The 115,343-nt window shown below is 74.8% G+C and carries 99 protein-coding genes and 3 tRNA genes (1 of these 102 running past the window's edge); 69 read left to right on the forward strand and 33 right to left on the reverse strand.

Going from position 1 to position 115,343, the window contains the following annotated elements; all coding sequences use genetic code 11:
• The first annotated feature begins 1,931 nt into the window (after positions 1–1,931).
• The 11 genes from HL189_RS00400 (at position 1,932) to HL189_RS00450 (ending at position 14,712) form a co-directional block, all read left to right on the forward strand.
• A complete protein-coding gene (locus HL189_RS00400; protein ID WP_369131715.1) occupies positions 1,932–2,810 on the forward strand; it encodes a glycosyltransferase in 879 nt (292 codons plus the stop codon).
• Positions 2,807–4,264 (forward strand): glycosyltransferase family 4 protein, encoded by a 1,458-nt coding sequence (locus HL189_RS00405; protein ID WP_369131716.1) that lies wholly within the window; start codon positions 2,807–2,809, stop codon positions 4,262–4,264. Before HL189_RS00400 ends, HL189_RS00405 begins: the two co-directional genes overlap by 4 nt.
• A 71-nt stretch (positions 4,265–4,335) precedes the next feature.
• Complete coding sequence (locus HL189_RS00410) at positions 4,336–5,910, forward strand: ArnT family glycosyltransferase (protein WP_369131717.1); 1,575 nt, start codon at positions 4,336–4,338, stop codon at positions 5,908–5,910.
• Between the two features lie 286 nt (positions 5,911–6,196).
• A complete protein-coding gene (locus HL189_RS00415; protein WP_369131718.1) occupies positions 6,197–7,342 on the forward strand; it encodes a hypothetical protein in 1,146 nt (381 codons plus the stop codon).
• Positions 7,339–8,517 (forward strand): glycosyltransferase family 4 protein, encoded by a 1,179-nt coding sequence (locus HL189_RS00420; protein ID WP_369131719.1) that lies wholly within the window; start codon positions 7,339–7,341, stop codon positions 8,515–8,517. The genes HL189_RS00415 and HL189_RS00420 overlap by 4 nt, the downstream gene beginning before the upstream one ends.
• Entirely contained in the window at positions 8,514–9,626 is a 1,113-nt protein-coding gene (locus HL189_RS00425) for a GNAT family N-acetyltransferase (protein ID WP_369131720.1), read from the forward strand. Before HL189_RS00420 ends, HL189_RS00425 begins: the two co-directional genes overlap by 4 nt.
• Positions 9,623–11,062 carry a lipopolysaccharide biosynthesis protein gene (locus HL189_RS00430; RefSeq protein WP_369131721.1) on the forward strand — a complete coding sequence of 480 codons (1,440 nt, stop codon included), beginning with the start codon at positions 9,623–9,625 and terminating at the stop codon, positions 11,060–11,062. Before HL189_RS00425 ends, HL189_RS00430 begins: the two co-directional genes overlap by 4 nt.
• Entirely contained in the window at positions 11,062–11,850 is a 789-nt protein-coding gene (locus HL189_RS00435; protein ID WP_369131722.1) for a PIG-L family deacetylase, read from the forward strand. Before HL189_RS00430 ends, HL189_RS00435 begins: the two co-directional genes overlap by 1 nt.
• A gap of 5 nt (positions 11,851–11,855) precedes the next feature.
• A complete protein-coding gene (locus HL189_RS00440) occupies positions 11,856–12,449 on the forward strand; it encodes a metal-dependent hydrolase (protein ID WP_369131723.1) in 594 nt (197 codons plus the stop codon).
• Positions 12,450–13,161: 712 nt separating this feature from the next.
• Positions 13,162–13,638: a MarR family winged helix-turn-helix transcriptional regulator gene (locus HL189_RS00445; RefSeq protein ID WP_369131724.1), complete on the forward strand. Its 477-nt coding sequence runs from the start codon at positions 13,162–13,164 to the stop codon at positions 13,636–13,638.
• Positions 13,639–13,680: 42 nt separating this feature from the next.
• Positions 13,681–14,712: an LLM class flavin-dependent oxidoreductase gene (locus HL189_RS00450; RefSeq protein ID WP_369131725.1), complete on the forward strand. Its 1,032-nt coding sequence runs from the start codon at positions 13,681–13,683 to the stop codon at positions 14,710–14,712.
• An 80-nt stretch (positions 14,713–14,792) separates the two neighbouring features.
• Here HL189_RS00450 and HL189_RS00455 read toward each other — a convergent pair whose 3' ends face one another.
• From HL189_RS00455 to HL189_RS00465, 3 genes are all read right to left on the reverse strand, one after another.
• Positions 14,793–16,310, reverse strand: a complete 1,518-nt coding sequence (locus HL189_RS00455; RefSeq protein ID WP_369131726.1) for a carboxyl transferase domain-containing protein — start codon at positions 16,308–16,310, stop codon at positions 14,793–14,795.
• Positions 16,307–17,545, reverse strand: coding sequence for a CaiB/BaiF CoA transferase family protein (locus HL189_RS00460; protein WP_369131727.1), 1,239 nt, complete (start codon positions 17,543–17,545; stop codon positions 16,307–16,309). The genes HL189_RS00455 and HL189_RS00460 overlap by 4 nt, the downstream gene beginning before the upstream one ends.
• 111 nt (positions 17,546–17,656) lie before the next feature.
• The gene (locus tag HL189_RS00465; protein WP_369131728.1) at positions 17,657–18,247 is read right to left on the reverse strand and encodes a 5-formyltetrahydrofolate cyclo-ligase; all 591 of its coding nucleotides are present in this window, start codon (positions 18,245–18,247) and stop codon (positions 17,657–17,659) included.
• Positions 18,248–18,273: 26 nt separating this feature from the next.
• Between HL189_RS00465 and HL189_RS00470 the strand changes: the two genes are divergently transcribed.
• The 5 genes from HL189_RS00470 (at position 18,274) to HL189_RS00490 (ending at position 22,551) form a co-directional block, all read left to right on the forward strand.
• Positions 18,274–19,212: a UTP--glucose-1-phosphate uridylyltransferase gene (locus HL189_RS00470; protein ID WP_369131729.1), complete on the forward strand. Its 939-nt coding sequence runs from the start codon at positions 18,274–18,276 to the stop codon at positions 19,210–19,212.
• A gap of 106 nt (positions 19,213–19,318) precedes the next feature.
• A complete protein-coding gene (glp, locus tag HL189_RS00475; RefSeq protein ID WP_369131730.1) occupies positions 19,319–20,803 on the forward strand; it encodes a gephyrin-like molybdotransferase Glp in 1,485 nt (494 codons plus the stop codon).
• Positions 20,804–20,855: 52 nt separating this feature from the next.
• Entirely contained in the window at positions 20,856–21,422 is a 567-nt protein-coding gene (locus HL189_RS00480; protein ID WP_369131731.1) for a GNAT family N-acetyltransferase, read from the forward strand.
• A gap of 244 nt (positions 21,423–21,666) precedes the next feature.
• Entirely contained in the window at positions 21,667–22,407 is a 741-nt protein-coding gene (locus HL189_RS00485) for a hypothetical protein (RefSeq protein WP_369131732.1), read from the forward strand.
• Between the two features lie 67 nt (positions 22,408–22,474).
• A tRNA-Ala gene (locus HL189_RS00490) sits at positions 22,475–22,551 on the forward strand.
• A gap of 48 nt (positions 22,552–22,599) precedes the next feature.
• Here HL189_RS00490 and HL189_RS00495 read toward each other — a convergent pair.
• Positions 22,600–23,883 (reverse strand): hypothetical protein, encoded by a 1,284-nt coding sequence (locus HL189_RS00495; RefSeq protein WP_369131733.1) that lies wholly within the window; start codon positions 23,881–23,883, stop codon positions 22,600–22,602.
• A gap of 313 nt (positions 23,884–24,196) precedes the next feature.
• Between HL189_RS00495 and HL189_RS00500 the strand changes: the two genes are divergently transcribed.
• The 5 genes from HL189_RS00500 (at position 24,197) to HL189_RS00520 (ending at position 29,533) form a co-directional block, all read left to right on the forward strand.
• Positions 24,197–24,832, forward strand: a complete 636-nt coding sequence (locus HL189_RS00500; RefSeq protein WP_369131734.1) for a hypothetical protein — start codon at positions 24,197–24,199, stop codon at positions 24,830–24,832.
• Positions 24,833–24,920: 88 nt separating this feature from the next.
• Positions 24,921–25,439, forward strand: a complete 519-nt coding sequence (locus HL189_RS00505; RefSeq protein ID WP_369131735.1) for a signal peptidase I — start codon at positions 24,921–24,923, stop codon at positions 25,437–25,439.
• Between the two features lie 70 nt (positions 25,440–25,509).
• Positions 25,510–26,739: a hypothetical protein gene (locus HL189_RS00510; RefSeq protein ID WP_369131736.1), complete on the forward strand. Its 1,230-nt coding sequence runs from the start codon at positions 25,510–25,512 to the stop codon at positions 26,737–26,739.
• Positions 26,736–28,391 (forward strand): diguanylate cyclase, encoded by a 1,656-nt coding sequence (locus HL189_RS00515; RefSeq protein WP_369131737.1) that lies wholly within the window; start codon positions 26,736–26,738, stop codon positions 28,389–28,391. Before HL189_RS00510 ends, HL189_RS00515 begins: the two co-directional genes overlap by 4 nt.
• A 95-nt stretch (positions 28,392–28,486) precedes the next feature.
• Entirely contained in the window at positions 28,487–29,533 is a 1,047-nt protein-coding gene (locus HL189_RS00520; protein ID WP_369131738.1) for a fibronectin type III domain-containing protein, read from the forward strand.
• 42 nt (positions 29,534–29,575) lie between these two features.
• Here HL189_RS00520 and HL189_RS00525 read toward each other — a convergent pair whose 3' ends face one another.
• A complete protein-coding gene (locus HL189_RS00525) occupies positions 29,576–31,237 on the reverse strand; it encodes an alpha-amylase family glycosyl hydrolase (RefSeq protein ID WP_369131739.1) in 1,662 nt (553 codons plus the stop codon).
• A gap of 106 nt (positions 31,238–31,343) precedes the next feature.
• Positions 31,344–32,129, reverse strand: coding sequence for an enoyl-CoA hydratase/isomerase family protein (locus HL189_RS00530; protein ID WP_369131740.1), 786 nt, complete (start codon positions 32,127–32,129; stop codon positions 31,344–31,346).
• Positions 32,130–32,365: 236 nt separating this feature from the next.
• Between HL189_RS00530 and HL189_RS00535 the strand changes: the two genes are divergently transcribed.
• The 6 genes from HL189_RS00535 to HL189_RS00560 all read left to right on the forward strand — a co-directional run bounded on the left by HL189_RS00535 (position 32,366) and on the right by HL189_RS00560 (position 39,241).
• On the forward strand, positions 32,366–33,793 hold the full coding sequence (locus tag HL189_RS00535) for a glycosyltransferase family 2 protein (RefSeq protein WP_369131741.1): 1,428 nt from the start codon (positions 32,366–32,368) through the stop codon (positions 33,791–33,793).
• A complete protein-coding gene (locus HL189_RS00540; RefSeq protein WP_369131742.1) occupies positions 33,790–36,006 on the forward strand; it encodes an ATP-grasp domain-containing protein in 2,217 nt (738 codons plus the stop codon). The genes HL189_RS00535 and HL189_RS00540 overlap by 4 nt, the downstream gene beginning before the upstream one ends.
• Positions 36,003–37,151 carry a non-hydrolyzing UDP-N-acetylglucosamine 2-epimerase gene (gene wecB / locus HL189_RS00545; protein ID WP_369131743.1) on the forward strand — a complete coding sequence of 383 codons (1,149 nt, stop codon included), beginning with the start codon at positions 36,003–36,005 and terminating at the stop codon, positions 37,149–37,151. The genes HL189_RS00540 and wecB overlap by 4 nt, the downstream gene beginning before the upstream one ends.
• The gene (locus HL189_RS00550; RefSeq protein WP_369131744.1) at positions 37,148–37,870 is read left to right on the forward strand and encodes an HAD family hydrolase; all 723 of its coding nucleotides are present in this window, start codon (positions 37,148–37,150) and stop codon (positions 37,868–37,870) included. Before wecB ends, HL189_RS00550 begins: the two co-directional genes overlap by 4 nt.
• Before the next feature lie 116 nt (positions 37,871–37,986).
• Positions 37,987–38,547 carry a hypothetical protein gene (locus tag HL189_RS00555; RefSeq protein WP_369131745.1) on the forward strand — a complete coding sequence of 187 codons (561 nt, stop codon included), beginning with the start codon at positions 37,987–37,989 and terminating at the stop codon, positions 38,545–38,547.
• The gene (locus tag HL189_RS00560) at positions 38,537–39,241 is read left to right on the forward strand and encodes a PIG-L deacetylase family protein (RefSeq protein WP_369131746.1); all 705 of its coding nucleotides are present in this window, start codon (positions 38,537–38,539) and stop codon (positions 39,239–39,241) included. The genes HL189_RS00555 and HL189_RS00560 overlap by 11 nt, the downstream gene beginning before the upstream one ends.
• Positions 39,242–39,245: 4 nt before the next feature.
• Here HL189_RS00560 and HL189_RS00565 read toward each other — a convergent pair whose 3' ends face one another.
• Entirely contained in the window at positions 39,246–40,769 is a 1,524-nt protein-coding gene (locus tag HL189_RS00565) for a dolichyl-phosphate-mannose--protein mannosyltransferase (protein ID WP_369131747.1), read from the reverse strand.
• A 102-nt stretch (positions 40,770–40,871) separates the two neighbouring features.
• Here HL189_RS00565 and rsmI point away from each other — a divergent pair, with 102 nt between their 5' ends.
• Complete coding sequence (gene rsmI, locus HL189_RS00570) at positions 40,872–41,708, forward strand: 16S rRNA (cytidine(1402)-2'-O)-methyltransferase (protein WP_369131748.1); 837 nt, start codon at positions 40,872–40,874, stop codon at positions 41,706–41,708.
• Positions 41,709–41,760: 52 nt separating this feature from the next.
• Here the strand turns inward: rsmI and HL189_RS00575 are convergent, their stop codons facing one another.
• A complete protein-coding gene (locus HL189_RS00575) occupies positions 41,761–42,642 on the reverse strand; it encodes a hypothetical protein (RefSeq protein WP_369131749.1) in 882 nt (293 codons plus the stop codon).
• Between the two features lie 123 nt (positions 42,643–42,765).
• On the reverse strand, positions 42,766–43,869 hold the full coding sequence (gene corA, locus HL189_RS00580) for a magnesium/cobalt transporter CorA (RefSeq protein WP_369131750.1): 1,104 nt from the start codon (positions 43,867–43,869) through the stop codon (positions 42,766–42,768).
• A gap of 153 nt (positions 43,870–44,022) precedes the next feature.
• Between corA and HL189_RS00585 the strand changes: the two genes are divergently transcribed.
• The 8 genes from HL189_RS00585 (at position 44,023) to HL189_RS00620 (ending at position 53,230) form a co-directional block, all read left to right on the forward strand.
• A complete protein-coding gene (locus tag HL189_RS00585; protein ID WP_369131751.1) occupies positions 44,023–45,534 on the forward strand; it encodes an amino acid permease in 1,512 nt (503 codons plus the stop codon).
• A gap of 108 nt (positions 45,535–45,642) precedes the next feature.
• The gene (locus tag HL189_RS00590; RefSeq protein ID WP_369131752.1) at positions 45,643–46,269 is read left to right on the forward strand and encodes a hypothetical protein; all 627 of its coding nucleotides are present in this window, start codon (positions 45,643–45,645) and stop codon (positions 46,267–46,269) included.
• A 13-nt stretch (positions 46,270–46,282) separates the two neighbouring features.
• Complete coding sequence (gene metG / locus HL189_RS00595) at positions 46,283–48,085, forward strand: methionine--tRNA ligase (protein WP_369131753.1); 1,803 nt, start codon at positions 46,283–46,285, stop codon at positions 48,083–48,085.
• Positions 48,086–48,122: 37 nt separating this feature from the next.
• Entirely contained in the window at positions 48,123–48,989 is an 867-nt protein-coding gene (locus tag HL189_RS00600) for a TatD family hydrolase (RefSeq protein ID WP_369131754.1), read from the forward strand.
• Positions 48,990–49,058: 69 nt separating this feature from the next.
• A complete protein-coding gene (locus HL189_RS00605; protein ID WP_369131755.1) occupies positions 49,059–49,892 on the forward strand; it encodes a hypothetical protein in 834 nt (277 codons plus the stop codon).
• 354 nt (positions 49,893–50,246) lie between these two features.
• The gene (locus HL189_RS00610) at positions 50,247–51,347 is read left to right on the forward strand and encodes a ubiquitin-like domain-containing protein (protein WP_369131756.1); all 1,101 of its coding nucleotides are present in this window, start codon (positions 50,247–50,249) and stop codon (positions 51,345–51,347) included.
• The gene (gene rsmA, locus HL189_RS00615) at positions 51,314–52,231 is read left to right on the forward strand and encodes a 16S rRNA (adenine(1518)-N(6)/adenine(1519)-N(6))-dimethyltransferase RsmA (protein ID WP_369131757.1); all 918 of its coding nucleotides are present in this window, start codon (positions 51,314–51,316) and stop codon (positions 52,229–52,231) included. The genes HL189_RS00610 and rsmA overlap by 34 nt, the downstream gene beginning before the upstream one ends.
• A gap of 30 nt (positions 52,232–52,261) precedes the next feature.
• Complete coding sequence (locus HL189_RS00620; protein ID WP_369131758.1) at positions 52,262–53,230, forward strand: 4-(cytidine 5'-diphospho)-2-C-methyl-D-erythritol kinase; 969 nt, start codon at positions 52,262–52,264, stop codon at positions 53,228–53,230.
• 66 nt (positions 53,231–53,296) lie between these two features.
• On the opposite strand, the gene HL189_RS00625 is transcribed toward HL189_RS00620, so the two are convergent.
• Positions 53,297–53,977, reverse strand: coding sequence for a TetR family transcriptional regulator (locus HL189_RS00625; RefSeq protein ID WP_369131759.1), 681 nt, complete (start codon positions 53,975–53,977; stop codon positions 53,297–53,299).
• Between the two features lie 109 nt (positions 53,978–54,086).
• Here HL189_RS00625 and HL189_RS00630 point away from each other — a divergent pair.
• From HL189_RS00630 to HL189_RS00660, 7 genes are all read left to right on the forward strand, one after another.
• Positions 54,087–54,162: transfer RNA gene (locus HL189_RS00630), tRNA-Gln, on the forward strand.
• A gap of 33 nt (positions 54,163–54,195) precedes the next feature.
• Positions 54,196–55,695, forward strand: coding sequence for a bifunctional UDP-N-acetylglucosamine diphosphorylase/glucosamine-1-phosphate N-acetyltransferase GlmU (gene glmU / locus HL189_RS00635; RefSeq protein WP_369131760.1), 1,500 nt, complete (start codon positions 54,196–54,198; stop codon positions 55,693–55,695).
• A 10-nt stretch (positions 55,696–55,705) separates the two neighbouring features.
• Complete coding sequence (locus HL189_RS00640) at positions 55,706–56,686, forward strand: ribose-phosphate diphosphokinase (protein WP_369131761.1); 981 nt, start codon at positions 55,706–55,708, stop codon at positions 56,684–56,686.
• Between the two features lie 385 nt (positions 56,687–57,071).
• Positions 57,072–57,767 carry a 50S ribosomal protein L25/general stress protein Ctc gene (locus HL189_RS00645; RefSeq protein ID WP_369131762.1) on the forward strand — a complete coding sequence of 232 codons (696 nt, stop codon included), beginning with the start codon at positions 57,072–57,074 and terminating at the stop codon, positions 57,765–57,767.
• 62 nt (positions 57,768–57,829) lie between these two features.
• Entirely contained in the window at positions 57,830–58,417 is a 588-nt protein-coding gene (gene pth / locus HL189_RS00650; protein ID WP_369131763.1) for an aminoacyl-tRNA hydrolase, read from the forward strand.
• A 200-nt stretch (positions 58,418–58,617) separates the two neighbouring features.
• Positions 58,618–60,102 (forward strand): sugar transferase, encoded by a 1,485-nt coding sequence (locus HL189_RS00655; RefSeq protein ID WP_369131764.1) that lies wholly within the window; start codon positions 58,618–58,620, stop codon positions 60,100–60,102.
• 121 nt (positions 60,103–60,223) lie between these two features.
• Positions 60,224–60,688, forward strand: a complete 465-nt coding sequence (locus HL189_RS00660; RefSeq protein WP_369131765.1) for a hypothetical protein — start codon at positions 60,224–60,226, stop codon at positions 60,686–60,688.
• A 453-nt stretch (positions 60,689–61,141) separates the two neighbouring features.
• Here HL189_RS00660 and HL189_RS00665 read toward each other — a convergent pair whose 3' ends face one another.
• Positions 61,142–65,431 carry a PKD domain-containing protein gene (locus HL189_RS00665; protein WP_369131766.1) on the reverse strand — a complete coding sequence of 1,430 codons (4,290 nt, stop codon included), beginning with the start codon at positions 65,429–65,431 and terminating at the stop codon, positions 61,142–61,144.
• 229 nt (positions 65,432–65,660) lie between these two features.
• Positions 65,661–66,392: an SGNH/GDSL hydrolase family protein gene (locus HL189_RS00670; RefSeq protein ID WP_369131767.1), complete on the reverse strand. Its 732-nt coding sequence runs from the start codon at positions 66,390–66,392 to the stop codon at positions 65,661–65,663.
• A 377-nt stretch (positions 66,393–66,769) separates the two neighbouring features.
• Here HL189_RS00670 and HL189_RS00675 point away from each other — a divergent pair, with 377 nt between their 5' ends.
• The 5 genes from HL189_RS00675 (at position 66,770) to HL189_RS00695 (ending at position 71,610) form a co-directional block, all read left to right on the forward strand.
• Positions 66,770–68,146 (forward strand): polysaccharide biosynthesis tyrosine autokinase, encoded by a 1,377-nt coding sequence (locus tag HL189_RS00675; RefSeq protein ID WP_369131768.1) that lies wholly within the window; start codon positions 66,770–66,772, stop codon positions 68,144–68,146.
• Between the two features lie 55 nt (positions 68,147–68,201).
• Positions 68,202–68,807 (forward strand): hypothetical protein, encoded by a 606-nt coding sequence (locus HL189_RS00680; RefSeq protein WP_369131769.1) that lies wholly within the window; start codon positions 68,202–68,204, stop codon positions 68,805–68,807.
• Between the two features lie 23 nt (positions 68,808–68,830).
• Positions 68,831–69,445 carry a maleylpyruvate isomerase N-terminal domain-containing protein gene (locus HL189_RS00685; protein WP_369131770.1) on the forward strand — a complete coding sequence of 205 codons (615 nt, stop codon included), beginning with the start codon at positions 68,831–68,833 and terminating at the stop codon, positions 69,443–69,445.
• A gap of 165 nt (positions 69,446–69,610) precedes the next feature.
• On the forward strand, positions 69,611–69,865 hold the full coding sequence (locus tag HL189_RS00690) for a hypothetical protein (RefSeq protein WP_369131771.1): 255 nt from the start codon (positions 69,611–69,613) through the stop codon (positions 69,863–69,865).
• A 182-nt stretch (positions 69,866–70,047) separates the two neighbouring features.
• Positions 70,048–71,610, forward strand: coding sequence for a lipopolysaccharide biosynthesis protein (locus tag HL189_RS00695; protein WP_369131772.1), 1,563 nt, complete (start codon positions 70,048–70,050; stop codon positions 71,608–71,610).
• Positions 71,611–71,684: 74 nt separating this feature from the next.
• Here the strand turns inward: HL189_RS00695 and HL189_RS00700 are convergent, their stop codons facing one another.
• From HL189_RS00700 to HL189_RS00735, 8 genes are all read right to left on the reverse strand, one after another.
• Positions 71,685–72,731 (reverse strand): aminoglycoside phosphotransferase family protein, encoded by a 1,047-nt coding sequence (locus HL189_RS00700; protein ID WP_369131773.1) that lies wholly within the window; start codon positions 72,729–72,731, stop codon positions 71,685–71,687.
• Positions 72,728–73,357, reverse strand: a complete 630-nt coding sequence (locus HL189_RS00705; RefSeq protein ID WP_369131774.1) for a hypothetical protein — start codon at positions 73,355–73,357, stop codon at positions 72,728–72,730. The genes HL189_RS00700 and HL189_RS00705 overlap by 4 nt, the downstream gene beginning before the upstream one ends.
• A complete protein-coding gene (locus HL189_RS00710) occupies positions 73,354–74,670 on the reverse strand; it encodes a hypothetical protein (protein ID WP_369131775.1) in 1,317 nt (438 codons plus the stop codon). Before HL189_RS00710 ends, HL189_RS00705 begins: the two co-directional genes overlap by 4 nt.
• A 169-nt stretch (positions 74,671–74,839) precedes the next feature.
• A complete protein-coding gene (locus tag HL189_RS00715; RefSeq protein WP_369131776.1) occupies positions 74,840–75,748 on the reverse strand; it encodes a glycosyltransferase family 2 protein in 909 nt (302 codons plus the stop codon).
• Positions 75,745–77,070: an O-antigen ligase family protein gene (locus HL189_RS00720; RefSeq protein WP_369131777.1), complete on the reverse strand. Its 1,326-nt coding sequence runs from the start codon at positions 77,068–77,070 to the stop codon at positions 75,745–75,747. Before HL189_RS00720 ends, HL189_RS00715 begins: the two co-directional genes overlap by 4 nt.
• Positions 77,067–77,828 carry a WecB/TagA/CpsF family glycosyltransferase gene (locus HL189_RS00725; protein ID WP_369131778.1) on the reverse strand — a complete coding sequence of 254 codons (762 nt, stop codon included), beginning with the start codon at positions 77,826–77,828 and terminating at the stop codon, positions 77,067–77,069. Before HL189_RS00725 ends, HL189_RS00720 begins: the two co-directional genes overlap by 4 nt.
• Positions 77,822–78,340, reverse strand: coding sequence for a serine O-acetyltransferase (locus tag HL189_RS00730; RefSeq protein ID WP_369131779.1), 519 nt, complete (start codon positions 78,338–78,340; stop codon positions 77,822–77,824). Before HL189_RS00730 ends, HL189_RS00725 begins: the two co-directional genes overlap by 7 nt.
• A 1-nt stretch (position 78,341) precedes the next feature.
• Positions 78,342–79,325 carry a glycosyltransferase family 4 protein gene (locus tag HL189_RS00735; RefSeq protein ID WP_369131780.1) on the reverse strand — a complete coding sequence of 328 codons (984 nt, stop codon included), beginning with the start codon at positions 79,323–79,325 and terminating at the stop codon, positions 78,342–78,344.
• A 314-nt stretch (positions 79,326–79,639) separates the two neighbouring features.
• Here HL189_RS00735 and mfd point away from each other — a divergent pair, with 314 nt between their 5' ends.
• Positions 79,640–83,185 carry a transcription-repair coupling factor gene (gene mfd, locus HL189_RS00740; RefSeq protein WP_369131781.1) on the forward strand — a complete coding sequence of 1,182 codons (3,546 nt, stop codon included), beginning with the start codon at positions 79,640–79,642 and terminating at the stop codon, positions 83,183–83,185.
• 57 nt (positions 83,186–83,242) lie between these two features.
• Positions 83,243–84,175 carry a MazG family protein gene (locus HL189_RS00745; RefSeq protein ID WP_369131782.1) on the forward strand — a complete coding sequence of 311 codons (933 nt, stop codon included), beginning with the start codon at positions 83,243–83,245 and terminating at the stop codon, positions 84,173–84,175.
• Between the two features lies 1 nt (position 84,176).
• Here HL189_RS00745 and HL189_RS00750 read toward each other — a convergent pair whose 3' ends face one another.
• Entirely contained in the window at positions 84,177–85,136 is a 960-nt protein-coding gene (locus HL189_RS00750) for a hypothetical protein (protein ID WP_369131783.1), read from the reverse strand.
• A 95-nt stretch (positions 85,137–85,231) separates the two neighbouring features.
• Between HL189_RS00750 and eno the strand changes: the two genes are divergently transcribed.
• Genes eno through HL189_RS00770 form a run of 4 tightly spaced genes read left to right on the forward strand, consistent with a single transcriptional unit; the run spans position 85,232 to position 88,598 of the window.
• Positions 85,232–86,521 (forward strand): phosphopyruvate hydratase, encoded by a 1,290-nt coding sequence (eno, locus tag HL189_RS00755; RefSeq protein ID WP_369132184.1) that lies wholly within the window; start codon positions 85,232–85,234, stop codon positions 86,519–86,521.
• A 10-nt stretch (positions 86,522–86,531) separates the two neighbouring features.
• The gene (locus HL189_RS00760) at positions 86,532–87,059 is read left to right on the forward strand and encodes a septum formation initiator family protein (RefSeq protein ID WP_369131784.1); all 528 of its coding nucleotides are present in this window, start codon (positions 86,532–86,534) and stop codon (positions 87,057–87,059) included.
• A 46-nt stretch (positions 87,060–87,105) separates the two neighbouring features.
• Positions 87,106–87,654 carry a DUF501 domain-containing protein gene (locus HL189_RS00765; protein WP_369131785.1) on the forward strand — a complete coding sequence of 183 codons (549 nt, stop codon included), beginning with the start codon at positions 87,106–87,108 and terminating at the stop codon, positions 87,652–87,654.
• Positions 87,651–88,598, forward strand: coding sequence for an exopolyphosphatase (locus HL189_RS00770; protein ID WP_369131786.1), 948 nt, complete (start codon positions 87,651–87,653; stop codon positions 88,596–88,598). The genes HL189_RS00765 and HL189_RS00770 overlap by 4 nt, the downstream gene beginning before the upstream one ends.
• A gap of 33 nt (positions 88,599–88,631) precedes the next feature.
• Here the strand turns inward: HL189_RS00770 and HL189_RS00775 are convergent, their stop codons facing one another.
• The gene (locus HL189_RS00775; RefSeq protein WP_369131787.1) at positions 88,632–88,997 is read right to left on the reverse strand and encodes a DUF4235 domain-containing protein; all 366 of its coding nucleotides are present in this window, start codon (positions 88,995–88,997) and stop codon (positions 88,632–88,634) included.
• A 67-nt stretch (positions 88,998–89,064) separates the two neighbouring features.
• Between HL189_RS00775 and HL189_RS00780 the strand changes: the two genes are divergently transcribed.
• From HL189_RS00780 to HL189_RS00790, 3 genes are all read left to right on the forward strand, one after another.
• On the forward strand, positions 89,065–89,832 hold the full coding sequence (locus HL189_RS00780) for a uracil-DNA glycosylase (RefSeq protein ID WP_369131788.1): 768 nt from the start codon (positions 89,065–89,067) through the stop codon (positions 89,830–89,832).
• Positions 89,833–89,843: 11 nt separating this feature from the next.
• Positions 89,844–89,917, forward strand: a tRNA-Leu gene (locus HL189_RS00785).
• A gap of 120 nt (positions 89,918–90,037) precedes the next feature.
• Positions 90,038–90,853: a Bax inhibitor-1/YccA family protein gene (locus HL189_RS00790; protein WP_369131789.1), complete on the forward strand. Its 816-nt coding sequence runs from the start codon at positions 90,038–90,040 to the stop codon at positions 90,851–90,853.
• Positions 90,854–90,923: 70 nt separating this feature from the next.
• On the opposite strand, the gene HL189_RS00795 is transcribed toward HL189_RS00790, so the two are convergent.
• Both HL189_RS00795 and HL189_RS00800 read right to left on the reverse strand, forming a co-directional pair.
• A complete protein-coding gene (locus HL189_RS00795) occupies positions 90,924–92,144 on the reverse strand; it encodes an acetyl-CoA C-acetyltransferase (RefSeq protein WP_369131790.1) in 1,221 nt (406 codons plus the stop codon).
• A gap of 101 nt (positions 92,145–92,245) precedes the next feature.
• Positions 92,246–93,265 (reverse strand): SGNH/GDSL hydrolase family protein, encoded by a 1,020-nt coding sequence (locus HL189_RS00800; RefSeq protein ID WP_369131791.1) that lies wholly within the window; start codon positions 93,263–93,265, stop codon positions 92,246–92,248.
• Between the two features lie 80 nt (positions 93,266–93,345).
• Between HL189_RS00800 and HL189_RS00805 the strand changes: the two genes are divergently transcribed.
• Positions 93,346–94,716, forward strand: a complete 1,371-nt coding sequence (locus tag HL189_RS00805) for a DUF2252 domain-containing protein (protein ID WP_369131792.1) — start codon at positions 93,346–93,348, stop codon at positions 94,714–94,716.
• Here the strand turns inward: HL189_RS00805 and HL189_RS00810 are convergent.
• The 3 genes from HL189_RS00810 to HL189_RS00820 all read right to left on the reverse strand — a co-directional run bounded on the left by HL189_RS00810 (position 94,694) and on the right by HL189_RS00820 (position 98,778).
• On the reverse strand, positions 94,694–95,173 hold the full coding sequence (locus tag HL189_RS00810) for a GNAT family N-acetyltransferase (protein WP_369131793.1): 480 nt from the start codon (positions 95,171–95,173) through the stop codon (positions 94,694–94,696). The genes HL189_RS00805 and HL189_RS00810 overlap by 23 nt on opposite strands.
• Before the next feature lie 123 nt (positions 95,174–95,296).
• Complete coding sequence (locus tag HL189_RS00815; protein WP_369131794.1) at positions 95,297–97,309, reverse strand: VWA domain-containing protein; 2,013 nt, start codon at positions 97,307–97,309, stop codon at positions 95,297–95,299.
• A gap of 2 nt (positions 97,310–97,311) precedes the next feature.
• Positions 97,312–98,778: a magnesium chelatase gene (locus HL189_RS00820; RefSeq protein ID WP_369131795.1), complete on the reverse strand. Its 1,467-nt coding sequence runs from the start codon at positions 98,776–98,778 to the stop codon at positions 97,312–97,314.
• A 74-nt stretch (positions 98,779–98,852) separates the two neighbouring features.
• Between HL189_RS00820 and ilvA the strand changes: the two genes are divergently transcribed.
• The 4 genes from ilvA to HL189_RS00840 all read left to right on the forward strand — a co-directional run bounded on the left by ilvA (position 98,853) and on the right by HL189_RS00840 (position 104,218).
• Entirely contained in the window at positions 98,853–100,088 is a 1,236-nt protein-coding gene (gene ilvA / locus HL189_RS00825; protein ID WP_369131796.1) for a threonine ammonia-lyase, read from the forward strand.
• A gap of 181 nt (positions 100,089–100,269) precedes the next feature.
• A complete protein-coding gene (locus HL189_RS00830; protein ID WP_369131797.1) occupies positions 100,270–101,274 on the forward strand; it encodes an ATP-binding cassette domain-containing protein in 1,005 nt (334 codons plus the stop codon).
• Positions 101,271–102,077 carry an ABC transporter permease gene (locus tag HL189_RS00835; RefSeq protein ID WP_369131798.1) on the forward strand — a complete coding sequence of 269 codons (807 nt, stop codon included), beginning with the start codon at positions 101,271–101,273 and terminating at the stop codon, positions 102,075–102,077. Before HL189_RS00830 ends, HL189_RS00835 begins: the two co-directional genes overlap by 4 nt.
• 56 nt (positions 102,078–102,133) lie before the next feature.
• Positions 102,134–104,218, forward strand: a complete 2,085-nt coding sequence (locus HL189_RS00840; RefSeq protein ID WP_369131799.1) for a M3 family metallopeptidase — start codon at positions 102,134–102,136, stop codon at positions 104,216–104,218.
• Between the two features lie 92 nt (positions 104,219–104,310).
• On the opposite strand, the gene HL189_RS00845 is transcribed toward HL189_RS00840, so the two are convergent.
• Entirely contained in the window at positions 104,311–104,634 is a 324-nt protein-coding gene (locus tag HL189_RS00845) for an RNHCP domain-containing protein (protein ID WP_369131800.1), read from the reverse strand.
• A gap of 17 nt (positions 104,635–104,651) precedes the next feature.
• Entirely contained in the window at positions 104,652–105,158 is a 507-nt protein-coding gene (gene greA / locus HL189_RS00850) for a transcription elongation factor GreA (RefSeq protein ID WP_369131801.1), read from the reverse strand.
• 190 nt (positions 105,159–105,348) lie between these two features.
• Between greA and mca the strand changes: the two genes are divergently transcribed.
• Both mca and HL189_RS00860 read left to right on the forward strand, forming a co-directional pair.
• Positions 105,349–106,236 (forward strand): mycothiol conjugate amidase Mca, encoded by an 888-nt coding sequence (gene mca, locus HL189_RS00855; RefSeq protein WP_369131802.1) that lies wholly within the window; start codon positions 105,349–105,351, stop codon positions 106,234–106,236.
• Entirely contained in the window at positions 106,233–106,562 is a 330-nt protein-coding gene (locus HL189_RS00860; protein WP_369131803.1) for a hypothetical protein, read from the forward strand. Before mca ends, HL189_RS00860 begins: the two co-directional genes overlap by 4 nt.
• A 71-nt stretch (positions 106,563–106,633) precedes the next feature.
• Here HL189_RS00860 and HL189_RS00865 read toward each other — a convergent pair whose 3' ends face one another.
• Positions 106,634–107,209, reverse strand: coding sequence for a hypothetical protein (locus tag HL189_RS00865; RefSeq protein WP_369131804.1), 576 nt, complete (start codon positions 107,207–107,209; stop codon positions 106,634–106,636).
• 269 nt (positions 107,210–107,478) lie between these two features.
• Here HL189_RS00865 and HL189_RS00870 point away from each other — a divergent pair, with 269 nt between their 5' ends.
• The 5 genes from HL189_RS00870 to HL189_RS00890 all read left to right on the forward strand — a co-directional run bounded on the left by HL189_RS00870 (position 107,479) and on the right by HL189_RS00890 (position 112,698).
• Positions 107,479–108,135: a TetR/AcrR family transcriptional regulator gene (locus tag HL189_RS00870; RefSeq protein ID WP_369131805.1), complete on the forward strand. Its 657-nt coding sequence runs from the start codon at positions 107,479–107,481 to the stop codon at positions 108,133–108,135.
• A gap of 337 nt (positions 108,136–108,472) precedes the next feature.
• Positions 108,473–109,963: an APC family permease gene (locus HL189_RS00875; RefSeq protein ID WP_369131806.1), complete on the forward strand. Its 1,491-nt coding sequence runs from the start codon at positions 108,473–108,475 to the stop codon at positions 109,961–109,963.
• A 188-nt stretch (positions 109,964–110,151) separates the two neighbouring features.
• The gene (locus HL189_RS00880; protein WP_369131807.1) at positions 110,152–111,198 is read left to right on the forward strand and encodes a 3-keto-5-aminohexanoate cleavage protein; all 1,047 of its coding nucleotides are present in this window, start codon (positions 110,152–110,154) and stop codon (positions 111,196–111,198) included.
• A 28-nt stretch (positions 111,199–111,226) separates the two neighbouring features.
• Complete coding sequence (locus HL189_RS00885) at positions 111,227–111,898, forward strand: TetR/AcrR family transcriptional regulator (protein WP_369131808.1); 672 nt, start codon at positions 111,227–111,229, stop codon at positions 111,896–111,898.
• Complete coding sequence (locus HL189_RS00890) at positions 111,895–112,698, forward strand: SDR family NAD(P)-dependent oxidoreductase (protein WP_369131809.1); 804 nt, start codon at positions 111,895–111,897, stop codon at positions 112,696–112,698. The genes HL189_RS00885 and HL189_RS00890 overlap by 4 nt, the downstream gene beginning before the upstream one ends.
• A gap of 27 nt (positions 112,699–112,725) precedes the next feature.
• Here the strand turns inward: HL189_RS00890 and HL189_RS00895 are convergent, their stop codons facing one another.
• The 3 genes in view from HL189_RS00895 to HL189_RS00905 are tightly spaced (each overlapping or abutting the next) and all read right to left on the reverse strand, a layout consistent with a single transcriptional unit that may run on beyond the window.
• Entirely contained in the window at positions 112,726–113,553 is an 828-nt protein-coding gene (locus tag HL189_RS00895; RefSeq protein ID WP_369131810.1) for an SDR family NAD(P)-dependent oxidoreductase, read from the reverse strand.
• Positions 113,550–114,398, reverse strand: a complete 849-nt coding sequence (surE, locus tag HL189_RS00900; protein ID WP_369131811.1) for a 5'/3'-nucleotidase SurE — start codon at positions 114,396–114,398, stop codon at positions 113,550–113,552. Before surE ends, HL189_RS00895 begins: the two co-directional genes overlap by 4 nt.
• Positions 114,395–115,343, reverse strand: partial view of an NAD(P)/FAD-dependent oxidoreductase gene (locus tag HL189_RS00905; RefSeq protein ID WP_369131812.1) — the 3' portion only. Its footprint extends 227 nt past the window's final position; 949 of the gene's 1,176 nt are visible here — the last part of the coding sequence; the start codon falls outside the window, past its right edge; the stop codon is at positions 114,395–114,397. Before HL189_RS00905 ends, surE begins: the two co-directional genes overlap by 4 nt.

The raw sequence follows: 115,343 nt of genomic DNA on the forward strand, positions 1-115,343 counted from the left end.
TCGGACTCGGGTTCGGACAGCGGGTCGGGTTCGGCCGGTGAGGACGAGCGGTCGGGTGGCCAGGACGGCGCTGCGGGCGGGAACGACGGTGAGCGGCCGGGCCCAGGCTCCGGGTCGGGTTCGGCCGGTGAGGACGAGCGGCCGGGTGGCCAGGACGGCGCGGCGGGCGGGAACGACGGTGAGCGGCCGGGCCCAGGCTCCGGGTCGGGTTCGGCCGGTGAGGACGAGCGGCCGGGTGGCCAGGACGGCGCGGCGGGCGGGAACGACGGTGAGCGGCCGGGCCCAGGCTCCGGGTCGGGTTCGGCCGGTGAGGACGAGCGGCCGGACGGCGAGCAGGACGCTCCGGGCACGGGCACGGGCACGGGCGAGCAGTCCGGTGGCGACCACAGTGCACCGGGCACGGATGCGGGCTCAGGTGCGGACCCGGACCCGGCAGGTGGGGCCGAGCCGCTCGGTAGCGATGGGAGCGCCCCGGACGAGAGGCCCTCCGGCGGTGAGCCGTCGGGTCGGGGCGACCCGTCGGCCGGCGACCCGGGCAGCCTGCCAGGGGCGGACCCGGACTCCGGGGCGCCCGCAGTCGGGGAGCCGGACCATCCCGGGTCACCGACCACGGACGGGACCGACGGAGCACCGGACGCCGGCCCGACCCCCGCCCCCGCGACCGAGGGGCCGGACGATTCGCCGGCGGGTGGCGTCCCGGAGGGCGGCTCGCTTCCTGACGATCAGCCTCTCCCCGTTCCGCCGGAGGAGGCCCCACCGGCCGACCCGGGCGGGTCGGGGCCACCGTCGTCCTCGACCACTGCCGAGCCCCGGCCGACACCAGCCCCGCCCGATGCTGCTCCCGGGTCCACAACTCCGGTGGCGACCTCGGGAGGGCCCGCGGCTCCCGAGCCCGGGGGAGTGCCGGCGGGCGCGCCCCCGGCTGGCTCGACCGAAGGTGCCACGACGGACGCCGCCCACGACGACCAGCCCACGACCCCCGCGACCGATGCGCGCGCCCGGCCCGAGCAGACTGCGGGGACCACGGCGGACCGCGTCGCGCCGGACGACCAGGCCAATGACAGCCGTTCGCAGCGCGTCCCGGCCAGCCGTCCCGACCCCGGCGTCCGGGAGGCCCGGCCGAGCGGGGAGGCGGACAACACCGACGTCAGCGCCGACCGTTCAGTGCCAGCACGACCGGCTGAGGACGTGCCACCCGTCGTCCGGGGGCAGGACACCTCGGCCCGGCCACCGCAGAGCGGGCCGGACCCGACCTCCTCGAACCCGACTCCACGCGGACCTTCCGCCCCGTCCGTCGACGCGTCGGTCCCGCTGGACATCGCCCCGGCGGCCGCTCCGACGTCCGCATCGACCGGCCCTGCCGTCCCGGACGCCACTGCGGTGTCGGATGGCCGGATCGCGGCTCTCGCAGCTGCGTCGACTCCCCGGGCCCTGCCGTTCGGACCGGTGGAGGACGCGAGAAGCGCGCGCTCCGCCCTCGTCGGTCCGCTCGCCCCGGTTCAACCGCACGCCTCGGTCCAGCCGCTCGTCCCTGCGAAGCCGCTGAGCCCCCTCACCCCGTCCCCGCCGCTGGGCGCACCGCTGCCCATGCCGGCGGCACCGTCGGGCTCCAGCGGGCTGTGCGGCGGTCCGGGCGTCATGGCGGGACACAGCTCCGGTCATGACCCGCACACCGCGGTGCTGGTGGACGTCCGCGTCCTGTCACTGAGCCGTACGTCCGTCCGGGAGGACTACGGCGGTGCGGGTTGGCCGGTCGGAGGCGCCGACCGGCCAGGAGCACGCCCCGGCTGACCCCAGACCGTGATCCAGCGCGCCGCGCACCGTGCAGTCCGCAGCACTGCGGCGGTGATGGCGCCCACTGTCTGCTGGCCGCTGCGCCCACACCGATCCGAGCCATGTCCCGCACCGCCCCCTCTTCCGAGGACGTTCCAATGACGCACATCGACAGCCCTGAACACCCGCTGCTCGTGCCCGCTCCACGCACCGCAGCCCAGCTACGGCGCATCCATCCCGCCCCGGGGGCCGTGCCAACTCAGCAGGCCGAGGCCCCGACGACCATCGCCGATCCGCTCCCGGCGGCTCGGTCGGCCGTCGACCTCGAGGTGGCCATCCCCGTCTTCAACGAGGCGCGCCGGCTGCCGAGGACCCTCGAGCGGACCGTCGCGTTCCTGGAGAGTCAGCCGTGGTCCTCGCGAGTCGTCGTGGTCGACAACGGCAGCTCCGACGACACCGCCGACATCGCCCGCGTCCTGTCCGGCAGGGCCGACGCCCGCGTGCCGGTCACGCTCGTCGGCTGCGCCCGCCCGGGGAAGGGGGCGGCCGTCCGGCGCGCTCTGCTGAGCAGCCGGTCGCGGTTCGTGGGGTTCTTCGACGCCGACCTCGCCACGCCCGTGGAGACCCTGAACACGGCGATGACCTGCCTCCGGGACGGGGCGTCTGCCGTCATCGCCTCCCGGCACGCCCCCGGTGCGCGGTTCGCCCAGGCCCAGCCGGTCGGCCGGCGGCTCGGTGGAGCCGCGTTCCGGATGCTGGCCCGGACGCTGGTCAAGGACGTGCGCGACACCCAGTGCGGGTTCAAGTTCTTCGAGCGGACTGCGGTGACCCACGCGTTGGTCGGCTGCCGGACGACCGGTTTCGCGTTCGACGTCGAACTGCTGGGCTCCCTGCAGCGCGGCGGGCACCGGATCGTCGAGCTGCCAGTGACGTGGACCGACGCGAGGGGGTCGTCGTTCCGGATCTGGCACGACGGCGTCGCCAGTTTCGGGGACGTGCTGAGCCTGTCCCGGCCCTCGCTCGGGCGGACGTCGTGAGCGCCTCCGTCGAGCGCCTCCGAGACGCCCGCATCCTGGTGGTGAATTGGCGGGACGTGTGCCATCCGCTGGCCGGCGGCGCCGAGCAGTACATGCACGAGATCGGCCGTCGCTGGGTGCGCGCGGGTGCCGCGGTCACCTGGCTCGCGGCCGCCGTCCCCGGCCGACCGACGCAAGAGAGGCTCGACGGCATGCGGGTGCTGCGCGCCGGGGGGCCGCTCTCGGTGTACGCGCGGACCGCCGTTCGGCTGCTGCAGACCCGTGGTCACTTCGACGCGGTCGTCGACTGCCAGAACGGCATCCCCTTCTACGCCCCGCTGTTCGCCGGCGCGGAGATGCCGGTGGTCCAGGTGGTCCACCACGTCCACCAGGACCAGTTCGCCACCCGCTTCTCCGCACCGATGGCCGCCGTCGGCCGGCTGATGGAAGGGCCCCTGGCGTGCCGGGTCTACGCGGATCGCCCGATCGCCGCGGTCTCGCCGTCCACCCGCTCGGAACTGCGCCGCAGGCTCGGTTTCACCGGGCCGGTGTACGTGGTGCCGAACGGGACGGTCCTGCCCGCGCGCGTCGACGGCCGACGCACGACGGCGCCGACTGTCGTCCTGGTCAGCCGGCTCGTGCCGCACAAGCGGATCGACCTGCTGCTCGGCCACCTGGCCACGATCGCCACCCGCATCCCGGGGCTGCGCGTGGAGGTCGCCGGTGACGGGCCCGACCGTTCCCGTCTCCAGGGTCTGGCCGCCGACCTGGGCCTGCAGTCGACCGTCCGGTTCCACGGCCGCGTGCCGGACGAGGTCCGGGACCTCCTCCTCGAGCATGCCTGGCTCACGGTCTCCACCTCGGCCGCCGAGGGGTGGGGCTGCTCGGTCATCGAGGCCGCTGCCTGGGGCGTGCCCTGTCTCGCGCTCGAGGCGCCGGGGATCCGGGATTCGGTGCTCGACCAGGAGACCGGCTGGCTCGTGGAACAGCCGGCCGACCTCGGGTCCGCGCTGGTCGCCGCGATCGGCCAGCTCGCCGACTCCGAGCGGGCTCGGGTGATGGCGAGGGCCTGCCGTGACTGGGCGGCGTGCTTCTCCTGGGACCGCAGCGCCGACCTCCTCGCCGGCGTCGTCCTCCAGGAGATGGGGCGGGTCGCCGCTCGCCGGCGCAGCCGGGAGCTCAACCGCCGATCCGCACGTTCCGACATGGCCGTCGTGGCGCGCGTCCGCGACGTCGACGCGGACGTGGTCCCCACGGCGCTGCGGGTCACCGACGAGGTGGTCGGCGACGGCGACCTGACGTCGGTCGTCCTGACCGGCTGCGACGAGTTCGACGCGCCCGCCGTGCTGGACCGCATCGGGGCCCGCGTCCTGTCGCTGCGGCTCGTCGACCGCCGGCAGTTGCTCGCCGGCCCGACCGTGTCCCGGCCCCCCCTTGCCGACGCCACTGATGTCGGCACCAGGGGGAGCACGTGACGCTCACGGGAAACCTGCGCACGCGCCTCACAGGGACCCCCGCCTCTGAGGGCGGGCTCGCTGGTCTGCGCGTGGGTGCACGGCGGGTCGGCTCCGCCTCTCCCATCGTCCTCGCCGCCGGCGTGGCCGGCATCGCGCTGGGGGTCCGCTCACTCGGGCTGATACACGGCTTCGAGCTGTGGGTCGACGAGATGCTCTACGCCGACCTCGGTGCATCGGCGGGGCGGAGTGAGATGCCCCGGCTCGCCGACGGCCCCTTCTTCCTCCATCCGCCCGGCTTCTTCCTCATCGAGGGTGCCGTCATCGAGGTCCTGGGGCTGGAGACCGGCGACAGCATGGCGCTCGTCTACGACCTCCGATGGCTCACCGCCATCCTCGGCGCGCTGACGGTCGCTCTCGCCTTCCTGTTGATTCGTCGGATCGCCGGGACGGCACCGGCGGTCTGGGCTGCGGCGGTCCTGGCCGTCGAGCCGTTCGTGCTGCGCAACAACAGCCGTGTGTTCCTCGAGACCTCGGCCTGCTTGTTCGTCATCGCGGGCCTGCTGGTCCTGATCGACCACCTCAGCAGGCCTGAGCCCGGTCGGTGGGTCCGCCGCCTGCTCGGGGCCGGCGTCCTCGCCGGCTACGGCGTCATGACCAAGGACGTGCTCGTCGTGTTCGCCGTGCTGCCGGTGCTGCTCGCGGTGGTCTGGAGACACACTCTGCGCGTCCGGGAGGCCGCCGTCTTCCTGCTCGGCTCCGCGCTGCCGTACACCGTCTACCTTTCGGTGCTGTGGCCGACCGGTTATCTGGGGAATTGGATCGAGGCCAAGCAAGGGGGGTTCGCCCGGCTCTCCGGTGAACCCCAGATCACTGGCTTCAACGCCCCCAACGCGCCCAGCCTGGTCGGTCGGCTCATCGAGGAGGCCCAGCAGTACGCGACCAGCTACGTGCTGCTGGCGGTCTGTCCCGTGGTCGGTCTGCTCGTCGCGTTCAGCCGTCATCCCGGGCGCCGGCTGGTCGGCCTCGCCGCCATCGTCATGGGGATGCTGGGGCTGTTTCTGGCGGCCTTCGGCACCTTCGAGGAGCAGTTCGGCTACCCGATCATGCTGGCGTCGATCATGGCCGTCGCCGTCGCCGCGATCGAGCTGGTCGGCCGATGGTCGGTGTTGCGTCGGCCGGCCACCGCGCTGATGTCGGTGTTCCTCGCCGCGGCCGTCGTCATGGGCCTGCGGCTGGAACTGAGTGACGACAACGGCTTCCTGCAGTACGACACGTGGGCCGCCGAGAGACTCCCGGCCGGAGCCCGCGTCGGCGTAACCAACGACACGTCGGCTCGCGCGTTCGGCCTCGACCCGCGGTACGGCGCCTGGTCCACGGCCCCGCTGTTGCACGAGCACGGGGCCCAGTACGTGCTGACGATGAGCCAGCCGATCGAGCAGGGCTACGCCATGGCCCGACCCGACCTCCTCGCCTGGCTCGAGCGTCACGCCGCCGTGCAGTTCCGCGACAGGGGAGAGACCAATGGAGAGACCGTCCTGTGGTTCATCGACCGGGAGACGCTGGAGGAGGGCGCCGCGGACGGTGTGGGCGGCCCTCCGCCGGAGGAGCTCGACGCCGGCACCGGCGGCGAGCACACGTCGGGGGGCGACGATGATGGGCCCTGAGACGGTCGTCGAGGCCGCGCGACCCGCCCGACGTGGGATCCCGCGGCGAGCGCTGGCCGCCGGACTCACGCTCCTGGCCGCTACCACACTGCTCGTCACCGCCACCCGATCAGGGAGCGCCACAGACGACGGACCCGGGCTCAACTTCGGCGTCCTCGGGTCCACGTGCGACCCGGACCGAGTCACGGCGCTGCAAGCGTCCGGCGTCCGGTATGCCGAGGTCGGTCTGGACTGGGCTGCGTTCGAGCCCGCTCCCGGCCAGTTCGACCCCGGCTACCAGCGTCAGGTGCGCCGGACCCTCGACTCCTGCGCCCGAGCCGGCCTGAGCGTTGTGCTGACCCTCGGCCTGCACGTGGCTCCTCCGTGGGTCGGGGAGGTCGCCGCCGCGGGAACGTACCGGGACCAGGCTGGAGGAACCGGGCCGGCGGACGTCCCCAACGTGGTGTTCAGCGCCGCGGTCCGGGACGCCGTCGCCAAGTACCTCACAGAACTCGACCGCGTCGTGCGGCTGAACTCGGTCGCGGCGATCCGCGTCGGCACCGGGTACAACGGCGAGCTCGGCTACCCGACGGGCGGTACGCAATCGGCCGCGGACTATCCGTTCTGGGCGTTCGACGAGGCCGCCCAGACCGGCGCCGGGCTTGCCCAGGGCGCCTCAGTCAGCCCCATGCCGGGCTGGACGCCTGGCTCGCCGGAGTGGAACGGCCGGGCAGTCCAGAGCGAGGACGTCGACGCGTGGTTCGGCTGGTACACGCGGTCGGTGGCCGACGCGGTGGTCTGGATCGTGCAGACGCTGCGGGACCAGGGCTTCGAGCGGGACATCCACCTGCCGCTGGCCGGCCGCGGCACCCTGCCCCAAGACCGCCGCATCGCCGTGGCCGCCCGGCTCGACGGCGCCGGTGCCGCCGCACAGGACGGCAGCCTCCAGAGCGGTCGGTACTACCCCGAGCAGCTGCCGCACATCGCCCAGCAGCTGACGCAGGTCGAGCACCCCCGCTGGGGTGCGGTCTTCGCCGACACCACCAGCATCGACGACGCCACGGCCGTGAGCGCCCGCCAGCAGAGCCCGCCCCAGGACCGCTGCCGCCCCGGGGACAGCGAGCGCGACCTGCTGAGCGACCCCGAGGTGACGGAGTGGTCGTCGTTCCGCTGGACGATCGCGAATGCCCGGCAGGCGGGCCTGGACGTCATCGGGGAGAACCCCGGAGGACCGGACACCCCCCGGACCGGCGGCAACTCGATGACCGACAGCTCCGACGAGCAACTGGTCCGCGCCCCCGAGTACGCCCGGGACTGCGGCTTGGCGCTGTTCATGTGGGCGTTCGAGGACAACCTGTGCGGCGAGCCCGACGCGCTGGGTGCGTACGCCCGGCGGATCCGCGCGATGAAGGACGACCCGAGCGGTGTCTCGGACGAGGAGAGCTGCACATGACCGGCCGGACCGCACGCCCCCGCCCGCTGCGCGTGCTGCACCTGGGGTTCGAGGACCCCCTCATGCCCGGGGCCGGCGGCGGCTCGGTACGCACGCGCGAAATCAACCGGCGGCTGGCCGGCCTCGGGCTGGACGTGACGGTCCTGACCACCCGCTTCCCCGGCTGTGCGGACGGCGTGCGGGAGGGGGTGCGCTACGAGCACGTCGGGATGGGCCGGGGCGCCAACCGGCTCACCCGCCTGCTCGGCTACGTCGCCCTGCTCCCCCGTGCCGTGTGGGCCCACCCCGACGCCGACCTCGTCGTCGAGGATTCCCTGCCGCCGTTCTCCAGCATGGCGGTCCCCCTCTGGACACGCCGTCCGGTGGTTGGCATGGTCCAGTGGTTGCACGCCCGGGAGAAGGCGCGCCAATACCGGCTGCCGTTCCACCTCGTCGAGCGGGCGGCGGTGCGCACCCATCGCCGGCTCATCACCGTCTCGGAGGGCATAGCCGAGCGGGTGTCGGCCATGAACCCCGCCGCCGAGGTCGAGGTGATCGGCAACGGGGTCGACCAGACGCTGTTCGCCGAACCGGCTCAGCTCGGCCGCGACGTCCTGTGCCTCGGCAGGCTCGAGCTCGAGGGCAAGGGTCTGGGGCTGTTGCTGCAGGCGTGGGCAGCGATCGAGTCGCGGATCGACGGGGACCTCGTGATCGCCGGTGGGGGACCCGACGAGGACCGTGTACTGCATCTTGCCCGGCGCCTGGGCATCGCGCACCGGGTCCGGTTCGCCGGCTGGGTGGCCGGGCCGGACAAGGCCGCTCTGCTCGCCGCCAGCCGAGTGGTGGTGGTGCCGTCGCGGGCCGAGACCTTCGGCATCGTGGCCGTCGAGGCCCTCGCGGCGGCCACGCCCGTCGTGGCCTTCGACATTCCGTGTCTCCGCGAGGTCGTGCCGCACACGTGCGGTCGCCTCGCGCCGCCCTTCGACGTCGACGCGCTCGCTGCCGAGGTGGCGAACCTCTACAGCGACCCCGCCCGCCTGCTCGCTTTCGGTGCCGCGGGCCGCGCCTTCGCTGCCCGGTTCAACTGGGACGACCTCGCCCGCCGGCAGGCGGACGTTTACCACTCGGCTGCGCACCGACCGCGGCCCGAACTCCCATCGGCTCCACAGCCCGTCCCCCTGGAGGCACGTACGTGACCAGAACCCTCAGTTTCCCGAAGCGGTCGGCCGTCGACCTCCGGGACGTGCGGGTCGTCTCTCCCGCCCCCCGCGCCGCGTGGCGCGAGGTGTTGGACGCCGACCCCTTCGCCCTGCCCACGCAGACCCCTGAGTGGACCGACTGGGTTTGCCGCGCACGTGGTCACACCGATGGCAGCCGGCTGTACGAGTTCCCGGACGGGCGCCGCCTCGTCCTGCCCATGGTCGCCCGTTCGTGGGCCGGCGTCCGGGTCACCGAGGATTCGATGCCGCACGGGCTGGGCTGGGGCGGGGCGCTGGCGGCGGGTGGCGCGCCGTCGGCCGCGGAGGCCGGCGCCGTCCTCGCCGACCTGAGCCGGCACTCCGCAGTCCGGGTCACGCTGAGGACCAACCCCCTGGTGGCCACGACTTGGTCGACTGTTGTTCCCCCCGGGACGGTCCGGGTTCCGCTCGTGTGCCACGTCCTCGATCTCGAGGGCGGCTTCGACCGCGTGTGGTCCGACCGGTTCGGCCACGACGTGCGGAAGAACGTCCGTCGCGCGTGGAAACATGGCATCGAGGTACGCACGGGGGCCGACGAGGAGACCGCGGCGGTCTTCGCCGAGTTGAACCGCCGAACGGTGGACCGCTGGGCGCGGCAGCGCAACCAGCCGCTGTGGCTTGCACACCTGGTCGAGCGTCGGCGCAACCGCGTGGGGAACTTCGCCGCCGCCGTCAGCACGCTGGGGCCGATGCTGCACGCGTGGACGGCCTACCTGGACGGCGAGCCGGTGGCCGTGAGCGTGACCCTGCAGGTCGGCGACCAGGTCCAACCCTGGATGTCGGCCATGGACAAGGACCTGGCTCAGCGCACCAAGGCCGGCGCACTGCTGAAGTCGCTGACCATCGAGGAGGCGTGCCGCAACGGCGCCCGCTGGTTCCACTTCGGCGACTCGGACCCCGGGTCCGGGGTGGCGATGTTCAAGGAGCGGTTCGGCGGCGTCCCGGTCCCCTACGAGGTGCTCCACTTCGAGCGTCTCCCGGTGACCGCTGTCGACCGCGGTCTGCACTCGGCGGCCGGCCGGGTGATGGCCCTGCGCGGCAGGCGCCCGCGCGAGGACCACTTGTGAGCTCCAGTTGGGCCCCGGCCGGTGCGGTCGCCGCCGGCGGCGTCTCGCCGGCGGCGCGCGAGGACGACGCCCTCGTCACTCGGCAGGGCCCCGTGGTGTCGGCGGCCATGGGGACGGTGGCGGTCCTCAGCTACGGCGGCGCGCTGCTGCTCGCGCACCTCCTGGACGCACGGTCGTTCAGCGACTACGCGGCCGCAGCGTCGCTGCTCGGAACCGTCGGTGTCTTCGCCTCCGCGCTGATCCCCCTTCCCCTCATGCACGTGATCAGCGGGTATCCGCGTCGCTCGGAGGAGCGGTACCGCGGCATGGCCTTCGCCTGGTCGATCGCTGCCGGAGCCGGCGTGCTCGCGGCTCTGGTGACGGGTCTGGTGACGGCGACGTTCGCACCTCCGGTCATCGTCGCCGCGGTCGCGGGGTCGGCGCTGGTGCTCTTCGCGTGCGCCCCGGTGTGGGCCTGGCTGCACGGCGAACTGCGCTTCGTCCGCGTCGCGGCCATGACCTTCACCGAGGTGACCACGCGCGTCCTCTTCAGTGCCGGCGCCGTGCTCCTGGGCTGGGGAGCGGGCGGTGCGTTGATCGGCTTTGCGGTCGGGGTCGCCGTCGTGCTGCTGATGGCGCCGAGCGCGATGCGAGGCGACCTGGCCTGGCGGCCGCAGGTCCTCCGGGAGCGCCGACGGTGGACCGAGACGGGCGACGTCGCGCTCACCCAGCTGATCTCCTCGTCGCTGATCGGTGCCGACGTCGTGCTCATCGCCGTGCTCGGGGTCCCGGCGATCGAGAGCGCCGGCTACCAGGCGCTGTCGACGCTCTCCAAGGCGCCCGTGTTCGTCGCCGCCGGTGCGGTCGCCGTCGCCTTCCCCCTGCTGCGCGGCCCCGCCCCCGACGTCCCCGGGATCCTCACCGCGACGCTGCGCTCGTTCAGCCTGCTCGCGTTCTCGTCCGCTGCCGTGGTGGCCACGGTGCCGCGCGAGGTGATGCTCCTCGTGTTCCCGGAACGCTACGCCGACTCGCTCCGGCTCATGCCGGTCCTCGCCACGGCCGGCGTCGGCTTCGCCGCCGTCACCATGTTCACCACCGTACTGCTCGCCCTGCACGCGTACCGACGAGCTCAGGGGGCCCTGCTGGCCGCCGCGGGGCTGCTCACGGCGGGCACTGTGTTCGGGTGGCGCATCGCGGAGGTGCCGGGTCTGGCCGTCGGTGTCGCCCTCGGAGCGCTCACGGCGGCCGGTGTGCTCTGGAGCACCGCCGGCTCCCTCCTCCCCCCGGGCACGCTCCGCCGGGCGTTGCTCGGCCTCGCGGCCGCGGGGGCCCTGACGGCGGTGCTGGCCGCGGCCCGGACGCTGCCGGCTGTGTGGTGTGTCTGCGTGGCCATCGTCGCAGTGGTCCTGCTCCGCGAGCTCCGCTCGCGCGGACCCGCCCCGACGCAGGAGGCCTGATGAGCGATCGACTCCGCAGCCTGGTGGAGGAGGCCGAGGCGGACGGCCGCGGGCTCCTTTTCCTCTCTCCCCACCTCGACGACGCGGTCCTCTCGTGCGGAGCGCTGCTCGGCACGTTGGGCGGACGTCTGCCGATCACCGTGGCGACAGTCTTCTCCGCCGCCGCACCGCCGCCACACACCCGCGCCGCGTCCAGCTTCCTGCGCCAGTGCGCTGCGACGGATGCTCTGGATCTGTACGAGCAACGGCGCCAGGAGGACGTCGAGGTCCTCGACGACCTGGGCGTCGACCACGTCCACCTGGGGATCACCGACGCTCTGTTCCGCCGACGACAGGCCGGGCCGGCCCTGAGTCGCATCGGCCGGGTCGTTCCCGAGGTCGTGCACCGGTACCCGACCTACCGGTGGGACATCGCGCGGGGGCGTGTCTCCCGCGGCGACCGGCTGCTCCTGGACCTGCTGCACGAGGAGGTGCGGGAGCTTGCCGAGCGGATCGGTGCCGAGACCGTCTTCAGCCCCCTCGGGGTCGGACGGCACGTCGACCACCTGCTCACCCGGAGCCTGGGTGAGCGACAGCCCACCCGCGTCCACTACTCCGACTTCCCCTACGACCAGTGGCACCAGCCCGACTCGGCGTACCTCTCGGCCCACCGGCTGACGCGCGTCACGTGGGAGGACGGCGTCCACCGCCGGCCGGAGCTGGTCCGCGGCTATCGCACCCAGGCGCAGGCCCTCTTCCCGACCGGCGCCATCCCGTCGACGCCGGAGACCTACTACCTGCCGCGGTGACCGGCATGGGAGGACGCCCCGGCCCTGACGAGCCCACCCGGACCGGCCGGTCCCCGCGGCCGGCAGAGCGGCTGCTCCCCGTCGCCCTCCTGCTCGCCGTGCTGGTGCTGGACGGCGTGATCGCCGTCCGGCACTGGCCCCTGCCGCTGCTCGGGGGGCTGGACGAGCTCGCGCACCTCGCGACCGCCGGGTTGCTGCTCACGGCCCTGCTCCCGGAGCGGAGGGGACGCCTGCGCCCCTGGGCGCTGGTAGGCGCGGTGGCCATCGACATCGACCATGTGCCGATGTACTGCTGGGACGTCGGCAGCGCGTCGTCCGGTCGACCGGGCACGCACTCGCTCGCCGTGGTGCTGGTACTTCTGGCCGCGGGCACGCTCAGCCGGCGGCTCCGTGTCCCCCTGTGCGGCCTGGCGCTAGGTGTGCTGTGCCACCTGGTCCGCGACGTGGCCACGGGGCCGGGCGTGCCGCTGCTGTGGCCTCTGACGGGAACCAGCGTGTCCGTGCCGTACGTCGCCCATGTCGCCGTCCTGACCTCGGTCGCCATGGCGGCCGCCTTCTGGCGGGGACCGTCGACCTGCGCGCCGGACGGGGCCGGGTGAGCGCACGGAACAGCACGGGATCCTCGCGCGGCACACCCGTCGCGCGGATCCCGGTGGCCTCGCGGACCCTGGCGCCGGGACCCGGCCGGTCCCCCCGGCGCGGGTGCACGCGTGGCCTCCGAGGGTCGCACTCTGGGAGGAGCACGCCATGCCACCCCTGATCGTCCTGGACAGCGCGGCCACCTCCGCACCGCAGATGCGCGCCTCGGACGAGGATCGGACGGTCATCGTCGGGGCGACCGCAGGACGCGGTGGCCCTCGTTCTGCTCACGCCGTCGAGGGCAGCGATCGGATGGCGGACGCCTTCGCCGCCGTCCGCCTGATCGACCTCACCCCGCTGACCGAAGACCTGCCGTGGGCGCGACCCGAGCGCGCGGCACCGGGCTGGCGGTCGGTGGGGACGCTCGGCCGAGCAGGTGCGGGCGTCACTGATCACCGCCGCCGACCGGTTGCGGGTGACGCGGGTGGCCGTCGTGCTCCTGGTCGCCTCGCGCGCCTTCGTGCCCCTCGGCGTGCTGGGTGGGGCGGCGCTGTCCGACGGTGGGGGCGGGCGGGAGCGGCGACGCCGGCTGGGACCCGCACCGGGGAGAGCACTGGGACGATGGCCGGGGCGACTGACCTGCCGGCGCACCAGGAGACGGAACCGAGCGCGGCCTGCTCCGCCGCCATCACGGTCGGTCCGCCGGTGTACCGGGCGGGCTACGGTTCCGTCGTGTCCACCGAGTGGCTCGACGACCAGCAGCAGCGCACCTGGCGCGCCTGGCTCGCGGTCGCCGAGCTGCTGCCCCGCACCCTCGACGCGCAGCTGCAGCGCGACGCGGGGCTCTCCCACGCCGCGTACGTGGTGCTCGCGATGTTGTCGGAGGCCCCCGACCGGAGCCGGCGGATGAGCGACCTCGCCCGGGTGGCGAACCAGTCGCAGAGCCGGCTCTCGCACACCGTGGCCCGGCTGGAGGAGCGCGGCTGGGTGCACCGGGTGCGGGCCACCGAGGACCGGCGGGGCAACGTCGCGGTGCTGACCGACGCCGGCTGGGACGTCGTCCAGCGGGTGGCGCCCGGCCACGTCGCCGCGGTGCGGGAGGGCGTGTTCGCCGCCCTCACCCGCGAGCAGACGCTGGCGCTGGAGGAGGCGCTGACCGCCGTCCTCGAGCGGTTGGACCCCGACCACACGCTGCGCGCGGTCGACTAATCCCGGGGAAGGTGCCGGCCCGCCGCCGCGTTGCCCGGTCCGATGTCCGAGATCGCCGCACCGCTGCCCCTGTCCGTCCTCGAGCTGGCCACCGTCGGCACGCGCCAGAGCACGGCGGAGGCGCTGGCGCACACCGTCGCGGTCGCGCAGTCCGCCGACCGGCTGCGCTACCGCCGCATCTGGGTCGCCGAGCACCACAACATGCCGGCCGTGGCGAGCACCAGCCCGCCCGTGCTGATCGCCCACCTGGCCGCGGTCACCGAGCGGATCAGCGTCGGCTCCGGGGGCGTCATGCTGCCCAACCACGCGCCGCTGGTCGTCGCCGAGCAGTTCGCGCTGCTGGAGGCGCTGCACCCGGGCCGCATCGACCTCGGCATCGGCCGGGCCCCGGGCACCGACCAGCACACCGCCCTCGCACTGCGCCGCGACCCGAAGCTGCTCTCCGCCGAGCAGTTCCCGCAGGACCTGCTGGACCTGCTCGGCCTCCTCGGTGACGAGCGGGTCGAGGGTGGCCTCAGCGAGCGGTTCGCCGCCACCCCGGCGCCGGTGAGCGCGCCGTCGATGGTCCTGCTCGGCTCCAGCGGCTACTCCGCCCAGCTGGCCGGGCAGCTCGGCCTCCCGTTCACCTTCGCCCACCACTTCGGCAGCCCGAACACCGTCGCCGCCGTCGAGCTCTACCGGGAGTCCTTCGCGCCCTCGCCGGTCCTCCAGCGCCCTTACACGATCGTCACGGCCAACGCCCTGGCCGCCGAGACGGAGGACGACGCGCGCCGGCTCGCGCTGCCCGGGCAGCTCATGCGGCTGGCGATCCGCACCGACCGGCTGCGCCCGGTGCCCAGCCCGGAGGAGGCCCAGGTCGACCCGGAGCGGGCGGCCGCCGAGGCGATGCCGAGCAACGCGGTCATCGGCGACCCCGGCTCCGTCGTCGCCCGGCTGCGCCGGCTCGCGGCCGACACCGGAGCGGACGAGTTGATGGTCACCGCGTCCACGCACGGCGTCGCCGAGCGGCTGCGCAGCCTGGAGCTGATCGCCGCCGCCTGGGGCCTGCCGGCCGGCGAGCGTCCAGCGGCCTGAAGAAGGCCCCCGGACTCGCCGGCCCCCCTGCAGGGTCCCGCCACGAGCTCGCGAGCGGTGGGGGGCAGGGGGGCCTTTGGTCAGCGGCCCAGGTGCCGCCAGCGGCGGGCGCGGCTGCGCATCCGCTCCCGCTCGTCCCGACCCAGCAGACCGGCCAGCTCCTCGGCGAGCACCCGGCCCAGCCGGAGGCAGAACTCCACCGGCTCGTCGGCGGCGTCGGGCCGCTCGGGCACCACCCGGTCGACGATGCCGTCCCGCCACAGGTCGGTGGCCCGCACCCCCTGCGAGGCGGCCATCTCGTCGGCCCGGTCCACGGTGCGGTGCACGATCGCCGAGGCGCCCTCCGGGGGCAGCGGGCCGAGCCAGCCGTTCGCCGCGGCGAGCACCCGGTCGGCCGGTACCAGCGCCAGCGCCCCGCCGCCGGTGCCCTGCCCGAGCAGCACCGCGAGCGTAGGGGCCTCCAGCACCACGAGGTCGGCCAGGCAGCGCGCGATCTCCGCGGCCAACCCGCCCTGCTCGGCGGCCACCGACAGCGCGGCGCCCGGGGTGTCGATCAGCGTGACCAGCGGCAGCCGGAGCTCCGCGGCCAGTCGCATGCCGCGCCGGGCCTCGCGCAGCGCGGCCGGGCCGAGCGGCGCCGACAGCGACTGACCGCGGCGGTCCTGGCCCAGCACGACGCACGGCGCCCCGCCGAAGCGGGCCAGGGCCAGCAGCAGCCCGGGGTCCCGCTCGCCGGCGCCGGTGCCGGAGAGCGTCACGACGTCGGTCGCCGCGGTGCGCAGCAGCTGCCGCACCCCCGGCCGGTCGGGACGGCGGGAGGCGGTGACGACGTCCCAGGCGCTGCGGCCGTCCTCCGGGTCGTCCCGGTCCGTGCCGTCGCCCTCGACCGGACCCTCCACGTGCCGCCCGCGGTGCCAGGTCTCCCGGGCGGCGAGCACGCTCAGCACCCGGTCGGCGACCTCGGCGAGCTCCTCGTGCGGGACGACGCCGTCGATGAGCCCGTGCTCGGCCAGGTTCTCCGCGGCCTGCACGCCCTCGGGGAACGGCTCGCCGTACAGCGCCTCGTAGACCCGCGGGCCGAGGAAGCCGACCGCGGCCCCCGGCTCGGCGATGGTCACGTGCCCGAGGGAGCCCCAGGACGCCAGCACCCCACCGAACGTGGGGTGGCGCAGGTAGACGAGGTAGGGCAGCCCCGCCTCCTTGTGCCGGGCGATCGACTGGGTGATGCCGATCATCTGCAGGAAGGCGACGGTGCCCTCCTGCATCCGCGTGCCGCCGGAGACGGGGGCGGCCAGCAGCGGCAGCCCCTCGGCGGTGGCCCGCTCGATCGCGCTCATCAGCCGCTCGGCGGTCGCGATGCCGATCGACCCGGCGAGGAAGCCGAACTCGCCGGCGAGGACGGCCACCCGCCGTCCGCGCAGCGTGCCCTCGCCGGTGGCGACGGCCTCGTCCTGCCCGCTCCTCTCCGCGGCCCGGGCCAGCTCGCGGCCGTAGTCGTCGTCGGCGTCCCGGCGCGGGACGGGGGTGTCCCAGGACTTCCACGACCCGGGGTCGAGGACGAGGTCGCGCAGCGCGCGGGCGTCCAGGCGACGGCTCACGTGGCGTGCCCGTCCTCCACGTCGTCGTCGCCGGCCGGCTGCGGCACGCCGCCGGACCCGGACAGCCAGGCCCGGATCGCGTCGCCGTCGGCCCCCAGCACCGGCGGTGCGGTGTGGTCGCGACGGGTCGTCTCGGTCTCCCCGTCCGGGCTGGGCGCGAAGAAGCGCAGCGGCGGGCCGGGGAGGGTCAGCGTCCCGGCGGTGGCGTGCTCGACCGAGATCTTCAGCCCCTGCGACTCGACCTGGTCCCAGGAGTACACCTCGTCGAGGGTGCGCACCTTGCCCGCGGGGACGCCGGCCTTCGACAGCCGGGCGAGCAGCTCCTCGGCCGGGATGTCGGCGAACGTCCGCTCCAGCAGCTCGATGACCTCACCGCGCCGGGCGACCCGCTCGCCGTTGGTGGCGAACCCGGGGGCGTCGGGGTCCAGCCCGAACTCGGTGCACAGCCGCCGCCACAGCCCCTCGCTGCCGCAGGACAGCTGCACGCTGCCGCCGCCGGCGCAGTGGAACAGGCCGTACGGGGAGATGGACGGGTGGTGGTTGCCCTGCCCGCGCGGCACCTTGCCGCCCACCGTGTGCGCCGTCCCCTGGTAGGCGTGCACGCCGACGACGGCGGACAGCAGCGACGTGCGCACCACCTGCCCGCGGCCGGTGCGCTCGCGCTCGAGCAGCGCGGCCAGCACGCCGTAGGCGCCGTACATGCCGGCCAGCAGGTCGCTGATCGGGACGCCGACCTTCTGCGGGTCGTCGGGACCGGAGCCGGTCATCGACATCAGCCCGGCCTCGCCCTGGGCGATCTGGTCGTAGCCGGCCCGCCCGCCCTCGGGCCCGTCGTGGCCGAAGCCGCTGATCGCCAGGGTGACCAGCCGGGGGTTGAGCTCGGCCAGCACGTCGGTGCCGAAGCCGAGCTTGGCCAGGGTGCCGGGCCGGAAGTTCTCCAGCAGCACGTCGGCGCGGCGCACCAGGTCGGTGAGCACCGCCTTGTCCGCCTCGTTCTTCAGGTCGAGGGCGATCGACTCCTTGTTCCGGTTCGCGGAGAAGAAGTAGGTCGACTCGCGCCCGCCGCCGGGGGTGTCGACGAAGGGCGGGCCCCAGCCGCGGCTGTCGTCCCCGCCACCTGGGGTCTCCACCTTGATCACCCGGGCGCCGAGGTCGCCGAGCATCATCCCGGCGTGCGGGCCGGCGAGGGCCCGGGTCAGGTCGACGACGAGGACGCCGTCCAGTGGTCCGCTCACGTTTCCTCTTTCCTCAGGTGGGTCGGGTGCAGCCACGCGGCAGTCTGCCAGTGACCTGCGGCACGCCCGGCGGGCCCGTGCCCGGTCGGCAGGGGTGAGCGGACCGCCGGGTCAGGCCCGGCCGAGCTGCTGCCACCCGGCCGACGGCGTCACGACCGCGGGGACCCGGCGGTCGTGCTCGCCGGCCGGCACCGCGTCGAGCAGTTCCCCGTCGAAGAGGACTGCGACCAGGACGGCGTCGGGCCGGGCCCAGGCCAGCGCGCGGTCGTAGTAGCCGCCACCGCGCCCCAGCCGGGTGCCGTCCCGGCCCACCGCGAGGGCCGGGACGACGACGACGTCCGCGCGGCCGAGCGCCGCCGCGGGCTGCGGGGGAGCGGCCGGCTCCAGCAACCCGAACCGACCGGTCGTGAACCGGCCGTCGTGCTCGGCCCAGGACAGCTCGCGGCCCCGGGGTGGCACCACGGGCAGCAGCAGCCGGCCCACGCGGGCGGCCAGCACCGCCACCAGGTGACCGTGCCCGGGCTCTTCCGCCGCCGGCACGTACGCGGCAGCCACGCCCGCCCCGGCGACCCGGTCGGCCAGCGCCGCCGCCAGCGCCCGCGCCGCCGTGTCCCGGTCCGCCGGCGAGCGGGCGGCCCGCCGCGCCAGCAGGGATGTGCGCAGCGTCGCCTTCTCGCTCACCACTCGGGGGGAGTCCGGCACCCGGCCAGGCTAGCTAGGCTCCCCGCATGCCCAGCCCGACTCCTCCGCGCCCGACCACGAAGGCGGTCATCCCCGTCGCCGGGATGGGCACCCGCTTCCTGCCCGCCACCAAGGCCGTGCCGAAGGAGCTGCTGCCGGTCGTCGACCGGCCCGCCCTCCAGTACATCGTCGAGGAGGCATCCCGCGCGGGTCTCGGCGAGGTGCTCATGGTGACCGGCCGGAACAAGGGCAGCATCGAGGACTTCTTCGACCGGACCCCCGAGCTGGAGACCGCGCTCGAGGCCAAGGGCGACCAGGCGCGGCTGGCGTCGGTGCACGAGTCCACCGACGTGGCGCAGGTCTTCTTCGTCCGGCAGGGCGAGGCCAAGGGGCTGGGGCACGCGGTGCTGCAGGCCGCCGCGTTCGTCGGCGACGAGGCCTTCGCCGTCCTGCTCGGTGACGACCTCATCGACGCCCGCGACCACCTGCTCGAGCAGATGCTGGCGGTGCAGGCCGAGCACGGCGGGGCGGTCATCGCCCTGCTCGACGTCGGCGCGGAGAACATCTCCAAGTACGGCGCGGTCGCCGTGGAGGACGCCACCGTCTCCGGCGAGGCCGCCGGCGACGACGTCTTCCGGGTCACCGGCCTGGTGGAGAAGCCGCCGGCCGAGGAGGCGCCCAGCTCGCTGGCGATCATCGGCCGGTACGTGCTGCCGCCGGAGGTCTTCGAGGCGATCCGGCAGACCCCGCCCGGGCGCGGTGGGGAGATCCAGCTGACCGACGCGCTGCTCCGGCTCGTGGAGGACGGCGTCCCGGTGCACGGCGTGGTCTTCTCCGGCCGCCGCTACGACACCGGCGACAAGCTGGACTACCTCAAGGCCGTCGTCCGGCTGGCCGTCGAGCGCGAGGACCTCGGCCCGTCGTTCGCCCCGTGGCTGCGCGAGTTCGCCGCCGACCTCGACGGCAAGGGCGCGTCGCCGGCCTGACCCGACGCCGGACAGGGCACCATCGGGGCAGGTCGGTCATGCGGCAGCTCCGGCCGGGTCCCGGTCGAGGAGGAGGGCCGGGAACGGTGTCACGACGGTGGTGGGGATGAGCGACGACAACGCAGGCGGGTGGTTCCCCGGCGGGAGCCGGGAGACGACCCAGCTGGACCTGACCTCGGGGCAGCCGGTGCCACCGCCCCGCGACACCGGGCTCTCCGGCCCGGCACCCCAGGTCGCGCACGACACCGTGCAGGTCGACCGCTCGGTGTTCGACTCCGAGCGGGTGCCCTCGCCGGCCATCGCCACCGGTGACCGCACGCCCGACCCGCACGCCGACACCGGGTCGGTCGACGTCTCCGGGGTGCGGCTGCGCACCGTCGAGCACCACTTGGACGCGATCCTGAGCGCGGTCCCGCAGCCCGAGCCGATCGAGCTGGCGGTGCTCGACGCGCAGGGCCTGCTCTGCGCGGAGCTGGTCACCAGCCAGCGGTCCTTGCCCGCCTTCGACCAGGCCGGGCTGGACGGGTACGCCGTCCGCGCCGCGGACGTCGCCACCGCCACGGTCGAGCAACCCACCGACCTGGCGGTCGTCGGGGACGTGGAGGCCGGCCGGGCCGAGCGCCTGTCGATCACGCCGGGCACCGCGGTGCGCGTCGCCGTCGGCGCGATGCTGCCGACCGGCGCGGACGTCGTCGTGCCGGCGGCCTGGACCGACCAGGGCGCCGCCCGGGTGCAGGTGTACGCCGCGCTGGCCGCCGGCAGCTACGTGCGCCGGGTGGGGGACGACGTCGCCCACGGCGACACCGCGGTGCAGATCGGCACCCCCATCGGCCCGGCCCAGATCAGCCTGCTGGCGGCGGTGGGCCGCGAGCGGGTGGCGGTGCGCCCCCGGCCGCGGATCTCCGTGCTCTGCGCGGGGGAGGAGCTGGTCGACATCGGCACCGCGCCCGCCCCCGGGCAGGTCGTCGACGTGAACAGCTACGCGCTGGCCGCCGCCGCCCGGGACGCCGGGGCCGAGGCCTACCGCGCCGGGATCCTGCCCAACGACCGGCGCCGGATGGTGGAGCTGATCGAGGGCCAGACGCTGCGCAGCGACGTCGTGCTCATCGCCGGCACGTTCGCCACCGGCGGGCCGGACGTGCTGCAGGAGGCACTGGCCGAGCTCGGTGGGCTGGCGTTCACCCAGGTGGCCATGCACCCCGGGCCCGTGCACGCCTTCGGGAAGCTCGGGCCGAACGACGTCCCGGTGATCTGCGTGCCCGGCGAGCCGGTCGCGGCGCTGGTGGCCTTCGAGGTGTTCGTCCGGCCGGCGATCCGGCTCATGCTGGGCAAGCGGCAGCTGTTCCGCCGCACGGTGCAGGCGGTCGCCGGGCAGCGGCTGCTCTCGCCGCTGGGCTACCGCCAGTACCTGCACGGCCAGGTCATGCGCCACCCCGACGGGGGCTACGTGGTCGAGCCGATCGGCGACGGCGACCAGGCCGTGCTCGCCCGGATGGCCCGCGCGAACTGCCTGATCGTGGTCGACGAGGACGTCACCGAGGTGGCCGCGGGCGGCCTGGTGACCGTCATGCCCATGCTCCTCGGGGGCTGACACGGACCCGGTACCGCACCCCGGCTGGCCGGCCCGGCTCGCCTGGGGCCCGGTGGAGCTGCACCCGCTGCGCCGCGCCGACGCCCGGGAGTGGGTGCGGCTGCGGCTGGAGAACGAGGCCTGGCTGACGCCGTGGGAGCCCTCCGCCCCGGTGCCGTGGGCCGACCGGCACACGCCGACCACCTACCGCGCGATGCGCCGCGCCGCGGGCGGGCGGGCCCGGGTCGGGATGTCGCTGCCGTTCGCGGTCCACTACGAGGGCCGGCTGGCCGGCCAGGTGACCGTGGACAACATCGTCCGGGGCGCGATGCGGTCGGGGCACCTGGGCTACTGGATCGACCGCGCCGTCGCCGGCCGCGGGGTCGCGTCGCTGGCGGTGGCCCTGGTCTGCGACCACGCCTTCGGGGCGGCCGGGCTGCACCGGCTGCAGGCCGACATCCGGCCGGAGAACCGGTCCAGCCGCCGGCTGGTCGAGCGGCTCGGCTTCCGCCAGGAGGGGTTGTTCCGCGACTACCTGGACATCGACGGCGCCTGGCGGGACCACGTGGGCTACGCGCTGCTGGCCGGTGACCTGCCCGGGAGCGTGCTGGCCCGGTGGCAGGACCGGTCGCGCCGCTGAGAAGACCGTTGTCGACTCGTCGTCATTGCGCGATGACGATCCGCTACCTTCCGTGACCCTGTCGCCGATGCCGACACGCCGGTGCGGCCCGATTCCTGCAGCGACACACCGGAAGACGTCCCGGTGGTCGGCGGACCCCGCCCTTACCGTGAGTCCCGAGTTGCTCGTGTGACTCGTGTGGCCCCAGGGATGGGGTCGTTCCGCTGGGCCAGGGATGGATCGGGGTGTTGGGATGGGATCGGGCGTGCTCCTTGCCGCTCTCGTCGTGTTGTGGTTCGTCGTCCTGGTGCCCATGGTGGTCACCCGGGGGGACTCCCACGGCGCACCGAGAGCGGCCGACTCCGGGCGGACCCTGCAGCGACGGCGTCCGGTGGACCCCGTGCTGCACGCCGCGACCGAGCGGGTCGACATCGACCGTGCCGCGCTGCGCGGCAGCGGTGAACTGCAGGTCGACGTCCACGCCGTGCGCCGCCGCACCCTCGCCGGGCTGGCCGCTCTCGCGCTGCTCGCGCTGGTCGGCGCACTGACCTACAGCGCCTGGCTGTGGGCTCCGCAGGTGCTGCTCGACCTGGCCGTGGTCGCGTACCTCATGGTGACCCGCGCCGCCGCGCAGCGGGAGCGCCGTGCGGCCGCCCGCCGTGCCGCCCGGGCCGCCCAGCGCGCCCCGCGCCCGGTCCAGCGCCCGGTCCAGCGTCCGGCGGCCTCTCCGGCGCAGCAGCGTCCGGCGGCCCGTCCGGTCGCGCCGGCGGCTCGGTCGGCTCCGGACTCGGTCGCCCCCGTCGAGGAGGCGGAGGCGCCCGCCGTGCAGCACCACCCGAGCCTGCCGCTCGCGCCGGTGCGGCCGCTGCGCCCTGGACGCGTGGTCGCGGCCCGCACCCCGGCGCCGGCCGGATGGCAGCAGAGCGCCGTCGTCGGGCTGGACGACGAGGACATCGGGTTCGCCGACATCGACTACTACCAGCCGCGGCGCGCGGCCAACGGCTGAGCGGCGCGCGGGCCCTGCCCCCCTGGCGGGGCCCGCGCGGCCGGGCGGTACCCTGGTGCCGCACCACGGGGCTGTGGCGCAGACCGGTAGCGCACCTCGTTCGCATCGAGGGGGTCAGGGGTTCAAATCCCCTCAGCTCCACCAGCACCCAGGCCGGGCCCGTACGGGCCCGGCCTGAGTCGTCTCCCGGGGTCAGAACTTGCTGAGCGCATCGGCGACGAGCCAGAAGCCGCCGGCCAGAGCCAGCCCGATGGCGATCAGCCGTGGGGTGCGTTCCGGTGACGTGGCCGAGAACCGGCTTCGCCGCACGGCTGGAGCCGTGGCCCCGTGGTCCCCGTCCCCGATCGCCGCCCCCGCGAACGCACCGGTGGCGAGGTCGTACTCCGTGCGCCGGCCGTGGTGAGCGCTGCCGGCCTTCTCCAGGGAGGTGCCCTCCGGCCCCAGGAGCAGCCAGGAGACGGTGACGCCGCCGACCAGCCAGAGCCGGCCGCTGGGACCGAACAGGCTCCGGCGGCTGACCACGTCGGTCCCGCTGCTGTCCAGGGACAGGTGGACGACGTGCGTGCCGACGCGGTGCTCACCGCGGACGGCTGCCTGCACGGCGGCCGCGGCCAGTGGCGCGACCCCGCCCTCCGGCGCGGTCATCAGACCGGCGAGGGTCCTCGTCCATGCCTCGCGGAGCGCCGTCGTCTCCTCGTCGCGCTCCCGTGCGCGCTGGACCCGCTCGTCCTGGTCGTTGTCGGGGTGCCTGTCCAGGAGGCTCTGCAGACCGGCTTGGGCCCGGGTCAGGTCGAGGTCTGCCCGGAGGGCCCGGTCGAGTGCAAGGTGCACGGGACCGGTCGCGGGCACGAGGTGGAACCCCTCCACGAGCACATCGCCGCCCTCCTTCGCGAGGAGGGCGGCCGCGACGGCCGCGGTCAACACGCTGCTCGGGGTCCCGGTGCTCGCGCTCGTGACCGCGTAGTCGGACCGCAGGAGACCGAGGAGGTCGGCCGCGGACGCGGCGTGCGTGGCGACCCGCTCGGTGAGCGGGACGGCGACGTCACCGCGGACGGCCAGGAACCGGTCCAGCTCGAGCAGGTCGACACGGTCCTCCGGGACGGCCGGACGCTCGCGGAGTGCGCCGATCAGCGCGGACAGGACGTCAAGTTGCTGGCCCAGGACCCGCTCGTGCCGGGCGAGGTCGGCCAGGACCTGGCCGAGCGGCCAGTCGCGGGTGGCGAGGGAGCGGTCCTCGACGAGCAGCACCCGGGCTGCGCCGACGTCGGCACGGATGGCCGCGGCCACGGTCTCCGCGACCTCCACCAGAGCTGCCCGGGCGATCCAGTGCGCCAGGTAGCCGGTGCCCTCACCGACGTCGACCGTGCCCTCGAGCGGCTTGCTGGTGGCCTGCGGCAGGCCCGCCCGAGCAGCCGCCAGGGCGGCCGTGCGGGCCTCGGCGGCTGCCTTGGCCGGATCTGCTGGTGATGCGGTCACGCAGTCCCCCTGACGACGGAGATCGCAGGCTAGTGACGCGGTCGGGAGCGGTCGCACCTGCTGCTCCCCACCGTGCCGCTGCCCGGCCCGTCGTCACCCAGGTGTCCGGACCCAGTGGTCTCCGGGGTCGGCCGGCGGCCCGGTGGAGCGGCGCAGGTCCAGCACGGTGGTGTCGGGGCGGCTGCTCTCCGGGGAGCCGAACGAGGCCCCCGTCCGGGTGACCCCCTCCGCCCGGTGGTCCCCCGGCCGTCCGGCCCTGCCGATGAGGAGGTGTCGGCACGTACGTGCGGGACACCGGACCGGGGAAGGCCACATGCGCACCATGCCATCGATCGCACCGCGCACCGTGCTCGTCGCCGCCGTCCCGGTGGGGCTGGTGCTCGGCGCCGCCGTGGTGTGGCAGTCGACCTCGGCCGCCTTCACGGCCACGACGGACAACCCGGGCAACTCCTGGCAGGCGGGCACGGTCGCCCTCGGCGACTCCGCCAGCGGATCCGCGCTGTTCACCAGCACCGCCGACGGCGCCCTCACACCCGGGTCGACCCGGTCCCGGTGCATCCAGGTCGACTACACCGGGAACCTGGACGCCGACATCCGGCTCTACGTGACCACGCCGGAGTCCGTGGTCAAGCCGCTGGACCCGTACCTGGCCATGACCGTCGAGCAGGGCACGAACGTCCCCGACGGGACGACGGTGGCCGCCGACTGCACCGGGTTCACCCCCACGGCCCCGGCGACGTTCCTCTTCAACGGCGCGTCGACGGACGCGACGCAGACCATGGCGCAACTCAAGACGCACGCCGACTACGCCAGCGGGCTCCCGGTCGGCACCGCCGTCCCGCGGGACACCCACCTCACGTTCCGGATCACCTATCTCGTCGGGGGCGACAATGCCGCGCAGGACGCCCAGTCGAAGGCGACGTTCGTCTGGGAGGCGCGCAACTCGTGAGCTGATCACCGGGGTCCACGGGCGGGACCGCCGCCAGGACCGCCGCCCCGGGGAGGGGCCGGCGGTCCTGGCCTGGATCACCGGTGGCGTGCGCGCGGCCAGCGCCCTGCTGCTGGTCGTGCTCACCGCACTCGCGGTCGCCGTCCTCGCGCCGCAGGCCGCGGGGCTCGCCGCCCACGTCGTGGTCAGCGGTTCGATGGCACCCCAGGTGCAGGCGGGAGACGTCGTCCTGACCGCGCCGGTGCGGGTCCCGGACCTCCGCCCGGGCCAGGTGTTGCTCTTCGCCGACCCGCAGCGGCCCGACCGGCTGCTGCTCCACCGCCTGGTGGCCTTCGACGCGCAGGGCCGGCTGGTGACCCGTGGCGACGCCAACCAGAGCGACGACAGCCGCCACGTCGCGCCGTCAGACGTCCGCGGGCTGGCCCGGCTCCGCGTCCCCTTCATCGGCCTGCCCGGGCTGTGGCGTGCGGAGGGCCGGTTCGGGCCCATCGCGCTCGCGGCCGCTGTGCTTGCCGGTGCGGCGGTGTCCGTGTTCGGCGGCCCGGGGAACCCGCCGCGTTCCGCTGCAGTCGACTCCGCTCAACAGCTCGCACCAGCCCGCCGATGACACAGGGGCGGTCGTCGGCCGTCGCGTACGCCGAGTGACGCCGGAGGACGGCATGGGGGAGGAGGGGACGGTGCGTCGAGGACCCGCGACCGAACCGCCGCCTGCCCGGCGGTCGCGGTGGGCCCTCGCGGTCGCCCCGGTCGTCCTGGCGCTGGCCGGGCTCGCCTTCGGCCCAGGACAGCTGCCGCTCCCGGCCATCACGACGACCTCGGTCTCCTCGGCGGTCAGCCTGGTCGACGACGGCGGTGGGGTCGCGCTCTTCTCGGCCGGCCGGCTGGCGCCTGGTCGGGCCGACACGGCTTGCGTGGGCCTGACCGCCGGCGGCTCGGTGGACCCCGCCTCGGAGGTGCAGCTCAGCACCGTCGTGGAGACCGCCGACCTGGCTCCGTACCTGCTGGTCTCCGTGGAGCGAGGCAGCGTGCCGCCCGGTGGGGACTGCACGTCCTTCTCCGGCACCCAGGTGTGGACGGGCACGCTCGCGGACTTCCCGGCCGCCGGCACGGCCGGCATCCCGACCGGATGGCGACCCGCGCTGACCCCGCGCAGCGTCTACCGGTTCAACGTGGCGGTCCTCGACGACCCGCGGGCGCAGGGACTCGCGGCCTCGGCGACCTTCCGGTGGTCGTTCACCGAGGCGGTGCCGGCGCCGACCCCCGCACCGGCGCCGCACCCCGCACCGGCGCCGACCCCCGCACCGGCGCCGTCGCCTGTTCCGGAGCCCGCGCCGTCGCCGTCGCCCGTCCCGGAGCCCTCGCCGACCCTGACGCCCACCCCCGCGACGACACCGACGCCGACGGCGCTCCCGGCTCGGGACGCGAAGCCCGACGCGGTGCCGTCGGTTCCGGACGTGCGCGGCGGCGCGATCACCGCCGCCACGGCGCCGCCCCCGACCAGCCCCTACTCCACCAGCGACACAGCCACCGCCCCGTCGACGTCACCAGCGTCCGCGCCGGCGCTCCCGACGCTCCCCGGGTCATCGGCGGCACCCGCGGCGCCCAGCGGTGACAGCGACGTCATCGAGGCCCCGCCCCTCCGGGCCGGTCCCCTCGCCACGGCGCAGGCGGTTGCGGAGGCGGTCGTCGGGGCCGCGGTCAAGGCGGCGTCGGCGGTGCGGAAGACGGCAGGCGCGGTGGCCGACGACGGGCAGTTCCCGCTGGCCCTGCTGGCCGTGGTCGCCGGCTTCCTCTTCCTGCAGGGCCGCATCGACCGGCGCGACCCCAAGCTGGCCCTCGCGCGTGTCCGCGAGGAGCTGTCCGAGTACCGCGAGTTCCCCGAGCCCCCATCGACGGAGACCACATGAGCGACACCCTGCCCGGCGCGCCCCAGGCGATGGAGATGGTGCCGCTGGCCGACCGGCTCCGCTGGATGCTCGGCGTCCGGCTTGCCGTGGTCCTGCTGCCGATGCTGGCCTGGCTGGTCACCGGCGACCGTGGTGACCGGTCGCCAGCCGCGCTGCTCGTGCCCGGCGCGGTGCTGCTGGCCGTCGGGCTGTTGATGCACCGGTTCTCCGGCCGCGGACGGCGCTGGGCCGTCGCGGCCATCACGGTGCCGGTCATGCTCGACGCCGTCTACCTCGGGTGGGCCCTCTACCTGACCGGTGGCATCGCCGGCCCGGTGGTCCACGTCATCGTCGTGCACGTCCTGGCCGTCACGTTGCTCGGTTCGTTCCGCACCGGGCTGAAGCTCGCCTTCTGGCACTCGCTCGTCGTGATGAGCGTCCTGGAGGCGGTCTCCACCGGCGTGCTGCCGGGTGGGGCTCCCGGCCTCGAGTTCCACGCGACGAGCTACGGGATCTTCCTCGTCGTGACGTGGGCAACGGCCCTCACGACCGCGGTCCTCGCCGCGGTCAACGAGCGCGAGCTCCGCCGTCGCCGCTACGACGAGGCGGCGCTGCGCCGCCTGTCGGCAGCCCTGCACGAGGCCGGGACGGGGGTGGAGGTCGCCGAGGCGCTGCTCGCCTTCACCGTCGACGCGGCCGACGCCCCGGTCGCGGCCCTGTACTGCCGGCGCGCCGACGACGAGGACGCGGACCCGGTCAGCCTGGTCGTGCGCGTCCGCGAGAGCGGCTCGACCGAGGTGCTGCGCACGGTCGCCGAACCGGCGCCCGGTTCGCTGGTGGCGACGGCGTCTGGCCGTGGGCGCACGATGCTCGCGGCCGTGCGGGAGTCGGATCCGTGGGTGGACGAGGTCCTGGACGGCGCGGCGCGCGTCGTCGCCGTGCCGTTCGGCATCGACGGGCAGGGCCGCGGCGTCCTGGCCTTCGAGGACCACGCGCGGGCCGGCTCCCGGATCGAGCATCGCCGGGTCGCCGTCGTGGAGCAGGCCGTGGCCCACGCCGCCACGGCGCTGGCCCGCGTCAGGCTGCTGGAGCACCTGCAGCGCAGCGCGCTGACCGACGGCCTCACCGGCGTGGCCAACCGGCGGGCCTTCGACGCCGCGTTCCACCGCGAGCTTTCCCTGGCGGGCCGCACCGACTCCTCGCTGGCCGTGGTCATCCTCGACCTGGACCGGTTCAAGGCCCTCAACGACACCTACGGCCACCTGGCCGGGGACGACGTGCTGCGCGCCGTCGGCGCCGCGTTGAGGCAGTGCACGCGGCAGGGCGACCTGGTCGCCCGCTACGGCGGTGAGGAGTTCGTGCTGCTGCTCCCCGGTGCCACGGAACGCGACGTGATCGGTGCCGCCCGGCGGGTGCGGGTTGCGCTGCGCGGCGTTCCCGGGCCGCGCCAGATCACCGCGAGCCTCGGCATCGCCGTCCGCCCGGACCAGGGCGGGACCGTTGCGGAGCTGCTGGCCGCCGCCGACCAGGCGCTGTACGCGGCCAAGCAGGGTGGCCGGGACCAGGCCCGGCTGGCCGGCCGGAAGGGTGCGGTGTCCGGCGGCGACGGCGATGAGGTGCTCGCCGCACTGCCCTTGCCGCGCGCGCCCGAGGTCGGCGCGCTGCCCGAGTGACCGGCGGCTCGCCCGCTCGGCTCAACCTCGGCCCGTCACGTGCCGACGGGAGGAGGAGGGCCCGGCAACTCCGCGGGGCGGAGGGGAGGGCGCCGGTGGTGCGGGGTGCGCATCCGGGACGCCGCGGGCTGACCGCCGTGCTGCTCGGGCTCGCCGTCCTCCTGGCCGGCGTGTCGGGTCTCGATGCGACGTCCGCGGCGTTCACGGCGACCACCAGCAACCCGGGCAACACGCTCGCCACCGACCGACTGGAGCCGCCGGGCTCGCTGACGGTGAGTCCCAGCTGCAGCGCCCCGGGGATCGCCGTCCGCGGTGCGACCACCGCGGTGGGAACGGAGACGCTGACCCTGCGGATCCCGGCCGGGACCGTGCAGAACGACGTCCTGGTCGCGCAGGTGGCGTACACGGGCACCAAGACCGCGCTGACCGCGCCCGCCGGTTGGTCGCAGGTGCTGTCCAACACCAACGCGCCCACCCTGGCCTCGGTGCTCTACGTGAAGGTGGCCGGCACTGCGGAGCCGGACCCGACGTTCGCCTTCCCGGCCGGCAGCGGCGCCCAGTTGACCGGTGGCATCGCGGCCTACAGCGGCGTCAGCACGACCGACCCGGTGGACGCCCGCAGCGGCTTCATCGCCAACAGCACGACCGTCAGGCCGAAGGAGGTGACCACGACGTCGGCCGGCACGATGGTCCTGAGCTTCGTCACGGTCGTCGGCGCGGCCTTCAACGCGCCCCCCGAGGTGACCGAGCGGTGGCGCCAGGACAACGTGGCAGGACTGGGGGTGACTGCCACGGACGAGCAGTTCGCCGGACCGGGGGTGACCGAGAAGCGCGCCTTCACCTCGCCGAACGGAACGACCACCAACTACGTCGCCCAGACCGTGGCGCTGCGCCGCGGCCCGGCGGCACCGCCGTCGGCGCTGGTGTCCTGGACGCCGACCCCGAGCTCGTGGGCTCAGGGGTACCGCATCGAGCGGCAGGCCGGGACGGCGCCGCCCGTCGCGCAGTCGCTGCCCCTGGGGACGACGTCGTCCACCGACTCACCGCTGACCGCCGGCACCACGTACACCTACCGGCTGTGGGCCTACCGGGGCGGGTGGACGTCCGAGGCGCTCACCGTCACCGCCACACCCACCTGCTGACGCCGGCGGGCGGGCAGGCGCTCCTGCCCGCCCGCCGGGTGGTCAGGACGCGGCGGGGCGCAGCCAGACGGTGGTGTCCGGCGGCAGCGTACCGTCCCCCAGCGGGCCGCTGGTCAGCACGACCTCGCCCGCCGGCAGCGCCACGTCGGCGGCGGAGAGGTTGGTGACGCTCGCCCAGCCGGTGGAGCGGCGCAGGTGCAGCACGTGGGTCAGCGCGGTGGGGCCGGCGTCGACCCACTGCAGCGACTCGTCCCCGCCCAGCTCGCGCCGCAGCCGCAGCGCGGCCCGGTAGAGCTCCAGCGTGGAGCCCTCGACGCCGTCCTGCGCCTCCGCCGACAGCTCGCCGAACCCGGCGGGCTGCGGCAGCCACGGGTGCGCTCCGCCGAAGCCGAACGAGGGCCCGGTCCGGGTCCAGGGCAGCGGCACCCGGCAGCCGTCCCGGCCCTTCTCCACCCGGCCGGTGCGGGCCCAGATCGGGTCCTGCAGGACCTCCGGGGCCAGGTCCGCGACCTCCGGCAGGCCCAGCTCCTCGCCCTGGTAGACGTAGGCCGAGCCGGGCAGCGCCAGCATGAGCAGCGTCGCCGCCCGCGCGCGGCGGAGCCCGACCTCGTCGTCCGGCTCGGGGGTGGTGCCGCCGCTGAGCAGCCAGCCGTTCAGGTCGGTGCCGGCCGGGAGGGCGTACCGCGACCGGTGCCGCACCACGTCGTGGTTGGACAGCACCCAGGTCGCCGACGCGCCGGCGGCCGCCGCCGCGGACAGCGCGCCGTCGATCTCCACCCGGAACTGCTCCGCCGACCACGGGGAGACCAGGAACTCGAAGTTGAAGGCCTGCCCCAGCTCGTCCGGTCGCGCGTACAGCACCCGGCGGCTGGTGGTCACCCACGCCTCCGCGACGGCCGACCGCGGCGGGTCGTAGGAGTCGAGGACCTTGCGCCACTCGCGGAAGATCTCGTGCACCTCGTCGCGGTCGAACAGCGGGTGCGAGCCGTCGATGGGGAGCTCGGTCAGCGCGTCGGGGTGGACGCCGCCGTAGTTGCGCAGCGGCTCGCTGAGGTCCTTCGCCAGGGCGTGCGCGACGTCGACCCGGAACCCGTCGACGCCCCGGTCGGACCAGAAGCGCAGCGTGTCCAGGAAGTCCGCCCGCACCTCCGGGGCGGCCCAGTTGAGGTCGGGCTGCTCCTGGGCGAACAGGTGCAGGTACCACTGGCCGTCGGGCACCCGGGTCCAGGCCGGGCCGCCGAAGTGCGACATCCAGTCCGACGGCGGCCGGCTGCCGTCCGGGCCGGTGCCGTCCCGGAACACGTAGCGGTCGCGCGCCGGTGAGCCGGGTGGGGAGGCCAGCGCCTCCTGGAACCACGCGTGCCGGTCCGAGGTGTGGTTCGGGACGATGTCGACGATGACCTTGATGCCGCGGCCGTGTGCCTCGGCGACCATGTCGTCGAACTGCTCCAGGGTGCCCAGCCGCGGGTCGACGTCGCGGTGGTCGTCGACGTCGTAGCCGCCGTCGGCCAGCGCCGACGGGTAGAAGGGGCTCAGCCAGACGGCGTCCACGCCTAGCCGCTGCAGGTAGGGGAGTCGCTCGGTGACGCCGGCGATGTCGCCGAGGCCGTCGCCGTCCAGGTCGCGGAAGCTGCGCGGGTAGACCTGGTAGACGACCGCCTGGCGCCACCAGTCGGCGGGCCGGTCGGAGGTGGTGGGGGGCACGGGGCTCCTTCGTGGGGTGGTGCGGGGACTGGTGCGGGAGGGGCCGAGCCGACCGCGGCGGTGCGGTCGTCGTCCCCGGACCACGAGCTCGGCCAGCGCCGGCGTGTCACGTGGCGAGGCGGAAGTCCGGCCGGCGCTTCTCGGCGGAGGCGCGCACGCCCTCCCGGCCCTCCGGGTCCGCGGCGGACTCCTCGATCAGCCGGGCCTCCTCGTCCAGCTGATCCTCGAGGGTGCGGATCGCCGCCCGGCGGACCAGGCCGCGGGTTCGCACCATCGCCCGGATCGGCCCGGCGGCGACCTGGGAGGCCAGGGCCACCGCCGCCTCGCCCAGCCGCTCGTCGTCCACCAATCGCGCCACCAGGCCGGCCTGGTGGGCGTCGGCGGCGGTCAGCGAGCCGTCGGTGAGCAGCAGCTCCAGCGCCCGCGGCGCGCCCAGCGCGCGGGTCAGCGCCCAGGAGCTGCCGCCGTCGGGGGACAGGCCCAGGCTGCCGTAGGCCGGCCGCAGCTTGGTCTTCCGGCCGCAGACGACGATGTCGCAGGCCCCCAGCAGCCCGATGCCCGCACCGGCCACCTCGCCGTGCACGCCGGCGACCACCGGCACCGGCGTGTAGAGCAGCGTCCGGACCACCTCGTGCCAGCGCTGCGCCAGCTGCCCGATCAGCCGCGGCAGGTCGTCGGAGGCGGCCAGGTCGGTCACGTTGCCGCCGACGCAGAAGCGCGGGCCGTTGCCGAGCAGCAGCAGCGCGCGGGCCTCCTCCGGGCGGCCGGCGAGCGCGGCCAGCAGCTGCTCGGCCATCGGCAGGTCCAGGGCGTTGCCGGTCGCGGGGGAGTCGAGCGTGATCCGCCAGACGTCCCCGTCGACCGCAGTCGTCACCAGGGCTGGGCTGGTCATCGTCGTCCTCCCGGGGCGAGTCGCGTGGCCCCCACGCTAGGGCGTCGCGAGCAGGACGGCTCCCTGGTCACGGGCGCGCGGCGGGCTGCCGCGGTGCGCCCCGTCGGCCGCCGCCACCGAGGTCGTCGCCGGGGGGACGACCTGGGCTTCAGTTCCCCGCCGCAGGTGCCGATGATCCGACCGGAGGAGGTCCGCGCGGCGGACCCCGGGTCGTCCCGACGGTGGAAGGGGATGTGGTGGCCAGCGGTACCGCCCTGGTCGACGACGCGCAGCCGGTGGACACGCCCGCCGCACCACCGGAACAGCGGCGGCTGGTGCTCGTGGCCTACGCGGTCGGGTTCGCCCTGGTCGCGCTCTGCTTCGGCATCGACCGCACGCTCGGCGTCGTCGCCGGTGTGCTCAACGTCGTCTTCGGCATCTACTTCTGCCGGCACCTCGCCTTCGCGGTGGCCGCCGCCCGCTGGGCCGAGCGCGACATGCTCGCCGCCGACGTCGGGCTGACCACGTACACGCCGTCGGTCGCCGTCCTCGTCGGCTGCAAGAACGAGGAGCTCGTCGTCGACGGGATGGTGACCGCGCTGTTCGCGCTGGACTACCCGGCCGACCGGCTCACCCTCGTCGTCGTCGACGACGGCTCCGACGACAGCACCGGTGCCCGGCTGGACGCCTGGGCCGCGCGCGACCCGCGGCTGCGGGTGCTGCACCGCCCGCCCGGCTCCGGGGGCGGCAAGTCCGGCGCGCTCAACGACGCCCTCGAGCTGGTCGACGCCGCCATCGCCGTCGTCTTCGACGCCGACCACGAGCCGGAGCCCGCAGCGTTGCGCCGGCTGGTCCGGCACTTCCGGGACCCCGTCGTCGGCGCGGTGATGGGCCGCTGCGTCATCCGGAACGGCCGGGACTCCCAGCTGGCCGGCACGGTCTTCGTCGACTACCTCTCCGGCTACCTGGTCAACGAGTACGGCCGGCAGGCGCTGTTCGAGCTGCCCGCGTACGGCGGGGCGAACTGCGCGGTGCGCATGTCCACGCTGCGGAGCCTGGGTGGGTGGAACCCGCACACGGTCACCGAGGACACCGACCTCACCCTCCGGGTGCTCATGACCGGCCAGCGCGTCCGCTACGACCTCTCTGCCGTCGACTTCGAGGAGGCGGTGGTCACCGCCCGGCGCTTCTGGACGCAGCGCTACCGGTGGGCCCGCGGCCACCAGAAGTGCTTCCGCGACTACTGGCGCCCGCTCATGCGGTCGCCGTACCTGTCCCTCGTGGAGAAGATCGAGACGACGCTGTTCCTGCTCGTCTACCACGTGCCCCTGCTCGCCGGGATCGGCCTGCTGCTCACGGTGCTGCGCGCGATCGACATCGGCGACCTGCCGATCGTCGGGCTGCTGCCGCTGTCGATGCTGCTGTTCATCGGACCGCTGGCCGAGCTGTCGGTGGGGCTCCTCATCGGCCGGGTGGAGCGGCGTGCCGCCTGGCGGCTGATCGGCCTCCTGCCGGCCTTCGCGCTGTCCATCTGGATCACCACCAGGGCCTACCTGGACGGCATGCTCGGGCGCCCCTACAGCTGGGTGAAGACCGCCCGATCGGGGGCGACCTCCACGATCCGGATGGACGCGCCCGCGCCCCTGGCCGTGTCCACCGCGACGACGAGAGGCGGTGCGTCATGATCAGCGCAGCCGCGGACCTGGCGGCACAGGGCCGCCATCGGTACCCGAGGCGGCGGCGCTCCAGCGGGCGGCGCCTGGTACCGGTGCTGCTCGACCTGCTGCTGGCGGCGATGATCTGCACCGTCGGCTTCCACTTCGCCGCCGGGTTCCTCCAGCGGAGCGAGGCCCGCTGGGTGGCCCAGGTGCTCGACCTCGTCGGCGTCGACTCGGTGTCGGGCAGCCTGCCCCGCCACCTGCTGGTGTTCCGACCGCAGGGCGAGATCATCGTGGCCGAGATCACCGAGTCCTGCTCCTCGATCCTCTCGGTGCTGGGGCTGACCGCGCTCACCGTCACCGTCCTGCGAGGTCGGCGCCACCACGCGATTGCCGGGCTGGTCGTGGCCGTCGCCGCGCTGCTGGCGCTGAACCACCTCCGGCTGGTCGGCTCGACCCTGGCCGGCCTCCTCTGGGGCGCGCCGGCCCTCGTCCTGTTCCACGACTGGGTGGGGACGGTGTGGAACCTGGCGTCCACCCTCGTCGGCTTCCTGCTCATGGTCTGCATCACCCTGCCCACCGCGGAGCGCGCGGAGCAGGACGTCGCCGGCCGGCACACCGCCCGGCGTCCCGACAGCTGGGCCCGCCCGGGCTTGGGCTACCGGCTGCCGGGGGGCCGGACGCCGGTCATCTCCCGCCGGTGGAACCTCACAGGGATCATGTACCGCCACGTGCTGCCCCGACCGGTTGCGCGGTGGCTGGCCGCGCGCCGGGAGGCCGGGCGCATCGACTACCGGATCGGTCACCTGCCCCCGGCTGAACGGGCCGACCGGGTCCGCGCACTGGCCGCTGACGGACTGGGGGCGCACGCCGCCTCCCTGGTGGCGGTCGCGACCTACGACGACGACCCGTCCGTCCTCGACGTCCTGGCCGAGGCCGTCGCCGCGCGGCAGTGGGAGCCGGTGACCGGTCCCCGGGTGGCCGCCCTGCGGCTGTGGGCTCGCGGGTGGTTGCAGCACCCCGCAGCGGACGCAGTCCGCCCGTCGGACGCCACGCTCCCCGTGCTGCTGTGCCGTGCCGCCCCCCTCGTGCCCGCTCCGCCATCACGAGGGCCCGCCCGACCACAGGTCCACACCCTCACGCCCCTCGTGTCCCCGTCCCTCCAGCAGGAACGCCCCATGACCTCCTTGCCCCAGCCACGAACCGCCACGCCACTACCGACTTCGACAGCTGACCGAGGCGGTCACGGCTCGATCGTGCTGGTGACGGGGGCAGGCGGGCCCGCCGGTGTCGCGGTGATCCGGCGCCTGGTCGCCCTCGGCCACCGCGTGGTCGCCGCCGACGCCGATCCCGCGGCCGCCGGTGCAGCCCTGGCGCACGTCTCCGTGACCGTGCCCCGCGGGGACCACCCGCGCTTCGTCGACGCCTTGATCGGGACCGCCACCACCTGGGGGGCCGACGCCCTGGTCAGCACGGTCGCGGAGGAGCTGCCGCAGCTGACCGCCGGCGCCGGCCGGCTGGCCGCGGCCGGGGTGGCCACCTGGCTGCCCGACCTGGCCGCCGTGGACCTGTGCTGCGACAAGGCGGCCTTCGCCCGGCGCATGGCGGTCGCCGGGGTGCCGCACCCGGCGACCGCGGCCCATGCCGACGAGGTCGCCGCCGTCCCCGGGCCCTGGATCGTCAAGCCCCGGGCCGGCCGGGGCAGCCGCGGCGTCCGGCTGCTCGACGACCCGGCGGACGTCGTCGCCGCAATCCGGGAGGATGCCGACCTCATCGCCCAGACCCGAGTCCCCGGCCGGGAGTTCACCGCCGACGCCCTGGTCGACCGGGACGGCCGGCTGCGCGCGGTCGTGCCGCGGTGGCGGGAGGAGACCAAGGCCGGGATCTCGGTGAGGGGCCGCACCTTCGAGTCCCCGGCGGTGGTGGACGTCGTCGCCGGTGCGCTGGCCGCGGTCGGGCTCACCGGGCCGGCGAACGTGCAGGGCTTCGTGGGCGACGACGGCGCGGTGACCGTCGTCGAGATCAACCCCCGCTTCTCCGGAGGCCTGCCGCTGACGCTAGCGGCCGGCGCGGACGTCGTCAGCGCGTACCTCGCCGGCGTGCGCGAGCCGGACGCCCCGTCGCCGGACCTGTCGTTCCGACCCGGCGTCTCGATGAGCCGCTACTTCGCCGAGACGTACGCCAGCGAGGACGGCAGCCCGGTCGTCGACCCCTGCGCGGCGGTGGTGGTTCCGGCGTGAGCCGCACCCGGCACGTGCTCGTGCCCTTCGGCACCCGGCCGGAGGTCGTCAAGCTCGCCCCTGTCGTCGCCGCCCTGCGCGGCGCCGGCCACCGGGTGAGCGTGGTGGACACCGGCCAGCACACCGACCCCGCGCTCAGCTCCCGGCTGCAGGCGACCCTGGGCCTGGCCCCCGACCACCGCTTCGCGCTGCCGGCCGACCCGGCCGAGCGGAGCGGGGCGCTGCACTCCGACGCGTACCGGGCGGTCGCCCGGTTCGCGCCGGACGTCGTGCTGGCCCTCGGGGACACCAACACCGTGCCGGCCTACGCGCTCGCCGCGCGCGCCGCGGGCCGGCCCTTCGCGCACCTCGAGGCCGGGCTGCGCAGCCTCAACCCGCGCAGCGTGGAGGAGGTGAACAGGCGGGTCGCCGCGGCGGCCGCCCAGGTGCACCTCGCGCCCACCCGGCGGGCCGCGGCCTTCCTCGCCGCGGAGGGCGTCGCCGCGGAGCGGGTGTTCGTCGTCGGCAACCCGGCCATCGACACCCTCATCGCGCGCGGTGTCCGGCGGGTGCCACTCGCCCAGCGCGCCGGCGTCCTGGTCACCGCCCACCGGCCCACCAACGTGGACGACCCCGTGCGGCTGGCCCGCCTGGTCCGCGTGGTGCGAGCGCTCGCCGACGAGGTCGGCCCGGTCACTTTCCCGGTGCACCCGCGCACGGCCGCCCGGCTCGCCGCGGCCGGCCTCACCGGGTCGCTCGACCACCCGGGCATCACCCGCACCGGGCCGGTCGACCACGACGAGCTGCTCACCGCGCTGGCGTCGGCACGCCTGGCGGTGACGGACTCGGGCGGCATCCAGGAGGAGGCCGCGTACCTCGGCGTCCCGGTCGTGGTGCTGCGGGGCTCGACCCCGCGCTGGGAGGGCGTCGAGGCGGGGACGACGACCCTCGCCGGCCTGGCCGACGACCGCGCTGCCGCCGCCGTGCTGAGCGCGGCCGCCGCGCATACCGGCGCGGAAGGTCAGCAGCGGGCCGTTACGGTGCCGTGCCCGTACGGCGACGGCACGACCGGGGCCCAGGTGGCCGCCGTCCTGGCCGACGAGCGGACCGACGCGCTGCTGGCCCTCGACGAGCCGGACTTCACCGACGGCCGGCTGCCGTGGTGACCGGCTGGACCGGGCCGCCGCCGCTGGGCGTCGTGGTCGACCTGGACGACACGCTCTACCCGCAGGCCGACTACCTGGGCTCCACCGCCACCGCGGTCGGCGCGGCGGCGGAGCACGCCGGGCTGGACGGCGCCGCCGTCACCGCCGCGCTGTGGCAGGAGCTGGCCGCCGGCTCCGACGCCGGCGGCACGATCGACCGCGCCCTGCTCGCCACGGGGGTGGCGGCCCCGGACCTGCCCCGGTACGTGCCCGCGCTGGTGGGGGCGTTCACCGCGCACGCGCCGTCCCGGCTGACGCCGTACGACGGAGTGGTGGACGCGCTGCGCGCGCTCGCCGCCGCGGCGCCGCTGGCCTGCCTCACCGACGGGAACCCGCTGATCCAGGCGGCGAAGCTGGCGGCGACCGGCCTGGAGCCGCTGCTGCCGGTCGTCGTCGTCACCGACGCGCTCGGCGGGCGGTCGGTCCGCAAGCCGCACCCCACGGGGATACTCGCCGTCGCAGCTCGGCTCGGCCTGCCACCCGACCGGCTGCTGGTGATCGGCGACCGGCCCGGCAAGGACGTCGCCGTCGCCGCGGCAGTGGGCGCCCGCGCCATCCGCGTCCGGCAGGGCGAGTACGCGTCCGCTGCCGACGAGCCGACCGCCTGGGCGGTCACCGACTCCTTCCCCGCGGCCGCCTGCCTCGCCCTGGATGTGCTGGGCGCGGCCCTCGCCCGGTAGCCGACGGGTCCCCCGATCGGGGGGATCCGCGGTCCCGGGGCTCGAGCCGCCCGTCCGACGTGCCGATGGGGTCTGGGTCGGGCGGGTCCACCGCCCCGGAGTCGAGGACGCATGTGATGGACGGCCCGAGAAGGTCATCGAGGCAGCGGCGTGGACGCGCCCGCCTCGCCCGCGCCGCGCTGGTCGTGGTCCTCGCCGTCGTGGGGCTCCTCGCCGCCCCGGGCACTGCCTCGGCCGGCGACGACGACGACCTGGTCATCCCGCTCCTGACCTGCGTCACCCACGCGGAGGACGGCCGTTACACGGCGGTGTTCGGCTACAACAACCGGACCAGCAGGGTCGTCACCGTCTCGCGTGGTGACGACAACAACGTCGACCCGTCGGGCCCAGTGCCCGAGGTCTTCCAGCCGGGGGTGCACCACGGCGTCTTCTCGGTCAGCACGACCGTGGACAGGCGGGTCGAGTGGGAGCTGTACGACTCCGAGGTCAGGGCGTACGGGTCGAGCCAGCCCTCCTGCGGACCGGAAGTGCAGATGCCGGCGGACGGCAACGGCACCGGAGCGGTCGTCGCTCTCGCCGCTGCCGGCGTGGTCGGCGCGATCGCCGTCCAACGCGCCCGCCGGCGGGCGCTGGTCGGGGCCGGCGCGCCGGTCCGGGACGGTGGCGATGATGCGTAGGGTCCTGGCGGTCGGCGCGCACCCCGACGACGTCGAGCTGGGCTGCGGCGCGACGCTGCTCGCCCACTCCGCCGCCGGCGACGCGGTGACCATGCTGGTGATGACCGGCGGCGAGAACGGCCCCGGGGACGACGCCGCGGTCGTCGGCCGGCGCGCCGAGCAGCAGGAGGCCGCCCGCACGCTGGGTGCCCGGCTGCTGTGGGGCGGGCTGCGCGACTGCACGGTCACCCCGGACGCCGCCACGGTCGCGGTCGTGGAACGCGCGATCGAGGCGACCGACGCGGAGGTCGTGTACGTGCACGCACCCGACGACAGCCACCAGGACCACCGCGCGGTCGCCGCGGCGACGCTGTCGGCCGCCCGCCGGCTCTCGCGGGTGCTGCACTACCAGAGCCCGTCGACGCTGACGTTCAGCCCCACCACGTACGTCGACGTCACGGCCTTCCTGTCCGGCAAGCTCGCGGCGCTGCGGGCGCACGCCTCGCAGGTGGAGATGTCGGCGATGGTCGAGCCCGACGCCGTCGTCGCCTCGGCCCGGCACTGGGGGGCGCAGGCCCGGATCGGCTACGCGGAGGCGTTCTCGCCCACCCGCATGGTCATCGACCTCGCGCCCGCACCGCTGCCGCCGGTGGACGACCTGTCGCACGCCTCCCGGCGACCGCGCTCCGCACCCCGGTCGGTCGCGCTGTACTGAGCGGTCAGAACCAGGACGGGAACCACATCCGCTGCAGCCACTCGGTGTGCGAGAGCGGCTGCCCGGTCAGCACCGGGTAGAAGAAGACGAAGGTCATCGCGACGACGGCGAGGTAGAGGCAGACCGCGGCCAGCCCCAGCTGACGGCGGAACGCGCTCGCCTCCCGGGGACCGATCACGTCCTGCAGCAGCAGGGTCACCGCGAGCACGAAGAACGGCACCGCGGGGGCTATGTAGAACAGGAACATCGTCCGGTCGAGGTTGACGAACCAGGTCAGCCAGCCGGCCGCGATGCCGGTGGCCGCGACCAGGGCGGCCGGGTCGCGCCGGGCGACGATCCGCCACAGCAGCCAGAGCATCGCGGGGACGAAGAGGAACCACAGCGGCGGCGTCCCGATCATGAGGATGTACCGGACCACCTGGCCGCCGTCGGCGTCGGTGAGCCCCTGCGGGTTCCACAGCAGGATCGGCCGGCCGGTGACCAGCCACGACCACGGGCCGGACTCCCAGGGGTGCGGGCTGGACAGGCCGTTGTGGAAGCGCAGCCACTCGCCGTGCATGTGCCACAGCGACCGGAGCGCGTCGGGGACCCACGGGACGGCGGTGTCCGGGTGCAGCGCGGCCCAGTGCCGGCCCTGCGCGTTCTCGCCGCGGAACCAGCCGGTGAAGCTGGCCAGGTAGGTGAGCACCGGGACCACGGCGAGCGCCCACGTCGCGCCGGGCAGTCCCCGCCGCAGCGCCACCGCGGTCGGCCGGGCCACCCCGGCCTCCCGCCACGCCGACCGGTCCCACCACAGCGACAGCACGGCGAACAGGGCGAGGAAGTAGACGCCGCTCCACTTGACCGCGCCGGCGCAGCCGAAGAGGACGCCGGCCGCGAGGCGCCACCCCCGGGGGCCGAGGGAGAAGCCGGTGGCGGTGACCCGGTCCGCGCCGTCCCGGATCCGCCGGCGCACCACGTCCCGGTCGACCGCCAGGCAGGCGACCGCGCCGACCACGAAGACCTGCAGGAAGACGTCGAGCAGGCCGATCCGGCCCAGGCTGAACGAGAACCCGTCCAACGCCAGCAGCAGGCCCGCGACCAGGCCGAGCAGGGTCGACCCGGTCAGCCGGCGGGCCAGCCGCACGAGGACGACGACGGCGAGGGTGCCGGCGATCGCGCTCGGCACCCGCCAGCCGAAGGAGTTGTAGCCGAACAGCTGCTCCCCGGCCGCGATGAGGATCTTCCCCAGCGGCGGGTGGACGATGAACGTGTAGCCGCGGTTGTACTCGTAGCCGAGCTCGAGGATCTCGTGCGCCTCGGGCGGGTAGTATGCCTCGTCGAACACCCGGTCGGCCGGGTAGCCGAGGTCCCAGAGCCGGGTGATGAACGTGGCCAGGCCGAGCACCGCGGTGAGCACCGCGGCCAGCAGGCGGTCGTGCGGCAGCGGCGGGACGACCTGCCGGCGGGGGCGCGGCAGCGGCGGGAACCGGCGCGGCCGGGGGTCCCCGGGAGCCTCGTCGAGCCGCTCCGGGGCCAGCACTGCCATGAGGCCAGGGTAGTGACCGGGCCCGCCCGCCCCCGGCGCTCGCCGGCCCGCGCCGGGCCCCTGCAGGCGTGCCTGCGGGAACCGGCGTGACAGGCTCGGCGCGTGCTCGGACGACTCGTGCTCGGCGGCGCCCCGCTCGGTCAGCCCGGCGACGTGGGCTCCCGGCTGCGGACGGCGATGGCCGAGGCCGACGTGCTCGCCGTCGAGGACACCCGGCGGCTGCACCGGCTGGCCTCCGACCTCGGGGTGACCTTCACCGGGCGGGTGGTGACCTTCCACGAGTCGGTGGAGAAGCAGCGGCTGCCCGGCCTGGTCGCCGCGCTGACCGAGGGGTCCACCGTCCTGCTGCTCACCGACGCCGGCATGCCCTCGGTGTCCGACCCGGGGTACACGCTGGTGCGGGCCGCGATCGAGGCCGGTGTCGAGGTCACCTCGGTGCCCGGGCCCTCCGCCGTCGTCACCGCGCTGGCGGTGTCCGGCCTGCCCTGCGACCGCTTCTGCTTCGAGGGCTTCCTGCCGCGCAGGGGGCGGCGCACCGCGCTGGCCTCGCTGGCCGGTGAGCGCCGCACGATGGTGTTCTTCGAGTCGCCGCACCGGCTGGCCGACGCGCTCACCGACCTCGCCGACGTCTTCGGCGACGACCGTGCCGCCGCGGTCTGCCGGGAGCTCACCAAGACCCACGAGGAGGTGCGCCGCGGATCGCTGGCGGAGCTCGCCGCGTGGGCGGCCGAGGGCGTCCGCGGGGAGATCACGCTGGTCGTGGCCGGCGCGACGCCCGGGCCGGTCACCCTCGGGCCGGCGGAGCTCGCCGCCGAGGTGGCCACGGAGGAGGCGGCCGGGGCCACCCGCAAGGACGCCATCCGCGCGGTGGTGGAGCGGACCGGCCTGCCGCGCCGGGTGGTCTACGACGCCGTCGTCGCCGCCAAGCCGTCCACCTGACGGGGTGCGCCGTTGTGCGCTGGTGGCTGCCTCGTGCGACTCGAGGCGACCATCAGCGCACAACGGTGGTGAGCGCGCCGGCGATGCGGGCGATGAGCTGGTCCGGCCGGTGCAGGTCGGCCGCGGTCACGAAGACCACGCGCCAGCCTGCCGCGGTGAGCCGGTTGAGCCGCTGCCGGTCGAGGACGAACTGCTTGGCGTCGGTGTGCCACAGCCCGTCGTACTCGACGGCCACCCGCTGCTCCGGCCAGCCGAAGTCCACCTTCGCCACGAACCGCCCACCGATCCGCACGCGGAACTGCGCCACGGGGGTCGGGAGGTCGCTGCGCCCGATGCGCAGCCGGAGTCGGGTCTCCTGCGGTGACTCGGCCTTGCCGTCAGCGAGTGCGCAGGCCCGGCGCGCCCTCCGGCACCCGGGGCCGAGGGCGGCGTCGGCCAGCCGGCGCACCACGGCCAGGTCCGCCCCGCCCACCACCACCAGCTGGTCGACGGCGGCCACGGCGGCGTCGAGGTCACGGCCGCCCGCCAGCTCCACCGCCGTCGCCTCCGGGCTGGTGACCCACATGCCCGCATGCCGGAGGACGTGCCGTTCCGCCAGGTCGGCGCGGCGCATGCGGATGCCCGCTGCGCGCACCGGAGGCGCGCCGGGGAAGGAGGAGAGCTCGACGTCGTCGTCCTGGCCGGCCAGCGGCACCCCCCACAGGACGGCGGCGCTGCGGCCGCTCACCACGGCGTGCGGGTGCAGCAGCGCTGCCGCGTGGATCCTCAGCTCGTGGGTGAGCTCGACGTCCTGGTGCGCGTAGACGTCGCGGAAGAGCCGCTGCCACGGGCTGCTGCGCAGTTGCGCGCGGGTCAGCAGCCCGCGGGAGATCGCCGCGGTGCCCCGGAAGGGGCGTCGACGCAGCTGGTCGGGCACGGCGGCCGGAACGGGCACCGGGCCACGGTGGCGGATCGGGCGCGAGTCGCGCCGGCGCCGTCCACAGCCCGCCGTTGTGCACTGATGGCTGCCTCGATCTCGGTGAGGCAGCCATCGGTGCACAACGGCGGCACGGCTTGGCTAGATCCAGCCGCTGCGCTTGAAGCCGGAGTACAGCCCGGCGCAGATCGCCAGCATCAGCAGCAGGCACAGCGGGTACCCGAAGCGCCAGGTCAGCTCCGGCATGTGCTCGAAGTTCATCCCGTAGATGCCGGCGATGAGGGTCGGCGTCGCAATCACCGCCGCCCAGGCGGAGATCTTCCGCATGTCCTCGTTCTGCGACACCGACGTCCGCGCCAGGGACGCCTGCAGGATGTTCGACAGCAGCTCGTCGAGCCCGGTCACCTGGTCGCGGGTGCGCAGCGCGTGGTCCTGCACGTCCCGGAAGTAGGAGCGCATCGCCTCGGGCACCAGTTCCAGCGGGCGCTCGGCGAGCGTCGCCAGCGGCAGCTCCAGCGGCCCCACGGCCCGGCGCAGCTGCATCAGCTCGCGCTTGAGCTGGTAGATCCGGCCGGTGTCGTCGGTGCGGGCCGTGCTGAACACCGAGACCTCGAGCTCCTCGACGTCGTCCTCCACGGCCTCCGCGACCTCGACGAAGTCGTCGACGACGTGGTCGGCGATCGCGTAGAGGACGGCGGCCGGCCCGAGGCACAGCAGCTCCGGCTGCTGCTCCAGCTCGCGCCGCAGGGCGGCCAGCTCGCCGTGGCTGCCGTGCCGGACGGTGATCAGGTGGTCCGGGCCGAGGAAGACCATGACCTCCCCGGTCATGACCACCTCGCTGGTGGCGGTCAGCTCCTCGTGCTCCACGTAGCGGGCGGTCTTGAGCACCATGAAGAGCTGGTCGTCGTAGCGCTCCAGCTTCGGCCGCTGGTGGGCGTAGACGGCGTCCTCCACGGCGAGCGGGTGCAGGCCGTAGTGCGCGGCGATCGCGGTGAGCTCGTCCTCGGTCGGCTCGTGGAGCCCCAGCCAGACGAAGCCGTCGCGCTCCCGGGCCACCTCCCGGGCACGGGCGGGGTCGACGTCCTGCCGCTCGCCGCCCACGTACACGGCGCAGTCCACGACCGGGTCGTCGCTCGCGCGGGTCCGGAGCGCCTCCCGCGGCGCGCTGGCCGGCCGGGGGCGGAGCGCCGGAGTCGGACCCGTGGGTGCGGCGGTCGTGCGGGTCGTGCGCTCGGTGTCGGGCACCGGGACCTCCTCCGTCGTGGTGGGCCGTCACCTGCCGGTGGTCCCGTCCGTCGCGCGCCGAGCGGGACGGCGGGACCCGTGGGACCCTGCCCTCAGCCCATGATCACCAGCCGGGCGGCGTCGCGCACGCCGACCGCTCGAGAGGGGGACCGCGTGGCCACGAACCGGGCGCGGGTCAAGAGCGTCGAGGAGTCGATCCGGGACACCGACGAACCGGGTCACCGGCTCAAGCGGCACCTGTCGGGCCTCGACCTCGCGGTGTTCGGGGTCGGGGTCATCATCGGCACGGGCATCTTCGTGCTGACCGGCGTCGTCGCACGGGACCAGTCCGGCCCCGCGGTGGCCCTGTCCTTCGTGATCGCCGGAGTGGTGTGCGGGCTCGCGGCGCTGTGCTACGCGGAGTTCGCCTCGACCGTCCCGGTCGCCGGGTCTGCCTACACCTTCTCCTACGCCACCTTCGGTGAGCTCATCGCCTGGATCATCGGCTGGGACCTCGTCCTGGAGATGGCGCTGGGCGCCGCGACGGTCGCGGTCGGCTGGTCGGGCTACCTCAACCAGCTGCTCGGCGACCTCGGGATCCCGCTGCCGGCCGCCATCGCCGGGGAGGAGGCGGTCTTCAACATCCCGGCGGTCTTCGTCGTCGCGCTCATGACCACCGTGCTGATCCTCGGCATCAAGTTCTCCTCCCGCGTGACGTCGGTCATCGTGGCGATCAAGATCGCCATCGTGCTGCTGGTCATCGCGGTCGGCGTCTTCTTCGTCGAGGCCGCCAACTACACCCCGTTCGTGCCGCCGGCCCAGCCGGCGGAGGCGGGTGCCAGCGGCTGGGACGCTCCGCTGATCCAAACGCTCTTCGGCTTCAGCCCGGGCACGTTCGGCTGGGGCGGGGTGATAACCGGCGCCTCGATCGTCTTCTTCGCCTTCATCGGCTTCGACATCGTGGCCACCGCGGCCGAGGAGACCAAGCACCCGGCCAAGGACATGCCGCGGGGCATCATCGGCTCGCTGGCCATCTGCACCGCGCTCTACGTCGCCGTGTCCCTCGTCGTCGTCGGCATGCAGCCCTACACCGAGCTGAGCGCGACCGCGCCGCTGGCCGAGGCGTTCTCCAGCGTCGGGCTGCCGATCTTCGCCGGGATCATCTCCCTCGGCGCGCTGACCGGGCTGACATCGGTGGTCATGATCCTCCTGCTCGGCCAGTCGCGGGTGCTGTTCGCGATGAGCCGGGACCGCCTGCTGCCGCCCGCTCTCGCCGAGGTGCACCCCCGCTACGGGACCCCCTACAAGATCACGATCTTCACCGGGGTCTTCGTCGCGGTGCTCGCCGCCGTGGTGCCGTTGGAGGAGCTCGCGTCGCTGGTCAACATCGGCACGCTGTTCGCGTTCCTGCTGGTGTCGATCGGCGTCGTCATCCTGCGGCGCACCCGACCCGACCTGCCCCGCGCCTTCCGGGTCCCGCTGATGCCCGTCCTGCCGATCGTCTCCGCGATCGCCTGCCTGTGGCTGATGGCGAACCTGCCGATCGAGACCTGGGTGCGCTTCGTGATCTGGATGGTGCTCGGCGTCGCCATCTACTACCTCTACGGACGGCGGCGCTCCCGCTTCTCGCCGCACGGGGCCGCCGAGCGCGAGCAGGCCGGGCAGACGCCCGGCGGGGCCAGGTGACCGTGGCGCCTCACCCCTGGGGGTGAGGCGCCGCCGCCGCCCCCTGCGGCACCGACCGCCGGCACCCGACCTGATCGGTGACACCCGTCACTGGCCAGGGAGATCACCGTGCCGAGCACCACCCCCGACGTCGTCGCGCCGACCCCGAGCCCGGCCACCCCACCGCGGATGCCGGCTCCGGTCCTCGCGGTCGCCGGGCTCTCCGTCGTCGAGGCGCTCGGGCTGCTCGCCGTCGGGCTGACCGGGCTGGACGGCGTCCTCGGCACGGCGATCCGGCCCTCCGGCTGGCTGGTCGCGGGGACGCTGCTGGTGCTGGCGAGCTGGGTCGTGGCCTGCGCCGGCGGCGGGGCCTCGCTGCTCGACGGTGCCGGCCGCGGGCTGCTGGTCGGGGTCGCCGGCGCGGAGATCGCGCTCGTCGTCGTCCTCTTCGCCGCGGGTCTGGCCGGGGCGCAGGTCGGGGGGGTGCCGGCCGGGGTCCCGCTGCCCGCGCTCGCCCTGCTGGCCCTCGCCGTCCCCACCGGCAAGCTGCTGCTCGCCGGAGCGCCGTCGGCGTCGGCCTGGCTGGCGGCCGGCGGCCGTCCCCGCCCCCCGCGGCCGGCTCCGGGCGCTCAGCACCGGGTGCTGCGCGGGATCACCGTGGCCTGCATCGGCCTGGTGCTGGCCGGGGTCGCCGTCGTCGGCGCGCCCGCGGACCCCGTGGCCCCGAGCACGGCCGCGGTCACCGACGCCCCCTGACTAGTCTCGTGCCGTGAGTGATCGGCACATCCTGACCGCCGTCGCGTGGCCCTACGCCAACGGCCCGCGGCACATCGGCCACGTCTCCGGCTTCGGCGTCCCCTCCGACGTGTTCAGCCGGTTCCACCGGATGAGCGGCGACAAGGTGCTGATGGTCAGCGGCACCGACGAGCACGGGACGCCGATCACGGTCGCCGCCGACGCCGAGGGCGTGACGCCCCGGGAGATCGCCGACCGGAACAACCGCGTCATCGTCGACGACCTGGCCAGCCTCGGGCTGAGCTACGACCTGTTCACCCGGACGACGACGGTCAACCACGCCGCGGTGAGCCAGGAGATCTTCCTGGGCCTGCTCAAGAACGGCTACGTCTTCCCGCAGACGACGCTGGGCGCGATCAGCCCGTCCACCGGGCGCACCCTGCCCGACCGCTACATCGAGGGCACCTGCCCGATCTGCGGCTACGACGGTGCCCGCGGCGACCAGTGCGACAACTGCGGCAACCAGCTCGACCCGACCGACCTGATCAACCCGGTCAGCCGGATCAACGGCGAGAAGCCCGAGTTCGTCGAGAGCGAGCACTACTTCCTCGACCTGCCCGCCTTCACCCGGACGCTCGGCGACTGGCTGGCCAGCCGGGACAGCTGGCGGCCCAACGTGCACAACTTCGCGGTCAACCTGCTCGACGACCTGAAGCCGCGCAGCTACACCCGGGACATCGACTGGGGCGTGCCCATCCCGCTCGACGGCTGGCGGGACCGGCCGGACAAGCGCATCTACGTGTGGTTCGACGCCGTGGTGGGCTACCTGTCCGCGTCGATCGAGTGGGCCCGCCGCTCCGGGGACCCGGAGGCGTGGCGGCAGTGGTGGCAGTCGCCGGACTCCGACGCCTACTACTTCATGGGCAAGGACAACATCGTCTTCCACGCCGAGATCTGGCCGGCGCAGCTGCAGGGCTACAACGGCGAGGGGGACAAGGGCGGCACGCCGGGCTCCTACGGCCGGCTGAACCTGCCGACCGAGGTGGTCTCCAGCGAGTTCCTGACCATGGAGGGGCGCAAGTTCTCCTCCTCCCGCCAGGTGGTCATCTACGTCAAGGACTTCCTGGCCCGCTACGACGCCGACGCGCTGCGGTACTTCATCGCCGTCGCCGGCCCGGAGAACCAGGACACCGACTTCACCTGGGCGGAGTTCCGCCGTCGCAACAACGACGAGCTGGTCGCCGGCTGGGGCAACCTGGTCAACCGCTCGGTGTCGATGGCCGCCAAGAACGTCGGCGCCGTCCCGACCCCGGGCGAGCTGACCGACGCCGACCGCGCGCTCCTGGACAGCACCCGCGCCGCGTTCGGGACGATCGGCGACCTGCTGGGCCGCAACCGGCAGAAGGCCGCCGCGACCGAGGCGATGCGGATCGTCGGCGAGGCGAACAAGTACCTGTCCGACCAGGCGCCGTGGAAGCTCAAGGAGGACCCGGCCCGCCGGGACACCGTGCTGCACACCGCGCTGCAGGCCATCAAGGACTGCAACACGCTGCTCACGCCGTTCCTCCCGCACTCGGCGCAGCAGGTGCACGAGCTGCTCGGCGGGACGGGCGTGTGGTCGCCCCAGCCGCGGGTCGTCGAGACCGAGGACCTGGACGACGGCTCGCCCTACCCGATCATCACCGGGGACTACGACGAGGGGCAGGCGGTCTGGGGCCCCACCCCGCTGCCGCCCTCGGGCACCCCGCTCGCCCCGCCGAAGCCGGTCTTCACCAAGCTCGACGAGTCGGTGGTGGAGGAGGAGCTGGCGCGGCTGGAGCAGGGCGGCCACTCGTGACGGCCATGTTGGCCAAGATGGCCGCTCGGGAGGGGGCGTGAGCCGGTCGGCGGGCTCCCGGGCCAACCGCCGCGGCGAGCTGCCGCCGTCCCCGGAGCCGCTGCCGTCCCCGGCGGTCGACAGCCACACGCACTTCGACATCGCCGTCGGCGGGGAGGACCGGGCACCCGCCGACGCGGAGGTGGACGAGGCGATCGACGCGGCGGTCGCGGTCGGGGTCCCGCGGCTGGTGCAGGTCGGGGTGGACGTCGCCTCGTCGCAGTGGTCCGCCGCGCTCGCCGCCCGCCGTCCCGAGGTGCTGGCCGCCGTCGCCCTGCACCCGAACGAGGCCGGCGCCGGGGCGGCCACCGACGACGCGCTGGCCGAGATCGACCGGCTCGCGGCGCTGCCACGGGTGCGCGCGGTGGGGGAGACCGGCCTGGACCGGTACCGCACCGGCGCGGACGGCTGGGCGGCGCAGGAGGCGTCCTTCCGGGCGCACATCGACATCGCGAAGCGGCACGGCGTCGCGCTGGTGATCCACGACCGGGACGCGCACGACGAGGTGCTCCGGGTGCTCGAGGACGAGGGCGCCCCCCAGCACACCGTGCTGCACTGCTTCTCCGGGGACGCCGGGTTCGCCCGCCGGTGCATCGAGCGGGGCTACGTGCTGTCCTTCGCCGGGACGCTGACCTTCGCCAACGCCGGCTCCCTGCGGGAGGCGGCCGCGCTCGCCCCGCTGGACCAGCTGCTGGTGGAGACCGACGCGCCCTTCCTCACCCCGGTGCCGTACCGGGGCCGGCCCAACGCGGCCCGGCTGGTGCCGCACGCCGTCCGCGCCCTGGCCGACGTGACCGGCACCGACCTCGGGCAGCTGTGCGCCGCGCTGACCGCCACCGCGGAACGGGTCTTCGGCCGCTGGTGACGGGACCCCTCCGCAGGGGCCGTGGACCCGGCAGCGCACGCAGTCAGCCAAGAGGGGGACACTGAGCGCGTGGGCCGCCTCATCGCCGTCGTACTCTTCATCGCCCTCATGGCGCCCGCCGCGCTGCTGGTCCGCGGATGGGTGCTCGCCGCCGACCGTCGCGCGGTCGCCACCGCGGCCGTCGAGTTCGTCCCCGCCAGCCCCGGCGCGGCCGCCTACCTGACCCGGCAGGCGACCCACGCCCGGCGGGTGCGCCGGCTCGGCTGGCTGGCCGGCGTGGCCGCCGTGATCACCACCGTGGTGCTGTTCGCCGAGGCCTCGGTCTTCCTGTGGGTCCCGGCGCTCGCCGTCGGCCTGCTGGCCGGCGTGCTGATCGCCGAGGCCACCCGGCCCCGGCCGCGCTGGGCGGTCACGTCCCCCGCGCGGCGCCAGTCCCGGCGGGACCAGATCTCGCTGTGGCTGCTGTGGACCATGCGGGCCGCCGTCGCCGGGGTGGTGCTGGCCGCCGTCCTGCTGGCCGACGACCTGGGGACCGCCGTCACCGCGACCGCCGTGGCCCTGCCGGTGGCCGGCTGGCTGATCGCCGAGGTCGCGCTGCTGCGGATCCTGGTCCGGCCGCTGCCGGCCGAGGGCGCCGACGTCCCGATCGACGAGGCCCAGCGGACCTGGACCGCGCACCTGGTCGTGGCCGCGGCGAGCGTGCTCGCCCTCCTGCCGCTGGGCGCCCTGCTGCTCCGCGCGGCGATCGGCCTGGACGACCGGGTGTCCTCCGACGGCAGCGGGCTGCTGCCCGTCGCCCTGGTCGCCGGCGGGTTCTCCGCCCTGGCGGCGGGGCTGGCGGTCGCGGCGTTCCTGCTCACCTGGCTGCGGCCGCTGCGGCAGAACTCCCCGGCCCTGGCCTGAGGAGGCCGCCCGGTACCCACCCGGGCGCAGGTCACCCCGTGGGCATCGTCACTCCTGTCCCAGGACATGACAGGCGCCACAGCGGCGTGTGCATCACCGAAAGTGTCGGCGTGGCTGCGGAGAGCTGAGTCGACATGTTGGTTTCCTGTGGTCGCACCGTTGGCTTCCGTCAGGTGTTCGTTATCGTGTCGTGACCGATCAGCCGGGGTGGGGAACACCCAGGCGCTCCGCAGGGCCCGTCCGACGGGCCCGGGAGACCGTCGGGCCGCACGGCGACGAGCACCCGCCTCGGGTGGGGTGCGCTGGCTGCTGCCCGCGTTCCCCTGCCCGGGCCCCGTGACCCGTGGATGTGTCGTGCGCCGAACGCTGAAGCTCAGTCTCTTCGTCCTGGTCCTGCTGGGCCTGGTGGGTGGCTCCGCCGCCTACTTCCTCGCCCAGAAGACCGTGACCCTCACCGTCGACGGTCAGGCCCGCGAGGTCGACACCTACGCCGACACCGCGGGTGAGGTGCTCGCCGACGAGGGGTTGGACCCGGCGTCGCACGACGTCGTCCTGCCCGGCCTCGACAGCGTGGTCGGTGACGGCGACACGATCGTCCTCAACCGGGCCCGTCCGCTCGCGCTCACCGTCGACGGCGTGCGCACCGACCTCTACACGACCGCGCTGTCGGTCGACGGCCTGCTCGACGAGCTCGGCTACCGCGCCGAGGACCTCGTCCTGTCCGCGAGCCGCGCCGAGCGTCTCCCGCTGGACGGGATGGACCTGGCGATCACCACGAGCAAGGACGTCACGCTCGTCGCCGACGGCCAGCAGCGGGTGGTCACCACGACCGCCGCCACCGCCGGCGACCTGCTGGCCGAGCAGGGGATCGCGCTGTCGGAGACCGACCGCACCTCCCTCTACCCGGCCCAGCCGCTGCTGGACCAGATGGTCCTGCAGGTCACCCGGGTGCAGGTCGCCGACGTCCCCGAGGTTCAGTCCGTGGACTACCGGACCGTCGAGACCCCGGACCCGAACGCCTTCGTCGGCACCCGCACGGTCACCCAGAAGGGCGTCGAGGGCGAGCAGACCGTCACCTGGCGGATCACGGTCACCGACGGCGTCGAGACCGGCCGCGAGCAGGTCGGCACCGCCGTCACCACGCCGCCGGTCGAGGAGCACGTCACGGTCGGCACCAAGGAGAAGCCCGCGGCCCCCGCCGCCGTCGTGTCCGCCGACGGGCTCAACTGGGCGGCGCTGGCGAAGTGCGAGTCCGGTGGGCGGCCGGACGCGGTCAGTGCCAGCGGCACGTACCGCGGCATGTACCAGTTCTCCCGGTCGACGTGGGCCGCCGTCGGCGGGTCCGGTGACCCGGCCGCCGCCTCGGCCGACGAGCAGACGATGCGGGCGCAGATGCTGTACGCGCGTTCCGGTGCCGGCCAGTGGCCGCACTGCGGCTCCCGCCTGTTCGGCTGAGGCGCGCGCTGAGCAGCACTCCCGAGCAGCCGGACGGACTGCTGGGCCCGGCCACGATCCGTGAGCTGGCCCAGCAGCTCGACCTGCGGCCGACCAAGACCCTCGGCCAGAACTTCCTGCACGACGCCAACACCATCCGGCGGATCGTGCGGACCGCCGACCTGTCGCCGGACGACGTCGTCCTGGAGGTGGGTCCGGGCCTGGGCTCGCTGACCCTCGGGCTGCTGCCGGCTTCGGCGCACACCACCGCCGTGGAGATCGACCCGCGGCTGGCCGACCAGCTGCCGCGGACGGTGGCCGACCGGCTGCCGCACCTGGCTGACCGGCTGAGCGTGGTCACCGCGGACGCGCTGCGGGTGACCGACCTCCCCGGGCCCCCGCCGACCGCGCTCGTCGCGAACCTGCCCTACAACGTCGCGGTCCCGGTGCTGCTGCACCTGCTGGAGCTGCTGCCCACCCTGCGCACCGCGCTGGTGCTGGTGCAGGCCGAGGTGGCCGACCGCCTGGCGGCCGGCCCGGGGACGGCGGCCTACGGGGTGCCCAGCGTGAAGGCGGCCTGGTACGGGGCGGTCCGCCGGGCCGGCAACGTCCCGCGTCCGGTGTTCTGGCCGGTGCCCAACGTGGACTCCGGCCTGGTGGCGCTCACCCGCCGTCCGCCGCCGCCGGGCGACCGGGCGGCCACCTTCGCCGCCGTCGACGCCGCGTTCGCGACCCGCCGCAAGGGCCTGCGAGCCGCGCTGGCCCGCTGGGCCGGCAGCCCCGCCGCGGCCGAGCAGCGGCTGCGGGCCGCGGGCATCGAGCCGACCACCCGCGGTGAGCAGCTGTCGGTGGAGGAGTTCGCCCGGCTGGCCGCCACCGACCCGGTGCCGCCGGGACCTCACTGACCTGCCCCGTCGGCGTGGCAGGGTGAGCCGGTGAGCAACGCGACGTCCGGCGGACCCGGCCGCATCGCCGGCAACGGCGCGGTCACCGCCCGTGCCCCGGCGAAGGTCAACGTCCACCTCGGGGTGGGGCCGCTGCGCGCCGACGGCTTCCACGAGCTGCAGACGGTGTTCCTGGCCGTCTCGCTGTTCGACACCGTCACGGTGCGGCCGGGGGACGGGCTGTCCCTCACCGTCCGCGGCGAGGGCGCCGCCTCCGGCCGGGGGCCGGCCAGCGTGCCCAGCGACCGGCGCAACCTGGTGTGGCAGGCCGCCGAGCTGCTGGCCCGGCACGCGGGCGTCCGCGCCGACGCCGGCCTGGAGGTCGACAAGTCCATCCCCGCCGCCGCCGGGCTGGCCGGTGGCAGCGCCGACGCCGCGGCCACCCTGGTCGCGCTGGACGCGCTGTGGAACACCCACGCCACCCGTGGCGACCTGGCGACGCTGGCCGCCCAGCTCGGCAGCGACGTGCCCTTCAGCCTGCTCGGCGGGGTGGCCCTGGGCACCGGCCGCGGCGAGCAGCTCTCGCCCGTCCTGGCCCGCCGCCGGTGGGACTGGGCGCTCGGCATCGCCGGTGAGGGCCTGTCGACGCCGACGGTCTACGCCGAGCTCGACAGCCTGCGGGCAACCGGGACGCTGCCGGCCGGGGACGCCGCCGCGCCGACCGAGCCGGTGATCACGGCGCTGCGCAGCGGGCCGCCCGCCGCGCTGGCCGCGGCGCTGAGCAACGACCTGCAGGCTCCGGCGCTGCGGTTGCGGCCGGACCTCCGCCGGGCGCTGCGGGCGGCCACCGACGCCGGCGCGCGCGCCGCGCTGATCAGCGGATCGGGTCCGACGGTCGCCGCGCTGGCCGACGACGAGCAGTCCGCGGTGCGGCTGGCCGCGGAGCTGGCCGGAGCCGGGGTGTTCCGCACCGTGCGCGCCGTGCACGGCCCGGTGCCCGGCGCCCGCCTCGTCGGCTGATGGAAGGACCCTCCTGCCCCCGCCACTCGCCAGCTCGCGGCGGGCCCGTGCAGGAGGGCCGGATCCTCAGTCGCCGGAGGCCGGCCCCGGCCGGTCGACCGGTGCCGGCTCGGGCTCCAGGTGCGCCAGCCCGTTGTAGGCGAGGTTGACCAGGTGCGCGGCCACCTGGTCCTTCCCCGGTGAGCGGCTGTCCAGCCACCACTGCCCGGTCAGGGCCACCATGCCCACCAGGGCCTGGCTGTACAGCTCGGCCAGCCGGGGGTCGTAGCCGCGCCGCCGGAAGTGGTCGCCCAGGAGGTGCTCGACCTTGCTGGCGACCTCGCTGATCAGCGAGTTGAAGCCACCCGCGGTGCCGGTCGCGGGGGAGTCCCGGACCAGCACCTGGAAGCCGTCCGTCTCCTCCTCGATGTAGTCCAGCAGCACCAGCGCGGCACGCTCGAGCAGCTCCCGCGGGTGCCCGCCGATCGAGAACGCGGAGGTGAAGCGCTCCAGGAGGCGCTGCATCTCCCGGTCGACGACGACGGCGTAGAGCCCCTCCTTGCCCCCGAAGTGCTCGTAGACGACCGGCTTGGAGACGTCGGCGCGGGCCGCGATCTCCTCGATCGAGGTGGCCTCGTACCCGCGCTCGGCGAACAGCTCGCGGCCGACGTCGAGCAGCTGCTGCCGCCGTTGCGCGCCGGTCATCCGCACGCGGGGCCGGGCGGGGGCCGCGGGAGCGTCGCGGGCCGGGGTCCCCGAGGTGGTCACATGCCCATCGTGCCCGGGGCGGCACCGCCGGGGCGCCACCGGGAGTGTCCCGCCCGGCGGTGCGCCCTAGGCTCAGGACCGCAGGCGCGCTCGCGCGGCGGGCCGGCGATGGGGGATGGGGTAATCGGCAGCCCGCCGGCCTTTGGAGCCGGGAAGTCTCGGTTCGAGTCCGAGTCCCCCAGCCACGTCCGCACCGAACAGTCGCCGCGAGGAGTCCCGTGACCCAGCAGAACCCGACCACCACCGTGGACGCCGTCGTCGTCCTCGCCGCCGGCCAGGGCACCCGGATGCGCTCGCGCACCCCCAAGGTGCTGCACCAGCTGGGCGGGCGGTCGATGCTCGGGCACGTGCTGGCCGCGGCCGAGCCGCTCGGCGCCGGGCAGACCGTCGTCGTCGTCGGGTCCGGCCGGGAGTCCGTGGCCGAGCACCTGGCGCAGGTCGCCCCGCACGCCCGGCCGGTCGTGCAGGAGGAGCAGCGCGGGTCCGGTCACGCGGCGGCCGTCGCGCTCGACGCGCTCGGCCCGGTCGCCGGAGCGGTGCTCATCGTCAACGGCGACGCGCCGCTGCTGCGCGGGCAGACCCTCGCCGCCCTGGTCGGCGCGCACACCGACGCGGGCAACGTGCTTACCGTGCTGACCGCCGAGGTCGACGACCCGACCGGCCTGGGCCGGATCGTCCGGGACGACGCGGGGGCGGTCCGCGCGATCGTCGAGGAGAAGGACGCCGACCCCGCGCAGCGCGCCGTCCGCGAGGTCAACGCCGGGGTCTACGTCGGCGACGCCGCCGCCGTCCGCGAGGCGCTCACCCGGGTCGGGTCGGGCAACCAGCAGGGGGAGCAGTACCTCACCGACGTCCTCGGTCTCCTCGTCGCCGACGGCGCACGGGTCGGCGGGCACCGGGCCGAGGACGCCGAGGACACCCTGGGCTGCAACGACCAGCGCGAGCTCGCCGCCCGCCGTCGCACGATGAACGACCGGGTCCTCGACGACCTGATGCGCGCCGGCGTCGTCGTCGTCGACCCCCGGACGACCTGGGTCGACGTCACCGCGGAGGTCACCGGCGAGGCCGTGCTGCACCCGGGCACCCAGCTGCTCGGCGCCACGGCGGTCGCGGCGGGCGCCGTCGTCGGCCCGGACAGCACGCTGCTGGACTGCGAGGTGGGGGAGGGCGCCTCCGTCGTCCGGTCGCACTGCCAGCTCGCCGTCATCGGTGCCGCGGCGACCGTCGGCCCGTTCAGCTACCTGCGGCCGGGCACCCGGCTGGCGCGCGGCGCGAAGGTCGGGGCGTTCGTCGAGACCAAGAACGTCGAGGTCGGCGAGGACTCCAAGGTGCCCCACCTGTCCTACGTCGGTGACGCCACCATCGGCCGCGGCTCGAACGTGGGCGCGGCGACCGTGTTCGTCAACTACGACGGCGTGGCGAAGCACCACACCACGGTCGGCGACCACGTGCGGATCGGCTCCGACACGATGCTGGTGGCGCCGGTCACGGTGGGCGACGGCGCGTACACCGCGGCCGGCTCGGTCATCACCAAGGACGTCCCCCCGGGGTCCATGGCCGTGGCCCGGGCCACACAGCGCAATGTGGGAGGCTGGGTGGGTCGCCGGCGTCCGGGTACGCCCGCGGCCGAGGCCGCCGCAGCGGCGGAGCGAGCAGCAGCAGCACGGGACGCGGGCGGGGAGCAGTCCTCGGTCACCGCACCGGGTGCCGACCAGTAGGGGCGGGCAGATGAGCGCCATCCGGCAGACCACCAACAAGAGCCTGATGCTCTTCACCGGGCGCGCGTACCCGGAGCTGACCACGGAGATCGGCGGCCACCTCGGCGTCACCCCCACCCCCACCGCCTCGTACGAGTTCGCCAACGGCGAGCTCTTCGTGCGGTTCGAGGAGTCGGTGCGCGGCTGCGACGCCTTCGTGGTGCAGAGCCACACCGCGCCGATCAACACCTGGCTGATGGAGCAGTTGCTCATGGTCGACGCGCTCAAGCGCGCCTCGGCCAAACGGATCACCGTCGTCGCGCCGTTCTTCCCCTACGCCCGGCAGGACAAGAAGCACCGCGGGCGCGAGCCCATCTCCGCCCGGCTGGTCGCCGACATGTTCAAGACCGCCGGCGCGGACCGGCTGATGGCCGTCGACCTGCACACCGCGCAGATCCAGGGCTTCTTCGACGGGCCCGTCGACCACCTCTTCGCGATGGACGTCCTGGTGGCGGAGGTCAAGCGCAAGTGGGGTGACCGCGACCTGACGGTCGTCTCCCCGGACTCCGGTCGCGTCCGGGTGTCCGAACGGTGGAGCGACAAGCTGGGTGGCACGCCGCTGGCCTTCATCCACAAGACCCGCGACATCACCCGTCCCAACGAGGTCGTGGCCAACCGCGTCGTCGGTGAGGTCAAGGACCGGGTCTGCATCCTCGTCGACGACATGATCGACACCGGCGGCACGATCACCAAGGCCGCCGAGACGCTGTTCGCCGAGGGGGCGGCCGACGTCGTCATCGCCGCGACCCACGGTGTGCTCTCCGGCCCGGCGGTCGACCGGCTGAAGAACAGCCGCGTCAGCGACGTCATCGTCACCAACACGCTGCCGATCGAGCCCGAGCGGCACTTCGACAAGCTCACCGTGCTCTCCATCGCCCCGCTGCTCGCCAAGGCGATCAAGGCGGTCTTCGAGGACGGCTCGGTCACCAGCCTCTTCGACGGGGCTTCGTAACTGGTCGGCCTACCGGCCTCCACCGCGGCCAGGTGCCGTTCCCGACCGGCGTCGAGCCGTTGCCCGCGCACCCGCCGGGGAGCCTCCGGCCCCCGCGACGGGCTCGCGGACGGACCCACCCGCGGTCCCGGGCGGGAGCCTGCGGCCCCGCGCCCGACACCTCGGACGCCCTTCCGGGCGATGGGCCCGGCATTCCCTCCGCTGGTGGCGTTGCTCCGTTGCCGGCTCCCGGACGTCGGGGTCCGGGGCTCGTGTAATCTGGCTCCTGTTGCCCGGCGAGGGAGGCAGCATGTGCTGCTCTCCGTGATCGACGTGCGTGTGCTCCTGACGGTGTGCTGCGCGCCGAGTGCCGGCCCCCGAACCTCAGATCTAGGAGCACACCACCGTGGCCGACTTCCGCCTCGTCGCCGAGCCCCGCACCGAGTTCGGCAAGGGCAGCGCCCGCCGGACCCGTCGTGCGGGCCGCATCCCCGCCGTCCTGTACGGGCACGGCCAGGACGTCGTCCACCTGTCGCTGCCGGCCCGCGAGTTCGCCGCGGTGCTGCGCAACGGCGGCAACAACGCCCTGATCACCGTCGTCCTCGACGGCACCGAGCAGCTCGCGCTGGCCAAGGCCGTGCAGCGCGACCCGCTGACCCGCGTGCACGAGCACGTCGACCTGCTGCTGGTCCGCCGTGGCGAGAAGACCACCGTCGAGGTGCCGGTCGTCGTCGTCGGTGAGCCCGGGGTGGACGCCATCGCCAACCACCAGCTGAACACCATCTCGCTCGAGGCCGACGCCACGAACCTGCCGGAGTCCATCGAGGTCGACGTCACCGGCCGCACCGCGGGCAACCACATCACCGCCGGCGACCTGACGCTGCCGGCCGGCGCCACGCTGGTCACCGACCCGGAGGCGCTCGTGATCGGCTTCCTGGGCGCGCCGACGGCCGAGCAGCTCGAGGCGGAGCTGGAGGAGGCCGAGGCCGAGGCCGGCATCGAGCGCGAGGCGTCCGACGCCGATGGGGACGTCGTCCCCGAGCCGCAGGACCAGGGCAGCGGCGAGTCGATGGACTCGGCCGAGAAGTCCGCCGACAACTGACCGACAGCCCGACCCGCAGGGGCGCCGGCACCGCCGGCGCCCCTGCGGCGTCTCCTGCGCCCGTGTCCGAGGGGCCGTTCCTCGTCGTCGGCCTGGGCAACCCCGGGCCCGGCTACGCCGGCAACCGGCACAACGTCGGCGCGATGGTGCTGGCCGAGCTGGCGGCCCGCGCCGGGGTGAAGCTGTCCGCCGGCAAGGGCCCGCGGGCCCGGGCGCTGTCCGGTGAGGGGCGGCTCGCGGGCCGCCGCGTCGTGCTGGCCCAGCCGCTGACCTACATGAACGAGTCGGGCGGACCGGTGCGCGGGCTGCTGGACTACCACCACCTCCCCGTCGCCGACCTGGTGGTCCTGCACGACGAGCTGGACATCCCCTTCGAGGCCGTCCGGCTCAAGCGCGGCGGGGGAGAGGGTGGCCACAACGGCCTGCGTTCGATCAGCCGGACCACCGGCACCAAGGACTACCTGCGCGTGCGGGTCGGCATCGGCCGCCCGCCCGGACGTCAGGACCCGGCCGACTTCGTGCTCAAGGACTTCTCCGCCACCGAGCGGAAGACCCTCGACCTGCTGGTCGGCGAGGCGGCCGACGCCACCGAGCTGCTGCTCGCGCAGGGGCTCGAGGCGGCGCAGAACGTCGTCCACCCGCGGAGTTGACCGGGGTCCCACCCGTGGGTGATCGGACCTCCCCATCGGGTGAAGCGAACCGGCAGCCGCTTGAGGAATGCCGTGACCGAGCGTGATCGTTGTTCCGAGCCGTCGAGGTCCCGCTGCTCAGCCCGCCCCACCACCGCGTGCGGGTGGACGCCGGGACCTGCCGGCAGCGGACATGGAGAACTGATGAGGGGGGACGCGCCGTGCTGGACACCGCTGGCGCTTCTGTCGTACTGCCTTCGGGGGCGGGTCCGGGCGAGCCGGCCGGCGCCGATCCGGTCCGGCGGAGCGGAACGGCGTGGACCCGGCGCTTCGTCGCCGCTCTGGTCGCGCTCGAGACGATCGCCGCTGCCCTGGCCGGGGTCGCGGTCCTCGCCACCCGGGACGGCCAGTCCAGCGTGGCGACGCCCGTCCTCATCGCGGCCTGCCTGACGCTGGTGCCGCTGTGGCCGGCGCTGCTCGCCGCCACCGGGGCCTACGCCGAGCGGGTCATCGGCGCCGGCAGCGACGAGTTCCGCCGCGTCGTGCGGGCCGGTGTCGTGGTGCTCGCGCTGTTCAGCTTCGTGTCCTACGCCGCGGAGCTGGAGCTGAGCCGCTTCTTCGTCGTCTTCGGCATCCCCGGCCTGGTGCTCACCACCCTCGGCGTCCGCGTCGCCGCGCGTTCCGCGCTGCGGGCGCTGCGCCGCAGGGGGCACTGCCAGAAGCGGGTCGTCGTGGTCGGACGCGGCGGCGCGGTGCTGGGCCTGGTCGACCGGCTGCAGACCGAGCAGCCCGCCGGGCTGCAGGTCGTCGCCACCTGTGTCACCGAGCCAGACCGGGTCCGCGTCGGGGAGATCACCGGCCTGCCGGTCGGCGGGCTGGACGGCGTCCTGGACATGGCCCGCCGCGTCGGTGCGGACACCATCGCGGTGACCTCCTCCAGCGAGACGGCGGCGCAGTACCTCCGCGAGCTGTCCTGGGAGCTGGAGGGCTCCGGCCTGGAGCTCCTGGTGGCGCCCGGGCTGATCGAGGTGGCCGGTCCGCGGCTGCACATCCGGCCGTTCGAGGGCCTGCCGCTGCTCTCGGTCGAGGAGCCGCACTTCGAGGGCTGGCGGCGGGTCGTCAAGGGCGGTTTCGACCGCCTCGCGGCGGCCGGCGCCCTCCTCGTCCTCTCGCCGGTGCTGCTGGGCATCGCGCTCGCCGTCCGGCTCGACAGCCCCGGCCCGGTCCTCTACCGCCAGGAGCGCGTGGGGCTGAACGGCAAGCACTTCACGATGCTCAAGTTCCGCAGCATGGTCGTGGACGCCGAGCAGCGGCTGGCCGCGATCCAGGACGCCAACATCTCCGACGGCCTGCTGTTCAAGATGCGGCAGGACCCGCGCGTCACCCGGGTCGGCCGGGTGCTGCGCCGGCTGTCGCTGGACGAGCTCCCGCAGCTGGTGAACGTGCTCAACGGCACGATGTCGCTGGTCGGTCCGCGGCCTCCGCTGCCGCGTGAGGTCGCCCAGTACGAGCGCTCGGTGAGCCGCCGGCTGCTGGTGAAGCCGGGGCTGACGGGGCTGTGGCAGATCTCCGGCCGCAGCGACCTGCCCTGGGAGGAGGCCGTGCGGCTGGACCTGCGGTACGTGGAGAACTGGTCGCTGGCGCTGGACCTGTCGATCCTCCGCAAGACCGTCTCCGCCGTGCTGGCGTCCCGCGGCGCGTACTGATCCCACCGTCCCCGGGGCGGCGTCGGCGAACTGCCGGCGCCGCCCCGTCGTCGTCCTCGCCCCGTTGCCGGCGCGACGCCGGTATCGTCCCGCCGCGATCCGACCGGGGAAGGGGCGTGGGGTGCTCGTCAGGCTGGGTGCGGGGGTGGCGGCGGCGGTGCTCGCCGGGACGGCGCTGGGGGCGGCCTCCCGCCTGCTCATGGCGCTCGTGGCTCTCGCGTCGGGCGGGCCGAGCTCCTTCACCGTCAGCGGGACCTTCTCCATCGTGCTGATCTACGTGCTGGCGATGGTCCCCGGCGGGGCGGTGGCCGGGCTCACCACGCACCGGGCGCGCTGGCTGCTGCCCGTGGCCGGGGCCCTGTTCCTGTGCGTGCCCGCCGTCGGCGTGGCCGGCGCGGAGATCGGCGCGACCACCGGGTTCGGCCCCGCGCAGTGGCTGGGTGTGGGCGCCGGCACCGCCGCCGTCTTCGTCACCATCGCCCTGGTCCCGGTGGTCACCGTCCGGCTGGCCGACCGGTGGCTGGGCCGCCGGGGTGCCGTCGACTCGCCGGCCTCGACCGGCTCACCGGCGGCTGCCGCCCGCTGACCCGGCGCCGCGTCACCTGATCGCACGCTCCTCGTCCGCATCGCGCGCGCTGCAGCACGAGCAGTGCGGACCCAACGCGTGCAATGGGGCTCAGCCGAGGCGGATGGTCCCCCGTCCGCGCGACGAACGGCGGACACGGTCCGAGCGTGAGGTCCGCTCGGAGCGCGTCCGACGCCATCACGAGGCGAGCGGGGCCTCCCAGGACGACGCCAGGCGTAGGCGGCCGCTCGTCCGCCGGGGCCGTCACCGGGCGGTGCGCTATCGGTGCGCTTCAGCACCGGCCCTGGTTGCACGCTCCTCGTCCGCATCGCACGTGCTGCAGCACGAGCAGTGCGGGGGCAACGCGTGCGGTGCGCCGCCCTCGGCGAGCACCCGGCACACGAGCGGGGCCCGCCCCCCGTCCCCGCCGGAGGGCGGGAACGGGGAGCGGGCCCCGGGGGTGTGGATCGTGCGTCAGGCGGCCGGGCGGAGGGCGCGGAGCCAGCCGCCGGCGGCGGTGGCCTTGGGCAGGGTCCAGGTGGCGGTGCCGCTGGGCCCGGCGGTGGGCTGGGTCTTGGCGGCGTGCTGGGTGGTCTGCCCGCCGCTGATCTCGGCGGTCTCGGTCCAGCCGGTCGGGGCGGTGACCCCGGCCGAGCCGCTGTCCATGCCGATCCCGCCGATGAGCACCGCACCGTCGGTGGTGGTGGTGACGCCGGGCAGGGTGATCTTGGTGGTGGCGTAGGTCTTGTCGACCAGGGTGGTGGCCGCGGTGTCGAAGACGGTGCCGGTGTCCACGCCGGAGTAGGCGGTGGTCAGCGCGCCCCACTTCTGGGCCGCCGACAGCTGCCATGCGTAGTTCGCCGGCTCGGCCGCGGGGTCGGTGACCACGTGGGAGTAGACGAACAGCCGGGCGCCGCCGATGGAGACCGGTGCGGTGAGCGCCGAGGTCCAGCCGGTGGGCACGGTGCTCAGGGTGGGTGCGTTGTCGGCGGTGATCTGGGTGATCAGCACGTCCCCGGCGCTCAGGCCGGCCGGGCGGGCGATGGTGACGCCCTGGACGGCGGTGGCCGAGACCGCGGTGGTCGACGCCCCGGTGGTGATCCCGGCGCCGGCCGGCGGGGTGGTGGGCGGCGTGGTCGCGGCGGTGACCGTGACGGTCTGCCGGGCCGGGGTGCTGCTGCCGGTGGCGTTGGTCGCGGTCAGGGTCACCTGATAGGTGCCGGCGGCGGTGTAGGTGTGCGACGGGTGCTGTGCGCTGCTCGTCGTGCCGTCACCGAGGTCCCAGGCCCACGCCGTCGGGTTGCCGGTGGAGGCGTCGGTGAACTGGACCGGCAGCGGTGCCTGCCCGGTGGTCACCGACGGGGTGAACGCCGCCGTCGGCGCCGACGGGGTCGGCGTGCCCGGACCCGGGTCCACCGGGACCGGCGTGGTGCCGCCACCGGGTGCCGGGCGGAGGGCGCGGAGCCAGCCGCCGGCGGCGGTGGCCTTGGGCAGGGTCCAGGTGGCGGTGCCGCTGGGCCCGGCGGTGGGCTGGGTCTTGGCGGCGTGCTGGGTGGTCTGCCCGCCGCTGATCTCGGCGGTCTCGGTCCAGCCGGTCGGGGCGGTGACCCCGGCCGAGCCGCTGTCCATGCCGATCCCGCCGATGAGCACCGCACCGTCGGTGGTGGTGGTGACGCCGGGCAGGGTGATCTTGGTGGTGGCGTAGGTCTTGTCGACCAGGGTGGTGGCCGCGGTGTCGAAGACGGTGCCGGTGTCCACGCCGGAGTAGGCGGTGGTCAGCGCGCCCCACTTCTGGGCCGCCGACAGCTGCCATGCGTAGTTCGCCGGCTCGGCCGCGGGGTCGGTGACCACGTGGGAGTAGACGAACAGCCGGGCGCCGCCGATGGAGACCGGTGCGGTGAGCGCCGAGGTCCAGCCGGTGGGCACGGTGCTCAGGGTGGGTGCGTTGTCGGCGGTGATCTGGGTGATCAGCACGTCCCCGGCGCTCAGGCCGGCCGGGCGGGCGATGGTGACGCCCTGGACGGCGGTGGCCGAGACCGCGGTGGTCGACGCCCCGGTGGTGATCCCGGCGCCGGCCGGCGGGGTGGTGGGCGGCGTGGTCGCGGCGGTGACCGTGACGGTCTGCCGGGCCGGGGTGCTGCTGCCGGTGGCGTTGGTCGCGGTCAGGGTCACCTGATAGGTGCCGGCGGCGGTGTAGGTGTGCGACGGGTGCTGTGCGCTGCTCGTCGTGCCGTCACCGAGGTCCCAGGCCCACGCCGTCGGGTTGCCGGTGGAGGCGTCGGTGAACTGGACCGGCAGCGGTGCCTGCCCGGTGGTCACCGACGGGGTGAACGCCGCCGTCGGCGCCACCGCGGCCGGGGTCGCGGTGATGGTCCCCGTCACCGTGGCGCCCGTGCCCGCGCGGTTGCCGGCGACGAGCGACACGGTGTACGTGCCCGCGGTGCTGTAGGTGTGCGTCGGGTGCTGTTGGTTGGACGAGGTGCCGTCACCGAAGTCCCACGTCCACGAGGTCGGGGACTCCGTGGAGGTGTCGGTGAACTGCACCGGCAGCGGCACCTGGCCGGTGGTGGCCGACGAGGTGAACGACGACGTCGGCGCGGCGACGGGCGCGGCCCCCGCGAGCGGCTTCAGCGCACGGATCCAACCGGCCGCGGCGGTCGCCTTGCTCAGCGTCCAGGAGACGTCGCCGGTCGGGCCGGCGGTGCCGGTCTGGCGGTGCGCCAGCTCGGACACCTGGGCGCCACTGCTCTCCCACGCCTCGGCCCAGCCGGCCGGCGCGGTGACCGCGTTCGCGATGTTGTCCAGACCCAGGCCGCCGATCAGCATCGCGCCGTCGGTGACCGTCGTGGTGCCCGGGACGGTCAGGGTCGTGCTCGCGTAGCTGAGGTCGACCTTGGTGCGGGCGGCCGTGTCGAACGGCGCGGCAGGATCCACCCCCGAGAAGGCGGTCATGCCCGCGCCCCACTTCTGCGCCGCGGACAGCTGCCAGGTGGTGCTCGCCGGCTCGGCCGCCGGGTCGGTGACCACGTGGGAGTAGACGAAGACCCGGGCGGCGCCGGCGCTCAGCGGTGCAGTGAGGACGGCGGTCCACCCGCTCGGCACGGTGGCCATGGTGGGGTTGTTGTCGGCGGTGACCTGTGCGACGAGCACGTCACCGGCCCGGACGCCGGCCGGGTGCGGGATCGTCACCTCGGTCACCGCGGTGAGGCTCAGAGCGGTGCTGGAGGCGCCCGCCGAGATCGCCCCGGAGGGGGTCGGCGCCGCGGTCACGGTCACCGTCTGCGAGAACGGGGCACTGGCGCCCGCGGCGTTGCTCGCCGTGAGGGTCACCGTGTACGTGCCGGGCGCGGTGTAGGTGTGCGTGGGGTTCTGCGTGGTGGACGTCGTGCCGTCGCCGAAGTCCCAGGCCCAGGACTTCGCACCGCCGGTCGAGGTGTCACCGAACTGCACCGGCAGGGGAGCGGTGCCGCTGGCCGGCGACGCGGTGAAGCTCGCCGTGGGGGCCACCACGGGTGCCCCGGTGAGCGGGATGTCGGCGTGCCAGTACCGCTGCGTGGTCTTCTCGCTGGCCAGGACCACCAGGCCGGTGGCGGCGGAGACGCTCTGCTTGGTGGAGGTGACGTCGTTCATCGTGGGGTTGGCCACGTCGCGGATCACCGGGGTGCCGCGGCCGGCGGCGAAGACCGGGTCGGCCATCGAGGCCGTCTTGTCGTAGATCGTCCCCGGCACGCCCGGGTAGGCGCAGGAGCCGCTGGTCGGCGCGGTGGCGAGGACGTGCACGGACTGGTGCTCCTCGTCGAGCATCAGCAGCGGCCGGGTGTGGCAGTCCGCCAGGGTGCCCACGGTCGAGGCGGACCACGAGCCGGTGCCGGGCTTGAAGCTGAGCAGGCGCAGCTGCGGGTCCGTGGGGAGGGATCCCGCGGCGCCGTCCAGGCTGGTCTTCACCACGGCGAAGACCCGGCCGGACGCGTCGGACTGGACCGCCTTGATGTTGAGGTGGTCGTCGGCGGCCTTGTTGCCCCGGATCGCCGAGCTGCCGCGCCAGGTGTCGCGCGCCGCACCGTCGTTGTGGACCGCCCAGTAGACGCTGCCGTCGAGCTGGTTGCTCCAGAGGATGCCGATCTTGTTCGCGCCGAAGGCGACGACGCTGGAGATGTCGTCCTGCGTCACGGCTGCGCCGGGGACCGGCAGCACGAAGGGGGTGCCCCAGGTGGCGTCGCTGCCCACCGTGTTGTTCGCGTAGACCGCGCTGCTGAACCCGCCGGAGTCGTTGGCGGTGACCTTGGTCCAGGTCGCCCAGAGGGTGCCGGTGCTGTCCTTGTCGAGCGTCAGGGACTCGCTCGAGTGGTCGTTGATGGCGACCGGGAACCCGGCGTCGAGCGTGTACGTGCCGCCGGAGGAGCTGTAGCGGTACAGCCGGGCGGGGCTGTTGGACCGTGAGGCGCTGCCGCCGGTGTCGCTGGAGATGGTCACCACGTGCGACGCGACGTACAGGTGGGTGCCGTCCCAGAGCACGTCGGCGAGGGTGTCGCGCCGGTCGTCGACCTGCACGCCGGTGTCGGTCCACTTCTGGGTCGACCGGTCCAGCCGGAAGACGTGCCAGGTCTTGGAGACGGTGTCGAACATGACCCCGTACCAGGAGCCGTGGGCGTGCCAGAGCTTGCTCTGCGGCTTGTCCGAGGTCGGCACGTACGTCGCGCCGCTGTAGGACGGGCCCTGGTGGCCGTGGTCGCCGGTCGCAGCCGAGGCCGCTCCGGCTCCCACGACCGCACCTCCGGCCAGGAGGGTCACGATGACGGTGACGACGAACCTGCGCAGCACACCCACTGTTACTGAACTCCCCGTTCCAGCCGGCCCCGTGCGGGACGTCGTGTGACGTCGCGTCCCCGGATGCCGGATCACGTCGACGCTAGGCGACCGAGAGTCACCGGCTCGTCCCCACGGAGGGTGAGGGGACCCGTTCGTGCAGGTCACGCACCCACTCGGGTGACGGTCAGTGATCGACGACGTCCAGGACGGCCGCGGCGATCGCCTCGTGCCCGAGGTCGTTGGGGTGGAACTGGTCGCGGACGGTGCCGTCGGGCAGCACCGACCCCTCGGGACCGCGGAGCGTCTCGTCGGTGTAGAGCCCGGTCATCGGCACGACGACGCCCTGGTGCTCGGCGCACACCGGCCGCAGCTCGCGGTCGAACGGGGTCGCCTCGTCGATCCCGTTCCACACCCCGACGCAGACCAGCCCGGCCTGCGGGGCGAGCAGGCGCACCTGGTCGAGCAGGTCCGCGTAGTCGGCACCGAACTGCGCCGGCGTGATCGAGACCGAGTCGTTCGCGCCGATCTCGACGAACACCAGGTCGAAGGGTCCCTGCTGCTTCTGCAGCGCCACGGCTGCCTTCGCCGCCCGCAGACCCGGGCGGGCCACCGACACGGCGTCCACCGGCCCACCGGCGCCGAGGGCGGTGGAGATCCGCTCCCGGTAGGTGAGGCTCTCGTCGCTGGCGAAGGAGCCCCACATGAGCGAGTCGCCGACGAAGAGGACCCGCAGCGGCCGGTCGGTCGGCCGGACGACCGGCACGTCGCCCGGCGTCGCGGCGGCGGGCACGGCCGGTGCGGTCGTGGCCGGTGCGGCCGTCGCCGCGGCGGCGGCCGCCACCGGGGCCGCCGGGGTGCGCAGCGCCAGCGGCAGCAGCACCGCGAGGGCGACCAGGCAGCCGACCAGCGCGACCACGGCCCACGTGGGCGGCCGGCTCCCGGGCAACCGGAGCCGCATCAGACGGCCCGCCCGAGGAGGTCGGGACCGGCAACGGTGATCTTCATGGACACCCAATCCGGGGAGAGACGACACGGGACCGTCCGCGCAGGCGGCCGGGAGGCGGAGCGTCCCCGTGGCACGCACCGCCCGGCGATGCTCGCAACGGGCGACGACCCAGGGAAGGCGCGCCTCCCACCAGGGGAGTCCTCTGCGGCCCAAGACCACCCCATGGGAGGACAACCCGGCCGGACGGCGGAGGCCGGGACGCTCCGCGCCCCTATCGTCCGGAACGGTGCGAGGCCCGGCGCGACTGCTCGTCCGCCGGCTGCCATGGGAACGATCGAGGACGTGAGATGGACTTCAAGCAGATGACGCGGGCCCTGCGGCTCGCCTGGTGGTTGCCGGTGCTCGGCCTGGTGCTGGGGGCCGCCGCCGCGTCGGCGGTCACGCTCTCGGCGACCCCGGTGTACACGTCGCACACGCAGCTGTTCGTGTCGACGACGGACTCGTCCTCGACGTCGGACGTGTACCAGGGCAACCAGTTCGCGGAGAAGCGGATCGCCTCGTACGCCGAGCTGCTGACCAGCGACGAGCTGGCCGGCCGGGTCGTCGACCGGCTGCGCCTGGACCTGACGCCCGGGGCGCTGGCCGGCGGGATCGAGGCCACCCCGGTGGCCGGCACGGTCGTGCTGGACGTGAGCGTCACCGACCCCTCTCCCGAGCGCGCCCAGGCGATCGCCCAGGCCGTCGGCCAGGAGTTCATCGACCTCGTGCAGGAGCTCGAGACCCCGGCCGGGTCGACCGTCTCGCCGGTCAAGGTGACCGTGTTCGGGGCCCCTGACCTGCCGGGCTCCCCGAGCGCCCCGCAGCCGCTGGTCAACGCCGCGGTCGGCGCGGTCCTCGGCCTGCTCCTCGGGGCGGGCACCGCTGTCCTGCGCGCACGGCTGGACCGGTCGGTCAAGGAGCCCGAGGACGCCGCGGCGCTCAGCGGCGCCCCGGTGATCGCCGTCGTCCTCAAGGACGAGGAGCTCAAGGACCAGCACCACATCGAGCCGCACAGCAGCTCCCGGGCCGCGGAGGCCTACCGCCAGCTGCAGACCAACCTGCAGTTCCTCGACGTCGACCAGCCGCCGCGGGTGCTGATGGTCTCCAGCTCGGTGGCCGGGGAGGGCAAGACGACCGTCGCGGTGAACCTCGCGATCACCCTGGCCGAGGCCGGTCAGCGCGTGGCGATCGTGGAGGCCGACCTGCGGCGCCCGCGGGTGACCAGCTACCTCGGCCTGGTGGCCGGCGTCGGTCTCACCCACGTGCTCACCGGGCAGGCCGACCTCGACGACGTCCTGCAGCCCTTCGGGGACGGCGCCCTGACCGTCATCGGCGCCGGGCCGGCCGCGCCCAACCCGGCGCAGCTGCTGGCCTCGGCGAGCATGGCCTCGCTGCTGGCGAAGCTGCGGACCGACTACGACTACGTGATCGTCGACGCGCCGCCGCTGCTGCCGGTCGCCGACTCCACCGGCCTGGCCCTGCTGACCGACGGCGTCCTCCTGGTCGTCCGGCACGGCAGCACGACCCAGGACCAGCTGAAGCAGACGCGGGCCACCCTGGAGCGGGTCGGCGCCAAGACCTTCGGCACGGTGCTGAACATCGTCCCGCCCCGGGACGAGATCAGCTCGACCTACGGCTACGACGACGACTACGCCGCGGAGCCCACCGCGGCGCCGGCGGGATGACGGTCCCCAGCCCACGGCAGCAGCCCCTCGGCGCGACGCGCGGGGGGCTGCTGCCGTGACCCGCGCCGATCCCGGCAGCACGCCGGCCGGCCGGCTGCTGTTCGTCTGCACCGGCAACATCTGCCGCTCCGCGGCGGCCGAGCGGCTGGCCCGGCGCGAGCTGGCCGAGCTCCTCGGGGACGCCGCCGACCGGGTGCAGGTGCACAGCGCCGGCACCCGTGCGGTCGTCGGCGCGCCCGTCCACCCGCACAGCGCCGCGGTCGTGCGGCGGCTGGGCGGTCAGGTCGACGGCTACGCGGCCCGGCGGCTGACCCGGCCCATGGTGGCCGAGGCCGACCTGGTGCTGACGATGACCCGCGAGCACCGCCGGCTGGTCCTCGGCGTGGACCCGCGGGCGCTCGCCCGCACCTTCACCCTGGCCGAGGCGGCGGAGCTGGTCGGCCTGCTCGAGGACCCCCCGGCGCCGGACCAGCCGCTGGCCCGGCGGCTGGCCGCGGCCCGGACCCGGCGCCGCAGCGACGAGGCCGACGACGTCCCCGACCCGATCAACGGGTCGCCGGAGGTGCACGAGGACGTCGTCTCGGCCATCGAGCGGTACCTGCACCCGGTGCTGCGGGCCTGGGCGGCCGACGTCGGCGCCCGGCTCCCCTCCGCCGGCTGAGCCGACCGGGCTAGCCTCCGCGCATGCCCTCCCCGTGGGACGACTCGCGCCGGGCGTTCGCCGACGCCGCGGGGTGGTTCGTGCGGACGACGTCGCAGGTCGGCGACCGGTGGCAGCAGCCCGGCCTGGGCGAGTGGGACGTGCGCGCGCTGGTCGGCCACACCAGCCGTTCCCTGCTCACGGTCGAGGCCTACCTGGACCGCCCCGCCGCCGCCGTGGAGGTCCCCTCGGCCGGGGAGTACTTCCGGGTGACCCGGGAGGCCGCCGCCGGCGCTGCCGTCGCGGCGCGCGGACGGGAGGCCGGGGCCGCGCTGGGCGCGGAGCCCGCGCGGGCCGTGGCGGAGATCGCCGGGCGGGTGCTCCCGCTCGTCGACGCCCGGACCGGCAGCGAGCTGCTGACCACCATCGCCGGCGGCATGCGGCTGTCGGACTACCTGCCCACGCGCACCTTCGAGCTGGTCGTCCACACCGCCGACCTGGCCACCGCGCTGGGGGCACCGCTGGACGTCCCCGCGACCGCGGCGGCGCAGGCGCTGCGGCTGGTCGCCGACCTCGCGGTGGCCGACGGCCGGGCCGGTCCGCTGCTGCTCGCCGCCACCGGACGACCGGTCCCCCCGGGCGGGGTGTCGGTCCTCTGAGCGCCGCCGGTCACCCCGGCGCGTGAACCCGCCGGATCCGGGGCGGACGACGTCCTCCGAACGGTGGAGCGGACGCCGTGGAACCGGTTGCAGCCCCTACCGTCCGTAGTGGAGCCGGTCGATCGGTCCGGCCGTACGGAGCTTGCGATCACTGGGAGTGACCTCATGGACGGTGCGATCCACCTGGACGCGGTCGAGGTGCTGGACGCCGTCCGCCGGGACGCGGACCGGGTCGTCCTCTGCCGCTGCGGCGGGTTCGGCCGGGTGCACCACGTGCCGGTGCAGCGGCTCGGCCTGGCCGAGGGGTACGTGCGCGGGAGCTTCACCTGCAGCTGGGACCGCCCCGGCCCGCACACGCCGCTGCTGCCCCCGGGTGGCCGGTCCCCGGTACGTGCCGGCCCGCTGACGGCGGACCGCTGACCGACGCGGATCCGGGCTCCTCGAGGGGCGTCATCCCGACGGGTGACCGCTCCGCCGCGGGCCGACCGTTCGGCCGGTGGGCTGCGTAGGGTCGGTTCCATGGGCTGCTCACCTGCACGTTCCCGCCCATGCGCGGCTGTCCCGGGTCGTCCGGACGGTCGGTGGGACGAGGTCGGGCGGGCATGACGGTCGACCAGACGGCGGCGACCCCGCCCCCGGTCGGCACCCCGGTGCCACCCCCGGCGCGGACCGGCGCGACATCCGGCCTGCTCCGCGCCGGAGCCCGGGGCGCGGCCTGGCTGGGCATGTCCCAGGTGCTGAGCAAGCTGACGGTCGCGCTCACCACGATCGTCCTCGCGCGGCTGCTCGCGCCGGAGGAGTTCGGCCTGGTGGCCCTGTCGCTGGTGCTCATCGTGTACGCCGAGGCCGTGGCCGACGCGGGGGTCGCCCAGGCGCTGATCTACCTGCCGCGCTCGCGGGCGGTGGCCCGCGCCGCGATGCTGTGCTCCCTCGTCGCCGGCCTGCTGCTGGTGACGGTCGTGGTGGCCGGCGCCCCGCTCATCGCCTCCTTCTTCGGCCGGCCGGACATGACCCCGCTGGTCCGGCTGCTGGCCTTCTCGTTGCTGACGGCGTCCCTCGGCGCCGTCCCCGAGGCGCTCCTCCGGCGCGAGCTGCTGTTCCACCGCGTGTCGGTGGCCACCGTGCTCCGGACCCTCGCCACGGGCCTCGTCTCGGTCAGCCTGGCCTTCGCCGGGCACGGCGCGTGGGCCCTGGCCTGGGGGACCGTCGCGGGCAGCGCCACCTACGCCGTCGCCGGCTGGCTGCTGCTGGACGACCGGCCGGACCTCGCCCTCTGGCGCACGACGCGGCAGGACGTGCGCGCGGTCCTCGGCTACGGGCTCCCCGTGGCCGGCAGCTCGCTGCTGGCCCGGCTGATCTTCGACATCGACTACCTGGTGGTCGGCCGGATCGCCGGCGCCGTGGCACTGGGCTACTACACGCTGGCCTTCCGGCTGCCCGAGCTGGTGATCCTCAACGTCTTCTACGTGCTGACCGCCGTGGTCTTCCCGCTCTACAGCCGGATGCGGGACGACCCGGCCCGGCTCCGCGAGGGCTACCTGTTCAGCGTCCGCGTGTTCTCGCTCTACGGCGTGTGCGCCGGCGCCGGGCTCGCGGTGGCGGCCCCCCTGGTCGTCCCGGTCCTCTTCGGCGACCAGTGGGACGCCGCGGTGGTCCCGCTCGTCGCCCTGTCCATCTACACCGCGCTGCGCGCGGTCGGTGGTGGCGGCGCGACCGAGATCTACAAGGCGCTGGGCCGGCCGAGCGTGTCGGTGTACCTCTCGCTCATCCGGCTCGCCGTGCTCGTCCCGGCACTGCTGCTGGCGGCCCGGTGGTGGGGGATGGAGGGCGTGGCCTGGGCCCAGGTGGCCACGTCGTTCGCCTTCGCCCTGCTCATGCAGGGCGTGGCGGCGCACGTCCTGGAGCTGCGCTGGCGGGACATCGCTGCCGCGATCGCCCCCGCGCTCCCCACCGGGGCGGCGATCGTGGTCGTCGGCCTGCTGCTGTCCCGGCTGCCGCTGCCCCCGGCCGCCGCGCTCGCCGTGGTGGTCGCCGGCGGCGCCGCGACCGCGGTGGCCGTCCTCTCCCTGGTGAGCCCGTCCCTGGTGCGCCAGCTCCGCGACGTGGTGGCCCGCCGCCGGACCGCTCCGTCGCCGGAGCCGGCCGCGGCGTCCCGGCCGGAGTAGCACGCACGCACAGGACCCCCGGACGGCGCCGCCGTCCGGGGGTCCCGTCGTTCGTCCGTGGTCCGGCCCCGAGGTCAGCTCCGGGCGGCCCGCTCCTCGGCCCGGCGCAGGACGTGCCACCACAGGTCGACGTCGCGGCTCTCCCGCACGGTCGCGGCGAGCGCCGCCGGGCTGAGCGGTTCGCCGTCCCCGGGCTCGTCGTCCTCGGGGACGAGACGGGCGACGAGGCCGGCCGCCGTCCGGGCCCAGCTGCCGACGACGAGCGCGTCGAGCAGCTCCACCGGGACGCCGCGCCGCTCGAGGTGGGCGGCGAGGACCGCGCGGGCCCAGCCGTCCGGCGCCCCGAGATCGGCGTCGAGGGCCGCGCGCTGGGCGCCGCGGTCGACGGCCGAGCGGCTGGACTCGCTGATGTACTGGAGGAAGAAGACCAGGTCGTGGCCCGGCACGCCGGCCGCGGTCGCGCGTTCCCAGTCGATGACGCGCAGACCGCCCTCGGCGCCGAGGAACAGGTTCGGGTGGCTCAGGTCCCCGTGCTCGAAGACCGCGGGGAGGGCGACGTCGCGCAGCGGCGCGAGGACGGCGTGGGTCCGGGCGACGAGGTCGGCGGTCTCCCCGCCGAGCGGCACCGCCCGGGCGAGGGCGTCCAAGGGCCGGGTGAGGGCCGCGTCGTACCAGTTCCGGTTCTGCTCGGCAGCGGTCATCACCGGCAGACCGTCGATGAAGGCGCTGCCCGCCCGCACGGCCGCGTCCCGGTCCCGCCGGACGGCCGGCGGGTCGAGCTCGACGCCGTCGACGGCGGTCTCGACCAGCAGCACCTGCCGGCCGACGGGAACGGTGCCCAGGACGACCGGGACGGCGGCGCCGGCGCCCGGTGCGAGCTCCGCCACCCGGCGCAGCACGTCGGCCTCGAGGAGCACGCCGAGGTTGTCGCCGGGCCGCCGGGGCAGCTTGGCGACCGCCCGCGGCCGGGGGTCACCGGGGCTGAAGACCAGGGCGACGACGTGGCGCGAGGCGGGGAACCGCGGGGTGAGCAGCGCGGTCTGCATCCGCCGGGGGATCCCGACCGCGGCCAGGCCCAGCTCGTCGTACCGCTCGTGGAGCACCCGCTCGATCAGGTTCACCGCGGCTCCTCGGCGCGCCGGCCGACGACGCTGCCCTCCGGCACGAGGACCGGGACGAGCCCCAGCCGCAGCGCCGCCCGGGCCGCCAGCGACAGCGCCGTCCCGAACCGCCGGCGCCGCGTGCGCAGCAGGACGTCCCGGAGGACGACCCGCGCGTCGAGGGCGATGACCCGGGAGGACGTCGCGATGGTGGGGACGTGCCAGTGGGCCGCGACCTCGGCCAGTCCGGCCCGCCGCAGAGCCCGCTGCCACCCGCGCACCGTCCACGGTGCCCGGGTCGACGGCCGGCCGCGCCGGACCTCCGCGTACAACCAGCCGCCGGGGCGCAGCGCCGCCGCGGCCGGGCGGAGGTCCGCCGGAGCGGGGGAGGCCAGCACGACCAGGTCGCAGGTCCCGGCGAGGGCGGCCCATCCCGCCGGGGAGGTCACGGTGTGGACCGTCGGGGCGATCAACGGCAGGCCGGACACCAGGTCGTCGTCCAGGGCGCCGGCGCAGGCGATCACCTGCGGTTCGCACTCCGGGAGCAGGAACCGCCAGTCCAGCCGGTGCCAGGCGCGCAGCGGCGTCTCACCGGTGGGCGACGGCGTTTCGGCCGTGGCGGTGCGGGCTCCGGTCGGAGCGGTCACTGCGATCCGCCGCGGGTCGCCGGCGCCGGCCCGGGGCCGGTGAGCGCGTCCCAGATCGCGGCGAGCGCCCGGCTCCGGACCTGGTCCGCCGGCCGGGTCGCGTCCAGCACGGCGCTGTGGCGGAAGGCCGGGGCCAGGGCGAGGTAGTCGTGCCGCCGGGCCTCCAGGACCTCGACGGAGTGCTCGCCCTTGCGGGCGAACATCACCTCGCCGGGCGCGTCCAGCACCAGCGCGAGGTCCGGCTGGGGGCCCAGCCGCAGGGCCAGCGCGGACACGATCCGGCCGCCGCGTCCCGGCGTGGGGGCGCCCGGGAGCAGCGCGTCCTGCGGAGCGCGGTCGAGGAGCACCAGGCGCCGGCGCCGCCGGTGCAGGTGGGCGGTGGCGCTGGCGCGCAGCGCCCGGCCGATCCGGGTGGCCACCCGGGCCGCGGGCAGGTGCCGGAGGCGGGCGTCCCAGGGGCTCTCCTGCCACAGGCCCATGTAGACGGTCTCGGCGGGTGTGGGGAAGGTGCCGCGGACGGCGTCGGTCAGCGTGCTCTTCCCCGCCCCGTCCGGGCCGACGACGGCGACGACGAGACCCGCCGGGTGGCCCGGTGCCGCGACGGCGAGCCGGCGGGCCAGCCGTCGGGCGGCGTACCGGGCGGCGACGGGTGCGGGGGACCGCCGCACCCAGTTCCGGAACAGCTGCTGACCGGCGGCCACCCCGTCGCCGTCGACGGCCGCCAGGACCAGTGCGGCGGACCCGGGCCCGGCCACCTCGTCCAGGGCGCGGGCGACGGGCGCGTCCAGCCGTGCGTGCCCGGCGGCGGCCCGGGCGAGGTCCCGGCGGGCCGGGGCGATGTGCCCCTTGTCCAGCAGCAGGTGCAGGAGGAGCAGCCACGCCTCGTCGACCGGCGCCAGCCGCCAGAGGGAGCCCTCGCGCCGGCGGCGGCTCAAGCAGCCGGCCGCCAGCGGCGAGTGCAGCTGCTGGTGGCGGCCGAAGGCGACGACCGTCACGACGTCGAGCTTGATCCACAGGTCGGCGGCCGGGTCGTAGGCGAAGTAGAAGCGGTGGCTGCCGTGACCGCGGACCCCGAGCCGGCGCAGGCCCGCGGGCGCGAGCAGGCCGTCGAGGAGCGGCAGGCTCCCGGCGTCGACGAGCAGGTCCACGTCACCCGTGGGCCGGGCCAGGTCGTCCGTTCCGCGCACCAGGGCCCAGGCGACCCCGCCGTGGTCCAGTGCCCGGAAGGCGCGGGCCAGCACGGGGTGCGGCTCGGGACGATCGGGCGCCGTCGGCCCGCCGGGGGCGACGGCGTTCCGCACCATGTCTGTCATCGGTCCTCCGATCCGCGCCGCGGACCGACGGCAGGAGCCGCGCAGGCGGCGGCGGCAGTGGTCACTCACCGTGACCGGACTGGTCCATTCCGAACACTAACCGGGCCGGGGGCCCCGCCCCGGTGCGCCGGGGCGGGGCTCAGCCCAAAGGGGGAGGTGCTGGTCCGCGCTACCGCGCGAGGCCGGCCGCCGCCCGGACCCACCGGCGTGCGGGCCCTGAGCCGACGAGCCCGAGGACCGCCGGGAGGACCGTGCCCGGCACCACCTCGCGCGCCGGCAGGTAGGACGACGCGGGCCGCCCGTAGTCGGTGTGCCGGGACAGCCCGCGCCACCACAGCGTGCTCAGCCGCGCGGTGGTCAGCGCCGGGCGCAGGACGCCGGGCACACCGGCCAGGGCGCCGGCCGCGTGCTGCGGGAGGAGCTGCCGCTCGGCCCGGACCGCACCGGTGACGTCCCCGGTCAGCGAGCCGCCGTCGTAGGCCCGGGCAGTGACCGGCGAGTCGTAGGTCCACAGCCGCCCACGCGCGCCCGGGGCGGCCGCCAGGGTCAGCCAGAGGGCGTAGTCCTCCACCTGGCGGGTGCGGGGGAAGCCGCCGACCTCCAGCGCCGCGGCGCGGCGGATGAGCGTCGAGGAGGTGATGAACCGGTTGCGCAGCCACAGCTGCAGCACGTCGACCGGCCGGTCGCCCAGCAGCCCGCCGGCGGCCGCCCCCGACCCCGTCGCCGGCACCTCGCCGAAGCCGTGCAGCCAGGCGCCGGGGTGGGTGGCGTCGGCCTGCTCGAAGAGCCGGTAGGCCCCGGGGAGGAGCCGGTCGTCGGCGTCCAGCATGTGCACCCAGGGTGCCTGCGCGGCCTCCAGCAGCTCCTGCCGGGCGTGGCCGACCCCGCGGTTCTCCGGGCCGACGAGGACCTCGGCGCCGGCCGCCCGGGCCGCGTCGACGGTCCGGTCGGAGCTGCCGTCGTCGTACACCAGGACCCGCTGCGGCGGCACCGGCTGGGCGAGCGCCGACGCCACGGCGGTGCCGATGCCGGCCTCCGCGTTGTACGCCGGGATCAGGACGTCCCAGGTCAGGCTCATCGGGACAGGACCTCCGGTCGGCGAGCGGGGACGGACGGCGTCGGCGTGCCCGGCGCGGGGGTCGCCGCGCCGTCCGGGGCGGAGGCCTCCTCGTCGCCGGCCGGCGTGTGCAGGGCGGCGAGGAGGACCAGCAGCGCGGTCGCGCAGCACGGGTAGACCAGGACCGGGTCGGAGATCCCGGTCAGGACGGCGTAGGCGACCAGGATCCGGGCGACGTGCGAGCGGGCCGACCGGATCAGCAGGACCAGCCCGACCGCGGCCAGGGCGGCGCCGACCCGGCCCACCTCGAGCCAGATCTGGATGTAGGTGCTGTGGGCGCCCAGGTTGTCGGTGAGCACCTCCCGGGTCTGACCCCAGCCGATGCCGAAGAACTCGTGCCCGCGCGTCGCCGCCAGGGCGTCGGCCCACTGCCCGAAGCGCCAGCCCGACGCGTTGCTGCCGGACAGCCCGCCGGTCTGGCTGATGACCTCGAACCGGGTGATGATCGTCTCGCCGACGAAGGGCAGCGCCAGGACCGCGGGCACCAGGAGCAGGAAGAACCGCCGGGCGCGCAGCCACAGGGCGGGCACCATCAGCAGCGCGAACACCAGCAGCGCGGCCCGGCTGCCGGTGAGCACGAGGGCGAGCAGCAGGCACACCGCCGACGCGGCGCGCCATGCGGTGAACCGCCGGGTGTAGAGCTGGTACAGCAGCACCAGGCTCACCGTGTAGGCGGCGAAGTTCGGGTGGCCGAACAGCCCGCCGTAGCGCAGGCCGACGCCCTCACCCCAGGTCTGGTAGGGGTCCGGGAAGCCGGTCAGCGGCTGTGCCAGCAGGACGAGCGCGCCCAGCGTCACCGCCGCCTCCAGCCCGGCCGCGGCCGTGCGGCGGGCGTGCGGCCCGGCGTTGGCGACGACGACGGCGGTGACCGCGAGGGACGCGAACCGGACGATCCCGGCGGCGCCGGCGCCCCCGTTGGCCACCGCGGCGACGGTGGCGGCGAGTGCGAGGGCGATCGGCCACGCCGCGACCGGGGGCACCTGCCAGGTGCGGCCGAGCAGCCAGGCGACGGCCAGCGCCGATCCGTACAGCACCGCGACGTTGTCCAGCGTCATCGGGCCGACCTCGAACTCCGACAGGTACATCGGGCCGGCGATCAGGAAGGCGATGCCGGTGGCCAGCGGCCAGCGCACGCTGACCGCCAGCACGCCCAGGCCGAGCGCGCCGACCGCGGTCAGCAGCGGGCTGGTCAGCGCGCCCGCCACGACGGCGATGACGACGACCCCGGGGACCAGCGGCCAGAGCGCCCCGATCCGCGGGCGGGCCTCCGCCGGAGCGGTCACCGCCAGACCCGGGTCAGCACCAGCACGAGCGCGAGCAGCGCCAGGGGGCTCTCCACCAGGTAGCGCCGGCCCAGCCGCCGCGGCTCGTGCAGCAGCCGGTACGCCCACTCCAGTCCGCTCTTCCCGACCCACTCGGGCGCCGCGGGCATGTCGTCGGTCGCCATCTCCACGGCACCGCCGACACCGACGACCAGGCCGCGGGACAGGTGACCGGCCAGCACGTTGCCCAGCACCTCGCCCTTGGGGGCGCCCAGGGCGATGAGGACGACGTCGCACTCCAGCCGGTCGATCTCGGCGGCGATCTCCTCGACGTCCCAGGTGCGCGCGTCACCGTGCCGGCCGTAGGCCAGCGTCACGCCGTTGCGGGTCAGCATCCGGCCGAAGGTGGCGGCCACGTCGGGGCGGGAGCCCAGCAGCGCGACCCGGCGACCGTCGTGCCGCCGGTCCCGCAGGAGGGCGTCGACGACCTGCCGGCCGGTGACCCGCTCGCAGTGCTCGCCGGTCTGCCCGGCCAGCACGGCCAGCGGCCAGCCGTCGGCGGTGATCAGGTCGGCCCGCAGGGCGGCCTCGACCGCGACGTCGGAGGTGACGATCTGGTGCACGTGCTGCAGGTTGACCGTCTGCACGCGCACCGGCCGGTACTCGAACGGCGTGGCGAAGACGTCGTCCAGCGTGCGGGCCAGGCGTCCCTCCTCCTGGCACGCGCGCCAGAACGCGGCGACCCGGGTCTGCGGGAGGGAGGTCGACAGGGTCAGCATGGGGTGTCTCCTGGGGTGTGCAGGACGCGGGCCGGGTTGCCGGCGGCGGTGGCCGCCGGTGGGACGTCGCGGAGCAGCACGCTCCCCGCGCCGATGCGGGCGTGTGCGCCGATCTCGATGGGGCCGAGCAGGACGCTGTTGGGTCCGACGTCGACGCCGGAGCCGAGGACCGGGCAGTCGTCGTCGGCGCGGCGGGCGCCCAGGGTCGTGCTGTGCCGGAGGGTGACGGAGTCGCCGATCCGGGTCGCGCGGTTCACCACGAGCCCCATGCCGTGGTGGATCGCCAGGCCCGGGCCCACCTGCGTGGAGACCGGGATGTCGATGCCGAACAGGCGGAGCGCGACGATCCGGTAGAGGAGCAGGACCGGCGCGCTGGCCAGCTTCCGCACCGCGCCGCCCGCGCCCCGGGCGAGCTGGGCGGTGCGGAAGAGGGCGAGGACGACCTGGATGCCGGGGCGTCCGCGGTTCGCCGTCCAGTCCTGCAGGAGGCCGGCGCGGGGTGTCTGGCTCATCTCAGGCCGCCCGGTAGGAGTCGGCGAGCACCCGGGTGACGGACTCCACGCTGCAGTTCTCCCGGACCCAGCCGGCGCCGCGGCCGCCCCAGCGGGCGCGCTCGTCGGGCTCGCCGAGGAGCGCGACCAGCCGGGCCGCGAGGTGGGCCGGGTCGCCGTCGGTGAGGGCCACCCCCTGCGCCTCGCCGAGCTGGTCGATCTCCCCGACGGGGGTGGTGACGACGGGGACGCCGAGCCCGAGGCTCTCCAGCACGAACATCGGCAGCGCCTCGTCCCGCGACGGCAGGCAGGCGACCCGGGCCGCCTTGAGCACGCCGAGCAGCTCGGTGCGGGGCAGCGCCCCGAGGTAGGTCATGCCCTCGGGCAGGTCGGTCACCGGGACGTCGCCGGGCGGGCCGCACAGCACGCACGTGGCCTCCGGGTGCGCGCGACGGACCTCGGGCCATGCGGCGACGAGGCGGTCGACGCCCTTGCGCCGGCCCACCTCACCGCCGAAGACGACGTCCGCGGCGCGCGAGCTGGCCGGGACCCCGGCCAGCTCACGCAGGTCCAGCGGGTTGAGCACCGGGCGCACCGGCGTCGCCGGGGACAGCTCCGCGACCCGGGCCGCCGCGTGCGGGCCGAGCGGGAACACCGTGCGGCAGCCGGCGAGCACGCCCCGCACCAGGCGCGGGTGGCGCCGGGAGAAGACGATGAACTGCGCGCCGTGCAGGGTCGCGGCCGTCCCGATGCCCAGCAGCCGGGCGACCACCAGCACCGCGCCCTCGCGGACGAAGGAGCCGCCCTCGCTCAGGTGCGCGTGCACCCAGTCGGGCCGGGCGGCGCGGGGACCGAAGGCCAGCCGGCCGAGCAGGCGGGCCGTCGGGAGGAGCCCGCGGGTGCGGGACGCCGGGCTCCAGGTGGTCGCGGACGAGCTCCGGACGTCGGTGCCGGGGGCACCGCAGAGCAGGCCGATGACCGACGCCATCCCACCCGTGCTGTCCACGTCGGGACCCACGTGCAGGACGTGCAATGGTCGGTTGTTCACCTGGTGTTCCCCCGTAGTCGATCAGTTCGTCCACAGGAAGCTAGGAACGGTGGTGACCCTGTGTCGCCTGCTGACCACCACGACGGGTGAGCGGGCCGGGGGTGATTCCCCCGTTCGGGGCGATCGGCCGGGCCGGGGGACGGTCGGGGAAGCGGTCGGCGGCGCCCGGGCGAGCGGCGCGGGTGACCTGCGGCCGGGCTAACCTGGGGTGCGGCCCCCGCGCGCACCCGGCGCGTCGTGCGCGGCCACCGATCCGGGAGTGGACCTCAACCGTGAGCTTGCGCGGCGTGCTCGACGTCGTCCTGACCGACCCCGGCCTGACCGCGGTGGTGGACAAGGCCGGCTCCGCCGAGCTGGCGGTCACCGCACCTCCGCCGGTGCAGCCGCTGGTCGCCGCCGCCCTCGCCGCCGACCGGCCGGGTGCCGGGGTGCCGGTCCTCGTGGTGACGGCGGGGGAGCGGGACGCCGACGCGCTGGCCACCCTGCTGCGCTGCTTCGTCCCCGGCAAGCGGGTCGAGGTGTTCCCGGCCTGGGAGACGCTGCCGCACGAGCGGCTCAGCCCCCGCGCGGACACCGTCGGCCGCCGGCTCGCCGTGCTGCGCGACCTGGCGCACCCGGCCGAGGGCGCCGGGATCGACGTGCTGGTGGCGCCGGTGCGCAGCGTGCTGCAGCCGTTGTCGCCGGGCCTGGGTGAGCTGACGCCGGTGGAGCTGGCGCCGGGGCAGGAGGCGGACCTCGAGGACGTCGCGCGGGCGCTGGTCGACGCCGCCTACACCCGGGTCGAGCTGGTCGAGAAGCGCGGGGAGTTCGCCGTCCGCGGTGGCCTGCTCGACGTCTTCCCGCCCACCGAGCCGCACCCGGTGCGCGTGGAGTTCTGGGGCGACGAGGTCGACGAGCTGCGGTACTTCTCCGCCGCCGACCAGCGCTCGCTCGACGAGCGACCCGAGCGGCTGTGGGCACCGCCCTGCCGGGAGCTGCTGCTCAGCGGGGAGGTGCGCGCCCGCGCCGCCCAGCTCGCCGTCGACCACCCGGAGCTGGCGGAGGTGGCCGGCAAGCTCGCCGAGGGCATCGCCGTGGAGGGCATGGAGTCGCTGATCCCCGCGCTCATCGGCGGGCAGCAGATGGAGCTGCTCACCGACCTGGTGCCGCGGGGCACGCACGTGCTGGTCTGCGACCCGGAGCGGGTGCGCAGCCGGGCCGCGGACCTGGTGCGCACCGCGGAGGAGTTCCTCGCGGCGTCGTGGTCGACGGCCGCCGAGGCCGGGCAGGCCCCGATCGACCTGGGAGCGTCGTCCTTCCGCGCGCTCGAGGACGTCGAGTCCACCGCCCGCGGCCGCGGGCTGCCCTGGTGGACGACCGGCGCCTTCACCCTCGCCGTCGAGGACGACGCCGAGCACGTGACCCTGGACGCCACCGGCGTCGAGCGCTTCCACGGTGACCAGGGGCGGGCCTTCGACCAGTTCCGCGGCTGGGGCCGGGACGGCTGGCGGGTCGTGCTCACCTTCGCCGGCCCCGGTCCCGCCCAGCGCGCCGCCGACCAGCTCGCCGAGGCCGACCTCGGCGCCCGCCTGGTGCCCGGCGTGGAGTCCGCGCCGGAGGCCGGGCCGGTGCTGGTGACCCAGGGCGCCCTGGAGGAGGGGTTCGCCTTCCCCGGCGTCGGGCTGGCGCTGGTCACCGAGCACGACCTCACCGGCCAGCGCGGCACCAGCATGCGCGACGCGACCAAGATGCCGGCCCGCCGCCGCAACGCCGTCGACCTGGTGCAGCTGCAGCCCGGCGACCTGGTGGTGCACGAGCAGCACGGCATCGGCCGGTACGTGGAGATGGTCAGCCGCACCGTGAACGGCGGCCAGCGCGACTACCTGATCGTCGAGTACGCGCCGTCCAAGCGGAACCAGCCGGCGGACCGGCTGTTCGTGCCCACCGACTCCCTCGACCAGCTCACCCGCTACGTCGGCGGCGAGGCGCCGGCGCTGTCCAAGCTCGGCGGCGCGGACTGGACCAAGACCAAGAACCAGGCGCGCAAGGCGGTCAAGCAGATCGCCGCCGAGCTGATCCGGCTGTACTCGGCCCGGATGGCGAGCAGGGGGCACGCGTTCGGGCCGGACACCGTCTGGCAGCGCGAGCTGGAGGACGCCTTCCCGTTCCACGAGACGCCGGACCAGCTGGCCGCGATCGACGAGGTCAAGGCCGACATGTCCCAGCCGGTGCCGATGGACCGGATCATCTGCGGCGACGTCGGCTACGGGAAGACGGAGATCGCGATCCGAGCCGCGTTCAAGGCGGTGCAGGACGGCAAGCAGGTCGCCGTCCTGGTGCCGACGACGCTGCTGGCCAACCAGCACTTCAAGACCTTCTCCGAGCGGATGGCGCAGTTCCCGGTCACCGTGGCGGTGCTCTCCCGGTTCCAGTCGGCGGGCGAGAGCGCCGAGACGCTGCGCAAGCTGGCCGACGGCGAGATCGACGTCCTGGTCGGCACCCACCGGCTGCTGCAGCCGACCACCCGGTTCAAGGACCTGGGGCTGGTGATCGTCGACGAGGAGCAGCGCTTCGGCGTCGAGCACAAGGAGTACCTGAAGACGATGCGTACGGCGGTGGACGTGCTGTCGATGTCGGCCACCCCGATCCCGCGCACGCTGGAGATGAGCCTCACCGGCATCCGGGAGATGTCGACGATCCTCACGCCCCCGGAGGAGCGGCACCCGGTGCTGACCTACGTGGGCGCCTGGGACGACAAGCAGATGGCCGCCGCGATCCGCCGCGAGCTGCTGCGCGACGGCCAGGTGTTCGTGATCCACAACCGGGTTCAGTCGATCGACAAGGCGGCGGCGAAGATCCGCAACCTGGTGCCCGAGGCCCGGGTGGCGGTGGGCCACGGGCAGATGAGGGAGCACGAGCTCGAGCGGATCATGGTCGGCTTCTGGGAGAAGGAGTACGACGTCCTGGTCGCCACCACGATCGTCGAGTCCGGCCTGGACATCCCGAACGCCAACACCCTGATCGTCGACCGGGCCGACACCTTCGGGCTCTCCCAGCTGCACCAGATCCGCGGCCGGGTCGGCCGTGGCCGGGAGCGCGCCTACGCCTACTTCACCTACGACCCGTCGCGGCCGCTGACCGAGACCTCGGTCGACCGGCTCACCACGATCGCGCACAACACCGACCTCGGCGCGGGCATGGCCGTGGCGATGAAGGACCTGGAGATCCGCGGCTCGGGCAACCTGCTCGGCGGCGAGCAGTCCGGGCACATCGCCGGGGTCGGCTTCGACCTCTACGTGCGCCTGGTCGGCGAGGCGGTCACCGACTACCGGGCGCAGCTGTCCGGCGAGGAGGCCCCCGCCGAGCCGGTCGAGGTGCGGGTGGACCTGCCGGTCGACGCGCACCTGCCGCACGACTACGTGCCGGGGGAGCGGCTGCGGATGGAGGCCTACCGCAAGGTGGCCTCCGTGCAGGACGAGGACCAGGGGCAGGCCGTCCTCGACGAGCTGACCGACCGCTACGGAGCCCCGCCGGCGCCGGTGCTCAACCTGCTCGCGGTCGCCCGGTTCCGGGTGGCGATGCGCCGGCTCGGGGTCACCGAGGTGTCGATGCAGGGCAGGGCGGTCCGGGTGAGCCCGGTCGAGCTGCGCGAGTCCCAGCAGATGAAGCTCGACCGGCTGGCGGACGGCGCGACCTACAAGCCCGCGGTGCGCACGGTGTCGCTCAAGGTGCCGGTGGGCCCCGACCGGCGGACGCCGCTGCGGGACGTCGCCCTGCTGGAGAAGCTGCACGCGCTGCTGTCCGCGGTGCTCGAGCAACCGCTGGCCGCCGCCTCCTGACCCCATTCTCGATCAGGTGACCTGATCACCGCGCGGGCCGCAGGGGAGACTGACCGGGTGCCCGTCGCGCTCCTCGTCACCGTCAGCCCCCGGCTCCCCGGCCTCCTCGCGCCCGCCGGCTGGCGCGCGGTCGCCGACGCCCCGCTGGTCCTCGCCCTGCCGGGTGCCGCGCGCGCCGCGGCCGCGCTGCGGGAGGCGGGTGCGCCGGTCACCGACGTCGCCGACCCCGCGGAGGCGGCCGCGGCCGCCGCGCCGGTGCCGGAGGCGGTGCTGCTGGCCACCGCCGAGGAGGCCGCCGGCCTCGCCGACGTGCCCCGGGTGGACGGCGCCCCCGAGCCGCCCGGCGCCCGGCTGCTCGACGTCGTGGCCGTGATGGACCGGCTGCGCTCACCCGGCGGCTGCCCCTGGGACGCCGAGCAGACCCACTCCTCGCTGCGCGGCTACCTGCTGGAGGAGGCGCACGAGGCCTACGACGCGATCGTCGACGAGGACCCGGTGGCGATGCGCGAGGAGCTCGGCGACGTCCTGCTGCAAGTGGTCTTCCACGCCTGCGTCGCCGCCGAGGCCGCGCCCGGCGTGGGCTTCGACGTCGACGACGTGGCCGGGGACCTGGTCGACAAGCTGGTCCGCCGGCACCCGCACGTCTTCGGCGAGGCCGGCCCGCGGGACGTGGCGCAGGTCGAGGCGGGCTGGGAGGAGATCAAGAAGGCCGAGAAGCAGCGCCGGTCGCCGACCGAGGGCGTCTCCCGGTCGCAGCCGGCCGCGTCCTGGGGCGCGGCGCTCGCCCGCCGGGCGGCGCGCGCCGGGTTGCCCACGCCGCCGCCCGGGGAGCTGGCCGTCGACAGCCCGGAGGCGCTCGGTGAGCGGTTGCTCGGCGTCGTCGTCGCGGCCGAGCAGCGCGGCTGGGACGTCGAGGACGCGCTGCGCGAGGCCGTGCGGCGCTACGCCGGGGAGCTGGACGCCGCCGCGCACGCCCGGGGTCCTCGCTGACTCAGTCCCGGGTGGCGTGCGGGTCGGAGCCCAGCAGCTGCGGCAGCCAGAACAGGACGGCGGCCGACAGCGCCGTCGCCGTCGCGAAGCCGCCCACCCCGGTGCCGTCGACGTAGGCCCACAGCAGCCCGAAGACCGGGGCGAGGAACGGCAGGACGCCGTCGGCGCGGACCTGGTGGCGCAGGCCGACCTCGGCCGCCGCGGGGTCGACCGGCGCCTGGCGCACCTCGCCGGCCGGCTCCTCCCGGCGCACCCGCCCGGACGGCCACACCTCCGCGCCGTCGAGCACCGGCAGCACCAGCCGGTCGCGGGCGGGGTCGCCGCGCAGCTCCACCACCGTGCCGGGTGCGAGCCGGTCCACCTCGGGCGCCCAGTACACCGGCAGCCGGCGCGGGCCGGCGGGGGTGGCCAGCTCCAGCCAGCTGCGCACCAGCAGACCGCGCCGCACGACGACGTGCGTGGCCGTCGCCCGGGTCGCCGGCCGGCGCCGGAGCCGGGGCCGGCCGGCCAGCCGGGCCAGCGTGGCGCCGGCGACCACGAGCAGCACGAGCAGCACCGCGACCAGCCCGAAGACGACGTCCGCAACGGCGGCGGAGGCGGCGTCGCCGTCCGCGTGGACCGTCGTCGTCCCGCCCGGCGCGGCACCCGGGTCGTACCGCACCGTCACCTGCGCGCCGACCGGGACGGCCAGGTCACCGGGCAGCTCCAGCCGCCCGGTGCGCTCGCGCCCCGCTCCGTCGGCGAAGGAGACGGTCAGGCCGCGGCCGTCCGGTGGGCCGCCCACCTCGGTGACCGTCGCGGAGGCGGTGGCCGACGCGGCGGCCAGCGGGGCCCGCAGCGCGGGCAGCCGGGTGCCCAGCACACCCAGCGCGACCAGCCCCACCACCAGCACCGGGACCAGCCCCAGCAGCAGCTGGCGGACGGCCCGGCGGTGCGGGCGGGGTGCGGTCGGCGTCGTCATCGCGGGTCATCGTCCCAGGCCCGCGCGGGGGTACCGGACGACGCGCGACCGGGGTGCGGTGCGGGGGTCCCGGTCGGCCCGCCGGGCTGACTAGGCTGCTCGCCGTGGCCAGCATCGATGCAGTAGGTGCCCGGGAGATCCTCGACTCGCGCGGCAACCCCACCGTGGAGGTCGAGGTCGCCCTCGACGACGGCACGATCACCCGCGCGGCGGTCCCCAGCGGCGCCTCCACCGGCGCCTTCGAGGCCGTGGAGCTGCGCGACGGCGGCGAGCGCTACGGCGGGAAGGGGGTGACCCAGGCCGTCGACGGCGTCCTGGACGTCATCGGCCCCGAGCTCGTCGGGTACGACGCCGCCGAGCAGCGGCTGGTCGACCAGCGGCTGATCGACCTCGACGGCACCCCGGACAAGTCCCGGCTCGGCGCGAACGCGATCCTGGGGGTGAGCCTGGCCGTGGCCAAGGCCGCCGCCGAGTCCGCCGGACTGCCGCTGTTCCGCTACGTCGGCGGCCCGTCGGCCCACCTGCTGCCGGTGCCGATGATGAACATCCTCAACGGCGGCGCCCACGCCGACAGCAACGTCGACGTGCAGGAGTTCATGATCGCGCCGATCGGCGCGGCCAGCTTCGCCGAGGCGCTGGCGGTCGGCGCGGAGACCTACCACGCGCTGAAGTCCGTGCTGAAGAAGCGCGGGCTGGCCACCGGGCTGGGCGACGAGGGCGGCTTCGCCCCCTCCCTGCCGAGCAACCGGGACGCGCTCGACCTGATCACCGAGGCGGTCGGGAAGGCCGGGTACACCGTCGGCACCGACATCGCCTTCGCCCTGGACGTCGCGGCCACCGAGTTCCACAGCGAGGCGGGCTACGCGTTCGAGGGCAAGACCCTCAGCTCCGCCGACCTGACCGAGTACTACCGCGGCCTGGTCGACGCCTACCCGATCGTCTCGATCGAGGACCCGCTCTCGGAGGAGGACTGGGACGGCTGGGTGGCGCTCACCGAGGCCCTCGGGGACCGGGTGCAGATCGTCGGCGACGACCTGTTCGTCACCAACCCGACCCGGCTGGCCGACGGCATCGAGCGCGGCGCGGCCAACGCGCTGCTGGTCAAGGTCAACCAGATCGGCACGCTGACCGAGACCCTGGACGCGGTCAACCTGGCCCACCGCAGCGGCTACCGCTCGATGATGAGCCACCGCTCGGGCGAGACCGAGGACACCACGATCGCCGACCTCGCCGTCGCCACCGACTGCGGGCAGATCAAGACCGGTGCCCCGGCCCGCAGCGAGCGGGTGGCCAAGTACAACCAGCTGCTGCGGATCGAGGAGGAGCTGGACGACGCCGCGCGCTACGCCGGCGCCGCCGCCTTCCCGCGCCTCGCCCGCGGCTGACCGGCGTCGCATGAGCACCGCCCGCACCCGCCGCGGCCGGTCCGGTGGCCCACGCCGCCGGACCACCTCGCGGCCGGTGCGGGCGGGCGCGCGTGCCGCGGCCGACAGCCGGCCGGGCCGGCGCACCACCCGCAGCGCGTCCCGGTCCACCGCGACGAAGCGGGGTCCCCGGTTCAGCGGGCGGGCGGTGGTCCTCGGCGTGCTGGTGCTGCTGCTCGCGCTGACCCTGGCCGGCCCGGTGCGGCAGTACGTCGCCGGCCGGCAGGAGCTGGCCGAGCTCGCCGCCGAGCGGGAGGACCTGTCACGCCGAGCGGCCGAGCTGCAGGCCCAGCTGGACCGGCAGTCCGACCCCGCCTACGTCGCCCAGCGGGCTCGTGAGCGGCTCACCTACGTGCTGCCCGGGGACCGGCTGGTCGTCGTCGGCGACGCCGGCGACCCGGGCGACACCGCCGACCCCCCGCCCGGCGAGGGTGCTGCCGACGCGGAGGTCCCCTGGTACGAGGGGCTGCTCGGCTCGCTGGCCGCGGCCGACGGCTGACGACCCCCGGCGTCGGGCGGGGGAGCGGCTCCCGCAGACTCGACGGGTGGACAACCCGGTCGACCCCGTCGTCACCCCGCTCTCACCGCCGGTGACCCCGGAGGAGCGCGCGGTCGTGGCGCGCCAGCTCGGCCGTCCGCCCCGGGCCCTCGTCGGGGTCGCGCACCGCTGCCCGTGCGGCCAGCCGGACGTGGTGGAGACCTCCCCGCGGCTCGAGGACGGCACGCCGTTCCCGACGCTGTACTACCTGACCTGCCCCCGGGCGTCGGCGGCCGCGAGCCGGCTGGAGTCCGGCGGCCGGATGAAGGAGTGGCAGGCCGAGCTGGGGACCGACCCCGAGCTCGCGGCGGCCTACCGGGCCGCCCACGAGTCCTACCTCGCCACCCGCGACGACCGCGGGGTCCTGCCGACCCGCACCACCGCCGGCGGGATGCCCGACCGGGTCAAGTGCCTGCACGCGCTGGCGGGGCACGCCCTGGCCGCCGGCCCCGGCGTGAACCCGATCGGCGACCGCGCGGTCGCCGGGATGGGGGAGTGGTGGGCCGCCGGTCCCTGCGCCCAGCCGTCCCCCGAGGACCCGGAGGACGTCCGATGAGCCGCGTCGCCGCCGTCGACTGCGGCACGAACTCCATCCGCCTGCTGGTCGCCGACGTGCCGCCGGAGGGGCCGCACACCGACCTGCTCCGCCGGATGGAGGTCGTCCGGCTCGGCCAGGGCGTCGACGCCACCGGTCGGCTGGCGCCCGAGGCGATCGAGCGCACCCGGGCCGTGCTCGCGGAGTACGTGCAGCAGGCCCGCGACCTCGGTGCCGAGCGGGTGCGGATGGTCGCCACCAGCGCCACCCGGGACGCCGCCAACCGGGCGGACTTCGAGGAGATGGTGCTGGCCACGCTGGGCGGGCTCCCCGACGTGGTGACCGGCGTGGAGGAGGCCGAGCTGTCCTACCTGGGCGCCACGGCCTCGCTCGCCGCCGCAGCCCGGGCGCACGGCTCGCCGGCGCCGCGGCCGCCGTTCCTGGTGGTCGACATCGGCGGCGGGTCGACGGAGTTCGTGCTCGGCGACGCCGGCGGCGTCCGGGCGGCCTCCTCGGTGGACGTCGGCTGCGTGCGGCTCACCGAGCGCCGGCTGCACGGCGACCCGCCGCTGCCCGCCGAGGTGCGGGCCGCCGAGGCCGACATCCGCGCCGGGCTGGACCTGGTGCGCGCGGTGGTGCCGGTCGAGCAGGCGGCCAGCCTGGTGGGCCTGGCCGGCTCGGTCACGACGGTCGCCGCGATCGCGCTCGAGCTGCCCGCCTACGACCCGGAGGCGATCCACGGGTCGCGGATCCGGGTGGACGCCGTCCGGGCGGTGACCGCCGCCCTGCTGACCGACACCCGCGCGCGGCGCGCGGCGTACGCGGTGATGCACCCCGGCCGGGTCGACGTGATCGGCGCGGGCGCGCTCGTGCTCCGCGAGATCATGGACGGTTTCGGCCTCGACGAGGTCGTCGTGAGCGAGCACGACATCCTCGACGGCATCGCCCTCCGCCTCGCCCGCTGACCGGCGGCCCCCCGAGGGGGCAGGGGGCCTTGATCAGGCGGCGCTGGCGGCGTTGGCGCCCGGCGGGACGTGCCCGGTCAGCTTCGTGTACACCGCCGCGGCGCCGCGGGCGGCGACCAGCCGGCCCGACGCGTACAGCACGCCGGAGACGGCTGCCCAGGCCAGCGCATCGGGCCAGGTGACGCCCGGGGCCGCCGGGTTCTTCGGCGGCGGGTAGCCCCGGACCTTGAGCCACGCCGTGTCCGCGGCCTTCTTGACCACGATCCCGGAGGGGATGGCCATCGCCGGGCCGAGCAGCTTGTAGAGCAGCGGTGCCTTCACCTTCGCCGGCTTGCTCGTGGCCGTCGTGTCCCGCGCCCGCACCGGCTGCCTCGTCGTCCTCGTCCTCGTCGTAGCCATGCCGCGATCATGCCTGCCGCCGGGGGCCCGCGCGGACCGGGTGGGCCGTCGTGGTCTGCTGACCGCCGTGGCACGTGACGCAGACGGCTTCCCGGTCACCCGCAGCGCGGCGGGTGTCGCGCGGGCGGCGCGGGGCACGCGGGAGCTGCCGGTCCTGGACGAGTGGATCTCCGGCTGCCGCGCCTGCCCCCGGCTGGTCGCCTGGCGCGAGGAGGTGGCCCGGGTCAAGCGGGCGTCGTTCCGGTCCGAGGAGTACTGGGGCCGGCCGGTGCCCGGGCTGGGGCCGGCGGACTCCCGCATCGCCGTCGTCGGACTGGCGCCCGCCGCCCACGGCGGGAACCGCACCGGGCGGGTCTTCACCGGCGACCGCAGCGGCGACTGGATCTTCGCCGCGCTGTGGCGGGCCGGCCTGGCCAACCAGCCGACCTCGGTGCGCAAGGACGACGGGCTCGAGCTCACCGACGTGCGGGTCTGCGCCGCGGTGCGGTGCGCGCCGCCGGCGAACGCCCCGACCCCCGAGGAGCGGGACACCTGCTCGCCGTGGCTGGCCCGCGAGCTGTCGCTGCTGCCGCGGCTGCGGGTGGTCGTCGTCCTCGGGGGTTTCGGCTGGACGGCGCTGTGGCCGGTGCTCGGTGCCGCCGGCTACGCGCTGCCGCGCCCCCGGCCCGCGTTCGGGCACGGTGTGGAGGTGACCCTCGCGGGCCCGCGCGGACCGCTGACCCTGCTGGGCAGCTACCACGTCAGCCAGCAGAACACCTTCACCGGCAGGCTCACCGAGCCGATGCTGGACGCCGTGCTGGCCCGGGCGCGCGAGCTGGCCGCCGCCGGCGGCTAGGGTCCGGCCCGGCCCCCGTAGCCCAATCGGCAGAGGCAGGCCCCTTAAAAGGGTCCCAGTGTCGGTTCGAACCCGACCGGGGGCACCCGTCCGGGTGGTGCCGCGACCTGTGGAACTACCCGAGGGCTGCCGGCGTTGGACCAGACAGCGTGGGGTGTACGAGGCTGTACCCCACGGACCGACAAGTCACCTCGAGGAGATGACGATGCCCAGCAGCAACCCCGCCTTCAGCCGTGGGTTCCCGGCGGCGGGCCCCGGCCAGTACGCGAGCTGGGGCCAGGGCCCGCAGCAGACGTACGGCGGGGCGCCCGCCCAGCACGACCCCTACGCCGCGCCGTCGCCGTACGCGGCGACCGGCCGCGCCTACATGACGATGGACGACGTCGTCACCAAGACCGGCGTCACCTTCCTGGTGACCGTGCTGGCCGCCGCCCTGACCTGGGCGCTGCCGGGGAACACCGGCATCGGCCTGGTGTTCCCCGCGGTCATCGCGGCGCTGGTCCTGGGCCTGGTGATCTCGTTCAAGCAGATCGCCAACCCGGCGGCGACGCTGTCCTACGCGGCGCTGCAGGGTGTCGCGGTCGGCGCGCTCAGCGAGCTGTACGCCAACTACTTCGGCGGCAACATCGTCATGCAGGCGGTGATCGGCACCTTCGGTGTGTTCTTCGGGATGCTGGTCGTCTACAAGACCGGCGCCATCCGGGTCACCCCGAAGCTGACCCGCTGGGTCGTCGGCGCGATGTTCGGCGTCCTGACCCTGATGCTGGTCAACCTGGTCGCCTCCTTCTTCACCCCGGGCGGCCTGGGGCTCCGTGACGGCGGCGCGCTGGCCATCGTCTTCAGCCTCGTCGTCATCGGTGTCGCGGCGTTCTCGCTGCTGCTGGACTTCGACATGGCCGACGAGGCGATCCGCCGCGGCGTCGCGCCGAAGTTCGCCTGGTACATCGCCTTCGGCCTGCTGGTCACGGTGGTCTGGCTGTACCTGGAGATCCTGCGGCTGCTGAGCTACTTCCGCGAGTGAGCTCCTGAACGGATGAAGGCCCGGTCCCCCGCGGGGGGCCGGGCCTTCGTCGTTCCGCGGGGTCTGCCCCTCAGGACAGCCGCTCGATGACCATCGCCATGCCCTGGCCGCCGCCCACGCACATCGTCTCCAGGCCGAACTGGCCGTCCCGGGCACGCAGGCCGTTCATCAGGGTGCCGGTGATCCGGGCGCCGGTCATGCCGAACGGGTGGCCCACGGCGATGGCGCCGCCGTGCACGTTCAGCTTGTCGATGTCGACGCCGAGGTCCCGGTAGCTGGGGATCACCTGGGCGGCGAACGCCTCGTTGATCTCCACCAGGTCCATGTCGTCGATCGTCATCCCCGCCCGGGCCAGCGCCTGCTTCGAGGCCTCGACCGGGCCGTAGCCCATGATCTCCGGCGACAGGCCGGTGACCCCGGTGGAGACGATCCGGGCCAGCGGCGCAACGCCGAGCTCCGCCGCCTTGCGGTCGCTCATGACCACCAGGGCCGCGGCACCGTCGTTGAGCGGACAGGCGTTGCCGGCGGTCACCCGTCCGTCGGGCCGGAAGACCGGCTTGAGCCCGGCGATGCCCTCCAGCGTGGTGCCTGACCGCGGGCTGTCGTCCTGGCTGACGACGGTGCCGTCGGGGAGCGTCACCGGGGTGATCTCCCGCTCCCAGAAGCCGTCGGCGTGGGCCTGCTCGGCGAGGTTCTGGCTGCGCACCGCGAACTCGTCCATCTCCTGGCGGGAGACGTCCTTGAGGAGCGCCAAGTTCTCCGCCGTCTGCCCCATGGCGACGTACGCGTCGGGGAGCTCGCCGTCCTCCCGCGGATCGCGCCAGGAGTCGGCGCCGCTCTCGGCGGCCTTGGCGGCCTCGGCCTGGGCGGCGTCGAAGCGCGCGTTCTGCGTGTCCGGGTGGGAGTCGGAGTTGCCCTTCACGAACCGGGACACCATCTCCACCCCGGCGGAGATGAACACGTCGCCCTCGCCGGCCTTGATCGCGTGCATCGCCATCCGGCTGGTCTGCAGCGACGAGGAGCAGTAGCGGGTGATCGTCGTGGCGGGCAGGTGGTCCATCCCGAGCAGGACGGCGACGATGCGGCCCATGTTGTAGCCCTGCTCCCCGCCGGGCAGGCCGCAGCCGAGCATGAGGTCGTCGATGTCGGTCGGGTCGAGCGCGGGCACCTGGTCGAGCGCCGCCCGGACGATCGTCGCGGTCAGGTCGTCGGGTCGCAGGTCCTTCAGGGAGCCCTTGAACGCGCGGCCGATCGGCGAGCGGGCGGCGGCGACGATGACGGCTTCGGGCATGCGGTCCTCCACGGTGAGGGACGCCACCGGCGGGACGGCGGCGGTCGACGGATCGGCTCCGAACCTACCCCCGGGTAGCCGACCCGCCCGCGCACCGCGGCTCAGGTCTCGGCGCCGGCCCGGGCCGCCTGGTCGGCCTGGCTGGGGGTGAGGATCTCCGGCGGACGGCGGCGACGCAGCCGCGCCCACGGCCCCCGCCGCCCGCTCTCCTGGCCGCGCACCTCGGTGGGCTGCACCTCGGTGCCGGTGTGGCCGGCGGCCCGGGCGGCGGCCTTCGCGATCGGCCGCACGGTGTCCCGGCGCAGCCGCAGACCACGGTCGGCGGCGGCCGGCCAGACCCCGATGCTGTCGGCGACCGACGGCAGCATGACCGCGGCCGCGGCGGCGTAGCCGGGGGCCGAGGGGTGGAACTCGTCCGGGCTGAACAGGCCGTGGTCGCTGGCGAAGCTGGGGCCGAGCACCGAGCCCAGCGACACGGTGCGGCCGCCCTCCGCCACGACGGCGATCGTCTGCGCCGCCGCGAGGTTGCGGCTCCAGCGCCGGGCCACCAGGCGCAGTGGCTGGGCGATGGGCCGGATCGTGCCCAGGTCCGGGCAGGTGCCGACGACCACGTGGCAGCCGGCGCCGACCAGCGCGCGGACCGCCTCGGCGAGGTGGCGCACGGAGGTGGCCGGCCGGGTGCGGCTGGTGACGTCGTTCCCGCCGATCATGATCATCACGACGTCCGGCCGTTCCGGGAGCGCCTGCTCGACCTGGGCGGCGAGGTCCTTGGACTGGGCGCCGGAGACCGCCAGCCGGACCAGCCGCACCGGGCGCTCGGCCAGCTCGGCCAGCGCCGCGGCGACGAGCACCCCGGGGGTCTCGTTGGCCGAGTGCACGCCCAGTCCCACGGCGCTGGAGTCGCCCAGCACGGCGAAGACGATCGGCTTGCCGCGGCCCCGGCCGTAGCGGCCGTTGCCGGTGGGCGGGTCGGCCTTCGGGGTGCGGGAGACGACCCGGCGTCGAGCCGACCGGGCCTCGTGCCGCAGCAGGGTCACCAGCCCGGCACCGGCCAGGCCCAGGCCTCCGCCTCCGTAGAAGGCGCCCGCGGCCAGTCGCCGCGCCCTGCTCGCACGCGTCACCCGGCTCGTCCTCCCGCCTCGTCCGCGAACCCACAGCGGAGCCGCTGATCGTCAGGCTAACCACCCCCTAGCGTGGGGCCGTGGCCGCCCGAGCAGACCTCACCCCGACGGACGACGCGCAGCGTCAGCAGCAGATCGTCGACGTCCTCGTCGACGCCTTCGCCGAGCTGATGGCTGCCGACGCCGATGCCTTCCGGAGCAAGTTCCGCAAGATGGCGGCCGACCCGTTCGCCTTCTACCGCGGCTCGGCCTGCCTGTTCTACGCCGATGTGGCGGCAGCGGACGATCCCTGGTCCGACGAGCGGACGTCGCGCGTGTGGATCCAGGGTGACCTGCACGCCGAGAACTTCGGCACCTACATGGACGGGCAGGGGCGCATCGTCTTCGACGTCAACGACTTCGACGAGGCCTACGTCGGGCACGTGAGCTGGGACCTGCGGCGGTTCTGCGCCAGCTTCGCGCTGCTCGCCTGGCGCAAGGCGCTCGGCGACGACGTCATCGGCGACCTGCTGCGGGTGTACCTGGGCAGCTACCTCGAGCAGGTGGACGCGTTCACGCGGTCGGACGAGGACCGTTCCTTCGCCCTCACCCGGGACAACACCGAGGGGGCGGTGCACCAGCTGATCCTGGGGACGACGGCCCGCACCCGGGTGGGTCTGCTGGACCGGCTCACCGTGGTGGAGGGCTACGAGCGTCGTTTCGCCGACCTGCCGCGCAACCGCCGGCTGGCGGACGACGAGCGGGCCGAGGTGCTGCAGGCGCTGGACCGCTGGCGGCACACGGTGTACCCGCCGCGGCGCCAGCGGGACGTGGCCTACGACGTCAAGGACGTCGTCGGCACCGGTGGCTTCGGCATCGGCAGCGCCGGCCTGCCCGCGTACAGCGTGCTGATCGAGGGTTACGACCAGGCGCTGGAGAACGACGTCGTCCTGTCGCTGAAGCAGGGCAACGTCGCCGCGCCCAGCCGGGTGGTCGACGACCCGGAGGTGAGCGGGTACTTCGAGCACCACGGCCACCGGACCGCGGTGAGCCAGCGGGCGCTGCAGGCCAACGCCTCCCAGTTCCTCGGGCACACCGAGATCGACGGGGTCGGGTTCGTGGTGCAGGAGCTCTCGCCCTATGAGCGCGACCTGGACTGGGAGGAGCTGAACGAGCCGGACGAGATCCGCCCGGTGCTGGCCCAGCTCGGCCGGGCGACCGCGAAGCTGCACTGCGTCGGCGACGCGGACAGCGACCACACGCTGGTGCCCTTCCAGACCGAGGAGGCGATCACCGCACTCCTCGGCGCGCGGCGGGAGGAGTTCGTCGAGGACCTGGTGCGGTTCGCGCACTCCTACGCGCGGCGGACCCAGGAGGACCACCGGCTGTTCGTCGACGCCTTCCGGGCCGGTCTGGTCCCCGGGATCAGCTCCAGCGGGGCCCACCCGGTCAGCGGATCGGCAGCTCGATGACCATCCCCCGGTGCGGGCCGACCGGCCGCAGGTCGTACTCGTCGGTGACGATCGTGAAGCCCAGCTTCGCGTAGAAGCCGACCGCCGAGGCGCGCGCGTCGCACCACACCAGGTCTCCGCCGCGCGCGGCCACCCGGGACAGGCCCTCGGCGACCAGCGCTCGGCCGGCGCCGTGCCCGCGCACCCGCGGGTCGGTGGCCATGCCGCGCAGCTGCCACGGCGCCTCGGCCGCGCCCACCCAGGGGCAGTCGCGCGGGTGGAACCGGACCACGCCGACGATCTCGCCGCCGTCGAGGCGCGCGGCCAGGTGCAAGGTGTACCGGGCGTCGTCCTCCTCGATCTCCGCCGCCCGTCCCTCGCGGAGCTCCTGCGCACGCAGCTCGTAGGTGACCGCCGCGTCGACCTGCTCGATGGTGATGGTGCCCGTCTGCAGGGCCCGGCCGGCTTCCGTGCTCACCGGCCCAGTCTCCCCGACCGTGCAGCGTGGCTTCGATCAGGTGACCTGATCCAGCGCTGTCCTCCTGCACCAGCACTGCTGCGGGAGGACAGCCGGTGATCAGGTCACCCGGTGTCCTGGCGATCAGCGGCGCCGGGGGCCCCGCCGGAGGCGCAGGTAGTCGGCCACCACGTACTCGCCGAGCCGCTCGCTGTCGGGCTGGAAGACCCGGCCGCCGGCCCGCTGGGTGATCTCGTGCACGAACTCGACCAGCCCCGGCTCCGGGTCGAGGGCGAACACGTTCAGGACGGCGCCCGAGCGGGCCACCCGCTCCACCTCGGCGACGGTGCGGGCGATCGTCTCCGGCATCGGCGGCCAGCAGAAGTAGGGCGTGCCGTCGTCCTCCAGGTGCGCGGTCGGCTCCCCGTCGGTGACCACCAGCACCACCGGCTCGGCGTCGCGGTGCCGGGCGAGGAAGCGCCGGGCCAGCATCAGCCCGTGCTGCAGGTTGGTGCCCTGCAGGGTGTCCACGCTGAGCTCGGCCAGGGTCTCGGGACGCAGCACCTGCGCGGTGGAGGAGAAGCCGATGATCTCGATCGCGTCCTGCGGGAAGCGGGTGGTCACCAGCGAGTGCAGGGCCATCGCCGTCGACTTGGCCGCACCCCAGGTGCCGCGCAGCGCCATCGAGTAGGACAGGTCGACCAGCAGCGCCACCGCGGCGCCGGTGCGCCGCTCGGTCTCCACGACCTCGAAGTCCTCGACCGCGATCCGTACCCGCCGCTGGTGCTCCGGGCGTGGCTGGCCGGCGGTGCGCAGCACCGCGTTCCGGACCGTCCGGACGACGTCCAGCGGCTGCTCGTCGCCGAACAGCCACGTCCGGGACGCGCCGGTGAGCTCCCCGGCCGCGCCGGCGTCGGCCACGTCGTGCTCGCCCCGGCCGGTGGCCGACAGCTTCGCGAACACCCGGCGCAGCGCGGTGGCGCCCAGCCGCCGCACCGCCTTGGGGGACAGCTGCATCCTGCCGTCGGACCGCTGCAGGTAGCCCTGCCGCTCCAGCTCGCGCTCCAGCTGGCGCAGGGCGGCCAGGTCGTCGACGGCGGAGCGGCCCAGCGCCTGCTCCAGCAGCTCCTCGTCGACGTCGGCCAGCGAGGCCCCGGCGTAGCCCTGGGACAGCTGCTGGGACAGCGCCTCGAGGTCCGCCAGCTCGGCGACCGCGGTGGTCGCGTCGCCCATCCCGAGGGACTGCTCCCCGTCGGGCACCGGGCCCCGCTGCCCCCACGGCAGGTCGGGGCGAGCCCGGCGCAGCGCGTCGTTCAGGTGCGCCATCTCGCTCTGCAGGCCCAGGTCGTCCATCACCTGGCCCATGAGGTCCTGCAGCTCCGCACGCTGCTCCGGCGACATCCCGGCGAGCATCCGCTCCTGGGCGGCGGCCCGGCGGGCGAGGGAGTCGATCAGCTCCTCGACGGACTGGGGGTCGTCGGGGAAGAACTGCCCGTGCTTCTCCATGAACTCGCGGAACTGCTGCTCGGTGTCCTCGCCCCGGTTGTGCGCGTCGACCAGCGCGGACAGGTCGGCGACCATGTCCTTGACGGCCTGCATGGCGGCTTCGGCGGCAGGACTGCCGTCCTGCTGCGCCAGAGCCTGCAGCGCCTGCTTCATGCCCTGGAACGAGCTGTCCAGGACCTCCTGGCGGAGCAGGTCCTCGATCTGCCGGTAGGCGGCCTCGCCCTCCGGGGACCGCCACTGGTGGTCCTTGAGCGCCCGCACCGCGCCGGCGGTGTCCTGCGGCAGCGCGTCGAGCTCGGCCTCGGCCAGCCGGGCGGCGTCGTCCGGATCGGGGAACAGCGCCCGCCGTTCCGCCTCCACCGCCTGGTCCAGCAGCTCCCGGACCCGCTCCAGCGTCCCGTCCATCCGCCCGGCCTGCCGCGCCTGGCGGAGCCGGTCGCGCACCGACCGGCGCAGCGCGTCCAGGCCCCGGCGCCCGTCCAGGCCGCGGCGGAGCAGGTCGCGCAGCGCCTCACGGACCCCGCTGCCGGACAGCACCTGGTCGCCGATCTCGTCGACGGCGGCGGCCACGTCGTACGGCGGCGCGAGCGGGTCCGGGCCGCCGTGCCACTTCCCGTACCGGTACCCCCGGCCCGGGCGTCCGCGGGCCATCGTCAGGCCCCGTACACCGTGCGGGTGCCGTCGCTGTCCTTGGCCAGCCGCCGGGTCAGCCACAGCCCCTCGAGCGCGAACTCCACCGCGGCCGCGGCCTGCTCGGCGGACTCCTCGCCCTCGGGCACGCCCAGCCGGCCCAGCAGCTGGGCCAGGTTGGGCACGGTGCCCAGCTGTCCGAGCAGCGCAGCGGCCGGCACCAGCTCGCCGGACTCGACCGTGTCACCGCTGGTGAAGTGCTCCTGCAGGCCGGTGAGGTCCAGCCCGCCGCAGCGGGCGCGGAAGGTCTGCGCGGTCGCCTGGCGCAGCAGGTGCTCGAGCACCTCCAGTTCCCGGTCGTCGTCGGGGTCGCTGCCGGAGTCGGCGAACTCCACCTTGCCCCGGCTGGCCGGGACGATGCTGGGCAGGTCGACCACCCGGGCCACCGGCCGGCTCTCGCCGGCCACCGCGGCGCGGCGCACGGCGGAGGCGGCCGCGGTCTCCAGCCCGGCGATGCCGAACCGGGCGCTGACGCCCGAGCGCTGGTCGACGTGGCTGGACTCGCGGACCAGTCGGGTGAAGCGGGCGATGATCTCGACCAGGTGCTCCGGCACGATCGGGGCGTCGAAGCCCTCGCCCCCGAGCCAGGTCGTGTGCGCCTCCTGGCGCAGCAACCGCAGCTCGTCGGCCAGCTCGAGCGGGTAGTGGGTGCGCACCTCGGCGCCGAACCGGTCCTTGAGCGGGGTGATGATCCGGCCCCGGTTGGTGTAGTCCTCGGGGTTCGCGCTGGCCACCAGGAACAGGTCCAGCGGCAGCCGCACCCGGTAGCCGCGGATCTGGATGTCGCGCTCCTCGAGCACGTTGAGCAGCGCGACCTGGATGCGCTCGGCGAGGTCCGGCAGCTCGTTGACGCTGAAGATGCCGCGGTTGGTGCGCGGCACCAGCCCGTAGTGCACCGTCTCCGGATCGCCCAGCGTGCGGCCCTCGGCGACCTTGATCGGATCGACGTCGCCGATGAGGTCGCCGACGCTGGTGTCGGGGGTGGCCAGCTTCTCGCCGAACCGCTCGCTGCGGTGCAGCCAGCCGACCGGGGTGCCGTCGCCGTGCTCGGCGATCTGCCGGTGCGCCCAGACGCTGATCGGGTGCAGCGGGTGCTCGTTGAGCTCGCTGCCGACGAGCACCGGCGTCCACTCGTCGAGCAGGCCGACCAGGGTGCGGATGAGCCGGGTCTTGCCCTGCCCGCGCTCGCCCAGCAGGACGAGGTCGTGGCCGGCGATGAGGGCGCGCTCGACCTCGGGCACCACCGTGTCGTCGAACCCGACGATGCCCGGGAGCGAGGGCTGCCCGGCGGCCAGGCGGGCGAGCAGGTTGTCGCGGAGCTCGGCCTTGACCGGCCGGAAGGCGACCCCGCCCTCGCGGAGCTCGCCGAGGGTCGTGGATGCGGGGGGAGCAGGGGCCGGAGCGGTCCCCAGCGGTGCGGCGTCCGTCACCTCGACCACGGTACGACGGGGGTGCGACGGCCGGGTGTCCTCCCGTCGTCCCTCCCGACTGCGAGGATCGAGACGTGTCGGACGTCGATGAGGTGGGTGCGGTCCCCCTGGTGAGCGGTGCGGACGTCGAGGCTGCCGCCCGGTTGCTCGAGGGCGTCGTGCGGCGGACCCCGCTGGAGCACTCGCGGGCGCTGGCCGAGCGGGTCGGGGGCCCGGTGTGGCTCAAGTGCGAGAACCTCCAGCGCGGGGGCTCGTTCAAGATCCGTGGGGCGTACACCCGGATCTCCCGGCTGGGCGCCGAGGAGCGGGCCCGCGGGGTGGTCGCGGCGAGCGCCGGCAACCACGCCCAGGGGGTGGCGCTGGCCGCTCGCGAGCTCGGCACCGCGGCCACCGTGTTCATGCCGGAGTCCGCGCCGCTGCCGAAGGTCGCCGCCACCCGCGGCTACGGTGCCGACGCCCGGCTCGGCGGCGCGACGCTCACCGAGGCGCTCGCCGCCGCGGTCGACTTCGCCGCCGGCACCGGGAAGGTCTTCATCCACCCCTTCGACCACCCCGACGTGATCGCCGGGCAGGGCACGGTGGGCCTCGAGGTGCTCGACCAGTGCCCGGACGTGGCCACCGTCGTGGTCTGCACCGGCGGCGGAGGGCTCGTCTCGGGGATCGCGGCGGCGGTGCGGGCCCGCCGTCCCGACGTCCGGGTCGTCGCCGTCCAGGCGGCCTCGGCGGCCGCGTTCCCGGCGTCGCTGGCGGCCGGCCACCCGGTGCCGCTCACCGCGATGAGCACGATGGCCGACGGCATCGCCGTCGCCGCGCCCGGGGACCTCACCCTGGCCCACGTGGCCGGTCTGGTCGACGAGGTGCGCACCGTCAGCGAGGCCGACCTCTCCCGGGCACTGCTGTTCTGCCTGGAGCGGGCCAAGCTCGTCGTCGAGCCGGCCGGGGTGGCCGCGGTGGCCGCCGTGCTCGCCGACCCCGCGGCGTTCGCACCCCCGGTGGTCGCGGTGGTCTCCGGCGGCAACATCGACCCGCTGCTGATGCTCAAGGTGGTCCAGCACGGCATGGCGGCGGCTGGCCGCTACCTCAACCTGCGGGTGCACGTGCCCGACCGGCCGGGCTCGCTGGCCGCCCTGCTGCACGAGCTGGCGGGACTGCAGGCCAACGTGCTCACGGTCGAGCACGAGCGGACGACGGCACAGCTGGACCTCGGCGAGGTGGAGATCGCGGTGCACCTGGAGACCCGCGGCCCCGACCACGCCCGCGCGGTGGTGGCGGCGCTGGTCGCCGCGGGCTACCCCGTGCGGACGGACTGACCGCCGGGCCGATGAGTTCCGCTCTCCCGGCTCGTCTGGACCGGTGAGCCGCCCCGGTCCTCACGGTGCGCGGACCGGGTACGACGGAGGGTGAGCGCATGGGTGGCGGGTCCTGTCGGCTGCCGGGTGGATCGCGGAAAAGCGGTCGGAACTGTCGGACTCCCGGCCTACGGTCGCCGGCATGAACCACGCCGTCGTCGTCGAGGGGCTCGTCAAGCGGTTCGGTGCGACCACCGCGCTGGGCGGGGTCGACCTCACCGTGTCCGAGGGCACCGTCCTGGGTCTGCTCGGCCCCAACGGAGCCGGCAAGACCACGATCGTCCGGGTGCTCAGCACGCTGCTGCTGCCCGACGGCGGGCGGGCCGAGGTCGCCGGTCTCGACGTGGTCACCCAGGCGACCCAGGTGCGCTCGATGATCGGGCTCACCGGCCAGTACGCCGCGGTCGACGAGTACCTGACCGGCCGGGAGAACCTGGAGATGGTCGGGCGGCTGTACCGGCTCGGCGCGCGGGAGGCACGCCAGCGGGCGGAGCAGCTGCTCGAGCGCTTCGAGCTCACCGATGCCGCCAACCGGCCGGCCAAGACCTACTCCGGGGGCATGCGCCGGCGGCTCGACATCGGGGCCTCGCTCATCGCCCGGCCCCGGGTGCTGTTCCTCGACGAGCCCACCACCGGGCTCGACCCGCGCAGCCGGCAGGGGATGTGGGAGTTCATCGCCGACCTGGTGGGGGAGGGGACGACGATCCTGCTCACCACCCAGTACCTGGAGGAGGCCGACCGGCTCGCCGACCGCATGGTCGTCATCGACCACGGCCGGGTGATCGCCCGCGGCACCGCCGACGAGCTCAAGGCCCAGGTCGGCGGCGAGCGGCTGGAGATGACCCTCGCCGACGCCGGGCAGCTGGGCGCGGTCGCCGAGGCGCTGCGGCCGCTGACCCACGGCGAGCCGCGCCTGGACCCGCAGACCCGCCGGCTCTCCGTGCCGGTCAGCGGGGGCGTCGACGCGCTGGCCGAGGCGCTGCGCCGGCTCGGCGGCCACAGCGCCGGGGTCCTCGACATCGGGTTGCGCCGGCCCGACCTCGACGACGTCTTCCTCACCCTCACCGGGCACGCCGCCGAGGGCGCCGAGCCGCCCGGCGAGCAGGACGAGCCCGCCACCACCGTCAGTGCAGGAGCGAACCGATGACCACCCTGGCGGAGACCGTCTCCGACAGCGTCACGATCACCCGCCGCAACCTGATCAAGGTCAAGCGGGTGCCCGACCTGATCGTCTTCGCGACGCTGTCGCCGATCATGTTCGTGCTGCTGTTCCGCTACGTCTTCGGCGGCGCGATCGACGTGCCGGGCGACGTCAGCTATGCCGAGTTCCTGCTCCCCGGGATCTTCGCCCAGACGGTGGTCTTCGGGAGCACGATCACCGGGGCGAGCATCGCCGAGGACCTGCAGAAGGGCTTGATCGACCGCTTCCGGTCCCTGCCGATGAGCCGGTCGGCGGTGCTGATCGGGCGCACCGTCGCCGACCTCGGACTCAACGCGATCTCGATCGTCGTGATGGCGCTGACCGGCCTGCTGGTGGGCTGGCGGATCAACACCTCATTCGGGGAGGCGGTCGGCGGCTTCGTCCTGCTCCTCGCCTTCGCCTACGCGGTCAGCTGGCTGATGGCGGTGGTGGGGCTGCTGGTGCGGACCCCGGAGGTGGTGAACAACGCCAGCTTCATGGTCATCTTCCCGCTGACGTTCGTGTCCAACGCCTTCGTGCCGCTGGAGAGCTTCCCGTCGGTCCTGCGCACCTTCGCCGAGTGGAACCCGGTGTCCACGGTGGTGCAGGGCGCCCGGGAGCTGTTCGGCAACGTGCCGGCCGGCGCTCCGCCGGCGGAGGCCTGGTCGCTGCAGAACCCGGTGCTCTACAGCCTGCTGTGGGCCGTGGTGATCCTCATCGTGTTCGTCCCCCTGTCGGTGCGGCTGTACGTGCGCACCTCGACCCGCTGACGGCGACCCGAGGACCCGGCGGTGGAGGCCGGCGGGGCAGGACGAGGATGGCGGTGATGAGCACCGCTGCCCCGGCCTCCGCGCCGGCCTCCGCGCCCCTGTCCGCGTCGAATCCGCTGGCGGCCCCGTCGCAGCTGCCGTACCAGCTCCCGCCGTTCGCCGAGATCACGCCCGAGCACGTGCGCGAGGCGCTGCTGGCCGGGATGGCCCGGCAGCGGGAGGAGGTCGCCGCGATCGTCGCCGACCCGGCCGAGCCGAGCTTCGAGAACACGGTGGTGGCCCTGGAGCGGTCCGGCGAGCTGCTCGGCCGCGCCGCGCGGGTCTTCGCGAACATGACCTCCGCGGTCTCGACCGAGCGGATCCGGGAGATCGAGCGGGAGTACGCGCCGCTGGCCGCCGCGCACTCCGACGCGTTGCGGCTCGACCCGGCCCTGTTCGCCCGGGTCGACGCCGTCCACGCCGGGCGCGCCGGGGCGGGGCTGGACGAGGAGTCGCTGCGCCTGGTGGAGCGTTACCACCTGGACTTCGTGCTCTCCGGCGCCGGCCTGGACCGCACCGGCCGGGACCGGCTGCGGGAGCTCAACCAGCGCCTGGCCGAGCTGGACACCACCTTCGACCAGAACCTGCAGCTGGCCACCGAGGCGGCCGCCGTGCTCGTGCGCGACGCCGCCGACCTCGACGGGTTGTCCGAGGCGGAGGTGGCCGCGGCCGCCGGCGGGGCGGCGGAGCGGGGGCACGAGGGCGCGTACCTGCTCACCCTGGTGCTGCCCACCGGGCAGCCGGCGCTGGCCAAGCTCCGCGACCGGGACGTCCGCCGGCGGCTGTTCGAGGCCTCGGTGACCCGCGCGTCGGCCGGTGAGCACGACAACGGCCCGGTGGCCGTCGAGATCGCCCACCTCCGGGCGGTCCGGGCCCGGCTGCTCGGGTTCGACACCCACGCGGACCTGATCGCCGCCGACCAGACCGCGAGGAGCTCGGCCGCCGTCGACGCGCTGCTCGCCGAGCTCGTGCCCCCGGCCGTGGCCAACGCGAACGCCGAGGCGGAGGTCCTCGCCGGGCTGGCGTCTGCCGACGGCGTCGAGCTGGCCGCCTGGGACTGGGCGTACTACTCCGAGCGGGTCCGCGCCGAGCGCTACGCGGTCGACAGCGCCGCGCTGCGGCCGTGGTTCGAGCTGGACCGGGTGCTGGTCGACGGGGTGTTCCGGGCCGCGGAGCTGCTCTACGGCTACACCTTCAGCCCCCGGCCGGACCTCGTCGGCTACCACCCGGACACCCGGGTCTGGGAGGTCAGCGGGCCGGACGGGGAGCCGGTGGGCCTGTACCTCGGCGACTTCTACGCGCGGGAGGGCAAGCGCGGCGGCGCGTGGATGAGCTCCTTCGTCAGCCAGTCGGCGCTGCTGGGCACCCGGCCGGTGGTCTTCACCAACCTCAACGTCACCCGCCCGGCGGCCGGGCAGCCGACGCTGCTCACGCTCTACGAGGTGACCACGCTGTTCCACGAGTTCGGGCACGCGCTGCACGGGCTGTTCTCGGCGGTGACCTACCCCCGGTTCTCCGGCACCAGCGTGCCGCGCGACTTCGTCGAGTACCCCAGCCAGGTCAACGAGATGTGGGCGCTGTGGCCGGAGGTCCTCACGCGCTACGCGACCCACGTCGAGACGGGCCAGCCGCTGGCCGCCGAGACGGTGCAGGCCATCGAGGCGGCGGCGCTGTGGGGCGAGGGTTTTGCCACGCTCGAGTACCTGGCCGCGACCCTGCTCGACCAGGCATGGCACCGGATCGGCCCGGACACCGTCGTCCCCGACCCTCAGGCGTTCGAGGCCGAGGCGCTGCAGGCCGCCGGCGTCGCCCATGACCTCGTGCCGCCGCGCTACCGGACGACGTACTTCCAGCACGTCTTCGCCGGCGGGTACTCGGCCGGGTACTACTCCTACATCTGGTCGGAGGTGCTCGACGCCGACACCGTGGAGTGGTTCAAGGAGAACGGCGGCCTGCGGCGGGAGAACGGCGACGTCTTCCGTGGCCGGCTGCTCTCCCGTGGCGGCTCGGTCGACCCGCTGGGCGCCTTCCGTGCCGTCCGCGGCCGGGACGCCGACACCGGCCCGCTGCTCCGCCGCCGCGGCCTCGCCCGTTCGGTCTGACCGGCCTCATCGGGAGTGGATCACCGGCGGATGGTCCGCCCGACCGGAGTGTCGAGCAGCCATTCGCCGATGATCAACGGGGACCGCGATGGTCACAGCCAGGGCAGCGACAACACCTGGTCCAGGTCGTCCGGGGCCTCGCCGTCCCGCACCAGCCGGTTGGGCTGGCGGTGGCCGCACCGCGTGCAGCGGTGCACCACCTGCCAGCCCTTGCCCGACTTCTCCACCAGGCCGATGGGCTCCATCGGCTGGCGGCAGTCGCTCGCCCGGTCGCCCGGCTCGTCGTCGACGTGCAGCGACCACAGGCACCGGGGGCAGTGGTTGCGGTAGTGCCCGTCGGTGTTCGCCGGTACCGGGGCCTGGCAGTGCACGCAGACGAAACCGGTGTTCTCGGCCCGGCGGGAGCGGGCGCGCACGCCGGTTCCCGCGGCGCTCAGGGGACGAACGGCTCGACGGCGAGGACCTTCACGGAGATGTCCTTGCCGTTGGGCGCCGTGTACGTGACCGTCGCGCCCGGGTCGGCACCGATGATGGCCGCGCCGAGAGCGGACTCCGGGGAGTAGACGGTCAGCTGCGTCGTGCCGGCGATCTCCCGGGACCCGAGCAGGAACTTCTCGGTGTCGTCCTCGTCGTCGTCGAACGCGATCGTGATGACGGTGCCGACCGCGGCGCGGGACGCCGTCGTGGGCGGCTCGCCGACGCGCGCCTTGCGCAGCAGGTCGGTGAGCTGCCGGATCCGGCCCTCCTGCTTGCCCTGCTCCTCGCGGGCCGCGTGGTACCCGCCGTTCTCCTTGAGGTCGCCCTCCTCACGCCGGGCGTTGATCTCGGCAGCCATGGCCGGACGGTTCGCCACCAGCTGCTCGAGCTCGGCCTTCAGCCGGTCGTGGGCCTCCTGCGTCAGCCAGACGCCCTGGTCCTGCTCGTCAGTGGGGGTGGACACGGATGACTCCCAGTGCTCTTTGCGTGGCCGGCGGTAACTAGCCGCCGGTTTGGTCAATCCGGGCAACCTAACACCCATCCCGAGGGGGTCGCATCGATCGGTACCCCGGCCGGGCGGGTGCAGCCGGGGCAGTGGCCGGTCCCACTCCAGGCCCTTCGACGCTCGCGCGGGCTCGGGGGACAATGGCCGCGTGACCCAACCGGACCAGTTGCGCCTGCTCGCGGTGCACGCGCATCCCGACGACGAGTCCAGCAAGGGTGCGGCCACCATGGCCAAGTACGTGGCCGAGGGCCACCGCGTGCTCGTGGCCACCTGCACCGGTGGGGAGCGGGGCTCGGTGCTCAACCCGGCCATGGACCGCCCCGAGGTGTGGGAGCGGATCGCGGAGATCCGCGAACAGGAGATGGCCCACGCCCGCGAGATCCTCGGCGTCGAGCAGGAGTTCCTCGGCTTCGTGGACTCCGGGCTGCCGGAGGGCGACCCCCTCCCGCCGCTGCCGGAGGGCTGCTTCGCGCTGCTCCCCACCGAGGAGGCCGCCGCGCCGCTGGTCGAGCTGATCCGCAGGTTCAAGCCGCACGTGATCACGACCTACGACGAGCGGGGCGGGTACCCGCACCCGGACCACGTCAAGGTGCACGAGATCACCGTGCACGCCTGGGACGCCGCCGGTGACCCGGACCGCTACCCCCATCTGGGCGAGCCCTGGCAGCCGAGCAAGCTCTACTACCACATGGGCTTCACGCTGCCGCGCACCAAGGCGCTGCACGAGGCGATGCTGGCCACCGGCGCGGAGTCGCCCTACACGGAGTGGCTGGCCAACTGGGACCCGGCCCACGACATCAGCCACCGGGTCACCACCCAGGTGCCCTGCGCGGAGTACTTCCCGGTGCGTGACGCCGCGCTGGTCGCGCACGCCACCCAGATCGACCCGACCGGCCGGTGGTTCTCCGTGCCGCTCGACCTGCAGACCCAGACCTGGCCGACCGAGGACTACGAGCTGGCCCGGTCCGTGATCGAGGCGACCGTGCCCGAGGACGACCTGTTCGCCGGGCTGCGGACCGCGGAGCGTGCGGCGTGACCGGCGCCTGGGTGGCCGTGCTGGCCGCCGCCGAGGAGCAGCTCCCCGAGGACGTCGGCAAGGGCGGCCCCTTCGGGCTGCTGCTGATCGTGCTGCTGCTCATCGCCGTCCTGCTGCTGGGCCGGTCGATGGGCCGGCACCTGAAGAAGGTGCCCGCCAGCTTCGACCCGGCCGACCAGGTGCCGGACAGCCCTGCGGAGCTGCTGGAGCAGCCGGCCCCTGGGCAGGAGCTGCTGGACACCCTCCGCCGCGCGCCCCTGGCCATCGAGCCGCCCCGCGACGACCAGCCCGGGACGCCGGGCCACCCCCGGTCGACGACGGACTGAGCGCGCGCAGGACCTGCCGGCCCCGTGACCGGCAGGTCCTGTGGCGCACCGGCCCGGGGGCCGGGTTGGGGTCACCAGCGGTGGGCCACGTCGATGACGAGGCGCGGGCCCTCGCCGGAGCGGGGCACGCCGTCCAGCGTGAGCACCCGGAAGGGGAGCCGCGCGCGGACGCCGAGCCCGACGGTGGTCTGGCCCTCGAACGAGCCCGCCCACGCGACCTGGCGGAAGGTCGTCCAGCCGCCGACGTCCACCAGCTCGGCGCGGTTGCCGGGCGTGTAGGTCGGGTTGCCGTACTGGTCGTGGGCGGGCGCCCGGACGACGATCTGCAGGTCGGCGCCGCCACGGAGCGGCACCACGCGGCCGGAGCCGTCCTCGACCACCCGACCGACGTAGCGCACGTCGTAGGAGCGGAACGAGATGTCCTGCCCGTTCAGGTCGATCACCAGGCGGTCGAAGCAGTCGTGGCGGCCGGCGCGGACGCCGGTGAGGACCTCCGAGTCGGTGCCGGTGCCGACCTCGGCGAGCGAGCCCCAGGTGATGCCGCAGTAGGGCGCAGCCGCGGCGGCCGGGGTCACCAGGCCGGCCAGGACCGCGGCGACCGCGGTCAGGACGACCATCAGGGTGGAGCGGGGGCGGGGTCGGTTCACGGGTTCCTCCAGGTGTGATGCGAACCACCCAGAGCATCCGTGGACACGCCGGGCCGATACCAGATGTCGGCCACGACCACAAGCTATGAACCGCATCGCATCGACTGTCAGATCTGTAGTGGAAGCCGCGCGTCCTGACGCAGGGCACGCACGGGATGTCCGTCCGTGGCGCTGCCAGGCGGTCCTCGGGTCGGAGGGTTCTTGATGAGGGCCGTGCGGGATGGACCTGTCAGGATCGGGACGGCAGGTCCGTCGAGCGTCGGGAGCGCATGGTGGCTACGCGGAGGTCGGGGGCTGGTGCTGCGGCACGCTCGTCCCGGCCGGACGAGGTCGTCGGACGGGACAAGGTCCTGCGCACCGCCCTGCAGCTCTTCCTCCAGCACGGGTACGCCGGCACGAGCATGAAGGCCATCGCGAACGACCTGGGCGTCTCCGCCCCGGCGCTGTACTGGTACTTCCCCTCCAAGGAGGAGATCTTCGCCAGCGTCATCGAGATGGCCGTCGCCGACTTCTGGTCCTCGGTCAGGGACTCGCTCACGGACGAGGACCCGGTCGGCCGGCTCGGCCAGCTCGTGCGTGCCCACGTCTCGTGGCAGCTGAACCAGTCGGACGTCGCGCGCACCTTCGACGTCAACATGACCATGCGCCAGCTGGCCAGCGAGCTCCCCGAGGACCGCGCCAGGGCCATCGTCGCGATCGAACGCGAGTACGTCGACGAGCTGCGCTCGATCCTGGCCGAGGGGGACCGCCGGGGGCTGTTCCGGTTCGACGACCTCAAGGTGACGGCCTTCGCGATCACCACCGTCTGCGAGTACGTCCACACCTGGTTCAACCCCGCCGGATCGCTGACGGTCGACGGCGTCGCCGCTCACTACGAGGCCCTGGTCCTGCAGATGGTGGGCGCTCGACCCGGCGTCGACGGGTAGCGAGGGGTTGCTCCCCCCTGGGCACGTCCGGCCGGTCGTCCCGCGGACGCCGACCGGCCGGCGTGGTCGTCGGCGACCCGTCGGGCTGCCCGGACGGACCCCTTGACACGCCCGAGTGCGTTACCTCACACTCCGCCTTAATGAACGGTAAGTAAGCGGTCCGTCGAGGCGCACACCCAGCGTCCCGGTCGCTCCGTGGCCGACACATGGCTGCTGGGCGCGGTCCGCCGCCCTCGTCGGCTGCGCAGCGGCAACCGCGGAGGCATGCACCGCTGTGCCGGCTCACGTGGCCGGTCCCGCCCATCCCGCCCGCTCGGAACGGCAAAGGAAGCCACAGATGGCTCAGGACAGCGACATCGCGCTCAGCGTCAACCCGGTGGTGGCCCGCTCAGGGCAGACGGCCGACGAGGGAGGTGCGACGCGGCTCCGCGGACACATGGGTGTCTTCGACATCGTCTTCACCGTCCTCGCGTTCAATGCGCCGCTCTCGGTCTTCGTCGGGTTCATCACCGTGATCATCGGCTTCGGCAACGGTCTCGGCGTGCCGGTCACCTACCTCGGCGCCGGGCTCCTCATGATGCTGTTCGCCGTGGGGTTCACGGCGATGAGCCGGCGCCTGCCCAACCCGGGCGCCTTCTACGCCTACATCACAGCGGGCCTGGGGCGCCCCCTCGGCCTGGGGGCGGCCTTCGTCGCGCTCGTCTCCTACCTCTTCATCCTCGTCGGCGGGTACGCGTTCGGTGGGCTCTCCTGGCAGGCCCTCGTCCGCGACGTCCTGGGTGGGCCGGACCTGCCCTGGTACCTCTACACCGGCCTCGTGATGGTGATCGTCGGTGTCCTCGGCTACTTCCGCATCCAGTTGTCCGCGCGGATCCTCACCGTCTTCATGTGCTTCGAGATCGTCGCGATCGTGGCCTACGACCTGGTGGTGCTGGGCCGGGGCGGCGTGAGCGGTGTCAACCTCGAGTCGTTCGCCCCCTCGAACATCGTCTCCGGTTCCATCGGTCTCGCCGTGCTCTTCGGCATCGTCTGCTTCTCCGGCTTCGAGGCCACCGCGGTGTTCCGCGAGGAGGCTCGTGACCCCGAGCGGACCATCCCGCGGGCGACCTACCTGGCCATCGCGCTGATGGCCGGCCTCTACGCCCTGTCCAGCTGGGCCATGGTCATCGGCATCGGCACGGACACCATCGTCGCCGACTCGGCTGCCGACCCCACCGGCACGGCCCTCGGCACCGTCGCCGTCTACCTGGGCACGATCAGCCTCGACGTCATCACCGTGCTGCTCTGCACGAGCATCTTCGCGGCCAACCTGGCCACCCACAACGTCACCGGCCGCTACATCTACTCGCTCAGCGTCGACCGGATCTTCCCCAAGGCGCTCAGCGTGGTGCACAAGACGGAGGTCTCCCCGCACCGCGCCTCGATCGCCACGTCCGTGATCAGCCTCGTGGCGCTGGCCGGGTGCATCGTGGGCAAGGGGGAGGCGACCACGCTGTACGCCGTCCTGGTCGGCATCGGTGGTTACTCGCTCATCCTCCTCCTGCTGCTGACGAGCCTGTCGGTCGTCGCCTACTTCCGCCGGACCGGCGATCCCGAGGTCACCCTGTGGCGTTCGCTGGTGGCGCCGTCGCTCGCCTCGGCCGGCCTCCTGGTGGCGTTCGTCCTCGCCACCCAGAACGTGGCGGCGATGATCGGCGGCAGCCAGGGGATGGCCGACTTCCTCATCGGGCTGTTCCTCGGGCTGCTGGTCCTCGGGGTGGTCGTCGCGTTGGTGCTGCGGTCGCGGCGCCCGGACGTGTACCGCCGCATCGGGCGGCAGGACATCTGACCTGCCGCAGCCCCCGGTGCCGACCTCTCGTGGGTCGGTACCGGGGGCTGCCGTGCGTGTGGCCGCAGCACCGGTCGAGCGGTCCAGGGGCGAATGGCTCGAGCGGGACCCGTGCGGCTCTAGCGTCCTGAATTAACGTTAAGTAGACTGATGTGGACGAGGTCGGCTCGGAGAGAGGCAGTGCCGCGATGACGAACATCGACTGGGAGCGCGTCCAGGCAGGTCTGGATCGTGAGAAGCACAAGATGATCTGGCGCCCCTACGGCGCTCCGGAGATCATGAACCTCGAGACGTCGGCGTTCCACGACGGCCAGATCTCCGAGCCCTGGGACGTGCCGCAGAAGATGATCGTCTCGGTCGCCATCACCGGGGCCTTCTTCCAGCACAAGCAGAACCCGAACCAGCCCATCACCCCCGAGGAGATCCGCGAGTCCGCGCGCGAGGTCGCGCTGGCCGGGGCGAGCGCGCTGCACATCCACGTCCGCGACGACCGGGGCTACAACGTCCTGTCCCCCCGCCGGTTCCACGAGGTGATCGCTCCACTGCACAAGGAGTTCCCCACCATGCCGATCGACGGCTGCCTGGTGCCGGCGCTCGCGGGGGAGTGGGAGACGATGGAGGCGGTGATGGCGTCCAAGCTGCTGGACGCCGCGCCGATCAACGCCACCGCCACCTACATCGGCGACTCGCTGTTCGTGAAGCCGGCACCCGTCATCATGGAGAAGACCCGGCTCATCAACCAGCACGGGTCCACGCCGGAGATCGCCGTCTACACGGATGCCGACGTCGCGATCGCCAAGCGCTTCCTCATCTCGAGCGGCCTCATCGAGACGCCGGCCCTGTGGCTCGTGCTGCCCGCCCTCCCCGGTGGCAGTCCCATGGACAACACGCGGCAGATGATCGAGGGGCTGACCAGGATCGTCTCGTCCATCCGCGACGTGGACCCCGAGGGCCTGATCATGGTCTGCGCGGCCGGACGCGCGTCCACCCACCTGGCCACGCAGGCGGCCCTCATGGGTCTGCACATCCGGGTGGGCATGGAGGACACCTACTACAAGTGGCCGCACCGGGACGACATCCTGACCTCCAACCTCGAGGCGCTGCAGCTGGCGCAGAAGATCGCCGAGGTCACGGGCCGCGACATCGCGACCCCGGAGGAGGCCCGAGCCCTGATGGGCCTGCCCGACACCCATGAGTTCAACGGGGACGGCAGCGCGCTCGTGGCGCTCGGCTGAGGCGCCGGCCGGGGACCGGAGCCACGCGGTGACGACGATCCGTCCCTCCGGCGCACCCGTCGGTGCGCCGGAGGACCGGTCCGGTGCGGGGACGGGCCGCAGCGACAGCCGGGCGCGCATCCTCCGGTCCGCGCTGGGGCTCTTCGCGCGCCACGGCTACGACGGCACCAGCCTGAAGGCCATCGCCGGCCAGGTCGGGGTGTCCACGCCGGCGCTGTACTGGCACTTCGAGTCCAAGGACGAGATCTACCACGCGGCCGTCGAGCAGATGCTCGACGACTTCCTGGACGCCGTGCGCGGGACCCTGCGGGCACCCGAGCCGCTCCCGCGGTTCCGCGAGCTGGTGGCGGCGCACGTCCGCTGGCAGCTGGAGCGGCGCGAGGAGGCCGGGGTGTACGCCCAGACGATGGGCATGCGCCAACTGGCGGCCAGCCTCTCGCCCGAGCAGCGGGACCGCATCCTGCAGATGCAGCGGTCCTACCTCGAGGAGTGGCGCACGATCCTCGCGCGCGGAAGGGAGGACGGGGTGTTCGACTTCGCCGACCTGCGCACGACCGCCTTCGCCGTGATCAGCCTCTGCGAGTACGTGCACACCTGGTTCAACCCGGAAGGGGCGCTGTCCGTCGACGCGGTCGTCGACCTGTACGTGGACCTGGCGCTGCGCATGGTCGGCGCGGAACTCAGACAGGAGGTCGCATGAGCAGGGACCCCGTGGACGGCGGTGCGGCATCGAACGGACCGGTGGCGGTGGTCACGGGCGCCGCGTCCGGGATCGGCCGGGCCACTGCCACCGCACTCGCGGTGCGGGGGCACCGGGTCGCGCTGCTGGACCGCGACGGCCCGGGCGCCTCGGCCCTGGCCCGGGCGCTCACGGACCAGGGGACGGACGCGCGGGCGTACGTCTGCGACGTCACGGACACGGCCGATGTCGAGGCCGCGGTGTCCGACGTGGGCCGCCGATGGGGACGGATCGACGCGGTCGCGGCCTGCGCCGGGATCGAGGTGCTCGGGGACGTGGCATCCCTCAGCGACCAGGCCTGGAACCGTGCGCTCGACGTCAACGCCGGCGGCGTCCTCCGGTTGGCGCGGGCGACCGTCCCGTTCCTGGTGGAGACGCGCGGGGCGTTCGTGGCGGTCGCCTCCGACGCGGGCGTCACCGGGGCCCAGGGGTACGCGGCCTACGCCGCCTCGAAGCACGCGGTGGTGGGTCTCGTCCGCTGCATGGCCCTCGACCACGGCCCGGCCGGCGTCCGGTCCAACGTCGTGTGCCCGGCCTTCGTGGAGACCCCGATGGCCGAGCGCATCTTCGCCGACAGCGACCCGGGCGAGCGGGACTTCTACCGCAGGGCCGTGCCGCTGGGCCGGTTCGCCCGTCCGGAGGAGGTCGCGAGCGCGATCGTCCACCTGCTGAGCGCGGAGGCCAGCTACAGCAACGGGATGGTGTACCGCGTCGACGGCGGCTCGACGGCCGGCTACTACGTCGGGAACGCGGCGGGCTGACCCGGCCGGGGTCCGGCTGGCCGGGGGTCAGGTGGGCTGGTGGTCGGCCCCCAGGCCGGGGCCCCAGGTCGGCTCGAAGGGGACCGAGCGGTCCTGCGCGATCCAGCGTGGCTGTCCGTAGATGCCCTGCCCGCCGTCCACGGTGAGCGCGGCGCCGGTGATCCACCCTGCCTCCTCCGAGGTCAGGAAGGCGGCTGCGTGCGCGACGTCGGACGGCGTCCCCAGTCGGCCGGCGGGAGTGAGCCCGACGAGCTCGTCCCGCACGCCCTCGGCGCTCAGCATCGGCGCGGTCATCGCCGTGTCGACGACCCCGGGGAGCAGGGCGTTGGCCCTGATGCGGTACACGCCGAGCTCCGCCGCCATGGTGCGGACCAGGGGCAGCAGGGCCGCCTTGGTGACGCAGTACGCGCCGACCTGGTCGGCGTGGTTCTCGGCCAGGTTGGAGGCGACCACGACGATCGAGCCGCCGCTGCGTCCGCGGGCCATCAGCCGCGCGGCGGCCTGGCAGGTCAGGAACGTCCCCGTCAGGTTCACGTCGACGTGCCGGCGGAACGTGGCCGCCGGCATGTCGAGGAAACCGCCGAACTTGGCGTACCCGGCATTGGCGATCAGCGCCCGCGGGACCCCCCACCCGGCGATGGCCGTCCAGGCCCGGTCGACGTCCTCCGGCCGGGTCTGGTCGGCGGCGAAGACGCGCAGGCGGTCCGCCTGGTGGTCGGCCGCCCCCGCCACGGACGCGGCCTGGTCCTCCGTGCGGTCCAGGGCCGCCACCCGGCAACCCAGGGACAGGTAGTGGCCGACGAGCGCGCGCCCCAGCTCGCCCGCGGCGCCGGTGACGACGACGAGGTCGCTCACGCCGACGTCCCCCTCGGGACGGCTGCTGCCCGGCGGGCGATCTCGGTGGCGGCCTGCTCGGTCCACCGGTGCAGTGCGACGTGGTCGTCCGTGTCGTACTTCAGGGTGATCCCGGTCAGGGAGAGCTCGCCGTCGGCGATCGCGGCGAAGTCGGTGTCCGGATCACTGGTGCGCGGGGGGTCCTCGTCGCGATCGACGCCGAAGGTGTACCAGCCCTCCCCGTGCTCGTCGGTGTGCCCTCGGACCAGGCCACCGCGTCGCCACGGCCGTTCCCCGAGCCGGGTGGCGCGCGCTCCTGGTGCGCCGTCCACCGAGCCGGGGGCGTTGAGGTTGACCAGCGTGCGCGGTGGCAACGCCGCCTCGGCGATCAACTCGACGAGCTGCACGGCGCCCCAGGCGGACCAGGTCCAGTCGTAGCCGCTGCGGTCGACCAACCGGAACCGGCCGTCGCTGGACTGCTGGGAGACGGCGATGGCCGGGAGCCCGAGCAGCGCCCCCTCCACGGCGGAGCCCACCGTGGAGGAGTAGGTGGTGTCGTCGCCGAGGTTGGCCCCCTCGTTGATGCCGGAGACGACGACGTCCACGTGCTCCCCGAGGGAGCTGAGCAGGGCCACGCGGACGCAGTCGACGGGCGTGCCGTCGCAGCGGTACACCGGGTTCTCCGGGTCGTCCTCGGCGAGGGCCACGTTCACGGGGCGCCGGAAGGTGGCGCTCCGCGAGGTGCCGCTCCGGGGACCGTCCGGCGCGACGGCCAGCACCCGGTGCCCCGCGGCGATGAGCGCGGCCCGGGCAGCGGTGAAGCCCGCCGACCGGTAACCGTCGTCGTTGGTGAGGAGGACCTTCACGGTCGGCCTCCCACGAGGTCGGTGAGCGTGGCCCGGTCCGGGCGGAGCACCTCGGCGCCGGGAACGGTGGTCGGTCGGCCGGTGACGGCCCACTCGGCGGCCGTGAAGCCGGCGATCGAGCCCATCGTGACGCCGACCCCGCCGAGGCCGGTGCAGCTGATCACGGTGGGGTCCTGCTCGTGGGGCCCGAGGATGAACCGGCCGTCCGGGCTGAGCGGGTACAGGCCGGTCCAGCCGGGCTTGAAGCCGAGGTCCTCGACGAGGAAGCGCTCGGTGAGCGCCTCGGCGACCTGCTCGAGGTAGGCGTCGGAGCCCCGGCGGCGGTAGTCGTCCGGGTCGGCGACCCCACCCTCGTCCTGGACGACGTAGGTGTGCATCCCGGCGATCAGCGAGTCCGGACCGTCCTGGCGGAAGTACAGCCCCTCGCCGGTCATGCCGGGCATGTAGAGGTTGGTCATCGGGACCACGTACGGCAGCGGCCGTCGCAGCTGCACCTGCACGACCTCGTGGACCTGCGGCACGAGGGGCACCCGGACGCCGAGCAGCTCACCGACCCTGCTGCCCCAGGCGCCGGCTGCGTTGATCACCACGTCGGCGGCGACGTCGCCCTCCGTCGTCCTCAGCCGGTGCCCTCCCGGCGTCCGTTCGTGCCCGACGACCTGGGTGCGGGTGAGCAGCCGGACGCCGGATGCCCGTGCCTCGTCGAGGAGCGCGGAGCAGAGCAGGTGCCCGTCCAGGTGCCCGTCGTCCGGCCCGTGGAGGCCGCCGGCGAGGTCCGAGGTCACCAGGTCGGGAACCAGCTCCTGCAGCGCGGCGCGGTCCAGCAGCAGGGAGTCCGTGGCGCCGAGGTCCCGCTGGACCTGCCGGGCCGCCGCCAGCCGGGCCATGTCGGCGTCGGTGTAGGCGACGCGGACGTTGCCGATCCGCGCGAGGTGGAGGGTGCCG

It is taken from the genome of Modestobacter sp. I12A-02662 (assembly GCF_041028325.1).
Classification (GTDB): Bacteria; Actinomycetota; Actinomycetes; order Mycobacteriales; family Geodermatophilaceae; genus Modestobacter.

Excerpts from the sequence above, each read along its gene's own strand:
- HL189_RS00770 (WP_369131786.1), top strand. The coding sequence starts at position 87,651 with ATGAGCCGCGTCGCCGCCGTCGACTGCGGCACGAACTCCATCCGCCTG.
- HL189_RS00730 (WP_369131779.1), bottom strand. The coding sequence starts at position 78,340 with ATGAGCCAGACACCCCGCGCCGGCCTCCTGCAGGACTGGACGGCGAAC.
- HL189_RS00435 (WP_369131722.1), top strand. The coding sequence starts at position 11,062 with ATGAGCGATCGACTCCGCAGCCTGGTGGAGGAGGCCGAGGCGGACGGC.
- HL189_RS00880 (WP_369131807.1), top strand. The coding sequence starts at position 110,152 with ATGACGAACATCGACTGGGAGCGCGTCCAGGCAGGTCTGGATCGTGAG.
- HL189_RS00690 (WP_369131771.1), top strand. The coding sequence starts at position 69,611 with ATGGACGGTGCGATCCACCTGGACGCGGTCGAGGTGCTGGACGCCGTC.
- glp (WP_369131730.1), top strand. The coding sequence starts at position 19,319 with ATGAGCGACGACAACGCAGGCGGGTGGTTCCCCGGCGGGAGCCGGGAG.
- HL189_RS00795 (WP_369131790.1), bottom strand. The coding sequence starts at position 92,144 with ATGCCCGAAGCCGTCATCGTCGCCGCCGCCCGCTCGCCGATCGGCCGC.
- HL189_RS00875 (WP_369131806.1), top strand. The coding sequence starts at position 108,473 with ATGGCTCAGGACAGCGACATCGCGCTCAGCGTCAACCCGGTGGTGGCC.
- HL189_RS00790 (WP_369131789.1), top strand. The coding sequence starts at position 90,038 with ATGCCCAGCAGCAACCCCGCCTTCAGCCGTGGGTTCCCGGCGGCGGGC.
- HL189_RS00565 (WP_369131747.1), bottom strand. The coding sequence starts at position 40,769 with ATGGCAGTGCTGGCCCCGGAGCGGCTCGACGAGGCTCCCGGGGACCCC.
- HL189_RS00540 (WP_369131742.1), top strand. The coding sequence starts at position 33,790 with ATGATCAGCGCAGCCGCGGACCTGGCGGCACAGGGCCGCCATCGGTAC.
- HL189_RS00775 (WP_369131787.1), bottom strand. The coding sequence starts at position 88,997 with ATGGCTACGACGAGGACGAGGACGACGAGGCAGCCGGTGCGGGCGCGG.
- HL189_RS00640 (WP_369131761.1), top strand. The coding sequence starts at position 55,706 with ATGAGCGCCATCCGGCAGACCACCAACAAGAGCCTGATGCTCTTCACC.
- HL189_RS00695 (WP_369131772.1), top strand. The coding sequence starts at position 70,048 with ATGACGGTCGACCAGACGGCGGCGACCCCGCCCCCGGTCGGCACCCCG.
- HL189_RS00450 (WP_369131725.1), top strand. The coding sequence starts at position 13,681 with ATGTCCGAGATCGCCGCACCGCTGCCCCTGTCCGTCCTCGAGCTGGCC.
- HL189_RS00815 (WP_369131794.1), bottom strand. The coding sequence starts at position 97,309 with ATGGCCCGCGGACGCCCGGGCCGGGGGTACCGGTACGGGAAGTGGCAC.
- HL189_RS00835 (WP_369131798.1), top strand. The coding sequence starts at position 101,271 with ATGACCACCCTGGCGGAGACCGTCTCCGACAGCGTCACGATCACCCGC.
- HL189_RS00840 (WP_369131799.1), top strand. The coding sequence starts at position 102,134 with ATGAGCACCGCTGCCCCGGCCTCCGCGCCGGCCTCCGCGCCCCTGTCC.
- HL189_RS00760 (WP_369131784.1), top strand. The coding sequence starts at position 86,532 with ATGAGCACCGCCCGCACCCGCCGCGGCCGGTCCGGTGGCCCACGCCGC.
- HL189_RS00725 (WP_369131778.1), bottom strand. The coding sequence starts at position 77,828 with ATGCTGACCCTGTCGACCTCCCTCCCGCAGACCCGGGTCGCCGCGTTC.
- HL189_RS00530 (WP_369131740.1), bottom strand. The coding sequence starts at position 32,129 with ATGACCAGCCCAGCCCTGGTGACGACTGCGGTCGACGGGGACGTCTGG.
- HL189_RS00560 (WP_369131746.1), top strand. The coding sequence starts at position 38,537 with ATGATGCGTAGGGTCCTGGCGGTCGGCGCGCACCCCGACGACGTCGAG.
- HL189_RS00400 (WP_369131715.1), top strand. The coding sequence starts at position 1,932 with ATGACGCACATCGACAGCCCTGAACACCCGCTGCTCGTGCCCGCTCCA.
- HL189_RS00710 (WP_369131775.1), bottom strand. The coding sequence starts at position 74,670 with ATGACAGACATGGTGCGGAACGCCGTCGCCCCCGGCGGGCCGACGGCG.
- HL189_RS00890 (WP_369131809.1), top strand. The coding sequence starts at position 111,895 with ATGAGCAGGGACCCCGTGGACGGCGGTGCGGCATCGAACGGACCGGTG.
- HL189_RS00555 (WP_369131745.1), top strand. The coding sequence starts at position 37,987 with ATGGACGGCCCGAGAAGGTCATCGAGGCAGCGGCGTGGACGCGCCCGC.
- HL189_RS00440 (WP_369131723.1), top strand. The coding sequence starts at position 11,856 with ATGGGAGGACGCCCCGGCCCTGACGAGCCCACCCGGACCGGCCGGTCC.
- HL189_RS00750 (WP_369131783.1), bottom strand. The coding sequence starts at position 85,136 with ATGACGACGCCGACCGCACCCCGCCCGCACCGCCGGGCCGTCCGCCAG.
- HL189_RS00685 (WP_369131770.1), top strand. The coding sequence starts at position 68,831 with ATGCCCTCCCCGTGGGACGACTCGCGCCGGGCGTTCGCCGACGCCGCG.
- HL189_RS00675 (WP_369131768.1), top strand. The coding sequence starts at position 66,770 with ATGGACTTCAAGCAGATGACGCGGGCCCTGCGGCTCGCCTGGTGGTTG.
- HL189_RS00830 (WP_369131797.1), top strand. The coding sequence starts at position 100,270 with ATGAACCACGCCGTCGTCGTCGAGGGGCTCGTCAAGCGGTTCGGTGCG.
- HL189_RS00420 (WP_369131719.1), top strand. The coding sequence starts at position 7,339 with ATGACCGGCCGGACCGCACGCCCCCGCCCGCTGCGCGTGCTGCACCTG.
- HL189_RS00500 (WP_369131734.1), top strand. The coding sequence starts at position 24,197 with ATGCGCACCATGCCATCGATCGCACCGCGCACCGTGCTCGTCGCCGCC.
- HL189_RS00470 (WP_369131729.1), top strand. The coding sequence starts at position 18,274 with ATGCCCAGCCCGACTCCTCCGCGCCCGACCACGAAGGCGGTCATCCCC.
- HL189_RS00715 (WP_369131776.1), bottom strand. The coding sequence starts at position 75,748 with ATGAGCCTGACCTGGGACGTCCTGATCCCGGCGTACAACGCGGAGGCC.
- HL189_RS00515 (WP_369131737.1), top strand. The coding sequence starts at position 26,736 with ATGAGCGACACCCTGCCCGGCGCGCCCCAGGCGATGGAGATGGTGCCG.
- HL189_RS00870 (WP_369131805.1), top strand. The coding sequence starts at position 107,479 with ATGGTGGCTACGCGGAGGTCGGGGGCTGGTGCTGCGGCACGCTCGTCC.